The sequence below is a fragment of the Skermanella stibiiresistens SB22 genome (assembly GCF_000576635.1).
Lineage (GTDB): Bacteria > Pseudomonadota > Alphaproteobacteria > Azospirillales > Azospirillaceae > Skermanella > Skermanella stibiiresistens.
The window spans coordinates 1-112,254 of the sequence record NZ_AVFL01000018.1 but is presented as its reverse complement, the minus strand read 5'-3'; the positions used below and the strand labels follow the sequence as shown (position 1 = coordinate 112,254).

At 66.9% G+C, this 112,254-nt stretch carries 111 protein-coding genes, 1 tRNA gene and 1 riboswitch (1 of these 113 only partly in view); of the genes, 60 read left to right on the top strand and 52 right to left on the bottom strand.

Translation table 11 applies throughout. The annotated features are described in order from the left end of the window. The 9 genes from N825_RS22260 to N825_RS22220 all read right to left on the bottom strand — a co-directional run. On the bottom strand, nt 1-1,043 hold the 5' portion of the coding sequence (locus N825_RS22260) for a class I SAM-dependent methyltransferase (RefSeq protein ID WP_037457142.1). Its footprint begins 1 nt before the window's first position; the window shows 1,043 of its 1,044 coding nt (coding positions 1-1,043); the start codon lies at nt 1,041-1,043; the stop codon is cut by the window's left edge — 2 of its three bases fall inside, at nt 1-2. Between the two features lie 95 nt (nt 1,044-1,138). After that, on the bottom strand, nt 1,139-4,876 hold the full coding sequence (locus N825_RS36800; RefSeq protein WP_051512766.1) for a response regulator: 3,738 nt from the start codon (nt 4,874-4,876) through the stop codon (nt 1,139-1,141). Further along, the gene (locus N825_RS22250; protein ID WP_037457281.1) at nt 4,873-6,021 is read right to left on the bottom strand and encodes an FIST signal transduction protein; all 1,149 of its coding nucleotides are present in this window, start codon (nt 6,019-6,021) and stop codon (nt 4,873-4,875) included. Before N825_RS22250 ends, N825_RS36800 begins: the two co-directional genes overlap by 4 nt. Nucleotides 6,022-6,167: 146 nt before the next feature. After that, a complete protein-coding gene (locus tag N825_RS22245; protein ID WP_063833908.1) occupies nt 6,168-8,513 on the bottom strand; it encodes a mechanosensitive ion channel domain-containing protein in 2,346 nt (781 codons plus the stop codon). 192 nt (nt 8,514-8,705) lie between these two features. Then, nucleotides 8,706-9,251, bottom strand: a complete 546-nt coding sequence (locus N825_RS22240; protein ID WP_037457140.1) for a 3'-5' exonuclease family protein — start codon at nt 9,249-9,251, stop codon at nt 8,706-8,708. Between the two features lie 2 nt (nt 9,252-9,253). After that, nucleotides 9,254-11,092, bottom strand: a complete 1,839-nt coding sequence (locus tag N825_RS22235) for a putative nucleotidyltransferase substrate binding domain-containing protein (RefSeq protein WP_037457136.1) — start codon at nt 11,090-11,092, stop codon at nt 9,254-9,256. Nucleotides 11,093-11,220: 128 nt separating this feature from the next. After that, nucleotides 11,221-12,927: a cation acetate symporter gene (locus N825_RS22230; RefSeq protein WP_037457135.1), complete on the bottom strand. Its 1,707-nt coding sequence runs from the start codon at nt 12,925-12,927 to the stop codon at nt 11,221-11,223. Further along, the gene (locus N825_RS22225; RefSeq protein ID WP_037457132.1) at nt 12,927-13,229 is read right to left on the bottom strand and encodes a DUF485 domain-containing protein; all 303 of its coding nucleotides are present in this window, start codon (nt 13,227-13,229) and stop codon (nt 12,927-12,929) included. Before N825_RS22225 ends, N825_RS22230 begins: the two co-directional genes overlap by 1 nt. A 102-nt stretch (nt 13,230-13,331) precedes the next feature. Next, the gene (locus tag N825_RS22220) at nt 13,332-14,249 is read right to left on the bottom strand and encodes a chemotaxis protein CheB (RefSeq protein WP_198038824.1); all 918 of its coding nucleotides are present in this window, start codon (nt 14,247-14,249) and stop codon (nt 13,332-13,334) included. Nucleotides 14,250-14,636: 387 nt separating this feature from the next. Between N825_RS22220 and N825_RS22215 the strand changes: the two genes are divergently transcribed. Genes N825_RS22215 through N825_RS22195 form a run of 5 tightly spaced genes read left to right on the top strand, consistent with a single transcriptional unit; the run spans nt 14,637 to nt 19,521 of the window. After that, nucleotides 14,637-15,743 carry a sensor histidine kinase gene (locus N825_RS22215; protein ID WP_037457131.1) on the top strand — a complete coding sequence of 369 codons (1,107 nt, stop codon included), beginning with the start codon at nt 14,637-14,639 and terminating at the stop codon, nt 15,741-15,743. 40 nt (nt 15,744-15,783) lie between these two features. Continuing rightward, nucleotides 15,784-16,467: a glycosyltransferase family protein gene (locus tag N825_RS22210; protein WP_037457129.1), complete on the top strand. Its 684-nt coding sequence runs from the start codon at nt 15,784-15,786 to the stop codon at nt 16,465-16,467. Between the two features lie 4 nt (nt 16,468-16,471). After that, nucleotides 16,472-17,122, top strand: coding sequence for a TIGR04282 family arsenosugar biosynthesis glycosyltransferase (locus tag N825_RS22205; RefSeq protein WP_037457127.1), 651 nt, complete (start codon nt 16,472-16,474; stop codon nt 17,120-17,122). A 52-nt stretch (nt 17,123-17,174) separates the two neighbouring features. Then, nucleotides 17,175-18,269, top strand: coding sequence for an aminoglycoside phosphotransferase family protein (locus tag N825_RS22200; protein WP_157619480.1), 1,095 nt, complete (start codon nt 17,175-17,177; stop codon nt 18,267-18,269). A gap of 40 nt (nt 18,270-18,309) precedes the next feature. Further along, nucleotides 18,310-19,521 (top strand): ABC transporter substrate-binding protein, encoded by a 1,212-nt coding sequence (locus N825_RS22195; RefSeq protein WP_037457124.1) that lies wholly within the window; start codon nt 18,310-18,312, stop codon nt 19,519-19,521. Nucleotides 19,522-19,539: 18 nt separating this feature from the next. Here N825_RS22195 and N825_RS22190 read toward each other — a convergent pair whose 3' ends face one another. Further along, nucleotides 19,540-20,733 (bottom strand): phosphoglycerate kinase, encoded by a 1,194-nt coding sequence (locus tag N825_RS22190; protein WP_037457122.1) that lies wholly within the window; start codon nt 20,731-20,733, stop codon nt 19,540-19,542. A gap of 286 nt (nt 20,734-21,019) precedes the next feature. Here N825_RS22190 and N825_RS22185 point away from each other — a divergent pair, with 286 nt between their 5' ends. Next, nucleotides 21,020-22,258, top strand: coding sequence for an ABC transporter substrate-binding protein (locus N825_RS22185; protein WP_037457121.1), 1,239 nt, complete (start codon nt 21,020-21,022; stop codon nt 22,256-22,258). Nucleotides 22,259-22,261: 3 nt separating this feature from the next. Here N825_RS22185 and N825_RS36795 read toward each other — a convergent pair whose 3' ends face one another. Then, nucleotides 22,262-22,672: a hypothetical protein gene (locus N825_RS36795; protein ID WP_051512763.1), complete on the bottom strand. Its 411-nt coding sequence runs from the start codon at nt 22,670-22,672 to the stop codon at nt 22,262-22,264. 275 nt (nt 22,673-22,947) lie between these two features. Here N825_RS36795 and N825_RS22175 point away from each other — a divergent pair, with 275 nt between their 5' ends. After that, nucleotides 22,948-23,226, top strand: a complete 279-nt coding sequence (locus N825_RS22175) for a hypothetical protein (protein ID WP_037457118.1) — start codon at nt 22,948-22,950, stop codon at nt 23,224-23,226. A 21-nt stretch (nt 23,227-23,247) separates the two neighbouring features. Here the strand turns inward: N825_RS22175 and N825_RS36790 are convergent, their stop codons facing one another. Next, on the bottom strand, nt 23,248-24,318 hold the full coding sequence (locus tag N825_RS36790) for a response regulator (protein WP_051512762.1): 1,071 nt from the start codon (nt 24,316-24,318) through the stop codon (nt 23,248-23,250). A 142-nt stretch (nt 24,319-24,460) separates the two neighbouring features. Beyond that, nucleotides 24,461-25,111: a regulatory protein RecX gene (locus N825_RS22165; protein ID WP_084164966.1), complete on the bottom strand. Its 651-nt coding sequence runs from the start codon at nt 25,109-25,111 to the stop codon at nt 24,461-24,463. Nucleotides 25,112-25,266: 155 nt separating this feature from the next. On the opposite strand from N825_RS22165, the gene N825_RS22160 reads away from it, so the two are divergent. Both N825_RS22160 and N825_RS22155 read left to right on the top strand, forming a co-directional pair. Further along, entirely contained in the window at nt 25,267-25,587 is a 321-nt protein-coding gene (locus tag N825_RS22160; protein WP_037457116.1) for a hypothetical protein, read from the top strand. Then, nucleotides 25,584-27,041, top strand: coding sequence for a methyl-accepting chemotaxis protein (locus N825_RS22155; RefSeq protein WP_037457114.1), 1,458 nt, complete (start codon nt 25,584-25,586; stop codon nt 27,039-27,041). The genes N825_RS22160 and N825_RS22155 overlap by 4 nt, the downstream gene beginning before the upstream one ends. Nucleotides 27,042-27,109: 68 nt before the next feature. On the opposite strand, the gene N825_RS22150 is transcribed toward N825_RS22155, so the two are convergent. Further along, nucleotides 27,110-27,532, bottom strand: a complete 423-nt coding sequence (locus N825_RS22150; RefSeq protein ID WP_037457112.1) for a hypothetical protein — start codon at nt 27,530-27,532, stop codon at nt 27,110-27,112. A 10-nt stretch (nt 27,533-27,542) separates the two neighbouring features. Then, complete coding sequence (locus tag N825_RS22145) at nt 27,543-28,244, bottom strand: MarR family transcriptional regulator (protein ID WP_198038823.1); 702 nt, start codon at nt 28,242-28,244, stop codon at nt 27,543-27,545. Between the two features lie 523 nt (nt 28,245-28,767). On the opposite strand from N825_RS22145, the gene N825_RS22140 reads away from it, so the two are divergent. From N825_RS22140 to N825_RS22105, 8 genes are all read left to right on the top strand, one after another. Next, nucleotides 28,768-29,487 (top strand): terminase small subunit, encoded by a 720-nt coding sequence (locus N825_RS22140; RefSeq protein ID WP_037457109.1) that lies wholly within the window; start codon nt 28,768-28,770, stop codon nt 29,485-29,487. 129 nt (nt 29,488-29,616) lie between these two features. After that, the gene (locus N825_RS22135) at nt 29,617-30,420 is read left to right on the top strand and encodes an ABC transporter permease (RefSeq protein WP_037457265.1); all 804 of its coding nucleotides are present in this window, start codon (nt 29,617-29,619) and stop codon (nt 30,418-30,420) included. A 7-nt stretch (nt 30,421-30,427) separates the two neighbouring features. Further along, nucleotides 30,428-31,228, top strand: a complete 801-nt coding sequence (locus N825_RS22130; protein WP_037457107.1) for an ABC transporter permease — start codon at nt 30,428-30,430, stop codon at nt 31,226-31,228. A 227-nt stretch (nt 31,229-31,455) separates the two neighbouring features. Further along, entirely contained in the window at nt 31,456-32,619 is a 1,164-nt protein-coding gene (locus N825_RS22125; protein ID WP_037457104.1) for an aspartate aminotransferase family protein, read from the top strand. Continuing rightward, nucleotides 32,616-33,560, top strand: a complete 945-nt coding sequence (argF, locus tag N825_RS22120; protein WP_037457102.1) for an ornithine carbamoyltransferase — start codon at nt 32,616-32,618, stop codon at nt 33,558-33,560. The genes N825_RS22125 and argF overlap by 4 nt, the downstream gene beginning before the upstream one ends. After that, nucleotides 33,557-34,534, top strand: a complete 978-nt coding sequence (locus tag N825_RS22115) for an Hsp33 family molecular chaperone (protein WP_157619479.1) — start codon at nt 33,557-33,559, stop codon at nt 34,532-34,534. The genes argF and N825_RS22115 overlap by 4 nt, the downstream gene beginning before the upstream one ends. Before the next feature lie 37 nt (nt 34,535-34,571). Further along, entirely contained in the window at nt 34,572-35,858 is a 1,287-nt protein-coding gene (locus N825_RS36785; protein ID WP_198038822.1) for a D-alanyl-D-alanine carboxypeptidase family protein, read from the top strand. Between the two features lie 69 nt (nt 35,859-35,927). Then, nucleotides 35,928-36,524, top strand: coding sequence for a hypothetical protein (locus N825_RS22105; RefSeq protein ID WP_037457100.1), 597 nt, complete (start codon nt 35,928-35,930; stop codon nt 36,522-36,524). A gap of 6 nt (nt 36,525-36,530) precedes the next feature. Here the strand turns inward: N825_RS22105 and N825_RS22100 are convergent, their stop codons facing one another. The 7 genes from N825_RS22100 to N825_RS22070 all read right to left on the bottom strand — a co-directional run bounded on the left by N825_RS22100 (nt 36,531) and on the right by N825_RS22070 (nt 43,214). After that, entirely contained in the window at nt 36,531-37,067 is a 537-nt protein-coding gene (locus N825_RS22100) for a hypothetical protein (RefSeq protein WP_037457097.1), read from the bottom strand. A 61-nt stretch (nt 37,068-37,128) separates the two neighbouring features. Further along, entirely contained in the window at nt 37,129-37,740 is a 612-nt protein-coding gene (locus N825_RS22095; protein ID WP_063833907.1) for a helix-turn-helix transcriptional regulator, read from the bottom strand. A gap of 49 nt (nt 37,741-37,789) precedes the next feature. Then, nucleotides 37,790-39,235: a TrkH family potassium uptake protein gene (locus N825_RS22090; protein ID WP_037457095.1), complete on the bottom strand. Its 1,446-nt coding sequence runs from the start codon at nt 39,233-39,235 to the stop codon at nt 37,790-37,792. Nucleotides 39,236-39,339: 104 nt separating this feature from the next. Continuing rightward, nucleotides 39,340-39,924 (bottom strand): GTP cyclohydrolase I FolE, encoded by a 585-nt coding sequence (folE, locus tag N825_RS22085; RefSeq protein ID WP_037457256.1) that lies wholly within the window; start codon nt 39,922-39,924, stop codon nt 39,340-39,342. A 266-nt stretch (nt 39,925-40,190) separates the two neighbouring features. Further along, nucleotides 40,191-40,583 (bottom strand): Co2+/Mg2+ efflux protein ApaG, encoded by a 393-nt coding sequence (apaG, locus tag N825_RS22080; protein WP_037457093.1) that lies wholly within the window; start codon nt 40,581-40,583, stop codon nt 40,191-40,193. A 184-nt stretch (nt 40,584-40,767) separates the two neighbouring features. Beyond that, on the bottom strand, nt 40,768-41,442 hold the full coding sequence (locus tag N825_RS22075) for an ATP-binding cassette domain-containing protein (protein ID WP_051512758.1): 675 nt from the start codon (nt 41,440-41,442) through the stop codon (nt 40,768-40,770). Beyond that, the gene (locus N825_RS22070; RefSeq protein WP_084164964.1) at nt 41,439-43,214 is read right to left on the bottom strand and encodes an ABC transporter permease; all 1,776 of its coding nucleotides are present in this window, start codon (nt 43,212-43,214) and stop codon (nt 41,439-41,441) included. Before N825_RS22070 ends, N825_RS22075 begins: the two co-directional genes overlap by 4 nt. A 406-nt stretch (nt 43,215-43,620) precedes the next feature. Here N825_RS22070 and N825_RS22065 point away from each other — a divergent pair, with 406 nt between their 5' ends. The 7 genes from N825_RS22065 to N825_RS22035 all read left to right on the top strand — a co-directional run bounded on the left by N825_RS22065 (nt 43,621) and on the right by N825_RS22035 (nt 50,523). Next, complete coding sequence (locus N825_RS22065; RefSeq protein ID WP_063833906.1) at nt 43,621-44,211, top strand: GNAT family N-acetyltransferase; 591 nt, start codon at nt 43,621-43,623, stop codon at nt 44,209-44,211. 158 nt (nt 44,212-44,369) lie between these two features. Next, nucleotides 44,370-44,443: transfer RNA gene (locus tag N825_RS22060), tRNA-Gly, on the top strand. Nucleotides 44,444-44,595: 152 nt separating this feature from the next. Next, the gene (locus N825_RS22055; RefSeq protein ID WP_037457249.1) at nt 44,596-45,264 is read left to right on the top strand and encodes a TetR family transcriptional regulator C-terminal domain-containing protein; all 669 of its coding nucleotides are present in this window, start codon (nt 44,596-44,598) and stop codon (nt 45,262-45,264) included. A 165-nt stretch (nt 45,265-45,429) separates the two neighbouring features. Next, complete coding sequence (locus N825_RS22050; protein ID WP_037457091.1) at nt 45,430-46,275, top strand: FAD binding domain-containing protein; 846 nt, start codon at nt 45,430-45,432, stop codon at nt 46,273-46,275. 28 nt (nt 46,276-46,303) lie between these two features. Further along, nucleotides 46,304-46,795 carry a (2Fe-2S)-binding protein gene (locus N825_RS22045; RefSeq protein ID WP_037457246.1) on the top strand — a complete coding sequence of 164 codons (492 nt, stop codon included), beginning with the start codon at nt 46,304-46,306 and terminating at the stop codon, nt 46,793-46,795. A gap of 3 nt (nt 46,796-46,798) precedes the next feature. Next, nucleotides 46,799-49,135 (top strand): xanthine dehydrogenase family protein molybdopterin-binding subunit, encoded by a 2,337-nt coding sequence (locus N825_RS22040; RefSeq protein WP_037457089.1) that lies wholly within the window; start codon nt 46,799-46,801, stop codon nt 49,133-49,135. After that, nucleotides 49,132-50,523, top strand: coding sequence for an amidohydrolase family protein (locus N825_RS22035; RefSeq protein ID WP_037457088.1), 1,392 nt, complete (start codon nt 49,132-49,134; stop codon nt 50,521-50,523). Before N825_RS22040 ends, N825_RS22035 begins: the two co-directional genes overlap by 4 nt. Before the next feature lie 52 nt (nt 50,524-50,575). Here N825_RS22035 and N825_RS22030 read toward each other — a convergent pair whose 3' ends face one another. Beyond that, entirely contained in the window at nt 50,576-51,394 is an 819-nt protein-coding gene (locus tag N825_RS22030) for a DUF1223 domain-containing protein (protein WP_051512754.1), read from the bottom strand. A gap of 240 nt (nt 51,395-51,634) precedes the next feature. Between N825_RS22030 and N825_RS39070 the strand changes: the two genes are divergently transcribed. Continuing rightward, nucleotides 51,635-51,859 (top strand): hypothetical protein, encoded by a 225-nt coding sequence (locus tag N825_RS39070; RefSeq protein WP_157619478.1) that lies wholly within the window; start codon nt 51,635-51,637, stop codon nt 51,857-51,859. On the opposite strand, the gene N825_RS22025 is transcribed toward N825_RS39070, so the two are convergent. Further along, nucleotides 51,799-52,659, bottom strand: coding sequence for an SGNH/GDSL hydrolase family protein (locus N825_RS22025; protein WP_051512753.1), 861 nt, complete (start codon nt 52,657-52,659; stop codon nt 51,799-51,801). The two genes, N825_RS39070 and N825_RS22025, sit on opposite strands and share 61 nt — an antisense overlap. A 373-nt stretch (nt 52,660-53,032) precedes the next feature. Between N825_RS22025 and N825_RS22020 the strand changes: the two genes are divergently transcribed. Both N825_RS22020 and N825_RS22015 read left to right on the top strand, forming a co-directional pair. Beyond that, nucleotides 53,033-54,256, top strand: a complete 1,224-nt coding sequence (locus tag N825_RS22020) for an OpgC family protein (protein WP_198038821.1) — start codon at nt 53,033-53,035, stop codon at nt 54,254-54,256. 85 nt (nt 54,257-54,341) lie between these two features. Beyond that, on the top strand, nt 54,342-54,932 hold the full coding sequence (locus N825_RS22015) for a DUF3618 domain-containing protein (protein WP_037457085.1): 591 nt from the start codon (nt 54,342-54,344) through the stop codon (nt 54,930-54,932). A gap of 94 nt (nt 54,933-55,026) precedes the next feature. Here N825_RS22015 and N825_RS22010 read toward each other — a convergent pair whose 3' ends face one another. Both N825_RS22010 and N825_RS36780 read right to left on the bottom strand, forming a co-directional pair. Then, nucleotides 55,027-56,307 (bottom strand): coiled-coil domain-containing protein, encoded by a 1,281-nt coding sequence (locus tag N825_RS22010; protein WP_037457083.1) that lies wholly within the window; start codon nt 56,305-56,307, stop codon nt 55,027-55,029. 185 nt (nt 56,308-56,492) lie between these two features. Then, on the bottom strand, nt 56,493-57,149 hold the full coding sequence (locus N825_RS36780) for a ferritin-like domain-containing protein (RefSeq protein WP_198038820.1): 657 nt from the start codon (nt 57,147-57,149) through the stop codon (nt 56,493-56,495). Between the two features lie 177 nt (nt 57,150-57,326). On the opposite strand from N825_RS36780, the gene N825_RS36775 reads away from it, so the two are divergent. Next, nucleotides 57,327-58,286, top strand: coding sequence for a response regulator transcription factor (locus N825_RS36775; protein ID WP_051512750.1), 960 nt, complete (start codon nt 57,327-57,329; stop codon nt 58,284-58,286). A 9-nt stretch (nt 58,287-58,295) separates the two neighbouring features. Here the strand turns inward: N825_RS36775 and N825_RS21995 are convergent, their stop codons facing one another. Beyond that, nucleotides 58,296-58,730 carry a DUF29 domain-containing protein gene (locus N825_RS21995; protein WP_037457082.1) on the bottom strand — a complete coding sequence of 145 codons (435 nt, stop codon included), beginning with the start codon at nt 58,728-58,730 and terminating at the stop codon, nt 58,296-58,298. A gap of 702 nt (nt 58,731-59,432) precedes the next feature. On the opposite strand from N825_RS21995, the gene coxB reads away from it, so the two are divergent. The 9 genes from coxB to N825_RS21955 all read left to right on the top strand — a co-directional run bounded on the left by coxB (nt 59,433) and on the right by N825_RS21955 (nt 67,374). Next, nucleotides 59,433-60,278, top strand: a complete 846-nt coding sequence (gene coxB, locus N825_RS21990; protein WP_245613198.1) for a cytochrome c oxidase subunit II — start codon at nt 59,433-59,435, stop codon at nt 60,276-60,278. Nucleotides 60,279-60,394: 116 nt separating this feature from the next. Then, nucleotides 60,395-62,011 carry a cytochrome c oxidase subunit I gene (gene ctaD, locus N825_RS21985; protein WP_037457078.1) on the top strand — a complete coding sequence of 539 codons (1,617 nt, stop codon included), beginning with the start codon at nt 60,395-60,397 and terminating at the stop codon, nt 62,009-62,011. A 113-nt stretch (nt 62,012-62,124) separates the two neighbouring features. After that, on the top strand, nt 62,125-63,057 hold the full coding sequence (gene cyoE, locus N825_RS21980; RefSeq protein ID WP_037457077.1) for a heme o synthase: 933 nt from the start codon (nt 62,125-62,127) through the stop codon (nt 63,055-63,057). 58 nt (nt 63,058-63,115) lie between these two features. After that, nucleotides 63,116-63,280, top strand: coding sequence for a hypothetical protein (locus N825_RS39825; protein ID WP_211098409.1), 165 nt, complete (start codon nt 63,116-63,118; stop codon nt 63,278-63,280). After that, a complete protein-coding gene (locus N825_RS21975) occupies nt 63,277-63,849 on the top strand; it encodes a cytochrome c oxidase assembly protein (RefSeq protein WP_051512749.1) in 573 nt (190 codons plus the stop codon). The genes N825_RS39825 and N825_RS21975 overlap by 4 nt, the downstream gene beginning before the upstream one ends. A gap of 25 nt (nt 63,850-63,874) precedes the next feature. Beyond that, a complete protein-coding gene (locus N825_RS21970; protein WP_037457076.1) occupies nt 63,875-64,690 on the top strand; it encodes a cytochrome c oxidase subunit 3 in 816 nt (271 codons plus the stop codon). A gap of 43 nt (nt 64,691-64,733) precedes the next feature. Beyond that, complete coding sequence (locus N825_RS21965; protein WP_037457073.1) at nt 64,734-65,102, top strand: DUF983 domain-containing protein; 369 nt, start codon at nt 64,734-64,736, stop codon at nt 65,100-65,102. Nucleotides 65,103-65,106: 4 nt separating this feature from the next. After that, nucleotides 65,107-65,853 (top strand): SURF1 family protein, encoded by a 747-nt coding sequence (locus N825_RS21960; protein WP_037457071.1) that lies wholly within the window; start codon nt 65,107-65,109, stop codon nt 65,851-65,853. A gap of 27 nt (nt 65,854-65,880) precedes the next feature. Next, nucleotides 65,881-67,374, top strand: a complete 1,494-nt coding sequence (locus tag N825_RS21955; protein ID WP_037457070.1) for a carboxypeptidase M32 — start codon at nt 65,881-65,883, stop codon at nt 67,372-67,374. A gap of 16 nt (nt 67,375-67,390) precedes the next feature. Here the strand turns inward: N825_RS21955 and N825_RS21950 are convergent, their stop codons facing one another. Continuing rightward, entirely contained in the window at nt 67,391-67,771 is a 381-nt protein-coding gene (locus N825_RS21950; RefSeq protein WP_037457068.1) for a helix-turn-helix domain-containing protein, read from the bottom strand. Nucleotides 67,772-68,501: 730 nt separating this feature from the next. Here N825_RS21950 and N825_RS21945 point away from each other — a divergent pair. From N825_RS21945 to N825_RS21910, 8 genes are all read left to right on the top strand, one after another. Continuing rightward, nucleotides 68,502-68,849, top strand: coding sequence for a RebB family R body protein (locus N825_RS21945; protein ID WP_037457066.1), 348 nt, complete (start codon nt 68,502-68,504; stop codon nt 68,847-68,849). 246 nt (nt 68,850-69,095) lie between these two features. Beyond that, nucleotides 69,096-69,374: a RebB family R body protein gene (locus N825_RS21940; RefSeq protein WP_037457063.1), complete on the top strand. Its 279-nt coding sequence runs from the start codon at nt 69,096-69,098 to the stop codon at nt 69,372-69,374. Between the two features lie 280 nt (nt 69,375-69,654). Then, nucleotides 69,655-69,960, top strand: a complete 306-nt coding sequence (locus N825_RS37555; protein WP_037457229.1) for a RebB family R body protein — start codon at nt 69,655-69,657, stop codon at nt 69,958-69,960. Nucleotides 69,961-70,161: 201 nt separating this feature from the next. Then, nucleotides 70,162-70,476: a RebB family R body protein gene (locus N825_RS21930; RefSeq protein WP_037457061.1), complete on the top strand. Its 315-nt coding sequence runs from the start codon at nt 70,162-70,164 to the stop codon at nt 70,474-70,476. A gap of 91 nt (nt 70,477-70,567) precedes the next feature. Beyond that, entirely contained in the window at nt 70,568-70,885 is a 318-nt protein-coding gene (locus N825_RS21925) for a RebB family R body protein (protein WP_037457060.1), read from the top strand. Nucleotides 70,886-70,991: 106 nt separating this feature from the next. Continuing rightward, nucleotides 70,992-71,345 (top strand): RebB family R body protein, encoded by a 354-nt coding sequence (locus N825_RS21920; protein ID WP_037457057.1) that lies wholly within the window; start codon nt 70,992-70,994, stop codon nt 71,343-71,345. 137 nt (nt 71,346-71,482) lie between these two features. Continuing rightward, the gene (locus N825_RS21915) at nt 71,483-71,866 is read left to right on the top strand and encodes a RebB family R body protein (protein ID WP_037457055.1); all 384 of its coding nucleotides are present in this window, start codon (nt 71,483-71,485) and stop codon (nt 71,864-71,866) included. A gap of 54 nt (nt 71,867-71,920) precedes the next feature. After that, complete coding sequence (locus N825_RS21910) at nt 71,921-72,184, top strand: transposase (RefSeq protein WP_037457052.1); 264 nt, start codon at nt 71,921-71,923, stop codon at nt 72,182-72,184. 117 nt (nt 72,185-72,301) lie between these two features. Here the strand turns inward: N825_RS21910 and N825_RS21905 are convergent, their stop codons facing one another. After that, a complete protein-coding gene (locus tag N825_RS21905) occupies nt 72,302-73,009 on the bottom strand; it encodes an RNA polymerase sigma factor (RefSeq protein ID WP_198038819.1) in 708 nt (235 codons plus the stop codon). A gap of 682 nt (nt 73,010-73,691) precedes the next feature. On the opposite strand from N825_RS21905, the gene N825_RS39065 reads away from it, so the two are divergent. Together N825_RS39065 and N825_RS21900 are read left to right on the top strand one after the other, a co-directional pair. Beyond that, nucleotides 73,692-73,877: a hypothetical protein gene (locus N825_RS39065; protein WP_157619477.1), complete on the top strand. Its 186-nt coding sequence runs from the start codon at nt 73,692-73,694 to the stop codon at nt 73,875-73,877. Between the two features lie 13 nt (nt 73,878-73,890). Beyond that, entirely contained in the window at nt 73,891-74,619 is a 729-nt protein-coding gene (locus N825_RS21900; protein ID WP_037457047.1) for a RebB family R body protein, read from the top strand. A gap of 23 nt (nt 74,620-74,642) precedes the next feature. On the opposite strand, the gene N825_RS21895 is transcribed toward N825_RS21900, so the two are convergent. Continuing rightward, nucleotides 74,643-75,605 carry a flagellar motor protein MotB gene (locus tag N825_RS21895; RefSeq protein WP_037457046.1) on the bottom strand — a complete coding sequence of 321 codons (963 nt, stop codon included), beginning with the start codon at nt 75,603-75,605 and terminating at the stop codon, nt 74,643-74,645. A 154-nt stretch (nt 75,606-75,759) separates the two neighbouring features. On the opposite strand from N825_RS21895, the gene motA reads away from it, so the two are divergent. Further along, nucleotides 75,760-76,626 carry a flagellar motor stator protein MotA gene (gene motA, locus N825_RS21890; RefSeq protein WP_037457045.1) on the top strand — a complete coding sequence of 289 codons (867 nt, stop codon included), beginning with the start codon at nt 75,760-75,762 and terminating at the stop codon, nt 76,624-76,626. 87 nt (nt 76,627-76,713) lie between these two features. On the opposite strand, the gene N825_RS21885 is transcribed toward motA, so the two are convergent. Then, on the bottom strand, nt 76,714-78,105 hold the full coding sequence (locus N825_RS21885; protein WP_051512747.1) for a S41 family peptidase: 1,392 nt from the start codon (nt 78,103-78,105) through the stop codon (nt 76,714-76,716). A gap of 253 nt (nt 78,106-78,358) precedes the next feature. Between N825_RS21885 and N825_RS21880 the strand changes: the two genes are divergently transcribed. The 3 genes from N825_RS21880 to N825_RS21870 are packed head-to-tail and all read left to right on the top strand — an operon-like array spanning nt 78,359 to nt 80,904. Then, a complete protein-coding gene (locus tag N825_RS21880; protein ID WP_037457042.1) occupies nt 78,359-79,312 on the top strand; it encodes an ABC transporter substrate-binding protein in 954 nt (317 codons plus the stop codon). Nucleotides 79,313-79,324: 12 nt separating this feature from the next. Continuing rightward, complete coding sequence (locus tag N825_RS21875; protein WP_037457039.1) at nt 79,325-80,110, top strand: ABC transporter permease; 786 nt, start codon at nt 79,325-79,327, stop codon at nt 80,108-80,110. After that, on the top strand, nt 80,107-80,904 hold the full coding sequence (locus N825_RS21870; RefSeq protein WP_037457037.1) for an ABC transporter ATP-binding protein: 798 nt from the start codon (nt 80,107-80,109) through the stop codon (nt 80,902-80,904). The genes N825_RS21875 and N825_RS21870 overlap by 4 nt, the downstream gene beginning before the upstream one ends. A gap of 197 nt (nt 80,905-81,101) precedes the next feature. Here the strand turns inward: N825_RS21870 and N825_RS38040 are convergent, their stop codons facing one another. After that, entirely contained in the window at nt 81,102-81,425 is a 324-nt protein-coding gene (locus N825_RS38040; protein WP_245613197.1) for a type II toxin-antitoxin system Phd/YefM family antitoxin, read from the bottom strand. 89 nt (nt 81,426-81,514) lie between these two features. Between N825_RS38040 and N825_RS21865 the strand changes: the two genes are divergently transcribed. Next, nucleotides 81,515-82,843 carry a c-type cytochrome gene (locus tag N825_RS21865; RefSeq protein ID WP_198038818.1) on the top strand — a complete coding sequence of 443 codons (1,329 nt, stop codon included), beginning with the start codon at nt 81,515-81,517 and terminating at the stop codon, nt 82,841-82,843. Nucleotides 82,844-82,896: 53 nt separating this feature from the next. On the opposite strand, the gene typA is transcribed toward N825_RS21865, so the two are convergent. Continuing rightward, nucleotides 82,897-84,729, bottom strand: a complete 1,833-nt coding sequence (typA, locus tag N825_RS21860) for a translational GTPase TypA (RefSeq protein WP_037457034.1) — start codon at nt 84,727-84,729, stop codon at nt 82,897-82,899. 438 nt (nt 84,730-85,167) lie between these two features. Here typA and N825_RS21855 point away from each other — a divergent pair, with 438 nt between their 5' ends. The 3 genes from N825_RS21855 to N825_RS21845 are packed head-to-tail and all read left to right on the top strand — an operon-like array spanning nt 85,168 to nt 88,772. Continuing rightward, a complete protein-coding gene (locus N825_RS21855; RefSeq protein ID WP_245613196.1) occupies nt 85,168-86,970 on the top strand; it encodes an autotransporter assembly complex protein TamA in 1,803 nt (600 codons plus the stop codon). 45 nt (nt 86,971-87,015) lie between these two features. After that, entirely contained in the window at nt 87,016-88,317 is a 1,302-nt protein-coding gene (locus tag N825_RS21850; protein WP_198038817.1) for a DUF2157 domain-containing protein, read from the top strand. Then, nucleotides 88,314-88,772: a GDYXXLXY domain-containing protein gene (locus N825_RS21845; protein ID WP_037457031.1), complete on the top strand. Its 459-nt coding sequence runs from the start codon at nt 88,314-88,316 to the stop codon at nt 88,770-88,772. The genes N825_RS21850 and N825_RS21845 overlap by 4 nt, the downstream gene beginning before the upstream one ends. A 162-nt stretch (nt 88,773-88,934) precedes the next feature. Here N825_RS21845 and arsH read toward each other — a convergent pair whose 3' ends face one another. The 10 genes from arsH to N825_RS21795 form a co-directional block, all read right to left on the bottom strand. Next, nucleotides 88,935-89,663 carry an arsenical resistance protein ArsH gene (gene arsH / locus N825_RS21840; protein WP_425423748.1) on the bottom strand — a complete coding sequence of 243 codons (729 nt, stop codon included), beginning with the start codon at nt 89,661-89,663 and terminating at the stop codon, nt 88,935-88,937. Further along, nucleotides 89,660-90,742, bottom strand: a complete 1,083-nt coding sequence (arsB, locus tag N825_RS21835; RefSeq protein ID WP_037457026.1) for an ACR3 family arsenite efflux transporter — start codon at nt 90,740-90,742, stop codon at nt 89,660-89,662. The genes arsH and arsB overlap by 4 nt, the downstream gene beginning before the upstream one ends. A gap of 31 nt (nt 90,743-90,773) precedes the next feature. Beyond that, nucleotides 90,774-91,196: an arsenate reductase (glutaredoxin) gene (arsC, locus tag N825_RS21830; RefSeq protein WP_037457023.1), complete on the bottom strand. Its 423-nt coding sequence runs from the start codon at nt 91,194-91,196 to the stop codon at nt 90,774-90,776. After that, nucleotides 91,193-91,714: an arsenate reductase ArsC gene (locus N825_RS21825; RefSeq protein WP_037457019.1), complete on the bottom strand. Its 522-nt coding sequence runs from the start codon at nt 91,712-91,714 to the stop codon at nt 91,193-91,195. Before N825_RS21825 ends, arsC begins: the two co-directional genes overlap by 4 nt. Before the next feature lie 32 nt (nt 91,715-91,746). Continuing rightward, the gene (locus N825_RS21820; protein WP_037457016.1) at nt 91,747-92,118 is read right to left on the bottom strand and encodes an ArsR/SmtB family transcription factor; all 372 of its coding nucleotides are present in this window, start codon (nt 92,116-92,118) and stop codon (nt 91,747-91,749) included. Nucleotides 92,119-92,295: 177 nt separating this feature from the next. Next, the gene (locus tag N825_RS21815; protein ID WP_157619475.1) at nt 92,296-93,399 is read right to left on the bottom strand and encodes a hypothetical protein; all 1,104 of its coding nucleotides are present in this window, start codon (nt 93,397-93,399) and stop codon (nt 92,296-92,298) included. A 36-nt stretch (nt 93,400-93,435) separates the two neighbouring features. After that, nucleotides 93,436-94,173 carry an ABC transporter ATP-binding protein gene (locus N825_RS21810; protein ID WP_063833905.1) on the bottom strand — a complete coding sequence of 246 codons (738 nt, stop codon included), beginning with the start codon at nt 94,171-94,173 and terminating at the stop codon, nt 93,436-93,438. After that, a complete protein-coding gene (locus N825_RS21805; RefSeq protein ID WP_245613195.1) occupies nt 94,170-95,951 on the bottom strand; it encodes a branched-chain amino acid ABC transporter ATP-binding protein/permease in 1,782 nt (593 codons plus the stop codon). Before N825_RS21805 ends, N825_RS21810 begins: the two co-directional genes overlap by 4 nt. Continuing rightward, nucleotides 95,944-96,816 carry a branched-chain amino acid ABC transporter permease gene (locus tag N825_RS21800; RefSeq protein ID WP_037457014.1) on the bottom strand — a complete coding sequence of 291 codons (873 nt, stop codon included), beginning with the start codon at nt 96,814-96,816 and terminating at the stop codon, nt 95,944-95,946. The genes N825_RS21805 and N825_RS21800 overlap by 8 nt, the downstream gene beginning before the upstream one ends. Continuing rightward, a complete protein-coding gene (locus N825_RS21795) occupies nt 96,813-97,982 on the bottom strand; it encodes an ABC transporter substrate-binding protein (protein ID WP_051512744.1) in 1,170 nt (389 codons plus the stop codon). The genes N825_RS21800 and N825_RS21795 overlap by 4 nt, the downstream gene beginning before the upstream one ends. Before the next feature lie 59 nt (nt 97,983-98,041). Next, nucleotides 98,042-98,141, bottom strand: a riboswitch (TPP riboswitch). Between the two features lie 156 nt (nt 98,142-98,297). Here N825_RS21795 and N825_RS21790 point away from each other — a divergent pair. Further along, nucleotides 98,298-100,496: a protoglobin domain-containing protein gene (locus tag N825_RS21790; RefSeq protein ID WP_037457012.1), complete on the top strand. Its 2,199-nt coding sequence runs from the start codon at nt 98,298-98,300 to the stop codon at nt 100,494-100,496. Here the strand turns inward: N825_RS21790 and add are convergent. The 8 genes from add to N825_RS21750 are packed head-to-tail and all read right to left on the bottom strand — an operon-like array spanning nt 100,444 to nt 108,012. After that, on the bottom strand, nt 100,444-101,493 hold the full coding sequence (add, locus tag N825_RS21785; protein WP_037457011.1) for an adenosine deaminase: 1,050 nt from the start codon (nt 101,491-101,493) through the stop codon (nt 100,444-100,446). The genes N825_RS21790 and add overlap by 53 nt on opposite strands. Further along, nucleotides 101,490-102,407, bottom strand: a complete 918-nt coding sequence (locus N825_RS21780; protein ID WP_051512743.1) for a DMT family transporter — start codon at nt 102,405-102,407, stop codon at nt 101,490-101,492. Before N825_RS21780 ends, add begins: the two co-directional genes overlap by 4 nt. Nucleotides 102,408-102,410: 3 nt before the next feature. Next, on the bottom strand, nt 102,411-103,733 hold the full coding sequence (gene deoA, locus N825_RS21775) for a thymidine phosphorylase (protein WP_037457009.1): 1,323 nt from the start codon (nt 103,731-103,733) through the stop codon (nt 102,411-102,413). A gap of 16 nt (nt 103,734-103,749) precedes the next feature. Further along, entirely contained in the window at nt 103,750-104,568 is an 819-nt protein-coding gene (gene deoC, locus N825_RS21770) for a deoxyribose-phosphate aldolase (RefSeq protein WP_245613194.1), read from the bottom strand. Next, complete coding sequence (locus tag N825_RS21765; protein WP_037457007.1) at nt 104,565-105,392, bottom strand: purine-nucleoside phosphorylase; 828 nt, start codon at nt 105,390-105,392, stop codon at nt 104,565-104,567. Before N825_RS21765 ends, deoC begins: the two co-directional genes overlap by 4 nt. Nucleotides 105,393-105,410: 18 nt before the next feature. After that, nucleotides 105,411-105,836 carry a cytidine deaminase gene (gene cdd / locus N825_RS21760; protein ID WP_084164956.1) on the bottom strand — a complete coding sequence of 142 codons (426 nt, stop codon included), beginning with the start codon at nt 105,834-105,836 and terminating at the stop codon, nt 105,411-105,413. Between the two features lie 27 nt (nt 105,837-105,863). Next, nucleotides 105,864-106,835 (bottom strand): ABC transporter permease, encoded by a 972-nt coding sequence (locus N825_RS21755; protein ID WP_037457004.1) that lies wholly within the window; start codon nt 106,833-106,835, stop codon nt 105,864-105,866. 16 nt (nt 106,836-106,851) lie between these two features. Further along, a complete protein-coding gene (locus N825_RS21750; RefSeq protein ID WP_051512742.1) occupies nt 106,852-108,012 on the bottom strand; it encodes an ABC transporter permease in 1,161 nt (386 codons plus the stop codon). A 169-nt stretch (nt 108,013-108,181) separates the two neighbouring features. On the opposite strand from N825_RS21750, the gene N825_RS21745 reads away from it, so the two are divergent. Continuing rightward, entirely contained in the window at nt 108,182-108,967 is a 786-nt protein-coding gene (locus tag N825_RS21745) for a hypothetical protein (protein WP_051512741.1), read from the top strand. Between the two features lie 218 nt (nt 108,968-109,185). Here N825_RS21745 and N825_RS36765 read toward each other — a convergent pair whose 3' ends face one another. Then, nucleotides 109,186-110,451 (bottom strand): adenylate/guanylate cyclase domain-containing protein, encoded by a 1,266-nt coding sequence (locus N825_RS36765; RefSeq protein WP_157619474.1) that lies wholly within the window; start codon nt 110,449-110,451, stop codon nt 109,186-109,188. 273 nt (nt 110,452-110,724) lie between these two features. Between N825_RS36765 and N825_RS21735 the strand changes: the two genes are divergently transcribed. The 3 genes from N825_RS21735 to N825_RS21725 all read left to right on the top strand — a co-directional run. Beyond that, a complete protein-coding gene (locus N825_RS21735; RefSeq protein WP_037457000.1) occupies nt 110,725-111,195 on the top strand; it encodes a YHS domain-containing (seleno)protein in 471 nt (156 codons plus the stop codon). A gap of 13 nt (nt 111,196-111,208) precedes the next feature. Further along, a complete protein-coding gene (locus N825_RS21730; RefSeq protein ID WP_051512739.1) occupies nt 111,209-111,715 on the top strand; it encodes a hypothetical protein in 507 nt (168 codons plus the stop codon). 4 nt (nt 111,716-111,719) lie between these two features. Further along, a partial coding sequence (locus tag N825_RS21725; RefSeq protein ID WP_037456996.1) for a tetratricopeptide repeat protein occupies nt 111,720-112,254 on the top strand: 535 nt, incomplete at its 3' end.

Sequence of the window (112,254 nt, the reverse complement as noted above, 5' to 3'; positions counted from 1 at the left end):
CAAGATTTCCGCAACACCACCACCTTGGACATGAAGGCCAGGGTCGTCTCGGTGATCTCCAATCCCGCTTCCGAGAACAATCCGCCCAGGTCCTGACGGATGTAGTCGTCGTAATAGGGCTCGTGGAAGGCCAACGGGAACAGGTCCAGCAAACCGTCATAACCGGCCCGGTCGCCCTTCTGAAGGGTCTCGACGAAGACCAGGATGCCGCCCGGCTTCAGCACCCGCGCCATCTCCGCCGCGGCGGCGGCGCGCACCTTGCGGGGCAACTCGTGGAAAAGGTACACGCAGGTGACGGCGTCGAAGCTGGCATCGGCCGCGGGGATGGCCTCCGCCGCCGCCTGGACGAAACGGGTGCGTGACCAGGGCTCCAGCAGCCGGCGGGCCTGATTGAGGTAGTTGGGGCTGAGATCCAGCGCGGTGACGTCGAGCCGGGGATAGTTGTCCTTGACGAAGGTCAGGAACCGGCCCGTGCCGCACGCCACGTCGAGCAGCCTGCTCTCCGCCACCTTGCAATCGCGGAAATGCCGGTGCAAGGGCACCAGCGCCTGCCGCCGCATCGCGTCGGCGCCACCGCCGAACAGCACCTCGACCTGATGGTCGTAGAGTTCCGCCGAATGATCGCTGAGATAGCCGTCGGTCTGATAGTGGAAGTTCTGGAGATAGTAGCGTGGCAGCTTGGAGCCTTCGGCCCGGCGCTCCTCGAACACCTCCGCGTTGATCCGGCCGGCCCGCCGCCGCCGCACCTCCGGCAGGTCCCGGAAGAAGCGCACGGCGTCGCGCAGCACCTTGCCCGGCGGCTCCACCATGTCGTGCGGCATGCGATAGTACCCGGCGTCGATGTTGGCGAAGTCCTGGCGCATCAGCGCCCGCAGGTCCGCCAATAGGGCCGCTCGGCTGGGAGTCCTCAGGTCCTTGGGCCGCTGGTCCTCCGCGACGACGCGGCCGTTCAGCCGTGCCGCCAGGACATACTGCCCAAAGAACCACGAGATGCGGGCGGTCTGGCTGACGGCATAGGCCGCGCGTCCTGCCGGTCCGATCATGGTTCAGGCTCCGTTCTCGTTGGCGATCGTGAAACAGCAAGGCTGGTCCAATACGGCGCCAAGTCAAGCGGTGTGGTTGCGTCCGTTATCGCTTCTCAGTCGACGCCCAGGGCCGCGGCTTGGCGAAGTGGCCGCTCGGCTGCCGCCAACGCGGCGTCGATCCGATCGACCAGATCCTTGGCGGTCGCGGTATCGCCGGCGTGGCAGGCGTCGAGCATGTGGTGGGCCACCGCCTCCACGCCGACCGCGCCGACATTGCTCGATGATCCCTTCAACGTGTGCGCCTCCTTGCCGGCGGTGACGAGGTCGTTCCCGGCCAAGGCCCGGCGGATGCCGGCCGCCGCGTCGCGCCCCGCCTCGACGAACAGGTCGATCAGATCCGCGACCGTGTCCCACCCCATCGCGTCGGCCAATTCCGCCAACCTTTCCGTGTCGATCAGGGGTTCGACCGGGGCGGTCGCCGCGGCGGCACGGGTATTGTCGGCGGCGAGGGCGGGTGCCGTCCAATGATCGAGCTTCTCGTTGACGAGATCCCGGTTGATCGGCTTGGTGACGAAATCGATCATGCCGCAGGTTCGCCATTCCTCTCCCTGGAGGAGATCCGCGTCCGCCGTCATGGCGATGATGGGTACCGATCCGGCCGGGGCGGGCAGGGCGCGGATCTCCCGGGCGGCCTCGAAACCGTCCATCTCCGGCATCTGGATGTCCATCAGGACGGCGTCATAGGGCTGGCGGCGCATGGCCTTCACGGCCTCCAACCCGTTGACCGCCACGTCGATTCGCCGTCCTTCCCCTTTCAGGAGGCCGGCCAGGATACGTCGGCTGATCGGGTCGTCCTCGACCACCAGGATGGTGGTCTCGGTCGTGGCGGGTGGCTCGACGGGGACCGGCTCGACCGGAACCACTTCGGGCGCGGCCACGTCACCGCCGCGTCGGTTGGCCCAATAGCCCAGCGCGTTGGCAAGCTTGCGGCGGTCCACCGGCTTGGCGATGTAGTCGTCCATGCCAGCCGCCAGGCACTTCTGGGGATCGCCCTCCATCGCGTTGGCGGTCATGGCGATGATCGGGACCTCGGCGCGGCCGCCGTTCAGCCTGCGGATCGCCGCGGTCGCCTCGAAACCGTCCATCTCGGGCATCTGGATGTCCATGAAGACGAGATCGTAGGGCAGGTTGCAAATCGCCTCGACCGCCTCCCGTCCGTTGGCGGCGATGTCGACCCGGTGCCCCAGCTTGGTGATCAGGCCGGTGGCGACCTGCTGGTTGACCTGGTTGTCCTCGGCGACCAGGATGCGCAGGCGCCGCGCCGGCACTGCGGCTTCCGCCGGGGCGGACCGCTGATCCTGTCCATCGGGCACGGCGCCGCCCAAGAGTTCGGCCAGCCGGGTCAGCAGGGTGGTGTGGCGGAGCGGCTTGTGCAGGAAGGCGTCGACCTCGACCCCGACCAACTCGTCCTTCAACCCGCCGATGCCGGACGACGAGCACAGGATGATCTTGAGATCGCGCAGCTTCGGGTCGGCGCGGAGGATCGCCAGCAGGTCGATGCCCGACATCTCCGGCATGTTGTGGTCGAGCAGGACGGCGTCGAACGGTGTTCCGGAGCGGCTGGCCTGCCGCAGGGTCATCAGGCCCTCCGCCGCCGAGACGGCGGTGCGCGTCTCCACTCCCCAGGGAGCCAGTTGACGCGCCATGATGTCGCGGTTGACCGCCGTGTCGTCCACGATCAGGACTTGCCGGCCCGCCAGCACCGACCAATCCGCCTGCTTGGCGGCGGGTTCAAGCCCGGTGCGGGGCATCGGGATCTCGAACCAGAAGGTCGAGCCGCGGCCCGGCGTGCTCTCCACCCCGATGGTGCCGCCCATCAGGTCGACCAGCCGCTTGGAGATGACCAGCCCCAGCCCGGTGCCGCCATAGCGGCGGGACGTGGTCGAATCGACCTGCGAGAAGTGGCGGAACAGCCGTCCCATCGCCTCGGGCGGGATGCCGATGCCGGTATCGTCGACGACGAACCGGACGCCACCATCGCCACCATCGCGGGCGGCGAGATCGATCACCTGGAGCGACACGACGCCCTTGGCGGTGAACTTGACCGCGTTGCCGACCAGATTGAGCAGGATCTGGCGCAGGCGGCCGGGATCGCCGCGCACCAGCTTGTGGAGCGAGGGCGGCACGAAGCTGACGATCTCGATCGCCTTGGACAGGGCGCGCGGCGCCAGCAGTTCCACCACCGCCTCCGCCTCGTCCAGGATCGACAGCTCGGTCTCCTCCAGCTCCAGGTGGCCGGCCTCGATCTTGGAGAAGTCCAGGATGTCGTTGATGATGGCCAGCAGGGCCTCGCCGCTCTCGCGGATCGTCTCGGCGTAATAGCGTTGGTCGCCGGTCAGCGCCGTGTCGAGCAGCAGGCCGGTCATGCCGATCACGCCATTCATCGGCGTGCGGATCTCGTGGCTCATGGCGGCCAGGAATTCCGACTTGGCGTGGTCGGCCGCCTCCGCCTTCTCCTTGGCGTCGAGCAGTTCGCGGGCGACCCGGCGCCGCTCGGTCACGTCCACGTAGATGCCGACGGTGCCGCCGTCGGGGGTCCGCCGCTCGGTGCTCTCGATCGAGACGCCGGACGCCATGTGGTGCAGGAAGGGCGAGCCGTCGGCGCGCCGATGCGCCTCCATCCGGCTTCGCAGCCATTCCGCCTCGGCGGCCGAGCCGGCGGTGCAGTAGGACCGCGTCGCCGCGGCGGCCAGCGCGTCGGCGAACCGCGTTCCCGGAACCAGGATGCCTTCGATCGACGCGAACATGCGCCGGTATTCCTGATTGCACAGAACCAGCCGGTCGTCGGCGTCGAACAGGACAAGCCCCTCCGAGATGCTGGCGATGGCGGCGGCCAGCTTCGCTTCCGCCTGGGTGACGCGCCGTTCGGCCTCGACCGAGGCGGTGATGTCGGTCGCGGTGCCGCGATATCCGGCGAACCCGCCCTCGTCGTCGAACAGCGGGGTGCCATTGATGCTGATCGTCCGCATGGCACCGGTGATGTCCTGGAACGATCCCGTCAGTCCGCGGAACGGCCGATGTTCCCGAAGATCGCCGTCGGAGGTCTCGGCCATGACCTCGGGGAGCGTGCGGCCGACCGACAGTTCGGCGGCGGGACCGAGGACCGCCTCGAAGTTGCCCAGGAACCGGCTGAAACGCAGGTCGGCCCCCATCTCCCAGAACCAGTCGGAGGCGGCGGCGGCGAAGTGGCGGAAGCTGCGCTCGCTCTCGCGGATCTCGCGCTCGGCGTTCTTCCTCAGCGTGATGTCCCGGATCACGCCGATGAACTTGCGGCCCTCCTCCAGCGTGATCTCCGCCACCGCCAGCTCGATCGGGAAGATTTCGCCGGAGCGCCTCAGCGCCACCACCTCGCGCTGGCGCCCGATGATCCGCGAGCCGGCACTGCCGCGGTACCCCGCCAGATGGCCGTCATGGGGGGCCGCGTCCGCCAGAGCCATCAGCATCGACAGGTTGCGGCCCCGCAACTCCTCCTCCGAGTAGCCGAACATCGTCTCGATGGCGCGGTTGACGCTCTCGATCACGCCCCGGTCGTTGGCGGTGACGATGCCCTCGCCGACATTGTCCAGGATGGTGCGGGCGACCACGGCACCCTCCGTCCGGATCCGGAGGTTGACCGCCTCCAACTCCTCCTCCATCAGGAGCGTGCTGCGCTCGATCCGGGCGCGTTCCTGATCCGCCTCGGTATAGGCGGCGTCCACCATCTCCAGCAGGGCGGCCATGTCGGGCTGCCCATCGGAGCGGCCGCGCGCCGCCCGCTTGAGTTGGCGCTCCAGCAGCCGGTGCAGGCTCATCGTTCGCCGATGGTCGTGATCGTCATGGTCTGGTTGTGCAGCTCGCATGTCCCGGTGCGCGCCTGTGGCGAGATCTCCCCATAGGAGTAGAAGCCGATGGTGCGGGCGTCGTCGCCGAGCACATCCACCACGCTCTCGACCTCCTCCGACGCGCGCTGGCCCAGCACCAGCTTGCGCCCGATGCACGACACGAGGATGGCGAGGTGTGTACCCTCGGGTGCCCCGCCTTCTCCCGAAGCGATCGTGGCGGCCTCGCCGGCACCGTCGATCAGCTTCTCGAAGCTGGCCCGCATCAGTTGGGCGACGCTGCCTTCAGGAAGGTCTCCGGCGAAGACCATGGTGTTGGTCGCGTCGTCGGTTCCCACGATGGTGCGGACGACCTCGCCGCCGTCGGGCCGGACGATCCGCAGCGGGAACAGCAGCGCCGTTCCCGGCAAGCCCTCGGCCTGATCGCCCAGGTACCGCTTGTAGAGGTCGAGCGCCGGCTGGTTGTCCAGCGTGTGCAGGACGTTGCCGTTGGAGCCGGTGATCCTGCGCTCCGGTCCGAACGGCTGCCAGCCGCCGTAGCTGCCGTGGCCGATCGTGACGGCCTCACCGTAAAAGCCGATCGCCGCGACCCTGCCGGTCTCGGGAGCGTCGCCCGCCCCGACATGGGTGATCTTGAAATCGGCGCCGTCGCCGGCCAGTCCACCGGTGATGGTGATGTCGCCGCCCAGCACGTCCTGAAGGCCGCGGATCAGGTCGCTGCCGTTGATCCCGGTCCCGTCCGACAGCACGAACAGCGCCCGCAAGCCATCGGCCGCGAATTCGGCGGCCAGCCGGCGGCCGACCTCGTGGGAGGTGTCCGCGCCGATCCGGACCTTGGCGATCTGGACGGTGGTCGATTCGAACTCGATCGCCGCGGCGACCAGGGAGTCGTCGAACACCTCGTCCCCCAGGATTTCGCCGCCGGTGGAGCATCCGACCAGAGGGGCACCGGGAAAGCGCGCGGCAAGTTCGGACAGGCGCGCCGTCAGGCCGTCCAGTCCCCCATTCAGTCCAGGGCTGAAGAAATAGAGGACGAAATCGGCCGAATCCAGATTATCGGAAGGTGTCGAGACCTCCCATCCCTGCTTTGGGGTCCAGGCAAGCTGTTTGACGCGCATATCCCGCAACTCCGGAGAATAGCCAAGGGCGACGCAGCCCACGGCGCTGACCTGAAGTCACAAGGATTACCCGCGATACGAGAGTTAATCCACATCTCCTTTCTCTTTACTGCCTAAAAAGGGGAGTGAATAACTTATTAGAAGACTTATGGTCTTCCCGCCGCCAGCGCCGGTGCCTGGACCTGTGTCGGCTGGGACTCGATCATGGCTGGCGCAGTACCGTCGCCCCGCACGTGGATCGTGCGCTGCGGCAGCGGCATGACGATGCCAAGCTCGTCGAACCGGCGTTTCATGCGGCGGTTGAACTCGCGGCCCACCGTCCATTGCTGGATCGGCCGGGTCTTGATCCGGGCCTTGACGATGATCGCGTTCTCCATGAAGGCGTCGACGCCCAGGATTTCGATCGGCTCCAGGATCAGGCGGCCGAACTGCGGCGTCTGCTGCAATTCCGAGCCCAATTCCTTGAGCACGCCGATCACGCGGTCGGTGTCGTCGTCATAGCTGACCCGGATGTCCATGACGTAGTACGAGAAGTCCTTGGTCAGGTTCAGCACCGAGTTGACTTGGCTGAACGGGATCGAGTGGACGCCGCCCGCCTGATCGCGCAGCTTGATCGTCCGGATGGTGATCGCCTCGACCAAACCGCTGTGGCCGCCGCCGACATCGACCACGTCGCCGACCGAGATCGTGTCCTCGAACAGGATGAACAGCCCGGTGATGACGTCCTTGACCAGCGTCTGCGATCCGAAGCCGATCGCCAGGCCGATGACGCCGGCACCGGCCAGCAGGGGCGCTATGTTGACGCCGACCTCGGACAGGACCACCAAGCTGACGACGGTGATCAGCACGACCATCACGGCGTTGCGGAGCAGCGGCAGGAGCGTGCGGACCCGGGCGCTGCGCTCGATCCGGGTGCCGTAGCGGTCGGTCCCTGTCAGGTAGTGCTCGACCAGATTGCTGGTGATCTCCCACGCGATCACCGACATGACGACGACCACGCCGATGGAGATGGCGCTGGAGCTGATCCGCTGTCCCAGGGGCGATTCAAGCCACGAGAAGCTGTCGACACCCCAGGCGTTGAGCACGGCCAGCAGCGCGAAGAACCAGATCACCGCCTTGATCACCCGCTGGAAGATCGGCAGGTAGCGGTTCGCCCGTTCCTCCAGGTAGGGGAACTGCAGCTTGACCTCGGGCGAGATCGAGAAGCCATGGCGGATCGCCGCGTCGATCAGGTTGACCACGATCCGCGCCGCGATCAGGACCAGCATGGACAGGCCGGTCGCCCTCAGCATGTATTCGAAGCCGTCCTGCACGCTGAGCGCCCAGATGCCGTAGATCACCATCAGATAGAGGATCGCCAGGATGTGCCAGACATCGGCCAGCCGGCGGCGGGCGGCGCGGAACGCGCCGCTTCGGTTGCCGGACGCGATCTCCTGCGCCTCGACATGGCCGTTGCCACCGCCCGACAGGGGTCGCCCTCGCAGCCATTCCCCGACCTCGCGGCGGTTCTGCAGGATCAGGATGATCAGCATCGCCGTGATGACCAGCCCAACCAGCTTGAGCAGCGCCTCGTACGAGCCGCTGGGCAGCCCGAGCATGTAGGCGGCTTCCGCGATGAAATAGCCATAGACGGCCAGATAGGCCAGACGCCGGGCCCAGATGTAGCCGTAATGGGCCGACTCGGCGCCGATCGGCAGCATGCGCAGGTTGGCGGCGGTGGGGGCCAGGACACCGCGCGCCAGCGCCAGGATGAGCTGGATCAGGATCGTGGCGTTGATCACGATCAGGGCGACCAGCCGGACCACAAGCGGCGGATCGGTGATCGACAGCGTGCCATAGCCCGCGATGGCGAAGGCGCCGATCGGCACAAGTTCCAGCAGGGTACGGAGGATGACCAATGGGATCCTCGCCACGATCCGCTCGGTCCGCCGGTTCTCGATCGAGGCGCGGGCGCGCCGCAGCAGCCGCGACATCGCGGCGCTCGCCAGGAAACCGGCGCCGACGGCCAGCACCAATTGCAGCGCCACCTGGATCCAGCGGTCCCGGCGCATCTCGTCTGTCGCCTGTCCCTGGAGCCAGTCCACCGTGTCGGGCAGGTCGGCGAAGACGCTGCTGATCGCGATCATCTGGCGGCTGAGCCGACCGACCCGTTCCGACATGAACTCCAGCACCTTGGAGCTTGGCGGCTCGACCTCCTGGGACTGGGTCTGTGCGCGCGCCTGCAACAAGGCGCGGAGCTGGGCCGTCAGCCTGTCGCGGGCGGCGGGATCCTCCAGGGTCGCCAGCAAGTCCTGGAGCTGGCGCGTGGGGTCCTGCTCCTGGGCCGTGGGAGCAGCCGACGCGGTTGCCGAGCCTCCTGGCATCGCCCCTCCTGGGGAAACCTGCGCGTGGGCGGGCTGGAGGGTCGCCAGGCCGCAGAGCGACAGGGCCAGGACGGGCAGGACCACCATGAGGCCGAGCGCCGACCGGCCGAGGATACGGTCGATCATCATCCGTTCGCTTGATCCATGTTTCCGGGAAACAACGTTTCTGACGCGGGAACATTAACGCGGGTGGCAATGGCAAGCCACCCGACGCGGTGTGTGCCCGGCGCGGTTTGTCCTTGTCGAGCCAAAAACCCGCCAAGCCCCGAAACGTTGCGCCGGTGGCGATATCGAATGAAGTAGGTCCGCCGAATGGAACCCTCAGACGGTGGGCGGGCGAAGCGTCAGATAGATCAGGCCGGACGAGACGGCGTCGGCGACGGGGCTTGGCGTCCCTCGCTCCGGCAGGTCGAGATCCTTGAGGATCGCGTCGAAGCGCAGGTCGGCGGCGGCGCGTCCGGTCACCGGCCGGTTCTGGTCGTAATAGAGGCTCGACACCTCGATCACCGGATTGGGGATCTGGATGCCGATCCGCGGCTTGATCACTCGGTCGAGCAGGGTGACGGCGAAGGCCAGGTAATACCCGACCAGCGGCCTGGACCCGACGAAACGCAGCAGATCGAGCGCGATATCCTCGGCGCACCCGTCCGGTCCCACCGTCAAACGTTTTCGCTGGCTGGTCAGTAGCAGGTTGCCCCGGATCGGGATGGCCACGACCTCCAGCAGCTCCGCCTTCTCCGCGTCGAAGGAACTGGCGCCGACGGCCAGGGCGATCGCCTCGCCACTGGTGTCCTCGTCGAACAGGAAGGCGTAGGCGGGATCGGTCAGGTGGCGCCGGTTGAATGACTTGCGGAGATCCGACAGCATGATCAGAACATCTTCAGGTGAAAGTGATAGGTGACGAATTCCTTGAACCGCTTGACGATCGACAGCGAGTCCTTCAACTGGTCCCGTTCGAGCCGGTTCAAGCGATCGGGCCGGATCAGGTTGTCCGTCTGAGTGCCGATGTCGCCCTCGGCCAGCCGCAGCTTGAGCCGCAGTTCCAGCAGGGCCAGCAAGGCTTCCTTCAGTTCGGTCGCCATGGTGGCGTCGAACACGTTCAAAGCCTGGAGCGCGTGGATGCGGTCGATCGTGTTGCGCTCGGTCAGGCGTTTCTCCAGCGCCAGGCTGCGCACGCCATGGACCAGGGGGAAGATGCCGCCCTTCTTGATGTCGAGCTGTTCGCCCTTGAGGTGCGAGAACAGGCCGATCGGCGTGTCGAAGCTGAGCGTCGGCCGGGCGAAGTGGGAAAAGAACATGTCGTTGCTGGACAGCGTGTCGATCAGGTAGTCGCGCGCCTGATCGAGCAGGCTGGCGTCGCCAGCGACGGCCGCCGCGTCGTAGAAGATCGCGAGGTTCAACTGCGCGCTCTCGTCGGGGTGGTGGACCCAGCCGTGGATAGCCGATCGATAGCCGGCCAGCGGCCGTGTCCATTCCGGCGTGTTGACCATGATGCCGCCGGGGCACGGGGGATAGCCGAACTCGATCAGCCCCTTGGAGAACTCCGCCGTGATCGCGTCCAGGCCGGGGCAGGTGTAGCCGTCGCGGAGGATCAGACCGTTGTCTTGGTCGGTCTTGAGGATCTGCTCGCCGCGACCCTCGCTGCCCATCACGATCAGGCAGGAATTCGCCACCAGATCCGGTGGAGCCAGCAGTTCGAAAAGCTTGGCGAAGATGCGGCGGTTGAGCGCCGTGACCATCTCGGCGATGAACTGGACCTTGACGCCATTGCCGTGCAGCGCCTGTATCAGCGTCGGGATCTCGGCGGAGGCGGCGCGCAGGTCGACCAGATCGGAGGCGCGTTCGACCCGGATCGCGACGATATGCGAGTTGTTGGACAGGAAGCCCAGCAGGTCGACCTGCTCCAGGATGCCGACGATCGTCTCGCCCTCGGTCACGACCACGCGGCGGATGCCGTGCTTGGTCATGACCACCAGGGCGTTGAACAGGAAATCGTCGATCTCCAGCGAGATCATGGAATAGCTCGCGAGTGGCCCGACCGGGGAATGGGTCGGCGCGCCATCCAGGATCACCGCGTCGCGCAGGTCGCGGTCGCTGAGGATGCCGACCGGTCCACCCTTGCCGTCACGCACCAGCAGCGAGGTCGACCGCGTCGCCTTCATGGCGGCGACGGCGTCGCGCGCGGTGCAATCGGGCGCCACATAGGTCGCGGGATGGATATAGGCCTGCCGGATGCGGGCCATCATGAACGACGTCATCTCGCGGTTGGCCTGACGCACCGCCAAGTCGCGCAGCCGTTCGACCATCTCCTGGTGGAACCAGGCGCCGAAGGGGGGATTGGCCCGGATCAGGTCCAGGAACGTCTCCCGGGGCAGCAAATGGCAGACGGTGTCCTCGCGGGCGACGAAGACGTTCGTGCCGGGCGATCCGAGGAGCGCCTTGACGTCGAAGCTCTCGCCCGGACCATAGGCCGCCAGCACCTCGGTCCCGTTCAACTCGTGGACCAGCCCTTTCAGGACGACGTGGAGACGCTCCGCCCCGTCGGTGCCGCCCGAGGTGGTGGGTCCCGGATTGGTGGTACCCGGAGTGGTGGGAATCGTGGCGCCCTTGGGCCAGACCGCGAGATCGGCGGCGGCCGCCACGCGGTCCCGCTCCCCCTCGGTCAGGCGGTCGAAAGGTGTGCTGGTGAAACTGAGGGCTTCGGGCACGTCGGCGCCCCTTCGGTGTTTGAGGTCAAGAAAAACGCCCCAAGGTTTGACATCCTTGGGGCGTCTTGGCGAGATCCCGGGTCACGGGGGATCACCCCCGTGACGATTTGGTACAAGCGTTCGGGAACTCAGTGCGAGGCGCCCTCGGCGCCCAGGCCGGTCTGCGACCGGATGTACTGGGCCTCGAAGGCCGCTTCCTCGTCGGCGGCGTTCTGGCTCTTGTCCATGATCGAGAACAGCCAGGTGCCGATGAAGGCGAGCGGAACCGAGAAGATCGCCGGGTTGTCGTAGGGGAAGGGCGCGCTGCCCTTGACGTTGCCCAGCACGCTCTCCCACACGGTCGGGCCCAGGATCACCATCACCGTGGCGCTGATCAGGCCGAGGAAGCCGCCGATCAGGGCGCCGCGCGTCGTCAGCTTCTTCCAGAACATCGACATCACGATGATCGGGAAGTTGGCCGAGGCGGCGATGGCGAAGGCCAAGCCGACCATGAAGGCGATGTTCTGCTGCTCGAAGGCGATGCCCAGGACCATCGCGAGGACGCCGAGGACCACGGTCGCCATCTTCGACACCCGGATTTCCTGCACCTCGTTGACCCGGCCGCGGCGGAAGACCGAGGCGTAGAGGTCGTGGGACACGGCGGAGGCGCCCGCCAGCGTCAGGCCCGACACCACCGCGAGGATCGTGGCGAACGCGACGGCCGAGATGAAGCCCATGAACAGGTCGCCGCCGACCGCCTTGGAGAGATGGATGGCGCCCATGTTGTTGCCACCGATCATGTCCTTCAGCTTGTCGTAGGTGACGCCGTCGGCGCCGAGCTTGAAGTAGCTGGGATCGTTCATCAGGAGGACGATGGCGCCGAAGCCGATGATGAAGGTCAGGATGTAGAAGTAGCCGATGAAGCCGGTGGCGTAGAAGACCGACTTGCGGGCCTCCTTGGCGTCGGCGACGGTGAAGAAGCGCATCAGGATGTGCGGCAATCCTGCCGTGCCGAACATCAGTGCTATGCCCAGCGAGATCGCCGAGACCGGGTCCTTGACCAGGGTGCCGGGCTCCATGATCGCCAGATGCTTCGGGTGGATTTCGACGGCGGCCTGGAACAGGGCGGCGAAGTTGAAGTTGTAGGTGACCAGCACCATCAGCGCCATGAACGAGGCGCCGGACAGCAGCAGGACAGCCTTGATGATCTGCACCCAGGTGGTGGCCAGCATGCCGCCGAACGTCACGTACATGACCATCAGGACGCCGACCAGGATGACCGCGTAATTGTATTGCAGGCCGAACAGCAGCTGGATCAGCTTGCCGGCGCCGACCATCTGGGCGATCAGGTACAGCGCCACGACGACCAGCGAGCCCGACGCCGCCAGCGTGCGGATGGGGGTCTGCTGGAGGCGGTAGGACGCCACGTCGGCGAAGGTGTACTTGCCGAGGTTGCGCAACTGCTCCGCGATCAGGAACAGGATGACCGGCCAGCCGACCAGGAAGCCGATCGAGTAGATCAGCCCGTCGAAGCCCGAGGTGTAGACCAGGGCCGAGATGCCCAGGAACGAGGCCGCCGACATGTAGTCACCGGCGATCGCCAGGCCGTTCTGGAAGCCGGTGATGCCGCCGCCGGCCGCGTAGAAGTCCTTGGCCGACTTGGTCTTGGATGCCGCCCAATAGGTGATCCCGAGTGTCGCCACCACGAAGATCAGGAACATGATGATGGCGGTCCAGTTGGTCGCCTGCTTCTGGACCGCGCCGGCGATCGCGTCGGCGGCCAGCGCCACGCCGGGAACCGCCAGGGCGGCGGCGGCGGCCGATGCCGCCGCGGATGCTGCGATGACGCGCTTCATTATTTCGTTTCCTCGATGATCTGCCGGTTCAGTTCGTCGAACTCGGAATTGGCGCGGCGCACGTAGATGCCGGTCAGCACGAAGGCGGAGACGATGATCGCCGCGCCAAGCGGGATCCCCAGGGTGATCACGCCGAAGATTGGCGTGCCCAGCAATTTCGGGGCGAACCCGACGACGAGGATGAAGCCGTAATAGATCACCAGCATCACGATCGACAGGGTCCAACCGAAGGCGGTACGCTTGCTCGTAAGCTCCGCGAATTTGGGGTTGTTCCTGATTTTCGTTGTTAACTCTCGCTGCATCCGGGGGTCCCCTCGTTTTGTCGGAGCGACATCGTTGAAATGAAGCTCTGCTTTTAGTCGCGGGATGGTACCGAAACATTCAGCTGTGGGGACTGATCTGGATCAATTCTTGTGCGGTGCGTGATGGTCGAGGGCATTGGCCGCCGTCCGGAGGATGTCGACCTCGGCGTCCCAGCCAATCGCCGCGGCGGTTTCGCCCCTCGACCTGGCATCCAGGGCCAATCGTCGCAGCAGGCGGATGCGGCTGCCAATTTCGCCGATCACGGCCGCGATCGACGCGTCCAATGGAAATCGGGCTGATAAGGACAGGGACTCCGGGGTGTAGTCGTGTCCTCCCGGGCAGCGATAGCGCGCGCCGTCCTGGTTCCAGTCCAATGCCGCGCCACAGGCCGGACATCCAAGTGGGTTGACCGAAGCGGCCGGGATGATCGCCTTGTCGCCCGCGACCAGTTTGACCAGCAGATCCGCGATCCCAGCCAGCGGGACGACGAAATCGACGGGTGTCGCCGCCATGGCGTTGCGCGGCATGTCGGGCCAGCGGGCGTCCGAGGGATCCTGGACGACGCCGATGCCACCCCGTCGCTTGACGGCGGCCAGCCCAGCGCTGCCGTCATCGAGCAGTCCCGTCAGCACGACCCCGATCACCCGGTCTCCGAACGCGGTGGCCGCGGAGCGGAACAGCGGGTCCACGGCCGGCCGGGCCCGCTTCTCGCGGACACCATGGTCCAGTGCGATCACGCCGCCATCACCGGACATCCCGACCCTCATGTGATGATCGGGCGGGGCCACCAGGATGACGCCCGGTTCGATCGGGGCGCCGTCATACCCGTTCCGCGCGCGCAGCGGGCCGGCGCGGGCCAGCAGGGAGGCGAGCCGGCTCGGCAGGTTGGGCGTCATGTGGACGACGATCAGGATCGCGGCGGGGAAGTCCGGCGGCAAGCCGGCCACCAGGGCCTGGAGCGCCTGGACGCCCCCGGCCGACGCGCCGATCACGATGATGTCCCGTCTGTTTCCCGCCATCACGACTTCCAGATCATGCGCGACGTCAACACCGCCGACGCCGTTTCCTCCCATGCCATCCACGGTGCCGTTCGCGCCGCGTCACGCGAGAAGCGGGAACTTCTCATCCCGACGGCCATTAGACGTATGGGTCGTCTGCAGGATCCCCGGTCGTTCACCCTCGCACCAGTACCGTGTTTTCGAATCAGCGGGATGTAGGGTAGGTCGGGGGAACCTCATGGCGCCCATCGAATTCCTCTTCACTCCGCGGGTGGGCGAATGGTGCGTGGACATGGGTGTGGAACGCCGCGGACCTCGACCAAGCCGGTGGCGCGCCAGGGACGGCGTTGGGACGCTGGAACCGTCCCCGCGGATCGGGTCGGACGCCGGATGGGTTGGAGCTGAACCATGGCGGAAGCCATCAGGAAAGGATCGCCGATGGTCAGTTCGCCGGATGGCGAGCAGGATGCCTGGCAAGTCATCCAGGATTTGCGCCAGCGACTGGTCGTGGCGAGACTTGAAGGCGAGCAGTCGCTGATCGATTGCGAGGAGTTGCGCGAGCAGGTCGGTCTCTACGCCGGGGAATGCGCGACCCTGGAGGCCCAGCTGGAGGCCGTCGCCGCGCGGTTGGCCCGGGCGGAACGGGCCCTGGTGGATATCCGGCATCAACGTGACGAGGAGCGGGCATACCGGCGTTCGCTGGAGCGGCAATTGCTCGCGAGCCGCATGGAGGCCGAGACCGCCGAGGAGGAGTTCCGCGTGGCGCTCGAGGAACTGGACCACTCGTCGCGCGATCTGGCGGAAAGCAATGAAAGTCTCCGGAATCTCAACGAAACCTTGGAGAGGCAGGTCGATCAGCGAACCTCCGCGTTGCGGGCCGCCTTGGCCGACCGGGACGCCCTGATCCACGAGATCCACCATCAGACCCGCAACAACCTGCAAGTCATCTCCAGCCTGCTCAACCTCCAGGCATCCCGGCTGGAGGAGCCGAGCGCCAGCGAGGTGCGGAAGAGCTTCGGGCGGATACAGACCATGAGTCTGGTCCACGGCTTGGTGTTCGACGATAGCAGTACCGCCGACACACCGCTTCGGCCTCTTCTCGTCACGGTCTGCGACAGCCTGACCAGGGAATCCGACGGTTCCTCGACCAAGACCATGGTGCGGGTGACGGGTGACGATGGACTGGTTCCCTTGAAGGCGGCTGGCCCCTTGGCGCTGATCGTGGCGGAACTCATCGGAAACTCGCTGGCCCACGCGTTCACGTCGTCTGGCGGCGCCGTGGAGATCAACATCACCGGCCGCCGGCGGGTGACCGGGATCACCGTCAGCGACGATGGCATTGGTCTGGACGACGCCCGCACCGCCACCCGCAAGGGACTGGGGCTCCTGCTGGTCCGGACGCTGGCGCGGCAGATCGGGGCGCGCCTGTGCTTCCTGTCCTCCGGAACGCCGGACGCACCCACCGGCCATCGGGGCACCTCGGTCGAAATCCTGCTGCCCTGGGCGGCGGAGTGATAGGCTGGGGTCCCACGACCCCACTCCGAGGGAGCAATCCGTGCCGCCGGTCCTCGGCATCGTCATTCCCACCCTCGACGCCGCCTCGCTGAACCGGACGCTCGACCGGATCGGCCCCATCGCCTTGGCGGAGGGCTGGCCGATCCTGATATCCGACGGCGGCTCGACGGACCGACCCGCCGAACGTCCGGGAGTCCGCGTCATCCTGGCGTCCCGTGGCCGCGGCCAGCAACTGGCGGCCGGAGCCGAAGCGCTTCTCGGCGGCGGCGTCGAGTGGCTGTTCTTCCTCCACGCCGATAGTTTGCCAAGTGCGGGATGGCGGGAAGCGATCGCTGGTTTCATCGCCGAGCCCAGAAACGAGGGCCGCGCCGGATATGGTCGGTTGGCGCTCGATGACACGGCGCCCGCCGCCCGCCGGATAGAGGCCTTGGTCGCCTGGCGCTGCCGCTGGCTGGGCCTGCCCTATGGCGACCAGGGATTGCTGATCCACCGCGATCTCTACCGCGAGGTCGGCGGCTTCCCCGCGGTGCCGCTGATGGAGGACGTGACGATCGTCCGCAGCGTCGGGCGGGACCGTCTGGCCCAGCTTCCCTTCACCATGACGACATCGGCGGAGAGGTACCGGCGCGGCGGGTACATCCGCCGCCCACTCCGCAACCTGGGCTGCCTCGTCCTCCATCTGGCCGGAGTGCCGTCCGACCGCATCCGCCGGCTGTACGGCTGAAGCGATGGCGTCGCGGCGGCACCTCGTCATCCTCGCGCGGGAGACCCGGCTGGGTCGCGGCAAGCGGCGCCTGGCGGCCCATGTCGGGCCGGTCGCCGCCGTCCACTTCCAGCGAACCGCCTTGGCGGCGCTTCTGCGCCGGCTGGGCGGGGATCCGCGCTGGACGGTCTGGCTGGCGCTGACGCCCGACCGCGCCCGTCCCGTCAAGCCGGCGCCGGGCGTCAACCGGCGTCCCCAGGGTGGCGGCGACCTGGGCGCCCGGATGCGCCATCCCATGCTGAACCACGCGCGGCGCCGATCCCTCGTCCTGCCGCCCGGTCCGGTCGTGGTGATCGGCACCGACATCCCGGCGATCACGCCCGATCACATCGCCGCGGCCTTCCGGACGCTGGGAAACCGTGACTTCGTCTTCGGGCCGGCGGCGGATGGCGGCTACTGGCTGGTCGGCGCGCGGCGCAGGCCCGCCGAACCGCGCGACATCTTCGCCGGCGTCCGCTGGTCCGGCCCTTGGGCGCTGTCCGACACGCTGGCGAACCTTCGGCCGGGGGAAGTCGGGCCGCCGCTGGAGACGCTGGAGGATGTCGACGACCCGGTGGCGTGGAAACGCTGGCGCCGCCGCGAAACCCCGATGTCACGGCTCCCGATATCACGGTGATGTGAAGCATCCCCGCTATGACCGGCCGCCGTCATCGGCCATAGTGCGGGCCATGAAATCGACGCCATTGCTTCAGGCCCTTCATCGGCGGCTCGTCCGCCTGTCCGGCTTTCAGGGTGTGCCGCTGGAGGCCCTGGCGCTCCTGCCCACCACCGGATTGGCGCATGACCATGTTCGGGTCGGCGGCATGGGCGTGCTGTTGCGGGTGCCCAAGCAGAGCCAGCTTGGCCTGCCCGCGAGCGACAACCTGACCTATCAGGCGGCCTGCTTCGAGCGCTGCGGTCCCGGAGGCCACGTACCGGGGCTCCGCGCCGTGCTGCTGCCGGACGAGACGGTGCCGATGGGGGCGCTGGTGGTGGACGAGATCAAAGGCCGTCCCCCCATGCTGCCGGCGGACCTGCCGGCCATCATCCGCGCGCTCGCCTCCATCCACTCGTTGCCAATACCGCCATCTCCAGCGGGCCGGCGTCCCTTGCGCGACCACGCGGATCCGGTCGGCGAGACGCTTAGGGAGGTGACGCGGCATGCGGCGCACCTGGACGCCGCCGGACTACGGCCCGAGGCCCGCCGGGCGATCGATGGGGAATTGGCCTGGGCCGCCGAGTTCGCGCGGAGGGATACCCGGCCACCGATCACCTTGATCTCGTTCGACGCCCATCCCGGAAATTACCTCGTCACCGACACCGGCACCGCCGTGCTGGTAGACCTGGAGAAGGCGCGCTATGGCGCGGCGGGATTCGATCTGGCGCACGCCACGCTCTACACCTCGACCACCTGGGATGTCGCCTGCCACGCCGTCCTCGGGACCGCCGATCTGGCGGCGGCCTATGAGCACTGGCTGAATGCCGTGCCAACGGCCCTGGCGCGCGCCAGCCTTCCCTGGCTGCTGCCGCTGCGCCGCGTGATGTGGCTGTGGTCGGTCACGTGGAGCGCCAAGTGGCGTGTCGAATCCAAGGCGGAAGCCAAGCCGCTGAAGCACCAGGCTTCGGATGCCGAGGACTGGTCGGCGGATTTGAGCGACGCCGCGCTGGTCGATCATGTCGCAAACCGCGTCGCCGATTTCCTGGATCCCGTCACCATCGCCGCGATCCGCTCGGAGTGGCTCGACGCCAACCCGCTGACCGACCTGCTGCCCTCCGGCGGCTGACCCGAAACAGGGCTCTTTGAAATTTGGAAGGACCCGATACGTGAGATCACCGCTTCCAAGCCTGTCGCTGGCATTCGCGGCCCTGGCATTCCTGGCGTCACCCAATCCAGCCCTGGCGGCGACCTGGGACGAGACGCTGGCCTCGGCGCGCGGCGACACCGTCTATTGGAACGCCTGGGCCGGCGACCCCCGGATCAACGATTACATCGGCTGGGTCGCCGAGCAGGTGCGCGGCCGGTTCGGCATCGACCTGCGCCATGTCAAGGTGACGGACACCTCCGACGTCGTCTCGCGCGTGCTGGCCGAGAAGGCCGCCGGCAAGGACCAGGGCGGTTCGGTCGATCTCGTCTGGCTGAATGGCGAGAACTTCGCGGCCATGAAGGAGAACAAGCTGCTGTATGGCCCGTTCGTCGACCGGCTGCCCAACGCCAAGCTGATCGACACGGTCGGCAAGCCGACGACCCTGGTCGATTTCACCATCCCGACCGACGGGATGGAGGCGCCCTGGGGCATGGCGCAGTTCGTCTTCAACTACGACACCGGACAGATCGCCAAGCCGCCGCGGAGCGCCGCCGCCTTGCTCGACTGGACCCAGGCGAACCCCGGCCGCTTCACCTATCCGAGCCCGCCCGACTTCATCGGCAGCACCTTCCTGAAGCAGATGCTGGTGGAGGTGACCGCCGACCCGGTGCTACTCCAGAAGCCGGTGGACGACGCCGATTTCGACCAGGTGACGGCCCCGCTCTGGACGTTCCTGGAGAAGTTGCACCCCAATCTGGCCCGCGGTGGCGAGAGCTTCCCAGCCAGTGGTCCGGCCTTGAAGCAGATGCTGGCTGACGGCGAGGTCGCCATGTCGCTGAGCTTCCACCCCGGCGAGGCGTCGCGCGATATCGCCAGCGGCCTGCTGCCGCCGTCGATCCGGACCTTCGTCCTGGAGCGCGGCACGATCGGCAACACCCATTTCGTGGCGATCCCCTACAACGCCAACGCGCCGGACGCCGCGGCGGTGGTCGCCGACTTCCTGCTGTCGCCGGAAGCGCAGCTCATGAAGCAGGATCCCGCCGTGTGGGGCGACTTCACGGTGCTCGACATGGACCGCCTCACACCGGAGGACAGGGCGAAATTCGCGGCGGTGCCGCGCGGCGAGGCCACGCTGTCGGAGGAGGAGTTGGGCACGCCCCTGCTCGAACCGCACCCGTCATGGATGGTGCGGATCGAGCGGGAGTGGCTGAGGCGCTATGGCGCGGGCTGAGACCCGGCGCCCCGCGCCTCAGCTCTTCAGCGCGGCGACGCCCGGCAGGTCCTTGCCTTCCAGCCATTCCAGGAAGGCGCCGCCAGCGGCCGACACGTAGGTGAAGGAATCCTCCACCCCGGCCGCGGCGAGGGCCGCCACCGTGTCGCCGCCACCGGCGACGCTCAGCACCCGGCCGGCCTTGGTCAGGGCCGCGACGCTGCCGGCGACCGCGTTGGTCCCGGCGTCGAACGGCTTGGTCTCGAACGCGCCCAGGGGGCCGTTCCACACCACGGTGCGGCAGCCCTGGAGCTTCAGGGTGACGTATTCGACGGTGGCCGGGCCGACATCCAGGATCATGCTGTCGGCGGGCACCTGATCGACCGCGACGACCTCGCTCGCGGCGCCGGCCTTGAACTCCTTGGCGACGATGGCGTCACGTGGCAGCAGGATCTCGCAGCCGGCCTCGTCGGCGATCGCCATGATCTCGCGCGCCTTCTCGGCCATGTCCTTCTCGCACAGAGAGGCGCCGACCGAGGTGCCGCGCGCGTACAGGAAGGTGTTCGCCATGCCGCCGCCCAGCGCCAGCATGTTGACCCGGCGGACCAGGTTGCCCAGCAGGTCGAGCTTGGTGGAGATCTTGGCGCCGCCGACCACGGCCGCGACCGGACGCTCCGGATTCTCCAGCGCCAGCGTCAGCGCCTTCAGCTCGGCTTCCATCAGACGGCCGGCCGCGTGCGGCAGCAGGCGGGCCAGCGCCTCGGTCGAGGCGTGGGCGCGGTGCGCCGCCGAGAAGGCGTCGTTGACGTAGATGTCGCCGAGTTCCGCCAGTTGCGCCGCGAAACCGGCGTCGTTCTTCTCCTCCTCCGGATGGAAGCGGAGGTTCTCCATGACGATGATGGCGCCGGCGTGGATCTTGGCCAGCGCCTCCTTGGCTTCCGGGCCGACGCAATCCGGCGCGAAGGCGACCTTCTGGCCGACCGCCTTCGAGACCGAATCGACCACTTGGCCGAGCGAGTATTTCGGATCGGGACCGCCCTTGGGACGGCCGAAATGGGAGAGCACGACGACCTTGGCGCCGGCTTGGGACAGCTCCGTCAATGTCGGGGCCAGCCGGTCGATTCGCGTCGTGTCGGTCACCACGCCATCCTTCGTGGGGACGTTCAGGTCGGCCCGGACCAGGACGGTCTTGCCGTCGAACTCAAAATCATCAAGGGTTTTGAAGCCGCTCATCGGTTCCGTCCCATTCCTCGTCTGTCGCGCGCGGGTAACATCGCGCGCCGGATTTGCGTCCAGGGTGTTCCCTGTGGGCTCCTCGGGAGCCCACGAAGTTCGTGGCATTTTCGTGATGCCGATCGCCTTGGACCGGAACCAACCACAACCGGGCGTGCAAATCAATGTCGCGCCAGATGCCACGAAGCCTAACGTTCCGCACCCCAAATGATTCGCCGAACTATCAGTTGACACCATCCCGTCCCCGGTTTTCATGGAACGGTCTTCTAGACGGGGAGGAAATCAAATGAAGTCAACGATCAAGGCGGTGTCCACCGCCCGGAACAAGGCGGCGATCATCGCCGGCTGCGCGTTCATCCTGTCCGCAGGGGCCGCCAGCGCCCAAGTGTCGGGAGACGCGGTCAAGATCGGCGTCCTCAACGATCAGTCCGGCCTCTACGCCGATTTCGGCGGCCGGGGTTCGGTGATCGCGGCCCAGATGGCGGTCGAGGATTTCGGCGGCAAGGTCCTGGGCAAGCCGGTCCAGGTCATCTCGGCCGACCACCAGAACAAGCCCGACATCGGGTCCAACATCGCGCGGCAGTGGTTCGATACCGAAGGGGTCGACGCCATCGCCGACCTGACCACCTCGTCGGTGGCGCTGGCGGTGCAGGAGATCGGCAAGCAGACCGGCCACGTCACGCTGACGTCGGGAGCGGCGACCTCGCGCCTGACGGGGGACGCCTGCTCGCCCACCGGTTTCCACTGGGCCTACGACACCGTGGCGCTGGCCAACGGCACCGGCAAGGCCGTGGTCCAGGAGGGCGGCAAGAGCTGGTTTTTCCTGACCGCCGATTACGCGTTCGGCTACGCGCTGGAGAAGGATGTTGGCGAGGTCGTCAAGGCGGCCGGCGGGCAGGTGCTGGGTGCCGTCCGCCATCCCCTCAACACGGCCGATTTCTCGTCCTTCCTGCTTCAGGCGCAGGGTTCGGGCGCCCAGGTCATCGGGCTGGCGAACGCCGGGACCGACACCACCACCTCGATCAAGCAGGCGGCGGAGTTCGGCATCGTCCAGAGCGGCCAGCAACTCGCAGGCCTGCTGCTGGTGCTCAGCGACGTCCACGCGCTCGGGCTGGAGACCGCCCAGGGCCTCGTCCTGACCACGGGCTTCTACTGGGACATGGACGACGAGGCGCGGGCATGGTCGCAACGCTATTTCGAGCGCATGAACCGGATGCCCAACATGATCCAGGCGGGGGTCTATTCCTCGGTCGCGCATTATCTCAAGGCGGTCGAGGCGGCTGGCACCGATGAGGGCAAGGTCGTCGCGGCTAAGATGAAGGAACTGCCGATCAAGGACATGTTCGCCCGCAACGGCAAGGTCCGCGAGGATGGCCGCCTGGTCCACGACATGTATCTGGCGCGGGTCAAGAAGCCGTCGGAGAGCAAGAAGCCGTGGGATTATTACGAGATCGTGCGGACCATCCCCGGTGACGAAGCCTATCTGCCCCTGGCGCAGAGCCCGTGCCCACTGGTCAAGAAGTAGACGTCAGCGGGACCGGCCTCCCGCCAGCAGCCAAAGCAGGACGAGGGCCGCCCCGGCGAGGAACAGCAGGACGTAGAGTTTGACGGGGGCGCGGACCGGTTCCGCGCCCTTCGTCTTACCCGGCTTCCTTCCCGAAGGATGCTGCCCGGAAGGGCGGGGCGGCGGAGCATCACGGCGGGGATCGTGCAAACTGACCAGGGTCCAGTCATACACCTCGCCCCTGGCGTTCGGATCGGCGCGCAGCCGGATCAGCCGCAGGAAGGAGCGGGGCGCCGCGCGCACGCTGGCCGCGAAGGCCGCCGCTCCCCCCGCCGCGTCGCCGTGGACCTCGACCGTCTCCCATTTCTTGCCGACCGCGCGCTGGATGACGAAGCGGTCGGAAGCCTCCCGACCCGCTCCCAAATCAGCGCCCATGGGAGTGGCCGCGGCAGGTTGACGCAAGACGATGTCGGGTCTGGAGTGTCCCAGCCATTTGGGCGTCTACTTCGCGGGTAAGGTGGCGCCGGCAGCAAGGCCGGACAATTCAACCAAGAACATGGACCGCCTGACGCGTGATCGTGACCCTGAAACCGTCGTGGGAGACGGCCATCCAGGGGAATGACTCCAAGGGACCGTTCGCGGTTGACCGACCTTGACGAAAGCCGCCACGCCGATCGACCGCCTCTCCCGCGAAACCATGGGAGGCGACAATGCTGACGCTCGCCGATTGTATCGCATTCAGCGACCTGCTACCCGAAGAGATCGATGAAATCTGCTGTCATGAGCGGCTGGGCTTCATGGTCGCCTTGACCAAGGGCCACAGCTTCCTGGAACGTCCGTGGGGACCGACGGCGATCCGCCAGATGATGCGCGACAACCTCACACGGCTGATGCGCGGCGGCGAGCTCAAGCGCGCCGTCCCGACGCTGGAGACCTATCACCGGTTCCAAGCCCGGCATCCCGGCGGCGTCGAACGCCGCGCGGCGTGAGCGTTCGGCCAGCGCCCGGCATCACGCCCGCCGTCCGGGCAGCACCTTGGCCACCGCCGCCTCCAGTTCGGCGACGGTGGTTTCCGCCAGCCTGCGGTCCGGCTGACTGGCGAGGTCCAGCAGGCGCTCGATCGTGTGGGCGTGCAGGTGCAGGATGTCCAGCGCCTTGGTCTCCGTCGGTTCCATCCGATCGCGGACCGCCGACAGCGAACCCCAGACGCGCTGCACCAGCGGATGGCTAAGGCCGACGCTCTGCCGGATCTGGTCGACCGTGTCGATCAGCAGCCCGGCGAGACGCTCCGGGTTGTCGCTCCCCAGCAGGCCTTCCCGGATGACCTCCAGCCGGCTGCGGTCGGATGATATCAGCTCGATCCGCTTGGCCCTGACGCGGGCCAGGACTTTCCTGGACAGCGCCGAGGGCCGAACCAGACCGGGTGGCATGCCGGAGGCGGCGGCCAGCGGCGCCGGGTCGATCATGAAGGCGTCGGCATCCAGCTCCAGGTCATGACTGGGCGGTTGGCCCCGGCCTTCGTCCCGTCCGCCCGCCGGCTTCGGCGCGTAGCCTTGGGGAACACCCGCGGCCGACAGCCCCTTGATGGCGCTTCCACCGGGCGCGGCCTGGGCGCGGCGCCTGTCCGGGCCGAAGAACCTGCGGGTCAGCACATAGCAGCGGGACCGCTGGATCGCCGACTCCAGTCGCGCGGCCAACGCCTTCCTGGAGACCGGCTTTGCCAGGAACGCGGTCACTCCGGCGTCGCGCGCCCGCTCCACCAACTGATGGTTGCTGTGGCTGGTCAGCATGATGACCGGCATCAGCGGGTTGGGGCTGTCGGGGTGGTTGCGCACCAGCTTGGTCAACGCGATGCCGGACACCTCCGGCATCTCCCAGTCCGAGATCAGGACATCGGGAGCCGACCGCTGGATCTGGATGAAAGCCTCCGCCCCGTTGGCGCATTCGGCGAACTCCTGGATGCCAAGGGAGCGAAGCAGACCGCGCAGCACCATCCGGGTGCCGCGATCATCCTCCGCCACCACCACGCGGACGTCCGGAGGGATGTCGATGGTGACGCCGCCATCGCGGGGACTGAGCATCGTGTCGACGGCTCCCTGTCAGCGGCTCCGCCGCGTGCCGGACGATCCGGCCCAACCCATCGGAAACCGATAGCCTCGAACCACGTATAGTTCTTCCGGGTTGCCGCGCAATAATAAAATTATTCTAAAAGTATTTAATCGTTCAGTCCTCATCCTGGATCGTATCAATATCCTCCGCGTCCACCACCCGCCGCGCGATCTGATAGCCGAAGCCGGCGCGGCCCAGCGCCGCCAGGTCCTTGTCCCGATGTTCCGCGCGCGCGGACATTCGAAACGGCCCCAGCCGCCGCCGCCGGGCCAGCGCCACGGCCGCCGCCACCTCCGTGTCGCCGGGAGTCTCCTCGTCCACGGTCTCCAGCGCCGCGGCGATCTCGTCGCCACCGACGCCCTTCATGTTCAGCTTTTCCCGGATCGCCCGCGTCGAGGTGCCGCGGCGGTGCAGGCTGGAAGCCTTCGCCTCGGCATAGGCCTTGTCGTCGAGCAACCCGCTCCGCTCGTAACGCTCGATCAGCGCCTCGATCATGGCGGCACCCTCGGCCCGGTCGGTCCCATGCGCGCGGGCGGAGCGCTCCACCTTGCCCATCAGCACCCGGCGCAGGTTGGACGACGAACTGGCGAACCGCTGGAGATAATACAGCGCGGCGTTCTCGAGATACTGCGCCGTGACGGGCTTCTGAACCTTGCGGTCGGGCCTTGGCCGATCGGGACCTTTGCGATCAGGACCAGACTGATTGGAATCAAGGCGATCCGGACGGGGGGGCCGCGCTCGGGAGGATCGAGAAGGGAAAGCCATGGTTGGTGCTCCTTCACAGAGTGATCGTAGGCCATACCCGAAAAGAAGCATCCGTCCGGCATATGTCTAAAATGTGGTGTCAATAAAGAGAGGAAAACAGGATCTTGAGTGGGTCACCTTTTGGGTGTTCCCCGAAATCTTGGGATCGCTTCGTCATGGATCGCCGCACCTTGGATCTGCTCCCCGCCGCGGCTCTTCTCGCTGGCGGCTTGGTCGTCGGTGGTGCCGTGACGTTGTCGCCCAAGGCGGGGCATTCCGTGATGGTCGTGTTCGGTCCCGGCACCGCCGCCACCGAGGCCGTTTCGCGGGTCATCAAGGCTGGCTGGCTGCCGGTCGCGTCGCCTCGCCCCTTCCTCGTCATCGCGCGTCCAGACACCGCGGCCGAAGCCCGGCGTCCCGACGATGCTTATCTGCTCCTGGACGCGCGCGCAATGTCCGGGTGCCAGCCTCAATCCTCGGAAAGCTCCGCGAAATGACCGCCTTGATTCTTCAGCGCCGTAACATGGCGCTGTTCTCCATCTGCATGCTGTGGCTCCACATTCCGCTGATCGTCGGTTTGTCCTGGGCGATCCCGGGCGAAGGCGCGTTGGAAGCGGCGTTGATCGCCGGTTTCGCGGCCTCGTGCGCCACCTTCGCCGTCTGGCGCGACCCAGCCGGTCTGCCGGCCCGGACCACGATCGCGGTCGCCTATGTCATGGCGGTTTCCGCGTTGGTCTACGAGATGCGGGACACGGCGTGGCAGATCGACATGCATATGTATTACTTCGCGGCCCTGGCGATGCTGGCGGCGTTCGCCTGTCCGGTCACCATCCTGTTCGGCGCCGGGGCGACCGCCGCGCATCACCTGTTCCTCAACTTCGCGCTGCCGGCCGCCGTGTTCCCCGGTGGTGGTGATATCTGGCGGGTCGTCCTGCATGCCGTGATCGTTGTGCTGGAGACCGGCCTGCTGACTTGGATGGTGATCCGGCTGGGGCAGGCCTTGCTGGCATCGGAAATGGCGCTCACCGAGGTCACGCTCGCCCAGGCGGAGAACGAGAGGCTCGCCGCCGCGCGCGAGGAGGAGAGACGGACCGCCGAAAGGCGGCGGCATGACGACATGATGGCGCTCGCCGCCGACTTCGAACAGGGGGTCGGGACCGTGTCGGCAGGCTTGCGCGGCGTGTCGGAGCAGGTCCGCCGCGAGGCGGAGGCGCTGGCCCGGACCGCCGACGCCACCCGGTCCGACGCCGGCGCTTCCGCCATTTCGGCGGCCGAGGTTTCGAGTGGGGTCCAGAGCGTCGCCACCGCCAGCGACGAGTTGACGGCCTCGATCGGCGAGATCAGCCGCCAGATCTCCAACGCGTCCCGCATGACCGACGACGCCAGCCAGCAGGCGCGCGCGGTCGCCATTTCGGTCGGCGCGCTGTCCAAGGGTGCCGACCAAGTAGGCGATGTCGTCCAACTGATCCAGGCCATCGCGTCGCAGACCAACCTGCTGGCCCTCAACGCCACCATAGAGGCCGCCCGCGCCGGCGAGGCGGGGCGGGGTTTCGCCATCGTCGCGGCGGAGGTCAAGGGCTTGGCCGGCCAGACCGAGAACGCCACCGTCGAGATCACCGCCCGCATCGGCGAGATCCAAAACGCCACCAAGGCCGCCGTCGACGCCATCGCCCGCATCACCGGAGCGGTGTCGTCCATCGACGAGGTGACCTCGACCATCGCCTCGGCCGTCGAGCAGCAAAGCGCCGCCACCCGCGAGATCGCCTCCACCGCCCAGCAAGTCGCCTGCGGCGTCGCCGCCGCCGTCCAGGGCATCCAAGGCGTCGGCCGCGCCGCCGACGACACCGGCGACGGGGCCGAGCGGGTCATGACCCACGCCAACGGCTTGAAGACCGAGGTCGAAAGCCTGGACGGCCAAGTCCGCGAGTTCGTCCGCCGCCTGCGGGCGTGAGGTTGACACTTTGTCTGGCGGATCGAGGCGCCGGAGGATCGGGCGCCGCGGCCCGAATGGATCGTTCGTTAGCGGGGCCGTTTCAACTCCGCTTCGGCCCAGAGGGCGAATTCCTCCAACTGGGCCAGCATCCGTCCCGCGTCCATGATGGTTTTGAACCGGGTGCCGTACTGGATCTCATCCTTTTCGCCAAGGATACGGCGTAGCCGGGTTTCCTGCGCCGATGGCAAACGGTTACCAAGGGTATCCCGCAAAGCCCTGATTGCGGCGGCGTGATCCTGCTGGTTCGCGACACCGGCGTATTTCGCCGTGAGGGCGTCCGTGAAGGCGATCGCCGCGTTCACCACTTGTGACATGGCGGGGTTGCCGATGTCGCCTTCCTCGGACATCGTCGCCTCGGTTCTGGCGGCCTTCAGGTACGCTCGGGCAATTCGGAGGCGGCCTTCCAGGAAAGACGGATCGACGGCTTTGGTGGGGCCTTTCTTAGTCATGCCGCCACCATCATGCCGCGGTCTGTCCCGATTTCCCGGTGGCTGACACCCTTGCTTGTCGCTTCGGAGCCTGTCGCTTCGGGGCCAACTCCTCCGGGCGGAAACCAGATAGGACGACGGCCTCGCGGTTGATGCCGGCCCACCAGGGATCACGCTCTTCGACCAATCGCGTGATCTCCTTCGCGCCTAGCCCTATCAGGGATGGCGTGAAGCGCAACGCTTGTCCAGCCGACTCCAGAGCATCGCGCAAGGCCGGCAAATCGAAGGCGGCGATGTCATCCACCACGATGGCGATGTCGAAATCGCTGGTGGACTTGTCCTCGCCTCGGGCAACGCTGCCATACAGCCAAACCGCCAGTGGTCTCGGCTGAAATCCGTCCGTGATCTTGCGGATCTCCGCGAAGATCGTCTCGAACCGCTTCTCCTCGGCCTCGAAAACCGCTTCGATCGCGGCGCATAGCGGATGGTTCTTGCCAAAGCCATAAAGCCGCGTCCTGGCACTACCCGCGACGGCGACGATGCCCGCCTCCTCCAGCGATGCCAATCCAGCCCATACGCTCGCCTTGGCGAGACCGGTGCGGAGAACCAAAGCGGGAGCGGAAAGCTGCCCTCCATGGCGTGCCAATTCCCGCAGTATCCTGACGTTGCTTTCCGATCCGAAGATTTCAGTCAGCGGATATCGCTGGGAACTTTGTGAGGACGAGCGGGTCATGCTGGCCTCCATCATCGTGGCACGCTCCCGGAAAAGTATCGCATGCTGGTTCGACTGGCAAAACCATTGTTCGGCTAGCCGGCCCTAGGTTTGATTACCCGAACCTCGCTTTTGGGTTGGATCGGTGGCCCAGCCATCAGTCACTCGCTCTTGGCATCTGGGGTCAAAATGAATCGAAGTGATTTTCTCCGTGCCGAAGGCGATATTTCGACCTTTGTTTTCAACACGGATGAAGAGGATCAACAAGATGGGCAAGGTTGGTCCGACTCGTCTGTCCATCATCGCGGCGGATCAGGGATCGACTCCGCCAGATCCGTGTCCATCCTGTGAATCCTCTTCATCCGTGTAAAAGAATCACGGATCCAGGACAAAAACGGGGTCGGAGTGGATCGGGGGCCATTCCGATTCCCCTCCCTCCCTACATAAATGCTAAATTTTCCTATAAATCGATCAAAGCCCTTGACTAAGGGAAGCTATCTAGGATTATTATCCGGCGCCCGAAATCCAATACCGAAGGCCCGCCATGACCGCCCCAGCCACAGCCAGCACGCGTCCCAAGTCCGCCACCGCTCCGCTCGTGAACCGGCGGGAGTTGTTCTGCGAAGCCGTCGCGGCGGGGACGTCCGCGGCGGAGGCGGCGCGTCGGGCGGGGTATTCGGCCAAGGGGGCCAAGCAGCGCGGCCATTTCCTGATGAGTCAGGCGGCGGTCCGGCTCCGCGTCGACCAGCTCCGTGTCCGGCACCGGGCCTTCCACAAGGCGGAACTCGACAACGCCGCCGAGATCATGGAGATCGCCATCGGCGACGCGCTCGACGCGAAGAAGCCGATGCAGGTCATGCGCGCGGTCGAGTTCCGCCTGAAACTGATCGGCGTCATCCAGGACCGGCGCATCGCCCACCATTACAATGACGACCGTCCGTCCCCCGACGCCGATGTCGAGGACATGCCCGCCGATCCGGCCGAATGGCTGGACGGTCTTCCGGCGGGATTGGACGAAACTCCGTCGCCGGACGAAGCCCAGGTAGTGACCAAGGATGACCTTCCGCCGGTTTCTGAGGATGATCCCGAAGCGGTCTCGTCCGCCCCCTTGCCGCCGGCCCGCGTGATACAGGCGGTCAGGAGCGGCCTTCCGCCGGATTTCATAAGGGATCTTCCGGCCGGCATGCTGGACGACCTGTGCGACGGGATGGCCGACCTGGCACCAGCACAGCTCAGGAAGCTCACGGCCGAACTGGTGACGTGACGCCTCTTCTGGCGGAAGGGCCCGGCTGGAGGGCTTGGATCGCAGATCCGGCCATCAGCCATTCGCTCTCGGCATTTGTGCCATGCGCCGGTTTCACAATAGGCTGCGCGCACTTAGTTGAAGGGCATCATGAGCACCCATCTCCCGCCACTCCCGCGCGACATCGGCACCGTCAATTGGGTCGGGCTTTGGACGTTGTACCAGCGCGAGGTGCATCGGTTCCTCAAGGTCTATACCCAGACCATCGCGGCTCCGGTCGTCACCACGCTGCTGTTCTACGCGGTGTTCGCGCTGGCGCTGGGCGGCGTGGTGCGGATGGCCGGCAGCGTGCCTTTCCTGGTCTTCCTGGGACCGGGCCTGATCGTCATGGCGATGGCGCAGAACGCCTTCGCCAACACCTCGTCCTCGATGGTGATCTCCAAGGTCCAGGGCAACATCGTGGACGTGCTGATGCCGCCGCTGTCGCCGTTGGAACTGGCGGTCGGCTTCGTCGGCGGCGGCGTCACCCGCGGCCTGCTGGTTGGCGTCGTGACCGGCGCTGCGATCTGGTTCTTCGTGCCGCTGGGCTTCCACTCGCCCGGCTTCATCCTGTTCCATGGTCTGATGGCGTCGATGATGCTGGCCCTGCTCGGCGTGATCGGTGGCATCTGGTCGGAGAAGTTCGACCACATCGCCGCCTTCACCAACTTCGTCGTGACGCCGCTGACTTTCCTGTCCGGCACGTTCTATTCGGTGGACCGCTTGCCACCGACCTTCTGGTGGCTGGCCCACTTCAACCCGTTCTTCTACATGATCGACGGCTTCCGCTATGGCTTCATCGGTCAGTCCGACGGCACGTTGGCGATCGGCGTCGTGGTCATGCTGGCGATCAACGCGGCGCTGGCGGCCCTGCTGCTGCGCATGCTGTCGACCGGTTACAAGCTGAAGGCATGACGCCGCCATGTCCGGACCCTTGCCACCCAGGCCGCGCGAGATCGGGCGCGTCCACTGGATGGGCGCGTGGACGCTGTTCCGCCGTGAACTGAAGCGTTACCTGAAGGAGGCGCTGGAGACCGTCCTGGCGCCCGCGTTCCAGACGCTGGTCTATTTCGTCATCCTGGTCTTCGCGCTGGGGCCGGAGCGCGGCACCCCGGAAGGCGACGCGCTGCTGTCCTTCGCCCTGCCGGGACTCGTTCTGATGGCGGTGCTGTTCCGCGCGGCGGAGACGACGGCCTTCAGCCTGCTGTTCGACCGTATGGAGGGCATCATCGCCGATATCTTGATGGCGCCCCTGGGGGCCGCCGAGATGACGGCGGCCTACGCCCTGGCGGGCGCCATCAGCGGCCTCGTCACCGGGACGGTGGTGCTGGCCGGCGCCATGCTGGTCTGGCCGATGCCGGTGGCGTCACCGTTGACGCTGATCGTCTTCGCTGCGCTGGGGGCCTTGATGATGTCGCTGATCGGCGTGCTGATCGGCCTCGGCTGCGAGAAGTGGGACCACATGGCGGCGGCCTTCGTCTTCATCCTGACACCGCTGACCTTCCTGTCCGGCGTATTCTCGCCTGCCGAGGCGCTGCCGGGTTCGGTCGCCTGGATCATCCAAATCAACCCGATCTTCCACGCCGTCGACGGATTCCGACAAGGGTTCATCGCTGGCGCGCCGTTCCCCGTGGCGTCCTTCGCCATGGTCGGCGGCACCGCGGCGGTTTTGTGGCTGTTGTGCGGATTCTTGATTCACCGGGGCTACAAACTCCGCCCCTGAGCGCGGCATCCACCGCCATTCACCTGGAATTCACATGAGCCGAGGTTCGATTCGGCCGCGCGACCGTTGACATACCCTCACTGGCTTTGGATAGTCTGCGGTCTCCCGGATGACTGTGCCTTCCGGGAGTTCACGCTTTCCGTACTACGCCGTTTTCCGGATGACGGCACCATTCGACCGTCGCCGGAATTGAACCCGTTGAGGGCTTACCCGTGATCCCTGTTGTCATGCCCACCTATGCCCGTGCGGATGTCGTCTTCGAGCGGGGCGAAGGACCCTATGTCTTCGACACGACCGGTCGACGATACCTGGACTTCGCCAGTGGCGTCGCCGTCACGGCGCTCGGCCATGCCCATCCCCACCTGATCAAGGCCATCACCGATCAGGCGAACAAGATCTGGCATACCTCGAACCTGTTCCGCGTCGCGGGTCAGGAGAGCTTGGCGCGACGACTGGTCGACAACACGTTCGCCGACACGGTGTTCTTCACCAATTCCGGTGTCGAGGCGTGGGAATGCGCGATCAAGGTGGTGCGGAAGTACCAGTACGAGACGGGGCATCCCGAGCGCTGGCGGATCATCACCGCCGGCGGGGCCTTCCACGGGCGGACGACCACGGCCATCGCCGCGACCAAGCAGGAGAAGATGGTCAAGGGCTTCGGCCCGATGCAGGACGGCTTCGATCAAGTCGCCTTCGGCAACATGAACGAGCTGCGCGCCGCCATCACCAACGAGACCGCCGGCATCTCGATCGAGCCGGTGCAGGGCGAGGGCGGCATCCGCGCCGGCTCGCTCGACTACCTGCGCCAGCTGCGCGAGGTTTGCGACGAGTACGGGCTGCTGCTGCTGTTCGACGAGATCCAGACCGGCATGGGCCGTACCGGCAAGCTGTTCGCGCATGAGTGGGCGGGCGTCACCCCCGACGTGATGGCCGTGGCCAAAGGCATCGGCGGCGGCTTCCCGCTCGGCGCCTGCCTGGCGACGGAGAAGGCGGCGGTCGGCATGACGGCTGGGACCCACGGCTCGACCTATGGCGGCAACCCGCTCGCCACGGCCGCCGGCAACGCCGTGCTCGATGTCATGCTGGAGCCGGGCTTCCTGGAGGGCGTCGACCGCATCGCCCGCGTGCTGTGGAACCGCTTGCTCGAACTGGCCGCCCGCCACCCCAAGGCGATCGTCGAGGTGCGCGGCGCCGGACTGCTGCTGGGATTGCGCTTCGCGCCGGAGATCGTCAACGGCACCGTCGTGGACACGCTCCGCGCCCACGGCATGCTGACGGTGGCCGCCGGCGACAACGTCGTCCGTCTGCTGCCGCCGCTGATCATCACGGAGACGCAGGTGGACGAGGCCATCGCCATCCTCGACCAAGTGTGTTCGGAACTGGCGCCATGACCGCGCCGACCAAGACCAACGGCGCCGGCACCGGCAATGGGTCGGTCCGGCACTTCCTGGACCTCGACAAGTTCGACGCCACCACGCTGCGCTCCATTTTGGAGCGCGGCAAGGAGCTGAAGGCCGGCGAGCGGGGCGACAAGCCGCTGGCCGGCAAGACGCTCGCCATGATCTTCGAGAAACCGTCGACCCGCACCCGCGTCTCGTTCGAGGTCGGCATGCGCCAGCTCGGCGGTGACGTGGTGATGCTCAGCTCCAAGGAGATGCAGCTTGGCCGCGGCGAGACGGTGGCCGACACCGCCAAGGTGCTGTCGCGCTTCGTCGACGTGATCATGCTGCGCACCGACAGCGAGGAGAAGCTGCTGGAATTGGCGGAGCACGCGACCGTTCCCGTGATCAACGGCCTGACCGACCGTTCGCATCCCTGCCAGATCATGGCGGATGTGCTGACCTTCGAGGAGCATCGCGGTCCAATCGGCGGCAAGGTCGTCGCCTGGAGCGGCGATGGCAACAATGTCGCGACCAGCTGGATCCACGCGGCGGTCAAGTTCGACTTCGAGCTGCGGCTGGCCTGCCCCGACAGCCTCCGGCCCGATCCGGATCTGGTCGGCTGGGCGACGGGGCAGGGTGCGCGCGTCAGCGTCGGCGGCGATCCGGCGCAGGCGGTCAAGGACGCCGACTGCGTGGTCACCGACACCTGGGTGTCCATGAACCAGGAGGACGCGGGGTCGCGCCACAACATGCTGGCTCCCTACCGGGTCGATCGGCGGCTTATGGCAAACGCGAAAACAGACGCCATATTCATGCATTGTCTGCCAGCCCATCGCGGCGACGAGGTCACCGCCGATGTGATCGACGGTCCCAACTCCGTGGTATGGGACGAGGCGGAAAACCGCCTGCACGCCCAAAAGGGCATCTTAACCTGGTGTTTGAGTTCATGAGTCATTTCGGTCACGCCGATAACCCGCTGACCCCCCTGGACATGTCGGCCCCTTCGTCCGACGACATCGTGCAACCCTTCCAGATCGACAGCTCGCACCTGCGGGGCCGTCTGGTCCGTGTTGGCCCGATGCTCGAGGAGATCCTGTCCAAGCACGACTATCCCGAGCCGGTCGCCACCCTGCTGGGCGAGACCATCACGCTCGCCATCACGCTGGCGGGCGCCTTGAAGTACGAGGGCATCTTCACGCTCCAGACCAAGGGCGACGGTCCCATCTCGCTGATGGTGGCCGACGTCACCAGCACCGGCGACGTCCGGGGCTACGCCCAGTTCAACGCGGAGCGGCTGGCTTCCGCCGACATCGCGGCTGTGGCGCCCGTGCCGGCTCTGCTGGGATCGGGCTATCTCGCCTTCACGGTCGACCAGGGCGAGCACACCGAGCGGTACCAGGGCATCGTCGAACTGACCGGCGACACCCTGTCGGAATGCGTCCAGCATTACTTCCGCCAGTCGGAACAGCTCGACACCGGCATCAAGGTCGCGGTCAGCCGCGCGTCCGCCCTTGGTGACGGCGCCGGCAACGGCGAACTTGCGTGGCGCGGCGGCGCCTTGATGCTGCAACGCCTGCCGGAGGATCAGATCCAGCAGACGCTGGGCAGCGACGTGGCCGACGATTGGCGCCGGGCGATGGTGCTGATGGGAACCTGCTCCGACGCCGAGCTGGTGGACCCGAAGCTGCCGCCGAACGACCTGCTGTACCGCCTGTTCCACGAAGACGGTGTCAGGGTCTACGCCCCGATGGCTCTCCAGGCCGCGTGCCGGTGCTCGCGCGAGCGGGTGACCAACGTGCTGCGCTCGTTGCCGCGCGACGAGGTGTCGGAGCTGAAGGTCGATGGAAAAGTCGAAGTCACGTGCGAGTTCTGTAACTCGACGTATACTTTTGATGACGCACAGTTGGAGCAGATCTACGACTGATCCATAGGGGCTCATCTTGATGCGGGACGGCGTTCGTGTGATCCGTACGGGCGCTCTCGCGGCCCTGTTACTCTCCAGCCCGATCGCGGCGGGCCCTGCCGCCGCGTACCGGGCCAGTCTGGTGATCGACGCCGACAGCGGGGTGGTGCTGCACGCCGAGCAGCCCAACCTCCGCAGCTTCCCGGCCTCGACCACCAAGATGATGACGGTCTACATGGCGTTCGACGCGCTGCGGACCGGCAAGCTTCGGCTGGACGAGGACCTGCCCATCTCGGTTCGCGCCGCCAGCCAGACCGGCCAATCCCTCCGGTTGCGCCAGGGCGCCACCATCAAGGCGCGCGACGCGATCCTGGGCTCGATCATCGAATCGGCCAACGACGCCGCCGTGGTGCTGGCGGAACGTCTTGGCGGTACCGAATCGGATTTCGCCGAGGCGATGACCGCCAAGGCGCGGGCGCTTGGCATGAACCGCACCGAGTTCCGCAACGCCTCCGGGCTCAACCACCCCGAACAGGTCGTCACGGCGCGGGACATGGCGCTGCTGGCGCTGGCGCTGCAACGTCAGTTCCCCGACTACTACAGCTATTTCAGCACGCGCAGCTTCAGCCACCGGGGCAGCACCTTCAACAGCGTCAATGGCTTCCTCGTTAACTACAAGGGCGCCGACGGCATCAAGACCGGCTTCACCTGCGCCGCCGGCTACAACCTGGTGGCGTCGGCGGTCCGCGACGGGCGCAGGCTGGTCGCGGTCGTGCTGGGCGAGCAGAGCCGCGGCGACCGGGCGGAGAGCATCGCCCGGCTGATGGATGCCGCCTATGACAACCCGACGCCGAAGATCGCGGCCACCCTCCACGACATCGACCCGGTCCGCACCCGTGAGCCAGACCCGCCGGCGGTCGGCGTGATATCACCGGCCTGCGCCTCGATCGTCTCGGTGCCCGGTGCCCTCAGACCGGATGGCGGCTGGAGCATCGAGATCGCCGGCGCCTTCCCGACCAAGTCCAAGGCGGCCGAGGCCGGACGCAAGCTGATGCGGACCCACTCCGCCGTCATGGGCGGCGCCATGATGACGACCATCGAGCGCGCCCGGAAACACCGTCCCATCGTCATCGGGCTGGCGGAGGAGCAGGCCACGGCGACCTGCAGGAAGCTGCGTCAGGCCAAGGCTTACTGTGTCGTCGTGACGCCGAGGAACCTCAAGGCGGCGGTGACGCTCACGGCGGCTCAGGCCGGCAAGGGCATTTCCAGGAAGTCGACGGCCAAGCTCCCGGGCAAACCCGTTCCCATCAAGCCCAAAGCGAAATCCCCGGCCAAATCCAAGTGACCGCGCGCTTCGCCCCGTGGTATCGCTGAGGCCTGTCCCTTCCCCGTACTTTTCCCGCAAAGCCGCAAAATGATCCGCAGCCTCCTCCGTCCCGCCGTCCTCGCGATCGCAGCCTCCCTCGCCCTGACGGCCTGCCAGGCAACGCCGCCCCAGACGCCGGTCCGCCAGATCAGCTTCGTCAACTCGGCGCCGATCTCGTTCGACGTGGCCAGGATCGAGGTGGTGCGGCAGTACCAACCGCCCCAGGTCCCGCCGAACGTCGATCACTTGGCGCCCGTGCCCCCCAGCGACGCGGTCCAGCGCTGGGCCAACGACCGGCTGCGCGCCATGGGTAGCTCCGGTACCCTCAAGGTGGTGATCAAGGACGCCAGCATCGTCGAGACGCGCCTGCCGCCCACCACCGGCTTCCGCGGCGCCTTCACCACCGACCAGGCCGAACGCTATGACGGCCACATCTCGGTCGATCTGGTCGTGGACGTGCCGTCCCGCCGTTTCCAGGGCTACACCGGCGCCGCCGTCTCCCGCACCATCAGCGTCGCGGAGAACGTCTCCCTGCAAGGCCGCGACGACGCGCTGTTCGGCATGGTGGAACGCATGATGGCGGAGTTGAACACCGAGCTGGAGAAAGGCGTCTACGGCAACCTGACGGCGGTGACGCTGCGGTAGGGGCCGTCACCGGCACCGCATCGACTGAAGCCCCGCCTGTTCCGCCAGCCCCATCGCCTCCAGCGCCAGCGTCGCCGGGTTCTCGCCGGCTTGGCGCAGGCGCTCGACGCCGCGGCGCCATAGCAGGTCGTTCAACTCGGCGAGCACGGGATCGTCGGCGCAGCGGCGGGCGAGGAAATCGGGGTCGAACAGGCGGTGGCGGTCTTCGTTATTCCAGCGCCACGCCGGGACGGTGTTGAGGTCGACGCGCGTGGCCAGTCGCTCCAGCGTCTCGACAAAGCGGGCCTCCCGGTTGACTGCCGCTTCGCGTTCGCGGAGCAGGTCCGGCACCGGGTCCCCCAGCTTTCCGGCCGCTTCCGGCGTCAGGCCGCCGACCGCCGTCAAGCGCAGGCATTTGTCCAGGTCCAGGCGCTCGCCAAGCTTCGGACCAAGCGTCAGGATCATCAAGGCGACGCGGTGGCTCGCGGGCGCCGCCGTCAGGGCGTCCACCAGGACCGTCAGCGGCGGCTCCGCCCTTCGGCGGCGCCAAAATCGGATCGGCATGGCTTGTCCTCCAACCGGGGACGAGCTTACCGCCGCGGCGCCCCGCCAGCCGACGTATAAATCATACGACCTCCCCGACGCCTTCGGGTGGCAGCGAGACGATCCGCGCCGCCGGCACCGAGCGCCGCAGGTCGTCCAGAGGCAGGGAGGTCACCAGCCGCGCGAAGCGGCCATCGCTCAACTGGACGCGCTCCCACAGCCACATGCCCGGACCCATGCGGATCACGCCGGCGAAGTTGAAGTCGGTCCAGCCGGCGATCGGGCGCGTGACCGGCTCGTACCAGCCCAGTTCCACCAGCTTCGCCTCGCCGTCGCGGATGCCGTCGGACGCGAAGGGCCACAGCGTCTCGCCATACAGGCTCTGGGCGTCGTTGCGCCATTCCTGGCGGCGCCACTCGGACACGGCCAGCAGCTGGTGGGTCACGTCGCAGACGAGATGGACCCGCAGCGACGAGGTTTCGACCAGACGCCTCAGCATGGCGTCGCCGGATGGGTCCAGCCGAGCCTCCAGCAGCGGCAGCAGCTTGGCCACCTGCTCGGGGGTTGGCTGGTGGCGGCCCGATTCCCAGCGCGACACGGTCGCCTGCGTCACGCCGGCCAGTTCGGCCAGATGATCCTGCTTGATGCCGTTGAGCCGGCGAAGCCGCCGCAGGGAGCGCCCGAAGTCCAACATCGATCCTGTCCCGCCATTCGATGCGACGGACCACCTTACCCCCAAGATCTTACTGGCGCCAGAACGCCGGGGTCAGCAGGATCAGCACGGTGAACAACTCCAGCCTGCCCATCAGCATGCCGCCGGCCAGCACCCATTTCGCGGCGTCGGGCAGGGGGGCGAAGGTGCCGCTGGGTCCGATCACCGGACCCAAGCCGGGACCGACATTGCTGATCGCGGTCGCGGCACCGGTCATCGCCGTCAGGTAATCCAGCCCCAGCAATTGGAGCGTCAGCGACAGCACCACGAAGCACAGCGCGTAGAGGAAGAAGAAGCTCATCACCGACACCGAGACGGCTTCGGGGATCGGCTTGCCGTTGTAATAGGCGATGAAAACGCCATGCGGCTGGATCAGCCGCCGCATCTGGGCGTCGGCGGTGGCATAAAGCACCTGGAAGCGGAAGATCTTGATGCCGCAGGTGGTCGATCCGGCGCAGCCGCCGACGAACATCAGGAAGAACATCAGGCCGCCGGCGAACGATCCCCAGGTGCCGAAGTCCGAGGTGGCGTAGCCCGTGCCGGTGATCACCGACACGACGTTGAAGCCCGCCATCCGGAACGCGATCAGCGGCTCGTAACCCCGCGCCAGCCAAAGATGCGCGGTCATGGCGGCGACCGCCGACGTCACGACCACGATGAACCAGCGGACCTGCTGGTCGGTCAGCAGGGGGCGCAGGTGTCCGCGCAGCGCGCGCAGGTACAGCACGAAGGGCAGGGCCCCGGCGAGCATGAAGATGACGCCGACCAGCTCGATCAGCGGATCGTCGAAGAAGGCGACCGAGGCGTCGGCGGTGGAGAAGCCGCCAGTCGCGATCGTCGTCATGGCATGGGCGAAGGCGTCGAACCATTCCATGCCGGCCAACCGGTATCCGACCGCGCACAACGCCGTGAAGATCAGGTAGATCGAGCCGATCCAGGTCGCCAATTGGGCCGCGCGCGGCAGCACCTTGTCGGACTTCTCGGAGGATTCCGTGCGGAACAGCTGCATGCCACCGACCTGGAGCATCGGCAGCACCGACAGCGCCAGCACGATGATGCCGATGCCGCCCATCCATTGCAGTAGGGCGCGCCACAGCAGGATACCGGGTGGCGCCATGTCCAAACCGACGATCACGGTGGCGCCGGTGGTCGTGATGCCCGACATCGCCTCGAAGAAGGCGTCGGTGTAGGAGAGGTCGATGGCCGCCAAAGCCAAAGGCACCGCCGCGAAGGTCGCGGTCACCAGCCACGCCAGCGTGGTCAGCAGGAAAGCCTGCCGGATCGACAGGGTGAATTCCGCCATGCGGTTGGTCAGCAGCAGCGACACGCCGACGAACAGCGTGAAGGCCCCCGATATCGCGAAGGTTATCCAGTCGCGGTGCCCAACCGCCAGATCAGCCAGCATCGGCACCATCATGCTGAGGGCCAGCGTGGATAGCAGGATGCCGAGAACGAAGAAGACGGGGCGGAAATCCAAAGGCTAAATCCGATGGCGGGCGTCAGGGCCGGGAGTTGGGCGGGGGGCGCCGTCGAAGCGCGGCACCCCCGCCTTTCCGGGTCACTCTACCACCGGTCGTCGCGTCAGCCGATGCCCGAAGCGCCGCCGATCATCGCCAGGAACTCGCGGCGGGTCGTGGGATCCGTGCGGAACGCTCCCAGCATCCGGCTGGTCACCATGCTGACACCCGGCTTGTGGATGCCGCGAGTGGTCATGCACTGGTGCTCGCCTTCCAGCACGACCGCCACGCCCAGGGGCTGGAGGACGTCCTCGATCGTGTTGGCGATCTGCGAGGTCATCTTCTCCTGGATCTGGAGGCGCTTGGCGTAGGCCTCGACGACGCGGGCGAGCTTGCTGATCCCCACCACCCGGCGCTGGGGAAGGTAGGCGACATGAGCCTTGCCGATGATCGGCACCATGTGGTGCTCACAATATGACTCGAACCGGATGCCCTTGAGCACGACCATCTCGTCGTAGCCGTCGGTCTCCTCGAAGGTGCGCTGGAGCAGTTCGACCGGATCGACCGCGTAACCGGCGAAGAATTCCTCGTAGGACCTCACGACACGGTCTGGAGTGCCGAGCAGGCCCTCGCGGTCCGGATCGTCGCCAGCCCAGAGGAGAAGGGTGCGGACCGCCTCCTCCGCTTCCGCGCGGCTCGGGCGCGCGATTCCGGGGGCGCTGCGGCCATGGTGGGAGGGGCCTCGGACACTATGATCCGCGGTAAGGGACTTCGATGCGCTCACGTCGGGTACCTTTCGATGGTCGGCTCGAGGGTTGGCTAAATCCCGGCTCGTTTCGCGACGCGCTGTCATCCCCCGACCGCGGGATGCCCTCGCGGTGACCGGTTCCGCTTGAACAGCGAGGTGGCGCCCCGATCCCGCGTTTCAAGATGCGGATATCGGATCGCGATAGGATTTGGATGGAATTATCGCCGTTAGTTGAGTTGGACGGTCTCGTGTGGACTATCCAGGGAGAAGGCGGGGATGGTCACGTCGAACTTTTCACCGCGCGCCGTTTCCATCTGATAGCTGCCCGACATGATGCCCGATGGCGCGGTCAAGGGAGTTCCGCTGGTGTATTCGAAGCTCTCACCCGGTTCCAGCACGGGCTGCTCGCCGACGACGCCAGCGCCCTGGACCTCCTGGACACGGCCGAACCTGTCGGTGATCCGCCAATGACGGTTGCGCAACTGGACCGTCTCGCCACCGGTATTCTCGATCCGCACGTGATAGGCCCAGACGAAATGATGCTCCGCCGGCGAAGACTGGTCCTCCAGGAACGTCGGCTTCACGGAGATCCTGATCGAGCGGGTTGTCTGGCTGTACATGGTGGGCTCGCGACCGGGCGTCGGTTATATCGAAATGTCGGCGATACGAAAATTACTCCGTGCTCTCCTCCTTGTCCAGAAACCTATCCGACTCATTTCTACCGGCCGTACCGTTTACGTCCCGTTAATAGCATATACCGCTATGCGGGTCAGGCATGCGCCGACCGCGGCTTCCGCCCTCGTGTCACGCCAACTGGATGACCGGCCTGTCGGCTTCGCGCGCGTCATCGGGGTCGTGCGTCACCAGCAGGGTTGGCAAGCCACGTCGCCGCGCGTGGTCGAACACCCAGGCCCTGAAACGGTCGCGCAGCGCGGCGTCCAGCTTGCCGAACGGCTCGTCCAGCAGCAGGGCCGCCGGTTCCGCCAGCAGCGCCCGCATCAAGGCCACGCGGGCGCGCTGGCCACCCGACAGGGTCGCGGGATCGCGCCCGCCGAAACCTGCCAGATCGGCGTCCGCCAACGCGCGCTCGACCACGGCGCGGCGTTCGGCCCGCCCCCGAACCCGCGAGACCAGGCCAAAGGCCAGGTTTTCCGCGACGCTCATGTGCGGGAACAGCAGGTCGTCCTGGAACAGGATGCCGACCCGGCGCCGCTCCGGCGGCAGGTCGGTGAGATCGGCGCCGTCGAGCGTGACGCGGCCCGCCGCCTCGAACTGGGGGGGCAGAGTGCCACACAGATGGGCCAGCAGGCTCGATTTGCCGCTGCCGCTCGGCCCCATCAGCACGGCGACGCGACCCCCCTCGATCACCAGCGACAGCGGGGCGATCAGCTGGCGCCCGTCGAGGGCCAGCCCGACACGGTCGAGTTCCAGCCGGTGCTCCGACCTGGGCTCGTCCGGCCCTCTCCGATCGGCGCTCATGCCCGTCCTCCCATCCGGCCAATCCGCCGCGCCCGCGCGATCAACCCGGGCAAGAGCGCCGCCAGCGCGAAGCCGGCCAGCGGCGGGGCGGCCTGCGCGAAACCGTAGACGCCGATCAGCCGGCGGTCGGCGCCAGCGGCCAAGCCGACCGCCTCCGTCGTCAGCGTCGGCAGGCGTCCGGCGCCGGCGAACTGGGTCGGCAGGTACTGCGCGACGCTGACCGAGAAGCCGATGGCCGCCGCGATCAGCACCGGACGCAGCAGCAAGGGCAGCTTGACCCGCAGGAACACCCGGGCCGGCGAGGCGCCCAGGCAGGCCGCCGAGCGGGCGTACCGTTCGTCCAGCGCGCGGTAGGGATCGGCCAGCGTCAGGAAGACATAGGGCAGCACGAACAGCAGGTGGCTCCACACCAGCGCGGTCCAGCCGCCGTCCAGTCCCGCCGCGACCAGCAGCACCTGGGTTCCAAACAGGAATCCGATCTGCGGCACCAGCAGCGGCAGGTAGAGCAGCCACAACCCCCGCGCCGAGGGCCGCGAGCCCGAACGCTGCTCGTTCTCCAGGCAGCCCAGCACCAGCGCCAGCGCCACGCCGGTCGCGGCCAGCCCAACGGTCAACGTCGTCCAGGCGGGACCGGACAGGGCGGGCAGGGCGCGGGTCCAGGTCTCCAACGTCCAGCCGCCCGGCAACAGATCGGGAAACCGCCAGCGCGACGCCACCGACCACAGCGCCAGTCCGGCCGAGGATCCGACCGCGATGGCCAGGATCGCGGCCATCGACCCGGCCGACGCCACCCGCGCGCCCAGGCCGGCACCACCCCGCCGCCCCGAGACCAGCCAGCCGCGGCTGAGGCGGGAGACCACGACCTCCGCCAGCCGCCAGCCCGCCACCACGGCGGCGACCAGGATCAGTTGCAGGCAGGCGCCCGCCGCCGCCTGATAACGCAGCGCCAGATCGGGATCGCTGAACCAGCGCAGCACCAGCACCGCCAGCGTCGGCGGCGCCGTCGGTCCCAGGATCAAGGCCACATCCACCACCGACAGCGAGAAGGCCAGCACGGCGTAGACAGGGAGCCGGATCTGCGCGTGGACCAAGGGCAGCACCCCCTTGATCCAGGCCATCACCGGGCCATAGCCCAGGGTCCGCGCGATGGTCAGCGCCTTGTCCGCCGGGGTCTGGCCCAACGCCGCCACCATCATCAGCATCAGGAACGGCGTTTCCTTGACCACGAGCCCCAAGACTAGCGCGACGCCCCAGGGATCGTTGACCGACGCCAGATCGGGCGGGAAGCTCCAGCCGGTCGCCCAAGGCGACAGCGCCCGGACGACCCAGCCGCTCGGCGCCATCAGGAAGGCCAGCCCGATCGCGAAGGCGGCGTGGGGCAGCGCCAGCAGGGGGGCGAGCAGGCGGCGCGACGCCGCGAAGGTCCGGGTGCCATGCCACGCGGCGCAAAACCAAAGGGCGATGCCGAACGACGCCAGCGTCGCCACCAGCCCGGTTCCGACCGACAGGGCCACCGCCTTGCCCAGCCCCGGCGCCGCCAGCAGCCCGCGCCAGGGGTCGAGCGTCGGCGTCGTGCCACCCAGAACCGGCAGGATGCCGAAAGCCGGCGCCCAGGTTCCGAGCAGACCGCCGGCGATCGGCCCCAGGAACAGGATCAGCGTCACGATCGGCACGATCTCCAGCCGGCTCCGCCGCCGCCGCGCGCTCCGCGCGGGAGTGCCGGGAACGGCGGTGTTTCCGGGTGTCGCGTCGATCTGGTCGCTTATCGTCATTCCCTCATCATTCCTTGGGACCCATGCGGTGGCGGCATGGCCGCACCCTAACTTATGAGGGATGCGAAGTCAGGCCATCAGGCGGGCTGTGGCCTTGCGATCACGCCGGTTTGATCGATGCGGATCGGCGGTGTCGCATGACTAATTTCCCGCTTTGCGCGGAAGGGGTGCGGTGTTATATGCGGGGTCCGTTGAAACTGCACGGTCAACCGCCCCATGTCGCCCCAGCGCGTAACACGACGACGAAGGATGGCAAGAGCTTGCGCTCCCGCAAGCTTCGCAGTCCTCACGCCGCGCGCTGATGCCCATGGGACGACGGGTCGAACCTGAGTTTCCCATCCCGGCATCGGCGGCACGGCGCTCCAAGCTCTCCGCATATTTCCTGCCGCCGGGATCACAAGCCTCAATGAACATCACGATCGAGCAGCCGCATCACGCCGCCGCCATCGACAGCCTGCTTGACCTCTCCTTCGGCCCCGAACGGGCCGGCAAGACCGTGTACCGCCTGCGCGAAGGTGTCTCTCCCGTTCCCGAGCTGTCGCTCGTGGCGGTCGAGGACGACGCCGTGGTCGGCACCATCCGCTATTGGCCGATCCTGATCGGCGGCGTCACGCCCACCATCCTGCTCGGCCCGATCGCGATAGCGCCCGGCATGCGCAGTGGCGGCCTGGGTGCCCAGATGATCCGGCAGAGCCTCAACCGGGCCTCGGCCGCCGGCTGGCGCAGCGTCGTGCTGGTCGGCGACGCGCCCTATTACAGCCGCTTCGGCTTCACCCGGGACCTGACCCTGTCGATGAGCCTGCCCGGCCCGGTCGACCTCAACCGCTTCCTGGCGCTGGAGCTGGTCGACGGCGCGCTGAACGGCGTCTCCGGCATGCTGTCCCGCTGGCCAACCGAGATCCAGCCGACGCTGGCCCCGGAGATCGCCGCCTCCCGCCGCGGCGCCGGCGCCCCGGCCTTCGCGACCGAGCGCTGGACCCTCAACGCGCCAGCCTGAAAGGCCGACGAGACCGCGCCGCCGCCCCTCCGCGAGGGGGGAGCGAATGACGACGGGGACGACCAGCCCTGACCGGCCGTCGTAGCGAATATCACGGCGCGCGGCCCAGTCACATCGGCTTGAAACGCGCGCCGCGATGGCCTATAAGCAGGAGCGTCGCGGGTGTAGCTCAATGGTAGAGCAGAAGCTTCCCAAGCTTACGACGAGGGTTCGATTCCCTTCACCCGCTCCAAAATTCTCCTGGAAAATCATTTGGCCTTGCAAGGCCCTAGGTTCCGAGGCTGAAAACGCCGTGGAACTTCTGCACGGATACGGTACGGGAGTGGCGGCACCACGCGTTGGACAAGTTGATCGGCGCCGCCGCGCGTGGCGAGGATCGCCGTCGTGAGCCAGGCGGGAGCCGCCGCCGCGAAGGCCCGCCTCCGGGAGGCGAGTGAGACGCGGATTCTCGACGCGGCGGCCACGGTGTTCGCGCGCCTTGGCCTGTCGGGCGCCACCATGGCCGAGATCGCCCGGGAAGCGGACACGCCGACCGCCACCATCCATTATTACTTCGGCACCAAGCATCGCCTGTATCAAGCCGTCCTCGCCGACACGCTGCGCCTGTGGGTGCGGGAGATCGAGTCCATCGGGCCGGAGGACGAGCCGAGAACGGCGATTGCCGCCTATATCGCGGCCAAGATGCGATTCTCCCGCCTCCATCCCGAAGCGTCCCGGATCTTCGCCGGCGAGATGCTGGCCGGCGGCGGCAATGTGCGGGAGTTCCTGGCGGGCGACCTGCGGCTCCTGATCGAGCGCAAGGCCGCGATCCTGGCGACCTGGGTCGCCCGGGGACTGATCCGTCCGATGGCGCCGGAGCATCTGTTCTTCCTAATCTGGGGCGCCACGGAGTTCTACGCCAACTTCGCGCCCGAGGTGCGGGCGGTGACCGGCTTGGCCGAGGACGAGCCGATCGACTTCGACGGCGCGGCACTCGGCATCGCCGACATCGTGCTGAATGGCTGCCTCGCCCCAGAGTCGGGAGACAGGGACGGGCATTCGCCCGATCGCTGATCATCTTCGCGTCGACATTGCCCATGTCGTGGGCATGGGCCACGCCGGGTCACACTCCCGTATGCCTTGAACCCGCGGATTCCCGATTGGCCCGGAATTTGCTCGATCCTGATTAAACCGTCAGGATCGCGCGGCCGCGCTTTTGGGCCGTGGGGAGGAGGGGGTATGAAGCCTGCGCCTTTCGATTATGAGAGCCCTGTGACCCTGGATGACGCGCTAGCGCTGCTCGACCGCCCCGGCGCCTGTCCACTGGCCGGCGGGCAGAGCCTGATCCCGAACCTATCGATGCGTCGAACGCGGCCCGACCTGCTGGTGGATCTCAGGCGCGTGCCGGACCTGCGGAGTATCGAGACCAATGCCGGAACGCTGCGGATCGGTCCGATGGTGACCTTCGCCGAAGCCGCGGCTTCGCCGGAGGTGCGGGATGCCTGTCCCCTGGTGATCGAGGCGATCCGGCATGTCGGATCGCCCGCCATCCGCAACCGCGGCACGCTGGCCGGCAATCTGGTCTGGGCCGATCCCGCCAGCGAACTTCCCCTTGTGGCGGTGGCGCTGGGAGCGGTCCTGACCCTGCGGCGCCGGGACGGCGAGCGCGAGGTCGCCGCCGCTGATTTCCTCCTCGGCGCCTTCGAATGCGCGATCCGGCCGGGCGAGATCGTGACCTCGATCCGGTTTCCCGTGGCGGGTCCCGGTGCCCGCGCCAGCTTCGCCGAGGTCTCGCCGCGCCGCAACGCGCCGGCCCTCGCCGCCGTCGCGGCGCAGATCGAGGTGGTCGATGGCAAGGTCCGCGCCGCCCGGATCGTCGTCGGCGGCGTCCACCCGGTGCCGCTACGTCTCACCGCCGTCGAGGTGGCGCTGGAGGACGCGGGACCAGGAACGGACCTTCCGGATCTGGGCGCTTCCGTCGCCAAGCGCGCCGTCGGGAGTCTTCCGGACGCCGCCGACTACGCCAGCGCCGTCGTGCCGCCGCTGGTCGGCCGGACAATCGCCTCCATCCTCGCCGCATCGTGAGGGCCGCAACGTGACGGAGAAGCCGATCATGGGTACGGATACCAGGGAAATCAGGGTCACGGTCAACGGAGCCCCGACGCGCTCGACCGTTCCGGTCAGGTTGCTCCTGTCCGACTTCCTGCGCGACGTCCTCGGCCTCACCGGCACCCATGTCGGGTGCGGCCAGGGACCGTGCGGCAGTTGCACCGTGCTGGCCGACGGTGACACGGTGCGCTCCTGCCTGATGCTGGCGGTCCAGGCCGATGGCATGGAGATCGAGACGATCGAGGGCGTGGCCGCCGCCGACGGCACGCCGCACAGGATCCAGGAGGCCTTCCGCGAGCACCACGCCCTGCAGTGCGGCTTCTGCACGCCCGGCATCGTCATGGCGACGGTAGGACTGCTGCGCCGCACGCCCTGTCCCAGCGCCGCCGAGCGCGCGGAACTCATGGAGGGGCATCTCTGCCGCTGTACCGGCTACCGGAACATCGACGAGGCGCTGGCCGCCTTGTCCGGCGCGGAACCCAGAGGGGAGCACTGAGCCATGGCCGTTGGATTGGTTGGAACCTCCGTCCGCCGCATCGAGGATCACCGCCTGCTGACCGGCAAGGCGTGCTATGTCGCCGACATCGTCCTGCCCCAAATGCTGCACATGGCCGTGGTCCGCTCGACCCGCGCCCATGCCGAGATCGTGGAAATCCGCGTCGACAAGGCGCTGGCATACCCGGGTGTCAGGCTGGTCCTGACCGGCGAGGACGTCCGGCACCTGGGTCCGCTGCCGTGCATCGACCTGTTCCCCGACAGCAAGCCCGCCCTTCACCGGGTGCTGGCGCTGGACAAGGTGCGCTATGTCGGCGAACCCATCGCGGTGGTGATCGCCGATGATGGTTACGCGGTCGAGGACGCCGCCGAACTGGTCGAGGTCGTCTACCGCGACCTCCCCGTGGTGCTCGACCTCGGCGAGGCGGCGTCCGAAGCGCCGCCGGCCCTGCTGTATCCGGAATTCGACACCAACGTCGCCAATGTCTGCCGGCAGGAGGTCGGCGACCCCGACGCCGCCTTCACCGATGCCGCCCATGTCTTCGAGGAGACCTTCCGCATCCACCGTTACGCCGCGGCGCCGATGGAGACCCGGGGCGTCGTCGCCGACCCGACCGGCCAGGGTGGGCGGATCACGCTCCACACCTCGACCCAGTTCCCGCATCTCGTCCGGGCCTTCCTCGGTGGCGTGCTCGGCATCCCGGAATCGGATATCCGCGTGGTGGCCCCGGATGTCGGTGGCGGGTTCGGCGCCAAGTGCGAGTTCTACCCGGAGGAGGTCATCTCCGTCGTCGCGGCCCGGCGGCTCGGCCGGCCAGTCCGGTGGATCGAGGGGCGCCAGGAGCATTTCGTCGCGACCACCCATGCCCGCGAACAGATCCACACGATGCGCGCCGCCGTCGACGCCGACGGCATCGTCACGGCGGTGACGCTGAGATCCCTGACCAGCAACGGCGCCGCCATGTTCACCCTGGCGACCACGCCGGCCTCGATCTCGTCGGCGATGCTGCGGGGGCCCTACCGGATTCCCAACTACCGGGCGGAGTCGCTGTCGGTGCTGACCAACAAGACGCCGCTGGCGGTCTACCGCGGCGCCGGCCATCCGCAGGCGGTTCTCTGCATGGAGCTGATGATGGACCGGATCGCGCGCGATCTCGGCATCGACCGGATCGACCTGCGCCGGCGCAACATGCTGACCAAGGGGGAACTGCCGTCGGATCGCGGCACCGCCATCGTGCTGGCGGGCAAGGTCGTCTATGACACCGGCGACTACCCCGGCTGCCTGGACCAGGTGCTGGAACTGGCCGGCTGGGACGACAGGCTGCGGCGCCAAGCCGAGGCGCGCGGCGAGGGACGGATCGTCGGGCTTGGCGTCGCCTGCTTCGTCGAGGAGACCGCGATCGGTCCCTATGAGACCGGTCACGTCCGGGTCGACGGCTCCGGCAAGGTCACGGTCCTGACCGGCGCCTCGCCCCACGGCCAGGGCACCGCGACCGCCATAGCCCAGTTGGTCGCCGAGGAGCTTCAGATCCCGATCGCCGACGTCACGGTGCGCCACGGCGACACCGACGTGGTCGCCGATGGCGTCGGCACCTTCGCCAGCCGCGGCGGCGCCATCGCCGGGGCTGCCGCCCGTCTGGCGGCGCACAAGGTGCGGGAGAAGGCGGTCCTGATCGCGTCGGAACTGCTGGAGGCGGCGGCGGTCGACGTCGCCTGGGTGGACGGCCGCGCCGAGATCGTCGGCGTGCCGGGCCGGGGCGTGACGCTGGCGGAGATCGCCCGGCGGGCGACCGCCTGGAACAGCCTGCCGGCGGGATTGTCGTCCTTCAACCTGGACGAGGTGGCGCATCATCAGGTTCCGGGCATCGCCTTCGCCAACGCCGCGCATGTCGTGGAGGTCGAGATCGACCGCGACACCGGCACCGTCCGGGTCCTCGACTACGCGGTGGTCCACGACAGCGGCCGCATCATCAACCCGATGATCGTCGAGGGGCAGGTTCATGGCGGCATCGCCCAGGGGTTGGGTGGATTGCTGATGGAGGAGATCGCCTATGACGCGACCGGCCGGCCGCTGGTCTCCGGCTTCCAGGACTATTTCCTGCCGACATCCGCCGAGATGCCGGATATCCGCACCGGCTTCATGGAAAGTCCGACGCCGCTCAACCCTTACGGCATGAAGGGGGCGGGCGAGGGCGGCACGACCGGCGCCGTCGGCGCCATCACCGGGGCCATCGCCGACGCGCTCGCCCCGCTGGGCATCCGGGTCGCCGGCGACGGGCCGTTCACCCCGCCAGCGGTCATGGCGCTGCTGCGGGCGCGCGGAGAAGGAGTGGGGGCATGAGCTTCGTCCTGGCGGATGCCTGGGTCGTCACGATGGACGAGCGCCGGCGGGTGCTCGACCGGGGCGCGGTGCTGGTCAGCGGCGATCGGATCGCCGGAGTCGGCGACACCGCCGACCTGCTGCGCGACAACCCCGACGCGGAGCGGATCGACTGTTCCGGCTCCATCATCATTCCCGGCATGGTCAACACCCACACGCACCTGTTCCAGACCCTGCTGAAGGGGCTGGGCGACGACATGGTGCTGAAGAAGTGGTTCACCTGCATGACGGGGCCGGCCGCCGCCTCGCTGACCCAAGAGGACGTTTATGCCGGCGCGCTGCATGGCTGCGTCGAATCGATCCGCTCGGGCGTCACGACCTTGGTCGACTTCATGTATGTCCACCCGCGGCCGGGCTTGACCGAGGCCGTGTTCGACGCCTTCGAGGAGACCGGCCTGCGCGGCTTCGTCTGCCGCGGCTTCATGACGGCGGGCGCCGATCTCGGCGTTCCGGAAGCGTTGATCGAGGAGATCGGCTCCGCCCTGGCCGACGTGACCGCCCTGGCGAGGAGCCGGCACCAGCCGGATGGCCGGGTGCGGCTCGGGGTGGCGCCCTGCATGATCTGGACGCTCGACGAGGAGAGCCTGCGGCTGACCCGCGAACTGGCGACGCGCGAGGGCCTCCTGCTGACCACCCATGTCGCCGAGACGGTGTTCGAGGTCGAACACGCCCAAGGCCGGTATGGACGCTCCGACACCGAATTCCTCGGCGACATCGGTTTCCTGGGTGCGGATGTCCTGGCCGTCCATTGCGTCAACTGCGACGGCGGCGATATCGAGGTGTTGAGACGCCACGACGTCAAGGTGTCGCACAACCCGTGTAGCAATCTCTATCTCGCCTCCGGCATCCCGCCGATCCCGGAGATGCTGTCGGCGGGGTTGACCGTCGGGCTGGGGGCGGACGGACCGGCCAGCAGCAACAATCACAACCTGTTCCAGGCGATGAAGTTCGCCGCCCTGATCCAGAAGGGCGCGCACCGCGACGCCGAAATCATGACGGCGGAGAAGGTGCTGGAGATGGCGACCATCGACGGTGCCCGCGCGGTCGGTCTGGAGGCTGAGATCGGCTCGATCGAGGTCGGCAAGAAGGCCGACCTGGTGGTGGTCGGCGCCACCGACCCCTGGATGACGCCGCTGCACAACCCGGTCTCGGCCCTTGTCTACTCCGCGCTGGGCCATGAGGCGAGGACCGTGGTGATCGACGGCCGAATCGTGATGCGCGATCAGGTGGTGAGCACGGTCGACGCCGACGCCGTGCGTCGGCGGGCTCAGACCGCGGCGGACGACCTCGCCGGACGCTCCGGCATCGCGCACCTCAAGACCCGGCCGTGGCCCTCGGCGGGATTTTGAGCCCGGCCGCCGAAAAGCCCGTGCCGGGTGGGACGCCTCGGTGAGGGAACGCTCACAAGGGTGTCGCACCGCCGGCGCCGCCGTCCCGATTGGCCCGGATGTGCCGGGCCATGCGCGCGACCGCTTCCCAAGGGTTGAGGCTGGCGCCGAGCAGCCGGCGTTCCAGGCGGGCCGCTCCCAGGATTTCCGCCGGCCGGCCTTCCGCGTCGAACCGCTGGATCAGCACGGCGACGCCTTGGCCCGCCCGAGCGGCCGGAGCGCGCAAGGTCTGGGCGTTGCCGGTCCAAGGACCCAAATCGGTGATCTCGCGCACGACATGGCTGTGGTTGAGCCGGCGGCCTCGGTTTTCGCCGGCCTTGACCGTGATGCCGCGGTTCAGGTCATAGCGCACCATCAGGACGCGGGCGTTCCGTTCGACCAGCGCCGGCTTTCCCTTTGGCACCGTGATATCCAGGCCGCCGTCACGCTCCCTCAGGCCGACGCCGAGCCGCTTGGATGCCTCCACGCGCCGCTCCGCCACGGCCTTTCCGACCGCACGGGCGTGGCCGCCGAACACCTCGGAGGCGCCATCGATGATCATCTGTGGCGTGTAGACCGACGCGCGGCCCAGCGCGTCGTTGTAATCGCTTTGGCGGCGGGTGGCGCCGACGCTGGCGAAGGGATCGTTCCAGCCTCGGCCATCCCACCATTTGACATGGTAGGACAGCGCCAGCACATCGGGCCGGCCCGCCAACTCGCTCAACAACGCGTCGGCGGCCGGTGACGCGGGGCAGCCTTCCGACGTGAACAGCTCGACCACGGTCGGCTGGTCCGCGAAAACCGAACTGAACAGGAACCCCATCGGCAACGCGATAGCGGCGATCCCAAGCATCTAGCGATCCTCTCCAGCCTTTTATTCGAAAGCGCTCGTTCTGTGGCCTATTATAGCCATTTCCCGAAACGCGCTTGTGTGACCATGGCGGTGTTAAGACTGAAGAGAATGGATGCGAACATTTGCCAATCCAAATTCCCTACCGCCGATTTTCTTCCCACCGCGGCAGGGATGTCACATTTTTGACACCCGTCCCGAGTGTTTCCATAACTAGCATCCCTCGACAAGCGGGAGGGTGAAATGGATCACGGTTTTGGCATAAGCGCGTTTTTTCGGCGGATCGCCGGAGAACAGATGATGTCCCAGTTCTCGGAAGGGCCCGAGGAGCAGTTGCCTGTCCAGATGCAGGCGATCCTGGCTCTGACGGCCGCGGTCGCCTGCTGGGGTTTCGTCGGTGCCGTTTTCTACCTGGGCATTTCGGCGTTGCGCACCGCGGTCGGACCGCTGAGCAGCTTTATCGCCTGAGCCGACGCGTTGGTGGACGGCGGCTCGACAGCCGGCATGGCCGACGGGACGATCGCGTTGGCCATCAACTCGGCGAGGCAGTGATAGCTGGCGTCGGTCATGTGAAGCTGGTCGCCGGACAGCATGGTCGTGGCCGTGAACTGCTTGTGATCCAGCCAATACCTCATCACGGCGCTGCGCCGGAAGACCGGCACCCCGTTGGCGGCGCCCAAGGCCCTCACCGCGTCGACATAGGCGGCATATGTGGCGTTGCCGGCCTGCTTGGGTAGGAACTGCGGCTCCAGCAACAGCAGGTCGGCGCCACTCCGCCGGATGCGCTCGATCCCCTCGACCGCCTGGGTGGCGAAGGTCTTCGCGTCGACGTTCCGTAGCGCGTCGTTGGTGCCGAGTTGCCAGATCACCAGGTCGGGTTTCAGCGCCAGAACATCGCGGTCCAGCCGCGCCAGCGTGCCGGCCGCCGTCTCGCCGCCGATCCCCTTGTTGACCACGTCGATCTTGGCGCCGGGGAAGCGCGCTTCCAGGATCTGGTCGAGCTGGGCCGGATAGGTCATGGTCGGCCCGGACGCTCCCGTTCCCTCGGTGCTCGACGATCCGACCGCCACCACGCGGAAATCGCGAGTGCGGCTGAGCGCGACGCTGGTGCGCGGCAGGTCGCGCGCGGAGGCGGGCGAGACCAATGTCGGCGCCGCGCACTGGTCGGAGACCTGCGCCGAGGCGCTGCCGGCCGTCAGGCCGAAGCCCCCCATGGTGAAGAGGGCGCAAAGGGCGGTGGCGGAGAGGAGAAGGGCTGGCTTGACCATTGTGCTCGGAAGCTCGCTCGGCTGCTGTTGCAAGGAAGCCGGCGGGGCGCTCGGCGTCGGCAGAGCGTATCGTCGCAAATCATGGTCAAAATGTGAATCGGCGCATATGGCGCGAAGAAACGTCCGGTGGTGTTGCCGATAGGCAACCCGGATCACGCGGGACACATGGCGCAAACGCTTGGATGTGGCGAATGTTCCGGTGAATGTCGCCGCCAAGTCCACAATCCCGCCACGCCCCACTTTGGCTGAATGGGGTATTGAAACGGTCGCCGTGGAATGAACATGATCCTCGGGTGTTCATGAATTCATTCAGCTATGCCCACTAATCCATCAGACACATCAAGCCGCCGTCGCGCTGGCCATGGAGACAGCCATGAAAAGATTTGAAATACTCGATGGATTTCGCGGGTATTTTCTCGTTTTCATGATGCTCAATCACCTTGTGTTCCAGGGTGATTTGGCGTTGGCGCGCATCAACCACTCGGAGCTTGGATATGTGCAGGACGCCCAAGGCTTCGTCTTCATTTCCGGCGTCATCATCGGGCTCTACTACACGCGTATGATCGCCAAGGGGCAGACCGCCTTGATGGACATGAAGCTCCTCAAGCGCGCCTATCAGCTCTACGTCTACGCCGTGATCGTCCTGGCGGTGATCCTGTTCCTCGGCGTCCTGATGCCGAACTCCCGCCCCTTGTGGGGGCAGTTCATGTGGGAGATGTACCAGACGCCGACGGTCACGGCGATCTCGTCGTTCCTGCTGCTCTACCAGCCCACCTTCATGGACATCCTGCCGCAATACATCGTGTATCTGCTGGTGTCGCCGTTGTTGTTGCGCTGGGTCGCGCGGGGTTATTGGCGCGAGGTCCTGGGCGGCAGCGCCGTGCTGTGGCTAACCGTCCAGCTGGGCTGGCACCTGCCGGGGGTCCGCATCGTCTCCGACGCCATCGGTGGGTTCGCCCCCGGCTTCACGCTTCGCGGATACTTCAACCCCCTGGCGTGGCAGATCGTCTTCGTCATCGGCCTGCTGCTGGGTTCCGCCGACGCCCAGGGCAAGCTGGACTGGAAGGCTTGGTTCTCGCCCGACCGGACCGACCTGCTGAAGCTGTCGATCATCATCGTGGCCTTGTTCATGTTCTATCGGCTGGGCTTCACCCACGGCTTCATCCCCGACAGCATGGCCCTGCGCTTCGACGCCTATAACAGCCGCTCCGAATTCAGCCTGGTCTATCTGCTTAACTTCACGGCACTGGCCTATCTGGTCACCTGGACCTTGATCGCCGGACGCCAGTCGAAGTCGATGATCGCCCGCGGCGCCGGCGACTTGCTCTACCGCCTGTTCCAGTGGCGCTTCCTGACTTTCCTTGGCAAGCATTCGCTGCAGGTCTACGCCTTCCATGTCGTCGTGGTCTATGTGGTGCTGGGCTTCGACGGCAGGATCGGACCGTTCAGCGAGACGACCAAGACCATCATCACGCTGCTCGCCATCGCCAGCCTGCTGATCCCGGCCTGGATCCACGCCAATCACACCGACTGGGTCGACCAGAGTCGCCGATTGATGACGCGGGTCCAGCCGGCGCAGGGCAGGACCCGGAACTGACGAAAGCGGAACCAACGGGAGGCCCGGTGGTTTGCCAGGGGAGCGGCGTCGCTAGCGCCGTGAACTATCCAATGGAAGGCTGGAGATGGCGAACACGGACCATAGAACCCCTGAGCAGATCGAACGGGAGATCGAACAGACCCGGCAAAACACCGCGGCGACCCTGGCGGCGATCGAGGACCGGCTGTCGCCGGGACGGCTGATGGATGAGGTCTGGAGCTATCTGCGCACCAGTGGCCAGGGTCAGACCTTCGTGTCCAACCTGTCCAATACCGTGCGGGACAACCCCATTCCGGTCGCCTTGCTGGCGCTAAGCGTCGCGTGGCTGGCGGTCGCCGGCTCCCGAGGCGACAGCAAGCGGGGCCGCTGGACACCCGAGCGGGCGGACGACCTCGAGGAATTCGATTACGACGATGCCGTGCTGACCGAGGACGCGTTCCACTTCGGCGCTCCACCGCGCGGTCACGCACAGGCCCGCCACACGGTCGACTACGTCGATCCCGACACCCACCATCAGCACGTCTCGTCATCGCGGCCCGGCGCCCCCGATGGCGTGGCGCCGACGCCGGACACGCTGCTTGGCCGGGAGGCTGGGACCCTGAAGGCCCGCGACGCCGCCCGCGCCTTCGAGACCCCAAACGCGGCCCCGATCGTACCGCCGCTTCCCCGGCCCTGATCCCGCGACAATGGCTTGGGCGTGAAAAAGCCCTCCTCCCGGTCGGGAGGAGGGCTTTTTCCTATCTTATTCTGATTGTCGGGTCTTGCCCTTGTTATTGTTGGGCGGGTGCCGCCGGCTGTTCCTGAGGGGCCGCCGCCGGGGCCGGCTCTTGCATGCCCTCCTGCCGGCGCTGTTCCAGGGCCTGTAGCTGGGCGGTCTGCTCCGCCACCTGATCCCGAAGCTGCGCCAGACCCTGCTGCTCCTGCTGGAGGTTCTGCCGCGCTTCCTGGATCCGCTGCTCGATCGCCTGAAGCTCGCTGGTGCGGCCGGTGACGTTGTCGCTCAGCTCGGCGACGTTGCGGCGGGCCTCGACCTCGGCCTCGCGCGCTTGGCGGGCGCTTTCCGTCACCTCGGCCAATCGGGCTTGCTGGGCGTCGGCCTGGCTGGTGAGATCGGCCAGACGCTGCTCGGCGGCGGACAACTCGGCCGTGCGCTGCTCAACCTGCTGGGTCATGCCCGTCAGCTGACCTTGCAGCTGCTCGATCTGGGTCGCAACCTGCTGGTTGCGCTGGACAGTTTGCTCCGTTTCGCGCTTGGCGTTCTCCAACTCCTGGCGGGCGCCGGTCAATTGGTCGTTGGTGGCGGCCAGTTCCTGGCGGGCGGCGTTGGTGGCCTGTCTGGCTTCGTCGAGTTGGGCGGTGGCCGCTTCGGCCTGCTGGCCCGCCTGGGCCGCCTGATCGGCCTTGGCCGCCGACTCCTGGCTGAGGGCGGCGATGCTGTCGCGCAGCTGGCTCTCCTGCTGGCGAACCTCGTTGACGCGCTGGGTGATTTGCTCCGCTTCCGCCTTCCGCTGGTTGATCTGCTCGGTCACTGTGGCGAGCTGCTCGGCGGCGGCGGCCTGTTGCTGGCCGGATTCGGCCAATTGGGCCTGGATCCGCTCAAGCTGCTGCGTCTGCTGGCGCAGCTGCTCGGCGACCTGGGCCGCCTGCTGTTCGGCCTCGGTGCGCTGCTGGGTGAAGGTCTGGGTCTCGGCCTGCGCCGCGTCGCGCTGGGCGTTGAGTTCCTGAACCCGCTGCTGGGAGCCCTGGACCTCCTGGCCCAGGCGGTTGACCTCGCCGGCCAGCCGCCGCTCGTCCTGCACCGTGGCGCGCAGGCGGTCCAGGTCGGCCTGGACGGTCTGCCGCTCCTCGCGGACGGTGTCGCGTTCCCGCGTGATGTTGGTCAGGGCCTGCTGGTAGTCGCGCTCCCGCTGGGCGAGCTGATCCTCCAGCCGGCCGCTCTTGACCCCGAAGGAAATCGCGGCGATCACCGCGATGACCGCCACCACGGCCAGTCCCATCAGGTAATACCGCAGGTTCCCTTGCCTCGCGTCGGGTTCGTGCGAGCTGGTCATGGATGTCCTCTTCGTGCTTTCAAGTCGCCCGGAACCTTCCCCGGGGATCACGTCCCCGGAGTCCCGCCGGCGTTGGCATCCAAACGCGGGGGCGATCCGACTTGTTGCGGTCTATCCATCCGATACCCCGGGCGCTAGCCGGACAGGGCGCTCCATCCGGATCGCCCCGGCGACAGGGGTGGTGATCACAGGGTCCGGAGCGTGCGCGCCAGGAAGTCCAGCCACAACCTTCCGCCCGCCTCGATCAGGTCGGCGTTGGCGCCGTGGACGAAGGCGATGGCGTCGGTGACGTTACCGGGAATGGTGCCGCGTCCGATCCCCAGACGGTCCAGCGCGTCCCAAGCCCATTCCAGGTGCGCCTCCTCGTCGCTGGCACCCCTCTCCAGCACGGCGGCGACATCGGAGGGGTGCCCGGCATCGGCGTGCCGGCGGTACTTGTCACGGGCCTGCGTCTCGTTGGCGACGAAGGCCATCAGCACCGAGCGGTCGCCCCCCGCGAGGCCGCCGGCCGAGCCGCCCGCCTGCACCATCATCTTCATCAGCCCGGTCGGAAAATGGGGCAGGTTGATCGGCACGCCGTCGCGCGCCTGGATCAAGGCGGTCAGATCGGCGATGTGCCGCTCATGGTCCTCCCGGAACTGGATCAACCGGTCGCGCGAGCCAGGATCGCGCAACGCCGCGATGGCCAGCGTGTAGGCGCCCACCGCGTCGTGGTCGAGCTGGAGCAGGTCGTTCAGTTCGGCGATCAACGCGACATCGCGGCCATCGCCGGTGGAGAAGGAGATCGCCGTTTGAGAAACCAGGGACTGGGGGAAAATGCGATGAATGTTGGCTTCCGTCATCTCGGCGATCCTCGCGATCATTGATCCCGCCGCGGCCGCGGCACACATCCGTCAACCGTCCAGCTGCGACATTGCTCCCCAGGGCGAGATCATGGCTGGTACTCGCCGGCCGAAATCGGCATATCATGCGTCCCACCGCTACCGGACCACTGGCGGCCAAGATCGCGGAAACAGTGAATGATCGCCAGGGCGCACCGGCCGAAGATCGGCATTCTGATGGGGGAGGGCAACATGGCGGTCCGTGTCGCCCTGAAGTCCCTCCTTCAGGCCGAGGGCTTCTCCGGAATCGTCGATGTCCCGGACATCAAGACCCTGCGGGCGATGCTGGAGGAAAAGCGGGAGCCCCCCGACGTGGTGGTGCTGGACGCCGATCTGGAGGGCGAGGACCCCTGTGGATTGGTCCGCGCGATCCGTCATGGCAGGCTCGGGCGCAATCCCTTCGTGACAGTGATCATGACCACGTCGATCGCCAGCGGCGACCGCGTCCGCGCCATCGTGGAAAGCGGCGCCGATGGTCTCCTGGTCAAGCCTCTGTCGCCCGCCGCCGTGATGGAGCGGCTGGCGGGGCTGGTGCGCCAGCGGAAACCATTCATCGTGACCTCGGCCTATATCGGCCCCGACCGGCGGAAGGACCCCGGTCGCGGTCCCAGCTCGATCCCGCTGTTCGACGTGCCCAACACGCTGCGGACCAAGGCGGAGGGCCGCCCGGCCGATCTGGCGGCCCTGGATGAGTTGATCGCCCAGGCGCAGGCCCAGATCGATGAGGAGAAACGCCGCCGCGACGCCTTCCAGGTGACGTTCCTGGCCGGATTGATCGTGTCCGGCACACCCGTTCTGAACGACGACGCCGCCAACCGCGAATACCTGATCTCGCTGGTGGACGCCAGCGACGACCTGCTCGATCGTCTGCCCGGCACCCCCTACGCGGGTTTGATCGAGATGGTCACCGAACTCCGCAACCTCGCCCAGCGCATGGTGACCAGCGGCCGCGTCAGCGAACCCGCGGCACTGCGCCTGCTCCGCCCGCTGTCCGACGCCATCATGGCCGGCCTGAATCCCGGCCGCTCGCCGGCGGACCTGGTGGAGCAAGTCAACGCCGCCATCCGCAAATACCGCGAGCGGGTGCCGACGGGGTAGGGGAGTCGGTCAGGGTGTCGGCCAGAAGCCGGGATCGAGGATTTCCGACGCGGAGTAGGGGCATGTGGCGGGGAACGTCCGGCGGAGAATGCCCGTCTCGCGTTCGGCCTCGATCAGGGCCAACCTGTACGCGGCATCCGTCGCTTCCTCCATTTTCGACTTCAGGCTTGGATTGTCGACCAGATGATCCGAAAGTCGCAAACGCTGCTCTTCGACGCTGAGACGCCAGCTGTTGCCTCGCAAAGCTGGTTGAAACTGCCATTTCAACAGGTGAAGCAAAAGAACAACCAAGCGATTGACCAGTTCGCGTTTCTCGCTGCGGCCCATGCTTTCGATTTCCTCCGCGATGTGCTCGATATCCACGGCTGAAAGCTTACCGGTACGGAGTAGCGACGCTTGTTCATTGGCCCAGGCGTAAAAGTCGGTGTCGTACAGGGATGACATCACGAGACCTCAGGTCCTTGCGCGGTGGGCTCTTGGAAGGCTTGCCGCATTGTCGTCCCAACATTGTGATCGAGCAAGGCGTATCCAACCCGAAACGCCGACATTCAGCGGGAGGGTCCTCCAGGGTGGAAACTTCCTGGCTTGGCGCGATCATCGATCGAAGCTGATGTCGGCAAACCGTGGAGTCGCCGCCAGTCGGTGTCATTTCGTCCCAGGTGAAATACCGGCATGTGCGGCGAAAGCGCGCAGTTGGCGTTGATGGCTAGGGCCGAGGACATAGGTCCTTGGCGGCGTCGGCCCCCAGGGAGCGTCAATCCCGGGCGGACGGGCTGGATTCGACGAAAAGCCAAGCTAGATCAGACCGATCAGTCCGCTGCGTCAAGTTGACGCCGGGGATGTTGAGCGCGTATGTAAAATCCATGGTCTTTGAGCGGGATCAATCTGGAAGCCCCTGCGACGAAATGTACCTGACCGACCGGGAGCGCCGGTTGATTGGGGAGTGAACAAACAGGTATGTTCAGCGCCGCGATGGGCTCCGGGTTCGATCCGAAGCCAAATGGAATGCGGAATAATGACCCCGCGCCAAGCGGGAACCCCGGCAGGGGCATGGGTTCGTCAGACACGCGGAGCGGGCGGCTCCGCCGCAAGGAAGAGTGGTTAGGGATGAAAGTGCACAGGATAAGCGCCGTCTTGGCGGCCTTCATGTTTTCCGTATTCGGCGCCGCCGCGGCTCTGGCCCAGGGGGAACCCGTCGTCGGGGAGCCGCACTCCTGGCAGCTCGGCCTCCAGGCGTCGGCCTCCCCGGTGAAGGAGCAGTTGACGGATTTCCACAACCTGCTCCTGGTGGTCATCACCGCCATCACCCTGCTGGTGCTGGCGCTGCTCGTCTACGTGATGGTCCGCTTCAACGCGAAGGCCAATCCGAACCCGACCAAGACCTCCCACAACACGGTCCTGGAAGTGGCCTGGACCGTGCTGCCGGTCGTCATCCTGGTGGTGATCGCGGTTCCGTCGTTCAAGGTCCTGTACTTCATGGACAAGACCGAGAACGCCGAGATGACCCTGAAGGTGATCGGGCACCAGTGGTACTGGGAATACCAGTATCCCGACCAGGAGGACCTGACCTTCAGCAGCTACATGATCCCGGACGAGGACATCGAGCCCGGCCAGCGCCGCCTGCTCGAGGTCGACAACCGGATCGTCCTGCCGGTCGACACCAACATCCGCATCATCATCACCGCCGGCGACGTCCTGCACAGCTGGGCGATGCCAGCCTTGGGCATCAAGAAGGACGCCATCCCCGGCCGCCTGAACGAGACCTGGGCGCGGATCGACCGCGAGGGCGTCTACTACGGTCAGTGCTCCGAGATCTGCGGCACCAACCACGGCTACATGCCGATCGCCATCGAGGCCGTCTCGAAGGAGCGGTACGCGCAGTGGGTGGTCGAGGCCAAGGAGAAGTTCGCGTCCAACACCAGCCAGCCGGCCCCGGCGGTCCAGGTCGCCCAGGCTCCCTCGGCACAGAACGCCGCGGTGGCGGCACCATGATGGGCCGTCGCCTGTTGGGCGGCATGACGAAGAACGAACAGCGTGGCGGCGTCGCGCCGGCCTCAAGCCGCGCCGCCGACCACGCGATCAATATCCGAGGGTAAGGGACAAGCACCATGGATCACGGAGCGACCGGAGCTTCCGCCCACGACGATCATGGTCATGACCACGGTCACGACCACAAGCCAGGATTCGTCGCGCGGTGGTTCTTCTCCACCAACCATAAAGACATTGGCACTCTCTACATCATCTTCTCGATCGCCGCGGGCATCATCGGTGGCCTGTTCTCGGTGATCATGCGCATGGAGCTGCAGAGCCCCGGCCTTCAGATCGTCTCCGACGGCCAGCTCTGGAACGTCTTCATCTCGGCCCACGGCCTGATCATGGTGTTCTTCGTGGTCATGCCGGCGATGATCGGCGGCTTCGGCAACTGGTTCGTGCCGCTGATGATCGGAGCGCCCGACATGGCGTTCCCGCGGCTGAACAACATCAGCTTCTGGCTGCTGGTGCCGGCCTTCCTGCTGCTGATCTGCTCCGCCTTCGTCGGCACGGGCGCCGGCACGGGCTGGACGATCTATCCGCCGCTCAGCTCGGCGGTCGGGCATCCCGGTCCTTCCGTCGACATGGCGATCTTCGCGCTGCACCTGGCGGGCGCCTCGTCGATCCTGGGCGCCATCAACTTCATCACGACCATCTTCAACATGCGCGCCCCAGGCATGACGCTGCACAAGATGCCGCTGTTCGCCTGGTCGATGCTGGTCACCGGCTTCCTGCTGCTGCTGGCCGTCCCCGTGTTGGGCGGCGCCATCACCATGCTGCTGACCGACCGCAACTTCGGCACCACCTTCTTCGACCCGGCCGGTGGCGGCGATCCGGTGCTGTTCCAGCACCTGTTCTGGTTCTTCGGCCATCCCGAGGTCTACATCATGATCCTGCCGGGCTTCGGCATGATCAGCCACATCATCTCGACCTTCTCGAAGAAGCCGATCTTCGGCTATCTCGGCATGGCCTACGCCATGGTCGCGATCGGCGTCGTCGGCTTCGTCGTGTGGGCGCACCACATGTTCACGGTCGGCCTCGATGTCGACACCCGCGCCTACTTCACCGCCGCGACGATGATCATCGCGGTGCCGACCGGCATCAAGATCTTCTCGTGGATCGCCACCATGTGGGGCGGCTCCATCGAGATGAAGACCCCCATGCTGTTCGCCATCGGCTTCATCTTCCTGTTCACCGTGGGCGGCGTCACCGGCGTGGTCCTGGCCAACGGCGGCATGGACATCGTCCTGCACGACACCTACTACGTCGTGGCCCACTTCCACTACGTGCTGTCGCTGGGCGCGCTGTTCTCGATCTTCGCCGGTTTCTACTACTGGATCGGCAAGATGTCGGGCCGGCAGTATCCGGAGTTCTGGGGCAAGGTCCACTTCTGGATGACCTTCGTCGGCGTCAACCTGACCTTCTTCCCGCAGCACTTCCTGGGTCTGGCCGGCATGCCGCGCCGCATCCCGGACTATCCGGACGCGTTCGCCGGGTGGAACATGATCTCGTCGCTCGGCGCCTACATCTCGTTCGCCGCGGCGCTCCTGTTCGTCGGCATCGCGATCTACACGGTCACCCGCGGCCAGCGCGTCGGCGCCAACTACTGGGGCGAGTCGGCGACCACGCTGGAATGGACGGTCAGTTCGCCGCCTCCGTTCCACCAGTTCACCGAACTGCCGCGCGTCAAGTGAGGACACGCGCCGCAGCGGCGCTTGGGTCGAGACACCCAACGCCGCCGCGGCGCGCGGATCAAGACCCGGATCAAGACAGGGCCAGGGGAAGACCCAGGGGAAGAAGTTAAGAGATGACAGACTTGACCATGCGACCGGACGCCGAGGCGGTTCCCGTCCAGGGCGTCGCCACCGGCGGGGTCCGTGACTACTTCGAATTGCTGAAGCCCCGGGTCATGTCGTTGGTGGTGTTCAGCGGCTTCGCCGGCATGATCGTGGCCCCCGGCCACCTTCATCCGGTGCTGGCGCTGACCGCCATCCTGTGCATCGCGGTCGCCGCCGGCGCGTCGGGTGCCATCAACATGTGGTACGAGCGCGATATCGACCAGATGATGCGGCGCACCCGCAACCGCCCCTTGCCCGAGGGCAGGGTGGATCCCGACGAGGCCCTCAGCTTCGGCGTGGTCCTGACCATCGGGTCGGTGGCTCTGATGGGCGTGGCGGTCAATTGGGTCGCCGCCGGCCTGCTGGCGTTGGCCTCGTTCGTCTACGTCTTCGTCTACACCATCTGGCTGAAGCGCCGCACACCGCAGAACATCGTGATCGGCGGCGCCTCCGGCGCCTTCCCGCCGATGATCGGCTGGGCGGCCGTGACCGGCGACGTCAGCGTCCCGTCGGTCCTGCTGTTCCTGCTGATCTTCATGTGGACGCCGCCGCATTTCTGGGCCCTCGCCCTATTCCGCAACGAGGAATACACCAAGGCCGGCGTTCCGATGCTGCCCGTGGTGGCGGGCGAGCGCGAGACCAAGAAGCAGATGCTGATCTACACGGTCCTGCTGTTTCCGATCGCGGTCGCTCCGTGGTTCGTCGGCATCGCGGGTCTGGCCTATCTGGCCGGCTCGATCGTGCTGGGCGCGCTCTTCGTGGCGCTGGCGATCCAAGTCTGCCTCGACAAGACGGACGCCGCCGCCAAGCGGATGTTCGTCTTCTCCATCCTCTACCTCTTCCTGCTGCTCTCCCTGCTTATCGGCGAGCGGCTGGCGGAACCCCTGGGCGTGTTCGCCTGAACCGAAAATGGCGTGTTCGCCTGAACCTGAAATCAAGAGTACAGAGCAAGTGGCCACCATGAAAGCCAACCGCATCGCTCCCACCCCGTCGAAGCCGATCCGGCTCACGGACGAGCAGAAGCGTCGCCAGCGCGGCAAGAACATCGCCGTGCTGCTGGCCCTGCTGGCCCTGGTGGCGCTGCTCTATGTCGTCACACTGGTCAGGATCGGGGGCAACGCATGAGGTCGGACCCCCGGCGCAAGAACCTGATCCTGATGGGCGGCCTGTTCGGCTTGGTCTTCGGCATGATCGGGCTGTCCTTCGCCGCCGTGCCGCTCTACAGCCTGTTCTGCCAAGTGACGGGGTTCGGCGGAACGACGCAAAGGGCGGAGGGGCCGGCCGGTCCGATCCTCGACCGCACGGTCAAGGTCCGGTTCAACGCCGATGTCAACGCGGCCATGCCCTGGGGCTTCAAGCCCGACGTCCACGAGATGACGGTCAGGCTGGGCGAGCCGGCGCTGACCAGCTATCACGCCGTCAACCACTCCGACACGCCGGTCACCGGCACCGCGACCTACAACGTCACGCCCGACAAGGCCGGGATCTACTTCAACAAGATCCAGTGCTTCTGCTTCACCGAACAGCGGCTGGAGCCGGGCCAAGCGGTCGACATGCCGGTCTATTTCTTCGTCGATCCGGCCATGGCCGACGACCCGAAACTGAACGACGTCGATACCATCACCCTGTCCTACACCTTCTTCCGCGCCCATGACGACGGCGCCCAGGGGCAGGTTTCGTCACTCAACAAATAAGAGCAAAGAACGAGGGTTACACAGCATGGCCGAGACGAACGTGCAAGCCGCCACCAGCGGCGGTCATAAGCACCCATATCATCTGGTCGATCCCAGCCCCTGGCCGCTGCTCGGTGCCTTCTCCGGCGGTTTGCTCGCTGTCGGCGCCGTGCTCTACATGCATGGCAGCGGCTGGCTGCTGCTGGCGCTGGGCCTCCTCAGCGTCCTGACGGTCATGGCCGGCTGGTGGCGCGACGTCCTGAAGGAGGCGGTCCGCCAGAAGGCCCACAGCCCCGTCGTCAAGCTGGGCCTGCGCTATGGCATGGCGCTGTTCATCGCGTCGGAGGTGATGTTCTTCGTGGCCTTCTTCTGGGCCTATTTCGACGCCAGCCTGTTCCCCAAGGAAGCGATCGGCGGGGTCTGGCCGCCGACCAACATCGAGACGCTGGACGCCTTCCATCTGCCGTTGATGATGACGCTGATCCTGCTGCTGTCCGGCACCACGGTGACCTGGGCGCACCACGCGATCATCCAGGGCGACAACAAGACCGCCAGCGTCGCCCTCGGCCTGTCGGTGCTGCTCGGCGTGCTGTTCAGCTTCTTCCAGATGTACGAATACTCCCACGCGACGTTCGGCTTCACCGGCGGCATCTATCCGTCGACCTTCTACATGGCGACCGGTTTCCACGGCTTCCACGTCATCGTCGGGACGATCTTCCTCGCGGTCTGTTGGTGGCGTACGATGGCCGGCCATTTCACGCCGAAGAGCCATTTTGGTTTTGAGGCCGCCGCGTGGTACTGGCATTTCGTCGACGTGGTCTGGCTGTTCCTGTTCATCGCGGTCTACTGGTGGGGAGCCTGAGCCTCTGACAAGACCTTCCAACCCCGGGGCCTCATATCCCCGGGTGTCCTCCCTCACCGCGGCGTTGAAGTGCCGATGCCCGCGGTGCGGCCAGGGACGCCTGTACAAGGGTTTCCTGACCGTATCGGACCAGTGCGAGGTCTGTGGCCTGGCGTTGGCCCAAGGCGACAGCGGCGACGGTCCCGCCGTGTTCATGACATTCATCCTGGGGTTCACGGTGGTGCCGGTGGCCTTGTGGGTCGCCATGTCGGTCGATTGGCCGCTGTGGCTCCACGCCATCATCTGGACCGTGGTGATCCTCGGCTTGGCGCTCGGCATGCTGCGCCCGGCCAAGGCCTATCTGATGGCCCTCCAGTTCCGCCATCGCGCCAGCGAATACGATGTTCCCCCGGTTCCGGGGACACGGGACTAAGCCAATGGCCGAAACGACCCATACCGAGGAACGGCAGGGCCGCATGAGGTTCCGCCCCGCGTTGGGCGCGACGATCTTCACGGTCGTCGCCATCGCGATCATGCTGGGTCTCGGCACGTGGCAGCTCCAGCGGCTGGCCTGGAAGACCGAGCTGATCGAGCGGATCGAGGCGGGCCTGAACGCCGCACCGGTGCCGCTGCCGACGGTCATCGGGAATCCCGCGGAGTGGGACTATCACCGCGTCTCGGCCACTGGCCGCTTCCTGCACGACCACGAGCTTGATCTGGCCGCCCGAAGCCTGAACGGCCGGATCGGATACCACGTCGTGACGCCGCTCCAGCGCGACGACGGCACTGTGGTGCTGGTCAACCGCGGGTGGATCCCGACCGAGGCGCGCGATCCCGCGACCCGGCCGGATGGCCTGCTCTCCGGCACCGTCACCGTCGAGGGCATCGTACGCGTGCCGACCGGGCCGGGCTGGATGCAGCCGGACAACGACGCCTGGGCCAATGTGTGGTTCTGGTACGACATCCCGGCCATGGCGGCGTCCGCCGGTGTCACCGGTGCGCTGCCGGTGATCGTCGAGGCGGCGGCCACCCCCAATCCAGGCGGCTTGCCGGTCGGCGGCCAGAGCAATGTCGTGATCCCGAACAACCATCTCCAATACGTCGTCACGTGGTATGGTTTGGCGCTGACGCTGCTCGTCGTCTACATCGTGTCCCAGAGGCGGCGGGACTCAGACCCAACCTAAGAAGCCTCACCATTCCAGGGAGCCGCAATGTCCGCCTATCAGACGCTTGAGCGCCGCTTCGCCCGCATCGCCGCCATCTCGGACGCGCTGGGCATCCTGCAATGGGACACCGAGACCCTGATGCCGCCGGGAGCGGCCGACGGCCGCGCCGAACAGCTGGCGACCCTCAAGGTGCTCAGCCACGAGCTTCTGACCGACGACGACAACGCCGACCTGCTGGCCGACGCCGAGCACGAGACCGCGCTGTCCGACTGGCAACAGGCCAACCTGCACGAGATGCGCCGCGCCTATCTCCACGCGACCGCCGTGCCGACCGATCTGGTCGAGGCTAACTCCCGCGCGGTCTCCCGCTGCGAGATGGTCTGGCGCGACGCGCGGCCCGCCGGCGACTTCGCCCTGCTGCTGCCCAGCCTGTCAGAGGTGCTCAACCTCCAGCGCCAGATCGCGGACGCCAAGGCCGAGGCGCTGGGCTGTTCGCCCTACGAGGCCCTGCTCGACACCTACGAGCCGGGCGGCAACACCGACACGATCGACCGCGTGTTCGCCGACCTCCGTCAGTTCCTGCCGGGGTTCCTGAGCCAAGTGCTGGAGCGGCAGAAGATCCTGCCCGACATCCTGCCGCTCAAGGGCCCATTCCCGGTCGAGACCCAGCGCGCCCTGGGCGTCCGGATGATGAGCGCCGCCGGGTTCGACTTCAACAAGGGCCGGCTGGACATCAGCCTGCATCCCTTCTGCGGTGGCGCCACCCATGACGTCCGACTGACCACCCGATACGACGAGGCCGATTTCACCAAGGCGCTGATGGGCGTGATGCACGAGACCGGTCACGCCCTGTACGAGCAGGGCCGCCCGACCGAGTGGCTGGGCCAGCCGGTCAGCGAGGCGCGCGGCATGAGCCTGCACGAGAGCCAGTCGCTGCTGATCGAGATGCAGGCCTGCCGAAGCCGCGCCTTCCTGGAATTCGCGGCGCCGGTGATGCGCGACAGCTTCGGCGGTTCCGGTCCGGCCTGGGAGGCCGATAACCTGCACCGGCTCTATACCAAGGTCGAGCCCGGCTTCATCCGGGTCGATGCCGACGAGGTGACCTATCCGGCGCATATCCTGATCCGCTATGACCTGGAGAAGGCGCTGATCGCCGGTGACATGACCCTCAACGACCTGCCCGGCGCCTGGAACGAGGGCATGAGGTCGCTGCTCGGGCTGACCGTTCCCAACGACCGCTTCGGCTGTCTTCAGGACATCCACTGGCCGGGGGGAGCCTGGGGTTATTTCCCGACCTACACCCTGGGCGCCATGACCGCCGCCCAATTGTTCGACGCCGCCGTGCGGGCCGACGACGGCGTGATGCCCGGCATCGCGCGCGGCGACTTCTCCCCCCTGGTGTCCTGGCTGCGAACCAACATCCACGCCAAGGGCAGCCTGCTGCCGGCCGACGAACTGCTGAAGCAGGCGACCGGCCGTCCGCTGGACGCCGGCGTCTACCAGAAGCACTTGGCGAGCCGGTACCTGGAAGACGCGTGAGGAGGACGGGGCGCGTTCAGCCCTGGACCAGATCATCCAAATCGATGCGGAGCGCCGTTGAAATTCGCTTCAACGCCTCGACGGATCCCGGCTTCTTCGAGTTTTCGATCTCACTGAGATACGCCCGGCTGACGCCACTGGCCTCGGCCAAGGCGGTCTGCGACAAGCCTCGATATTTCCGCCAGATTGGCACGAGGCTTTTTCCGGCATGGGCGGCTTCGGAGAGCTCAATCCCCAACTCCCTCGGGAAGACCTCCTCACCACGACCCTTCGCCTCATCGTAAGCTTGGATGTCGGCCAGCATCTCGGCGTCTTCCCGCAGATGTTCATAGACGTTTTCTGGAACGAGGACAAAGGTCTGTCCATCCTTGACGATGCGGCTGAAGTCCTTGTCCATTCCAAAAAATCCTCATCAAGCCCTGTAGGCGCCGCCACGGGGTGGAACGTCGACCTGGAGGACTACCAGCTTCCCATCGTCCAAGTCGTGGAGCACCCGCCAATCTCCCCCGCGAAGACGATAGCCGTCCCGGCCTTGAAGCTTGGTCACGTTGTTGTGGACTCGATAAGGGTCCTCCGCGATCTCGGCGACCTTCCCTTCGGCTCCTGGCACTCACCTGCGGCTGAATTCGACGCAGGGCTTTTTGCGCCGATACCGTCTCAACGACCTTACACATGACGTTTTCCGTAGCTGATAGCTACAATTTTCCCGCTGCGACTTCATGGCAAGATCAGATGGGCGAAATCCCGCGTCCTGAAAACCGACCTCCCTAGCGCGTGCACCCATATATATTTTCCCTCTTGAGTTCACAAACGCTGTGCCCGGGCGTCATGAAAGTAGACGGCGGCTTTGGCGCGCTGTCGGGTTCGAGGGGGCGGAGGCCGTGACGACGCTGGTTTGGGATGGAAGGGTGGGCCCGGACATCCGATGCCGGCCGGCGCGGACCGCCGGGCGGTGACGCCGATGCGGCGGGTCTGGATGGCGAGGATTTCAAATGAGTTCACCCGAGGACGACCCACCCCCTCCGGCCGCTGACAAATGGCGGTGGTCTGGGCGTCGCATCCAACACGAGCCGGCGGACCGGTCGGAGCCGACGGCACCCGGAGTCGCGGAAAACAGGAGAGAGTGCATGCCCAGCGCGGAACGTCCCACCAATGGCATGACGGATGCCGTCGCGTCAACCAATGTGCAGGTCTTGGGAAGCGGCCCGGCGATGGCGATGGCGTCGCAGTATCAGACGGGCGCCCAGGCGGCGGGATTGGCGGCACTCAACGCCGTCGCCGCACAGCATAACCAGTACATGCAACACCGCGTCGCGATGGTGCGCGAGGTCACGGCCGTCTTGCCGTCACGCCACCGGTCCCGCCCCAGACGCCAGCCTCACAGGCGCGAAACCGTCGACAACGATGTCATCCAGCAACTCGCCGACGTCATCTCGGCCCTGCGGAAGGATGACACCGACACTTGCGATTGCTGAAGCCGGAGCGGCGATATCGCCTCCCCCGCGCAATCCCGCACCCGACACGATAACCGAATTCAGCATCCACGCCACGACACGGCGTGGAGCGACAAGTAACGCGTGGCGAATTCCCCAACCTGCCACGCGTCACCCCCGCCGTGAATCCCCATCCCCGGCGGGACAACCAGGGGGCGGAATGGTCTATGACACCATCGCCGCCCGCTGAGTATCATCGAACGTCAAACACGCAACAGGAGAGATAACATGGCTGATCCTACCCTTGTCAATGGTCAAATCACCGACTCCGTCACGCAGGCCAACGTCAAGGTCCTGGGCGACGCGCCGGCCCAGGCGCTGGGCACGCTCTATCAGGTGATGGCGCAGTCGATGGGCCTGTCGATGCAGAACGCCGTCGCCAACCAGCAGAACATGTCGACCATCGACACCGCCGTGACCACGCAGGGCGTCAACCTGATCTACACCATGGACGTCGCCGCCGACGCGGTCGGCACCAGCGAGATCTTCAACAGCGGCACCAAGTGACGGCGGCGCCTTAGCCACCAGCCGAGCCGACGCGGAAATGCGGGCTCATCGCCCGCATTTTTCGTCCGCCAGCCTCCGTTCACCAAAGTTCGTCCCATTCGGCATCCCAGTCACGGCTTCCTGATTACGACGCGGCCTCCGTCAAAGGCTTGGCCGCTCGTCTGGGGAGTGGATGGTGGCGCGGGCGGCCCGAGAATTCGATGGAGCCGAAGCCATGGATCGCCCGTGCCAAGACGATGAGACCGGACCGGACGCCGCCCGGCGGACGCGAGGATCCGCGATGACCGACGCCGTATCCCAGGCGGGCGCCTTGGTTCTCGGATCGGCTCCCGCCCAGTCGATGGCCATGCTGTACCAGTCCGCCGCCCAGGCGACCTCCCTGTCCATGCAGAACGCGGTCGCCCAGCAGCAGCAGATGAACACCATTTCGAACACCGTGACCGCGCAGTGCCTGGCATTGCTGCTGTCCGGCGGTCCGGCGGCCCGCGTGGCGCCGCCGCCACAGCCCGATTCGTCCGCCGTTCTGGCCGACGCCTTGAAGACCTTGATCGCGGCCCTGGCCACGAACCAGACGCCGCCGTCATGACATCCGGCGAGATCGAAGATCCGCGTACGCCGCCCCCGGGGCGCGACGCCGCAAGCCACGTGGGACGGCGTCCCCAAGCCGTCCCGCGGAACCCCGCCGCCTCTCCATTCCCTGGCGGGACACCCGTGAGACGGGGCGGCCGGCCGGCCGTTCCCGCCGCGGCACCAACGTCGAACGAAACACGCAACAGGAGTTTCAATCATGGCTGATACCACTCTCGTCAACGGACAGATCACCGACGCCGTCACGCAGGCCAACGTCAAGGTCCTGGGCGACGCGCCGGCCCAGGCGCTGGGTACGCTCTATCAGGTGATGGCCCAGTCGGTCGGCCTGTCCATGCAGAACGCCGTGGCCAACCAGCAGAACATGTCGACCATCGACACCGCCGTGACCACCCAGGGCGTCAACCTGATCTATTCCATGGACGTCGCCGCCGACGCGGTCGGCACCAGCGAGATCTTCAACAGCAACTCGATGGCCGGGCTGGTCGCCGCCCTGGCCGCGCTCAAGAAGTGAGATCGCCTCGGGACCGGCCGCGGCTCGCCCGACCGGTTCCGAAGGTCTTATCCACCCGTGAACGCAATCCACCCGGAAGCGAGGATAACCCATGGCTAACACCACTCCGGTCAACGGGCAGATCACCGACGCCGTCACGCAGGCCAACGTCAAGGTTCTGGGCGACGCGCCGGCCCAGGCGCTGGGCACGCTCTATCAGGTGATGTCGCAGTCGGTCGGCCTGTCCATGCAGAACGCCGTCAGCCTGCAGCAGAGCCGCAATACGATCAACACGGCCGTGACCACCCAGGGCGTCAACCTGCTCTATTCCATGGACGTCGCCGCGGACGCGGTCGCCACCAAGGACATCTTCAACGCCAACTCGATGGCGGGACTGGTCATGGTCCTGAAGGCGCTTACCGGCAAGTGACGCGCCGCGAGGGCCGGGTTCGAACCCTCGCGAGGCCAACACCCTTGCCGCCAGCGGCAAGGCCCCATGCCCCCAGAGGCATGACCACACATAGGAGGATGATGAAATGTCTGACCCCACTCTCGTCAACGGGCAGATCACCGACGCCGTCACGCAGGCGAACGTCAAGGTCCTGGGCGACGCGCCGGCCCAGGCGCTGGGCACGCTCTATCAGGTGATGTCGCAGTCGGTCGGTCTGTCGATGCAGAACGCCGTCGCCAACCAGCAGAACATGTCGACCATCGACACCGCCGTGACCACCCAGGGCGTCAACCTGATCTATTCCATGGATGTCGCGGCCGACGCGGTCGGCACCAGCGAGATCTTCGGCAGCGCGTCGCAGGTGAAGCAGTTGGTGGCCCTGATCGCCGCCATCCAGGCGTACCAGGCGTCGCAGATCCCGGGCAAGGGACAGCCCTGATCCCGGACGATGTCAGGAGGGGGCGCCAGTCCGTCGGCGCCCCTGACCTGATGGCCCCCGACCTGATGGCCCTTGGCTTGGTGGCCTGGGACCTGATGGCGGACGACTAGATCATTGGACGAAAGAAGACCCACACCATGCCCGACCCGATCGAATCATCCCCCTTCGTGGCTGGCGCCCTGACCGGCACCCTGTTGGAGCCGGCACCCCGCCAAGCCGCTTCGGTGGTCTATACCCAGCTCGCGCAGGCGATCGGCATCGCCATGCAGAACCATGTCGCACAGCATCAGAGTCTCAATACCATCATCACCGCCGTCACGACGCGGGCGTTCAACCTGCTGCTGGAGCAGGGCAAGGCCGAGGAGGCCGTCAAGCTGCTGACCGAGATGGCGAAGATCGAGGTCGCCCAACCGCTTGAGAACCTCGCCAAGGTGCTCTCGTCGGTCAAGGATGGCGAGGGCTCCGACATCGGCGCCAGGACCTCCGGCGCTCCCCACCCTCAAACCGCCGCGGGCCAGTGATCGAGCGGTCGCGACAATCGATTGAGTTCCGCCGCACCAGACCGGATTCCGACCATGCCGCGCAAAAGTTACGCCGATGACATACGCCGCCGCGTCGTGCAGGATTTGGAGGAGGGCGCCCCGGTCGGCGAGGTGATACGCAAGTATGGCATCGCCGAGGCGACCGTCTATCGCTGGCGCAACCGTTTCAGCCGGGCTGCGCTGAGCCGCGATCCGGAGAATCTGCGGCTGGAGGAGGAGAACCGCCGGCTGCGGGACCTGTACACCGAAGCGGCCTTGGAGAACCAGGCGCTCCGCGAGCGGCTGCAGAGACGCTGAGGCCACTGGTCCCACGGGCCCCGCCGTGGGCGGGGTTCGATGGATCGAGGCAACAAGAAGCCGCCCCTGGGGCGGCTTTTTTCGTGCCGATCGACCAAATACCGGGGCTGTTTCCCCTCAGCCCATTTCCGTCATATAGCCGGCCAGACGGTCGCGCAGCAGTTCCCGCGCCTGCTGGACCCGCTTTCGGGCGTTGGCCTGGGACAGGCCAAACCGTTCGGCGATGGCGCCATAGGGTTCGCCGTTGATCAGCCGCATGTTCAGCGGGCCCTTCAGGGTGTCGGGCAAGGTATCCAGGGCGCACTCCAGCACCGCTCCCAGCTCGCGGTTCAGGATCTCGGTCTCGGGCGTCGGGAGGGGGTTGTCGTGATCGGCCGCCATGTCGCCGACATCGCCCTCGTGATCGAGGACGAGAGGCTCCTGGGCTTCCAGGCGCCGGCGCCGGTGCCGGTCGACGCAGCGGTTGTGCAGCATCCGCCCCAGCCAAGCCCGCTCGTTCAGGATGACGGTGTTGCCGCTGCTCAGGACATCGACCGCGCGGCAGAACACGTCGCTGACCGCGTCCTCGGCTTCCGCGTGGTTGCCGGCGCTCCAGCGCAGGCTGAGCCCATGCAGGTAGCCTCGATGCTCCTCGTACATGCTCCTGAACCGGGCGCGGATGGCGTCGTGAAGAGCGTTGGCGTGAGGCGCGTTGGTCGCGTGCGATCCGTCCGATCGAAGCCGCCGGTACGGCGTCTCGGCGTGGTGGGGCTGGTTCGGAAACGCCGCCGGTTCGGAATGAATGGCAGAATCGAACGCGCTGCCAGCAGTATTCGCATATGTCACAACCATCCCCCACGGCCAAACTGGCTGGTCCCACGACAAGCGACCAATGGATTCTTGCTCACCATACATGTGACGAATGCTCTCGACATTTGTGAAAACAATGATCGAATACAATCATATGAATCGTGAGTGACTCTCATTTCCTCATTATCATTGTGACATAAGATCTGATGTATTTTGGTGTTCGATGGTTGGTCTATAGTCAATGACTGTTTCAGGATTGAAACCTGACGACTAGTTCCTGCTTGGAATCCATATCCGACACCAATGAGAGAGACTTCATGAACGTCACGACTTGGCATCGACGCGTGGCGCCGGGCTTTGATCGAACGGCTATAGTCCGGTGTCTTCGTCAGCATTTTGGCCCGGACCGAATTTTCGGCGGGGTGTGCCAAGTCGACGGCGCGGAAAAATTTGAATCGCTCTCATTGGAATGACGGAGATCAATGAGAGGAAATCATGTTTCGGAAGACAATAATGAGAAATAAATGATCGGGTTAATCCGTTTACAAACAACAATTACAAAAGTATTATCGGGAGGTTGCGTGTTTTTTGGATGGGGATCCAAATGCGAGAGAGCAAAGAACAGCCAAAATCAACCACCGCGACTTTAGGGGGTGGAGGCGCTGGGCATTCATCGGACGGTTTATCAGATCATGACTTGGGAATAGATCTCGATTCGATGCCGTCAGGTGCGCTGGCCCTGGGGATGGTCTATGTCGATGTCGCCCATGTCACCAGGAGGACGATGGAGGATCTGGCCGACGAGCGGCGGCGGTCCTTGACCTTGGGACGTTCCGTCACGGCCGCCGCGGTGGAGCGGATACTCGGCATTCCGCTGGCCAAGCCAGCCTCCACGCCGGCTTAGGGAGAATCGGGTCATGTCCCAGGAAATCGTAAGCGCGGTCGCCGACGCCAATCTCAAGACGGTCGCCGAATCTCCCGCCTTCTCGATGGCGGTGCTGAGCCAGTTCACCGCCCAATCGTCCGGACGGGCGATGGAGAACGCGGTGACCGCGTCCAACATGGCGAACCAGATGGCCGTGACGGCCAATAGCGCCATGATGCAGCAGATGGCGTCCAACGCCAACGCGTTGTCCAGCCTGACCACGTCGCTGGCGGCCGACAAGCAGATGATCACCAGCGCGATCTCGGCCCAGGTGGTCAACCTCGTGGGTTCGATGGGCAACGGCATCAGCGCCGTTTCCACCGCCGTGGCGGAGGGGTTGGTCAGCGTCTCGGGCGCCGCCGCCGATTCGGCGACCTCCGTCACGAGTTCCGTCGGTGGCGGGACGGCGTCCGTCTCGGGTGCCGTGGGTCAGGGGCTGACGTCGGTGTCGGGCGCCGCCGGCAAGGGAACCACCGCGGTCACCGCGGCCATCACCGATGGATTGGCGTCGGTGTCCGGAGCCGCTGGCGAGGGTGCCACGGCCGTGACCGCCGCCGTCACGGACGGAATGGCCATGATGACCGGCGTCGCCGAGGTGGGGTTGACGGCGGATGCCGCGGCGGCCATCGCCACCGCCATCGCGGAGATGCTCATACAGGTGTTCGGTGGTGGAGCCACCGCGGCCGCGTCGAAATCCGGCGTTGGCCCAGGGGGTGGCTGAGGAACCCAGCCCGGCCTCCCCCGCTACTTCGCCGCGTCCTTGAACAGGATGATCGAGATGCGGCGGTTGCGGGGGTCGTTGGGGTTCTCGGGGAACAGCGGGTCGACCTCGGCCCGGCCGCTGACATCCTTCAGCCGGCTCGCCGGCAGGCCCATCGCCGTCAGCGCCTTCAAGGTGGCGCTGGCTCGCTGGCTGGACAGGTCCCAATTGCCCTGTGGGTTGTTGGCGAAGGGCGTGGCGTCGGTATGGCCGCGGATCGCGATCTTGTTGTTCAGCGGTCCGATCGCCTGGACCACACGGGTCAGCAGCTTCCGCATATCCTCGTTCATCTGGGTGCCGCCCAGGGCGAACATGCTCTTGCCTTCGTTGTCGACGATCTGCACCCGCATGCCCTCGGGCGTCTGGTCGACCAGCAGGTTGTTCTTCAATCCCTGGAGGTCCGGCGAGTTTTCGATCGCCTGCCTCAAGGTCTCCGCCGCCTTGTCGAACTGGCGCTTCTCGCGCTGCTCTGGCGTCAGCGAGGGCGGGGCTCCCGGCCTGGGCGGCGCTCCCGCCGCCTGCTGGCCGGCGTCCTGGCCCGATTGCTTGTCACCGGAGCCACTATCCGTGCCCTCGGCGCCCTCGCCGGCGCCCGAACTGTCGCCGTCCTCCTCGCTGGGCGCCACCAGGGTGCTGGGGGCGCTCTCCTGCGCGGTGAACGCCGCGTTGGGTGATGACAGGCTGCCGGGAACGGAGATGGTGACGCCGCCCAGCAACCCGCCGGAGCCGCTGTTGGAACTGGAGACCGCCGGGCTCGGCGAGAAATAGTCGGCGAGGCTCTTGCGCTGGTCCTCGGTGGTGGAGCCGAGCAGCCAGAGCAGCAGGAAAAACGCCATCATCGCGGTCACGAAGTCGGCGTAGGCGACCTTCCACGCGCCACCATGGTGACCGCCGGCGGCGATGGTGATCCGCTTGATGATGATGGGACGCTCGCCGCCTTTGGCCATGACTCACCTGAATGACGAAATATTAAGACTTACACGACAGGATGCGTTGGTCTTGCGTAGATTTTTGCCGCGCTTTAGCGCTTTTACCAGCGTGACAAGGTGGTCAAATTGACGGAAGAACGTAAACATTTCTTTATCGGCAAGTCGGACGGTCATGCTTGCAATCGGTGGACTCGTTTTTCTCTTCATTTGCGTCTTCGGCGTTTACGCGGCGACTGGCGGCAATATGGAAATCGTGCTGCATGCCTTGCCGCACGAGATGGCGACGATCGGCGGCGCCGCCGTCGGCACTTTCCTGATCTCCAACAGCGGGCACGGCATCAAGCACGCGCTGAAGGACATGGCAAAGGTCCTGAAGGGAGCCAAGTTCAAGAAGGCCGACTACATGGACATCCTGACGCTGATGTTCCAACTGCTCAAGCTGGCCAAGAACAAGGGCACCGTCGCGATCGAGCCCCATATCGAAAAGCCCGGTGAAAGCGCCATCTTCCAGGCCTATCCCAAGATCAACCACGATCACTTCGCGCAGGATCTCATCTGCGACTACCTGCGCATGGTGTCCATGAGCCAGGACGACCCGCACCAGGTCGAGGAGATCATGGACCGCGAGATCAAGGGCTTCCACGCGGAGGGCGAGCACGTCGCCCACGCGTTCCAGGGCATGGCCGACGCCCTGCCGGCGCTGGGCATCGTCGCCGCCGTGCTGGGCGTGGTCAAGACCATGGGCTCGCTGAACGAACCACCGCCCGTGCTCGGCAAGATGATCGGCGGCGCGCTGGTCGGAACCTTCCTGGGCGTGTTGCTGGCCTATGGCATCTTCGGCCCGATCGCGACCCGCCTGAAAGGCATCTACGACGACGAGATCAAGTTCTACCACGTGATCCGCGTGATCATCACCGCCCACCTGCATGGCCAAGCGCCGCAGATCAGCGTCGAGACCGGCCGTAAGGCGATCTCGCATGAATACATGCCAAGTTTCGCCGAGGTCGAGGAAAAGCTGAACTCGCTTCCCCCGGTCTGAACGGAGGATAGCGAAAAAGGCCCCTCCCGGCGTTGGACCGGGAGGGGCCTTTTTTGTTTGGGCCGATCCTCGTCTGGACCGGCGGTGTTAGCCGGAGGTCTTGGTCACCATCGGGTTCGCCTGGGGCTGGCTGGGAAGCTGGCGGAACAGCGAGGTGCCGATCAGCAGGTCGACCGCGCGCTGCAACTGGTAATCCTCGGCGCTGCCCGGTACGGCGTCCGACTTGGGGGCCGCGGCGCCGGTGGCGGGCGGCGTGGCCGGCTGGTTCTTCAGGGTGTCGTTGCTCAGGGCGCCGCGCAGGTCGGCTTCCTTCCGTCCCGGCGCTTGGGCCACCTTCTCAAGCTTTGCCTGTTCCACGGTGATGTCGGGGGTGACGCCGAGCGCTTGGATCGACCGGCCCGACGGCGTGTAGTAGCGCGCCGTGGTGATCTTCATGGCCTTCTGGTCGCGGAGCGGCATGATCGTCTGGACGGAACCCTTGCCGAAGGTCTGGGTCCCCATCAGGACCGCCCGGTGCTGATCCTGCAACGCGCCGGCCACGATCTCCGAGGCGGAGGCCGAACCGCCGTTGACCAGCACCACGATCGGCAAGCCCTTGGTCAGGTCACCGGCCGCCGCGTCGAACCGCTGGGTCTCGACCCCGTCGCGGCCCCGCGTGGAGACGATGTTGCCCTTGTCGATGAAGCTGTCGGCGACCGAGACCGCCTGGTCCAGCAAGCCGCCGGGGTTGTTGCGCAAGTCGATGACATAGCCGATCAGCTTGGAGCCAAGCTGCTGCTGGAGCGTCTGCACCGCCTTCTCCAGGCCCGGCTGGGTCTGGCGGCTGAAGCCGGTGATCCGGATATAGCCGACATCGCCTTCCGCCCGCGACTTGACCGGCTGGCTCTTGATCACCTCGCGGGTCAGGCTGACCTCGAACGGGGTCGTCTCCGCCTGTCCGCGGCGGACCATCACCTTGATCGGCTGGCCGACCGGCCCACGCATCTTGTCGACCGCCTGCTTCAGGCTGAGCCCTTGGACCGGCTCCCCGTCGATCTGGGTGATCAGGTCGCCGGTCTGGAAGCCGGCGCGGGCCGCCGGCGTGTCGTCGATCGGCGAGATCACCTTGACGTAGCCGTTCTCCAGCGTGACCTCGATTCCCAGGCCACCGAACTCGCCGCGGGTCTGGACCTGCATCTCGGTGAAGTCGTCGGTGTCCAGGAAGCTGGAATGGGGATCGAGCGAGGTCAGCATGCCGTTGATCGCGGCCTTGACGAGCTGGTCGTCGGTGACCTTCTCGACATATTGCCCGCGCACGCGCTCGAACACCTCGCTGAACAGGCCCAGCGCCCGCTCGTCGATCGCGTTCTGGGAGGAGGCCGCCTGGGCGGCCGGAGCGGTCGCCTTGACCGGTGTCGCCGCTGGGGGTTGCGCCAGCACCGGCGCTGGCGCCAAGAGCGCCAGCGACACGAAGGCGGCGGGAGCGAATTTCTGCGTCATGCGGGCGGGGTCCTGTGACGGGCTGTGATCAGGTGGTTGAAACAGGGGTGCTGGCACGGGCTGCGCTATCGTTACGATACACCATTCGGGCCACCGAGAAAGAGAACAGGAATATGGTTAATCGAAGGTTATGAAAAATCGGATCGCGGTGGCGTACCCCTTGTTGGCTGGCGCGACGGCGCCCCCTTCACAGCGCGGTGTCGCTGTGGAACACTCCGGGTTGCCGCAGCGCATTAAAACAGGATGACTTTCAATGATCAGACGATGGTTCGGCGCTTTCGCCGCGGTATCCGTGGCGGTGGGCGTCTCCACATCGGCGTTGGCCGCCGACCTGCCCAAGGTGACCTTGGCGATGAGCGGCTGGACGGGCTTCGCCCCTATCACGCTGGCTCAGAAGGCTGGCATCTTCGAGCGCAACGGCATCCAGGTCGAGATCAAGAAGATGCCGACCTCCAACCGGCACCAAGCGATGGCGTCCGGCGACGTCCAGGCCATCGCCACGACCGTCGATACCCACATCCTGTACGCGTCGAGTGGCGTGCCGGTGACCCAGGTGCTGACGCTCGACACCTCGGCGGGCGGTGACGGCGTCGCGGCGCGTGAGGGCATCGGCTCGCTCAAGGAGGCCAAGGGCAAGTCGGTCGCCGTCCAGTTCGGCGGCGTACCCCAGTTCTGGCTGGCCTATCTGCTTAAACAGCAAGGTATGAAGCTGGACGACGTCAAGCTGACCAACCTGGAGCCGAAGGACGCCGCCAACGCCTTCGTCGCCGGCCAGTTCGACGTGGCGGTGACGTACGAGCCGTACCTGTCGACCGTGCGGTCGAACAACGCCGGCAAGATCATCGTCACCTCCGCCGAAACGCCCGGCGTCATCGTCGACACCCTGGCGTTCCAGCCCGACTACATCGCCAAGAACCCCAAGGTCGTCCAGGCGATGGTCAAGTCGTGGTTCGAGGCGCTGGACTTGATCAAGGCCCAGCCCGACGAATCCTTCAAGATCATGGGCGCCGATGTCAACCAGACGCCGGAGCAGTTCAAGGACTCGGCCAAGTTCGTCAAGTGGTACGACCGCGACATGAACAAGACCTACATGAGCGAGACGCTGCCGAAGTTCCTGAAGGAGGCCAACGAGATCATGGTCGAGGCCAAGCTGGTCCGCCGTCCGGCCGATACCGACCCCATGGTCGACGCCTCGTTCGTGAAGTGAGCCGCCCGCCTGATGAGTAAGTGGTTCACGCCTTTGAAGCCGGTGTCCTCCGGACGCCGGATCACGCTGGGTATCCTTGGTTTCGTCGTGGTGGTGGCCCTCTGGTGGGCCGTCACCGCCAGCGGTCTGGTCAAACCCCTGTTCCTGGCGGGTCCCGGGGCCACCTTGCTGGCCGGCTATGGCCTGTTCTTCGAGTTCGGCTTCCTCGGCGACGTCGCGGTCACGGTCGGCCGCGTGCTGGGGGGCTTCCTGATCGCCACGGCGGTGGCGGTGCCCCTGGGCATCGCCATGGGCGCCTTCAAGTCGGTGGAGGCGTTCTTCGAGCCGCTGATCTCCTTCGCGCGCTACCTGCCGGCGTCGGCCTTCATCCCGTTGCTGATCCTGTGGGCGGGAGTGGGCGAGGCGCAGAAGCTGTCGGTGATCTTCATCGGCGCCGTCTTCCAGATCTGTTTGATGGTCGCGGTGATCGTCGGCGGCACGCGGGCCGAACTGGTCGAGGCGGCATACACGCTGGGCGCCAGGAACCGCGGCGTCGTGCTGCGGGTGATGCTGCCCGCCGCGGCGCCCCAGATCTTCGAGACGCTCCGTCTGGTGCTCGGCTGGGCCTGGACCTACGTGATCGTCGCGGAGCTGATCGGCGCCAGCGCCGGCATCGGCTTCATGATCATCGACGCCCAGCGGTTCCTGGACACGGGCCAGATGATCTTCGGCATCTTCGTGATCGGCGTCATCGGGCTGGTCTCCGACTACCTGTTCAAGCAATTGAACAGGCACCTGTTCTCCTGGGCGGCATCATGAGCAGCTTGAGCATCGAAGGCGTCGGGCGGGTCTTCCCTCCGGCGCGGCGCGGTGGCGCGGATACGGTGGCGCTCCAGCCGACCGACCTGCAAGTCGCCGACAACGATTTCATCACCATCCTGGGCCCATCCGGCTGCGGCAAGTCCACCCTGCTGCGCATCGTCGCCGGCCTGGACCAGCCGAGTTCCGGCCGGGTCCTGATGGACGGCCAGCCGGTCGGAGGACCGGGTCCCGATCGCGGCATGGTCTTCCAGTCCTACAGCCTGTTCCCCTGGATGACGGTGCGGGACAACATCTGCTTCGGCCTGCGCGAGAAGGGCCTGCCGAAACCCCAACAGAAGGAGATCTCCGACTATTTCCTGGAGCGGGTGGGGCTCCGCCAGTTCGCCGACCACTTCCCCAAGACGCTGTCCGGCGGCATGAAGCAGCGGACGGCGCTGGCGCGCGCTCTGGCCAACGATCCCAAGGTCCTCCTGCTGGACGAACCATTCGGCGCCCTCGACCACCAGACCCGCGCCCTGATGCAGGAGCTGTTGCTGGGCATCTGGGAGTCGGATCAGAAGACGGTGCTGTTCGTCACCCACGACATCGAAGAGGCGATCTTCCTGGCGAACCGCGTCGTCGTGATGACGGCACGGCCGGGCCGGATCAAGTGCGACATCCCGATCGACATGCCGCACCCCCGCACCTACAAGGTCAAGACCACCCAGGAGTTCGCCGACCACAAGGCCCGCCTGACCGAGGAGATCCGCGTCGAGACGATCCGCGCCGACGCCATGGCGGTGTCCGCCTGAAGGTCGTGAAGTTTATACAAATCAAATAGTTGGCGGTGGAGAGTCGGTAGATCGGGTAGAGCGAAGCGGCACCCGACAAGCAGGCGAGTTGGTGTCGGCTGCCGCTCCGCTGTAGCCGACCTACGGCTAAACGCCTGAAATCATGTAAAAAAAGGCACAGGTACTTGGTACTCTGGAATTCATATAACCGCGAGTGCTCATCGGTCATATAATCCGTCGCGGTTCAATATCCCCTCATCAATACTCAAGCCCTCTTCCAAAGTCGCCAGCAGACGTTTCCATGCCAGAGAACGATCCGCATCGATTGGGGACTTCTCGTGGGGGACTAGTCGCGCGACCGGCACGCCGCGTTGAGTGATGATGACAGTCTCTCCTTTGGCTGCGCGCTTGAGCAGGGTTGGGAATTGACGTCTGGCATCAGCCGCGGAAATGGCGCGAGGCATTTCGCGAGATTTCCATTCTGGTGTCGCCATGGTGTTTTCCGATCGTTCGCGGGTAAGGTCCGAGTAGCGCCGCGCCATGCTTTTTGGCACCAACCGCACAATACGCTATGCCCCTGCCAGCGATCCAAACCTATCTTGATCCCAGGGGTCGGAAGGGAGCAGCCGGAGTGCCCAAAACCAGTTCAATGATCCATCGCCTGCCGCTGGTCGCCGCGGCCATGATGATCACCATCGGCGTCGCCGAGGCGCAGCTCGTCGGGCATGGCGGGATGGTCAAGGGGGTGGCTGTTTCCGGCGATGGGGGAACGGTCGCCAGCGCCGGCTTCGACTACTCGGTGATGGTCTGGGACCTCAAGGCCGCCAAGGCGGTGGCCCGGCTGCGGGGGCATGAGGCGGCGGTGAACGGGGTGGTCTTCACCGCCGCCGGTGGGCCTGTTGGCGAGCGGATCGTCAGCGGCGGGGATGACGGCAGGGTGCTGCTGTGGCGGCTGGATGGGGCCGAGCCGGAGCGGGTCATGACCGGGCACAAGGGCCGCGTCGCGGCGGTGGCGGTCTCTCCCGATGGGCAAGTCGCGGCGTCGGCGGCGTGGGACAGGACGCTGAGGCTGTGGGACTTGGCGACCGGCGCCCAGGTCGCGGAACTGACCGGGCATGCCGGCAACGTCAACGCCGTGGCGTTCACGCCCGATGGCGGGCGGATCGTCAGTGCCGGCGAGGATGGCACCATCCGGGTCTGGGACCGGCGCGATGGCGCGGAGATCAAGCTGATCGGCGGCGGGATGCCGCTCACCACGCTGGGGGTCACACCCGATGGCGGAAGCGTGATCGCGGGCGGGGCCGAGGGCAGGGTGCGGGTTTGGGACCTCGCGACCGGCGCCGAGCGGCCCGAGTTGGAGAACGCCGAGCCCGTCCCGGTCCTAGCGGTCGCGGTGGCGCCGGACGGGCTGACGGTCGCCGCAGCCGGCGTCAACGGCGTGGTGACGCTTTGGTCACTGGGGGAGGGGCCGGTGCTCCATACCCTCGCCGGGCAACGCGGACCGGTCTGGGGGCTGGCTTTCACGCCCGATGGCGGGCGGCTGCTGACGGCGGGCGGCGACGGCGCCATCCGCATCTGGGATACGACGACGGGCGGCGAGATCCGGACCGGCGCTCCGGCGGTGGCCATGGCCTCGGCCGGGGATGGCGGGGAGCGGGGCGCGCGGCTGTTCCGCCGCTGCGACGCCTGCCACACGATCACCGCCGATGGCGGCAACAAGGCGGGGCCGACGCTCCATGGCGTGTTCGGACGCCGGATCGGGACGGTGCCGGGCTATCCGTATTCGGACGCTCTGCGGAACGGCGATCTGGTCTGGACGCCGGAGACGGTCAGCGACCTGTTCAAGCGGGGGCCGGATGTCGTGACGCCCGGCACCAAGATGCCGGTCCAGACCATCGGCAACGACGAGGAGCGGGAGGAACTGATCCGCTGGCTGGAAAAAGTAACGGCGCCCCACTGAGTGGGGCGCCGCCGCTTGGTGCTCGATCGGGATCGAGCGGGATCGAGCGGGTATCAGCTGGCCTCGGCCTGCTTCGAGGCGCGCTTGCGCTCGTTGGGATCGAGGTGCTTCTTGCGCAGCCGGATCGACTTCGGCGTCACTTCCAGCAACTCGTCGTCGGCGATGTAGGACATCGCCTTCTCCAAGGTCATCACGATCGGGTTGGTCAGCCGAACCGCCTCGTCCTTGCCGGCGGCGCGGATGTTGGTCAGCTGCTTGCCCTTCAGGACATTGACTTCCAGGTCGTTGCCGCGGGTGTGCTCGCCGATGATCATGCCCTGGTAAACCGGAACGCCGGGATCGATCATCATCGGGCCGCGGTCTTCCAGGTTCCACAGCGCGTAGGCGACCGCCATGCCGTCGCCGTTGGAGATCAGGACGCCCGTGTGGCGCGACGCGATCGAACCCTTGTACGGGGCATAGCCGTGGAACAGCCGGTTCATCAGGCCGGTGCCGCGGGTGTCGGTCATGAACTCGCTCTGGTAGCCGATCAGGCCACGCGACGGGACATGGAACACCAGGCGCGACTTGCCGGCACCCGACGGCTTCATCTCGATCAGGTCGCCCTTGCGCTCGGAGACCTTCTGGACGACGCTGCCCGAGAACTCCTCGTCGACGTCGATCACGACCTCCTCGATCGGCTCCAGGCGCTGGCCGGTGACCGGGTCGCTCTGGAACAGCACGCGCGGACGCGAGATCGACAACTCGAACCCCTCGCGGCGCATGGTCTCGATCAGGATGCCCAGCTGAAGCTCGCCGCGGCCGGCGACCTCGAAGGCGTCGGCGCCCTCGGTCTCGCTGACCTTCAGGGCGACATTGCCCTCGACTTCGCGGAACAGCCGGTCGCGGATCATGCGGCTGGTGACCTTGTCACCCTCGCGGCCGGCCAGCGGGCTGTCGTTGACCGAGAAGGTCATCGCCAGGGTCGGCGGGTCGATCGGCTGGGCCGGCAGGGCGGTGTCGACGGCGGGATCGCAGATGGTGTCGGCGACGGTGGTCTTGGTCAGGCCGGCGATGGCGACGATGTCACCCGCCTGCGCCTCGTCCACACCGACGCGCTCCAGGCCGCGGAAGGCCAGCAGCTTGGAGATGCGGCCCGTCTCGATCACCTTGCCGTCCCGCGACAGCGACTTGATCTGCATGTTGGCGCGGGCGGTGCCGGTCTCGATCCGGCCCGTCAGGATGCGGCCCAGATAGGGATTGGCTTCCAGCGTCGTCACCAGCATCGTGAAGTTCGGGTCGTCCTTGTTGGCGGCGACCTTCGGCGACGGCACATGGCGGCGGACCAGCTCGAACAGCGGCTTCATGTCGACGCGCTCGGCTTCCAGGCTCTCGGCGGCCCAGCCGTTGCGGCCGGACGCGAACAGGGTCGGGAAGTCGAGCTGCTCGTCGTTCGCCTCGAGGGCGGCGAACAGATCGAACACCTCGTCATGGACCTCGTGCGGACGGGCGTCCGGACGGTCCACCTTGTTGATCACGACGATGGGGCGCAGACCGAGCTTCAGCGCCTTGCCGACCACGAACTTGGTCTGCGGCAGCGGGCCCTCGGCGGCGTCCACCAGCACGACGACGCCGTCGACCATGCTCAGGATGCGCTCGACCTCGCCGCCGAAATCGGCGTGGCCAGGGGTGTCGACGATGTTGATCCGGGTGCCGTCCCACAACACGGACGTGCACTTGGCGAGGATGGTGATGCCGCGCTCACGCTCCAGGTCGTTGCTGTCCATCGCCCGTTCGGCGACCTGCTGGTTTTCGCGAAAGGAACCGGATTGACGAAGCAACACGTCGACCAATGTGGTCTTGCCATGGTCGACGTGTGCGATGATGGCGATATTCCGCAGATCCATACCGAACTTCTCTGATGTCCCGGGTTGAGCCGCGGCGTACCGCGGGCAAACAAAAATGCCCGGATAAACACGTGGAGATAGGATCACGATCCTTCTCAAGTGCCCGGGTCATATTGCGGCGCAGTATACAGTTTGCGCCATGAACTACAAGCTGAACCGGCGCGGCGCTTACGCCGACCGGCCATGTTCGAAAGGATGGGGAGCGGTCCCGCCGCTTTCAAGGGCGGTTCCCGGCCGAATGGCCCGCCAAATAAGCCCAAGGCGCCGCCGTCCAGCCTTGCCATGGGGAACATCGTCAGTCAGGACTGTGTTTGCCAACCACCGATCGAACGGAGAAGACCCCTGAAGTCCGGCTTCCGCCTCCCAGACGCCCTCAAATCCAGTTCCACCCGGTCACGGAGCGGGGCCCGGAAATCCTTCCGCCGCGAGCGCGCGGGATTGACCAAGGGCGCGCTCGGCCTCGCCCTGGTCCTGGCGGCCGGCGTGATCGTCGTGGCTCCCGTCTCCGCGCAGCAGACACCTTACGAGGTCACCCTGACCGGCACGGATGACGGTACCCTGCGCGAGCTGCTGCAAGGCACCGCCACCCTGTTCCGCCTGTCCGAGCAGCCGCCCCCCAGCCCGATCGGACTGCGCCGCCGCGCCGACGCGGATCAGGAGAGGCTGCAAACCGCGCTCCGCTCGGTCGGCTACTACGACGCCAAGGTCGAGATCGCGGTCGATACCGACGTGACTCCGGCCAAGGTCGCCATCACCGTGACGCCCGGCCCGGAATACAAGTTCGACCGCATCGCGGTGGCGGGCGCCGGCGGCGTGGCGCTGGAGGGGGCGCCGATCACGGCCGGCGACATCGGCATCCAGGTCGGCGAGCGCGCGTCGTCCGCCACCGTGGTGGACGCCGAGACCCGGATCACCAACCAGCTCTCCAACCGCGGGTTCGCCTTCGCCAGGATCGCCGATCGCCGGGTCGTGGTCGATCACGAGGCCCGGACCATGGATGTCACCTACACGGTCGATCCAGGGCCGCTGACCCGCTTCGGCGCCGTCAGCGTCGAGGGGCTGGAGGGGGTCAGCGAACAACTCGTCCGCAACCGCATCCCATGGCGACCCGGCGACCAGTTCAAGCCCTCCGACACCGAGGACGCCCGGCAGGCGATCTCCGCCCTGGGGCCGTTCTCGTCGGTCCGGGTCGGCTTGGCCAAGGAGCCCGGTCCCGATGGCGTGACGCCGGTGACCGTCACGGTCGCCGAGCGGCCACGCCGGGTGATCGGCGCCGGGTTCAACTATTCCAGCGAGGACGGCTTCGGCGTCAGCGCGTCGTGGGCGCACCGCAACCTGTTCGGCGGGGCGGAACAGCTCAGATTATCGGCCACCCTGTCGCGGATCGGCGAGAACGATGTCGGCGACGTCGAGGCGCGGCTGAACGCCAACTTCCGCAAGCCCGACTTCCTCAGCGTCAACCAATCGCTGATTTTGGACGCCAGCTTGGTCCGCGAGCGGCCGGATGCCTACGACCGCGACGCCGTCGTGTTCTCCGCCCTGCTGGAGCGGAAGCCGCTGGAGGGGTTGACGGTCACCGGCGGCATCACGCTGGAGCAAAGCAGTGTCACCGATCCGCCCGCCGGCACGGTCGACAGCACCCTGGTCGGCATCCCGCTGAAGCTCACCTACGACGGCACCAACGACCTGCTCAATCCGACCAGGGGCTTCCGCACCGACCTGCTGGTGACGCCCTACCAGCAGATCGGCGGCGCCGACAGCAACTTCACCATCGCCCGAGTCACCAACAGCGCCTATTTCGACTTCGCCGGCGATGGCCGCTACGTCGCGGCGGGACGCTTCTCGCTGGGCAGCATCATCGGATCCAGCACGACCGACATCCCGGCGGACAAGCGTTTCTACGCCGGCGGCGGCGGATCGATCCGCGGCTATGGCTATCAGGATGTCGGGCCGCGCGACGCGCTGGGCGAAACCCTGGGCGGTCGTAGCCTGGTCGAGGTCGGCGCCGAGATGCGTGTCAAGGTGACCGACACCATCGGCATCGTGCCCTTCATCGACGGCGGCAACGTGTACGAGGACTCGACACCTGATTTCTCTGAGGAGTTGCGTTGGGGTGCCGGCATAGGTGCCCGTTATTACACGGGCTTCGGTCCCTTGCGGGTGGATGTCGCGGTACCCCTAAACAAACAACCCGGCGATTCAAGCTGGCAGCTCTACATCAGTATTGGGCAGGCTTTTTAAAGTCACAACTCTGCTATGATCCGCTCCCGCGCCGCGTTTCGGATCATGCCAGTGCTGCGACAATACTATGTTAACCGCCTGAATGACGATCTGCCGCGCTGGGTCGAGCGAGGGTGGATACGGCTCCACGACGCAGAGGCCGTGCTGGCCGACGCGCGGTCGTCCCAGCCTTCGCGAGCCAAGACTCCGAACCTGCTGGCGCTGCTGGGGGCGGTGCTGATCGCGGTCGGCGCGCTGCTGTTCCTGGCGGCCAACTGGGAAGGACTGGGCCGCCTGTCCAAGCTCGCCATCCTGTTCGGCGCCCTGTGGGCGGTCCATGGGATGGCCTGGGCCTCCTTGCGGGCGGGCATGGAGCAGATCGCCGAGGCGCTGCTGCTGCTGGGCGTGCTGCTGTTCGGCGCCGGAATCCTATTGATTGGACAGATCTACCACCTGTCGGCCGATCCGCCCGCTGGCGTGCTGCTGTGGGCTCTGGGGGCCATCCTGGCGGCCTGGGCATGGCCCAGCCAGTGGGCGGCCTGCGCGGCGCTGGCCCTCGTGACCGTCTGGTTCAGCCTCGCGGCACCGGACTCGTCCCTGCGGGTCTACCTGCCTTTCCTGCCGGTCTGGGCGGCGCTGCTGCCCCCGATCGTCCGCATGCGCTGGATGACGGCCTACACTGTGGCGTTGGCGTCGCTGGCCTGGTTCATCCTGGCGACGCTGTTCGCGCCGCTCTCGGCCACGGGGGCGTCGGAGGCCGACATGCTGCGGCTCGGATCCGCCATCGCGGTGGCGCTGCTGGGAGTGGGCGAAGTCCTCGCCGCGTCGCGGCGCGCCGCCGATTTCGCGACACCGCTGGAACGGCTGGCCCTGATCGGCGTGGTGGCCGGGGTCTCGCTGCTGGCGATGCCGGTGGTTCGGTTCGACCTGTCGGAGGTCGGCCAGGGGTTTTGGGCGGAGGTGGCGGCCGTCCCGCTGCTGCTCGGCGCCGCCGGGGCCGCGGTCGCTTGGCGCCGGGGTGGCGGACCGCTGGCCGCCGGAGCGGTGGCGCTGGTGGCGGCCTTCACCGCCGAGGCGCTGGTCCCGACAGGGTGGCGCGCGGTCTCGCTGATCACTCTGAACGTCGCCCTGGTCGCGGCCTTGATCGGCATGATCGCCGAGGGTTATCGGCGCGATGACCGGTTCATCGTCAACCTTGGCTTCCTGTCCTTCGCGCTGACGGTCCTGAGGCTCTACTTCGACACGTTCTGGCTGCTGTTCGACCGGTCGCTGTTCTTCATGCTGGGAGGTTTGCTGGTGATCGGGCTCGGCTGGTTGCTGGAGCGGAAGCGGCGCGATCTGGTCGGCGGCCTGGGAGACGCCGCGTGATCCGGGGCTCGCGCCTGCTGGCGCTGGCGTTGGCCCAGACCGCCGTGCTGGCGGCCCTGATCGGCTTCCGCCAATGGACGCTGGAGACGGGCACGCCGGTCGTGCTGGCGATCCGCCCGGTGGACCCGCGCTCGCTGTTCCAGGGCGACTATGTCGAACTGAGCTACGACATCGGACACCTGCGGCTGGACCGCTTGGCCGGCGATAACGACCTGGAGCGCGGACAGACCGTCTATGTCGACATCCAGCCGGGCAAGCCCACGTGGCAGCCCACCGGCATCTGGCACCAGCGCCCGGCCGCGACGCCGACCGGCGTGGTGCTGCGCGGCCGGGTCACTTGGGTCAACGAGCAGCAATGCGAGGAGTCGGGTTCCGGCGAGTCCTCCGCCGTCGTCCCGTGCCGGATCGCCGGCATCCGCTACGGCATCGAGAGCTACTTCGTGTCGGAGGGGTAGGGCGCCCGGCTGGAGCGCCCGGCCGAGGGCGAGCGGATCGACATCCGCGTCGCGGTCAATCGGGCGGGCACGCCCGCGATCTCCGCCATCCTGGTCAATGGCGAGCCACGGTACCAGGAGGGGCTGTTCTAGAGGCTCCCTCCGGCCTCACGGCTCATGCCCTCACAGCTTATCCGGCAGCTTGAAAGCGGTCTTCCGCTCGCTGTGGCGATCGACCAGATAGTCGGCCCGGTCGCGCAGCAGCCACGTGAAGCGCACCAACTCCTCCATCACGTCGATCACCCGGTCCAGCAAGGGGCCCGGCAGCATCCTGCCGGCCTCGTCGAACTGTTCATAGGCCTTGGGTACGCTGGACTGGTTGGGGATGGTGAACATCCGCATCCAGCGGCCGAGTAGGCGCAGCGTGTTGACCGCGTTGAAGCTTTGCGATCCGCCGGAGACCTGCATCACCGCAAGCGTCCTGCCCTGGGTCGGCCGGATAGAGCCTTCCGACAACGGCAGCCAATCGATCTGGTTCTTGAAGACGCCGGTCACGGCACCGTGCATCTCGGGACTGCACCAGACCTGTCCCTCGGACCAGATCGACAGGTCGCGCAACTCCCGCACCTTGGGATGATCGGGCGTCGTGCTATTGGCCATCGGCAGGTCGCGCGGGTCGAAGGTCCGGGTCTCCGCCCCCATGGCGTCGAGCACCCGCGCCGCCTCCTCGGTCAGCAGGCGACTGTAGGAGCGTTCCCGCAGCGAGCCGTACAGCAGCAGGATACGGGGTGGATGCGTGCTCCGCTCGGCGGGTTCGAGCCGGGCGAGATCGGGGGGAGACAGCAATTCGGGAGTTGCCGCAGACGGCGTGGCGGGGTCGGAAGGCGCGTGGGAGGTCATGTCGTCTTTCATGCTTTGCCGCCAGCCACGGCGACGGCGTGGTCGTGTGGGAAATAGCGCCGTCCAAGCCTCAGGGCGACATGCACCAGAAGGACCAGCACCGGCACCTCGACCAGCGGGCCGATGACGGCGGCGAAGGCGACCGGCGAGGCGAGCCCATAAGCCGCGATGGCGACCGCGATCGCCAGCTCGAAATTATTGCCGGCGGCCGTGAAGGCGATGGCGGTGGTGCGCGGGTAGTCCGCCTCGATCAGCTTGCCCATCGCGAAGCTGATGACGAACTGGACCAGGAAGTAGATCGAGAGCGGAACCGCGATGAGGAGGGCGTCGGCCGGCAGCCGCACCACGTCGGCGCCCTTCAGGCTGAACATGGCGACGATGGTGAACAGCAAGGCCGCCAGCGTGATCGGGCCGATGCGCGGCAGGAACTCGCGTTCGTACCAAGCCTGGCCCTTCCTCGCCGTCAATGTGCGACGGGTCAGGAACCCGGCGAGGAACGGAATGCCCAGATAGATCAAGACCGCGTTGGCGATGGTCCAGAAGCTGACATTGACCACGCTGCCCTCCAGGCCGAACAGGGGTGGCAGGATTGTCAGGAAGAACCAGGCGTAGACGCTGAAGAATAGGATCTGGAAGATCGAATTGAACGCGACCAAGCCGGCCACATACTGATTGTCGCCGCGGGCGAGCTGGTTCCAGACCAGCACCATGGCGATGCAGCGGGCGAGGCCGATCAGGATCAGCCCGGTCATGTATTCCGGGTGATCGCGGAGGAACAGGACCGCCAGACCGAACATCAGGAACGGCCCGATCAGCCAATTCTGCGCGAGCGACAGGAGGAGCACCCGCTTGTCGGCGAAAACGTGGTGAAGTTCCTCGTACCTGACCTTCGCCAGCGGCGGATACATCATCAAGATCAAGCCGATGGCGATCGGGATGTTGGTGCTGCCGATCGACAGGCCGTCGAGCGCCGCCGGCAGACCCTCGAACACCGTACCGAGCAGGACACCCAGCGCCATCGCCAGGAAGATCCACAAGGTCAGATAGCGGTCGAGAAAGGATAATCGCGAGGCGGGCGCGCTGGTTGTCATGGGTTTTCCCATTGGAGCGTAAGACGGATCGTCAGGGGATGCGGCGGCCATCGGCATCGATGACGCGTTCCCCATCCTCCTTGGTGAACTCGCCCCGCTGCGGTGAGGGCAGAAGATCGAGCACGGCCTCGGAAGGCCGGCAGAGCTTGACGCCCAGCGGCGTCACGACGATGGGGCGATTGATCAGGATGGGATGCGCCATCATGGCATCGATCAGTTGGTCGTCGCCCAGGGACGGATCGTCCAGACCCAGCTCATCGTATGGCGTGCCTTTCTGGCGCAGCACGTCGCGGACCGGCACGTCCATGCGCCGGATCAAACCGACCAACTCATCGCGGCTCGGCGGGGTCTTGAGGTATTCGATCACCACCGGCTCCTCCCCGCTGTTGCGGATCAGGGCCAGGGTGTTGCGCGACGTGCCGCATTTGGGATTGTGGTAGATCGTCACCGTCACTGGGCGTGCTCCTGTTCGGCGTCGGTCAAGTTGCCGATGTCCTCGATCCGCTTCTTGAGGGAAATCTTGTCCAACGCTTCGATGCGCAGGCTGGTGAAGATCTTGATGCGGCTTTCCAGCTGGATGTACGCCAGCTTGAACGCCTTCAGCATCTTGTCCTCCGATCCGACGAAGGCGGCGGGATCCTCGACGCCCCAATGCGCCGACATCGGCTGGCCCGGCCAGATCGGGCAGATCTCGTTCGCCGCGTTGTCGCAGACGGTGAAGACGAAATCGAGCGCTGGCGCGCCGGGCTGGGCGAACTCCTCCCACGACTTGGACCGGAAGCCGCTGGTGTCGTAGTTGAGGTTCCGCAGCAGGGCGAGCGTCAGGGGATGAACCTGACCCTTGGGATGGCTGCCCGCGCTGAACGCGCGGAACTTTCCCTTGCCCCAGTGGGACAGGGCGGCCTCCGCGAGGATGCTGCGGGCGGAATTGCCAGTGCATAGGAACAGGACATTGTAGATCCGGTCTGACATCGCGCTTCCTCACGAAAAAGGTTGATTGACGATCAGGCTTTGAAGCTCGCCCTTGGCAACTCCGGTTCGGCGCCATCCTCGCGCCGGGCGCCCGGCTGGCAAACCGGCGCGCAGGAGACGGCGCCGCCGCAGCAGTTTTCGGTCAAGTAGGCCATGAGGTCGTTCATGGCCGTGAAATCGGTGGCGTAGATGATCTGTCGGCTGACGCGGCGTTGGGTGATCAGGCCCGCTTGGGTCAATTGCTGGAGGTGGAAGGTCAGCGATGACGGGGTCAGTCCCAGATTCTGGGCGATGACGCCCGCCGCCAGCCCATCCGGGCCCCGCGCCACCAGCATGCGGAAGACCGCCAGCCGGGTTTCGTGGGCCAGGGCGCCCAGGCTGGCGGTGGCTTGGGATGAGTCCATGTCCAGGTTGTTCCCATTGTTCGACGAATATCGAAATACAATGGGGCCGTAACTGCTGTCAACGATAATTCAACGATAGTCGAAATGTTGTGGGTGGCGGCTGGCCAGACGGGAAAAAGGCCACGCGGGGGGCGAACCCGCGTGGCCTTGTGGCGCCGGACGAAAGGGTGTCGGCGATCAGTTCTGGGGTGGAGCGGCCGGAGCGGGTTGCCCCTGCGGACCGGGCTGGCCGGCGGGCGGCTGGTCGGAGCCCAGCTTGCGGACGACGGTGGCGAGGCCATCGCGCGCCTTCTTCGCCAACTCGACATCGGCGTCGGTCGCTTCGTGGAAGAAGACGGTGAAGATGTCGCCCTGGCTCTTGTAGAACAGGATGGCGACGTTGATCTTGCCTTCCTTCGGGCTGCAGGTGACCATCGCCGTGCGCATGGTCACGCGCGGTAAGGTTTCCACCGGCGCCGGGGTCGCGCTGTACTCGCCGCCGCACCGCTGCTTCAGGACATCCAGGTAGTTGGTCGTCAGAACCGCGAAATCGGCGTTCGGCGGAGCCTTCGACTCGCGCACGCCGCCGAACACCGGGCCCAGGCGCCACGCGAAGTCGGCGGGCCGGCGGTCTTCGGGAACGCCCGCCAGCGACAGCGGCACCGCTTGGCGCAACCCCGCGGCGTTGAGGATGGCGCGCAGGGTGTCGGGCAGCGTCACGGCGACCGGCTTGGGCCCGCCGGGGCCTCCTTGGGCGGCGCCAGGCTTGCCGGCGGCGCCGACCCCCGCCTGCTGGGCGCAGGTCCGCAGGTCGCCCAAGGCTTTCGCCGTGCCGCGTAGTTGGAAGATCGCGGTATCGGTCGGGCCCTGCATGATCAGCCGGGAGCCCTTGCGCATGCCTTCGTACAATCCGTCGTCGTTGCCGGTGGAGACCACCAGCAGGTCCGGCTCCACCGCCAATGCCGTGAAGTTGCGCTTGACCGTCTCGTCGACCCTGACGCTCATCGGGAACTTGGTTCCCTGCGTCATGCCGGCGCCTGGAATGCCGATGGCGAGGTTGGTCTCGCCCTTGCTGTTGCGGGCGATCACCAAGGCCAGTTTGTTGTCGAACCGGTTTTCCGAGACGCAATAGGCGAACTTGCCATTGGCGTCGGTCACGGGGCCGACGCGCCAGTCGCCCGTCGGGGCGCCGGTCAACTGGGCGCCACCCGTCGCCGGAGCCTGGGCCAGGGCGGTGGTGGGAAGAACGCTCGACAGGCCAAGCACGGCGCCGAGAGCAAGAGCGAGAAGATGAGACTGCACGTTCAATATCCGGCTGCGCTGCGATTTCGCGGCAGGCTATAGGTCGGACCCGCCGGTCGCAAGGGGATTGCCTGGAAAGTCGGAATCGGCCGTCAGGAGCGTCCGCAGTTCCGGCGCGCCGCCGCGGGCCTCCAGACGCCCCAGCCGCAGCCAGACCCCGCGATCGGCGGTTTCCAGCGCTCCCAAGGCCGCCTGCTCGGCCAGGAGGACCCCGGTACCCCCCGCGGCGATAGCGCGCACCGTCGCCATCACCTCCGCCGTCAGCCGGGGCGACAAGCCTAGCGAAGGTTCGTCCAGCAGCAGCAGGCGCGGTTCCCCCATCAGCGCCCGGCCGATCGCCAGCATCTGCTGCTGGCCGCCGGAAAGCCGCCACGCCCGTTCGGCCGATTTGGTCCGAAGCTGCGGAAACAGGTCGAACACCCGCTCGACCAGCCGCGTCCGCGGCACCGTCGCCGCGAAACTGGCGACCTCCAGGTTGTCGCGCACCGACATGCCGGGAAAGACCCGGCGCCCCTCGGGCACATAGCCGATGCCGAGACGCGCCCGCCGTTCCGGCTTGAGCCGGGTGATGTCGGCTCCATCGAACAGGATGCGTCCGGATGCGGCGGGATTGAGTCCGATGATCGCCTTCAGCAGGCTGGACTTGCCGGCGCCGTTGGCGCCAAGCAGGGCCATGACCTCGCCGGGCCGCACGTCGAACGTCACGTCGTCGACCACCGGCGCGCCACCGAAGCCGACCGACAGGCCCTCGATCGCGAGCGGGGCGCCGATCATGCCGGCCCCGGATGGGCCGGTTCCGGATGGGATGGCCCCAGATAGGCCGCCATCACCGCCGGATCGCGCCTGATGGCGTCGGGCGTCCCCTCCGCGATGATCCGGCCCTCGTCCAGGCAGATGATCCGGTCCGCCAGCGGCAGCAGGAAAGGCATGTTATGCTCCACGATCAGCACGGCGACCCCGCTGGCGGCGGCCGAGCGGATCTGGCCGGCGAGATCGGCCTGTTCGGCCTCCGTCAAGCCCGCCGCGGGTTCGTCCAGCAGCAGGGCACCGGGCTGCCGCGCGAGCGCCCTCGCCAGCTCGACCCGGCGCCGCGATCCCGGCGGCAGGACGGAGCAAGGCGTGCGGGCCAAGTCGGCGGCTCCCGTCAACGTCAGGAAGTGCAGGGCGTGCGCCGCGGCGGACGACGGGTCCTTGTCGATCATGGCGCGGCCGGCGGCGACGGCGTCGAGCGCGTCGCCGTCAGGCGGCAAACTCGCCATCTGAAAGCCTCGGGCGACCCCTCCCCGGGCGATCCTGTGGGTCGGCATGCCGGTCATCTCGACGCCCCGTACGTACAGCTTGCCACCGTCCGGTTTCTCCAGGCTGGTCATGAGGTTGATCAGGGTCGTCTTGCCCGATCCGTTGGGGCCGATGACACCCAGGATCTCGCCCCGGTCGATCCAGAGGCTGACGCCGTCGACCGCCCGTACGCCTCCGAAGGATTTGGATAGACCGGCCACATACAGCATGGGTCCGCGAAAGGGCGGGGTCGGCCGCGGGCCGGGGTCCACGGGCACCGGCAGCGGTCGGGGCCGTTCGGGCAGCCAGCGCCGCCGCGCGCGCTCCAGCGCGCCGACCAAACCCCACGGCGCCGCCACCACCACCGCCAGCAGGACGACGCCGTAGAGCAGCAGATAGCCGCGCTCCCATCCCCGGAACCACTCCGGCAGCTGCGTCAGCAGGAGGGCCCCCGCGATGGCACCGCCGACGCGGCCCCGGCCGCCGATGACCGCCATGGTCAGGATCGTGACCATGACCGGAAACTCCAGCACTTCGGGCGACACGACCCGCTGGATGTGGGCCGCCAGGGCGCCGGCGGCTCCGGCATAGGCGGCGCTCAGCGCGAAGGTCTCCAGCCGCAGCCGGTCGATGTCGATGCCGAGCGCGCGGGCCGCGGCGGGATTGTCCCGCATCAGCGGAAAAGCCAACCGGCGCCAGCCCCGCCCATAGCGCCACGCGATCACGGCTCCCGCGGCGACCAGCGCCCAGACGAACAGCGCCAGCGGCAGGCCACGCCCGGGACGCCAGCCGAACAGCTCGATGGCGGCCACCCCCGCGATGCCGTTGGAACCGCCGGTCACTCCCTGCCACTCCACCGCGCCCAGCAGCGCCACTTGTCCGATCCCCAGCGTCGCCAAGGCGAAATAATGGCTTTCCAGCCGCAGCACAGGAGCCGCGATCACCAGCGCCAGGACCGTCGGCACCAGGATCGAGACCGGGAACGTCACCGCGAACCCATAGCCCAACTGGCTGCCCACGATGCCGGTTGCGTAGGCGCCCAGCCCGTGGAAGGTGCCCTGCGCCAGCGAGAGGGCTCCGGCCTTGCCGAAGATCATCTGATAGCCGATGACGGCCAGCGCGTAGACCCCCGCCACGGTCAGCACCCGCAAGCCATAGGGATCGGCGAACAGGACGGCGTGCGCCGCCACCAGCGCTCCCGCCAAGACCAGCGCAGGCGTGGCCCCGCCGGCGATGCCCGTCCAGGACGATGCCCAGGGAACGCGGTCACGCACGGGCGCCGGCCGCCTCGCCGAACAGCCCTTGGGGCCGGAACGTCAGGATCACCAGCACCGCCAGGTAGAGCGCCGCGGTCGCGGCGGAATAGGAGACGGTCGCCGACGCCACCACCTCGAACGCGGCGATCAGCAGCGCGCCGGTCACCGCGCCCGCGACGCTGCCCCAGCCGCCGATGGTGACGGCGATGTAAGCCTTCAAAATCAGCCCGGCGCCGCTGGACGGCGTCACGAAGAACTGGTTGGACAGCAGCAGCCCGGCGGCACCCGCCAAGGCGGCGCCCACCGCGAAGGTCAGGGCGATCATGGCCGTCACGGGGATGCCGCAGGCGCGGGCCATTTCCGGGTCCTGCGCCGTCGCCCGCAGCCTGCGGCCCAGCTGGGTCCGCGCGAACAGCCAGTGCTGCCCCAGGATCAGCAGCCCGGCCACGGCGATGACGGCGATCGATTGCTCCGGGATCACCAGCCCGCCCAGCGACACCGTCGTGGCGCCGAACAGCGCCGGAGCCGCCTTCGGCTCCGGCCCGAACAGCAGGATGACGCCGTTCTGGAGGATGATGCCGACCGCGATCGTGCTGATGAAGACGCTGACCGGCGGGCGGTTCCGCAGCGGCAGATACGCCAGCAGCGACACCGCCAGTCCGAGCAGCGCCATCAGCCCCATCACCAGCGGCAGCAGGACGATGCCCGGAACGGGCAGGGATCCGGCCAGGGCCACGGCCAGGAAGCCGCCCGCCATCACAAGGTCGCCCTGCGCGAAGTTGACGGCGCCGGTCGCGTTCAGCACCAGGACGAAGCCCAGCGCCACCAGCGCGTAGGCGGCGCCCAGCGCCAGCCCATTGACCAGCAGTTGCGCCACGATCATGGCGGCGCCGCGGTGTCGTAGCGCTTGACCACGGCGGGGACGCGGGACGCGCCGTCATAGCAGACGATGACGGCGGAATGCGCCATGTTGCCCCTGCCATCCGACCGGTAGGTCATGGCGAGGCCTTGGTAGGTCGATTTCGCCAGCGCGTCGCGGATCGCCTCTGGCGTCTCCGCTCCCTTGGCCGCCGCGTCCAGCACCATGCGGATGCCGTCGTACTGGCCCAGCGCGAAGGCGTCCGGCTCGGTCTTGAAGGTGGCGCGGTAATCGGCGGTGAACCGTTCCAGTTCGGGCGTGCCGCCGGAGACGGGCGAGGCGGATGATTCTGCGCAGACCCCCTTCAACTCCGCCGGCTCCAGCAGGGCGGCGGTGGATGGCTGGTGCATGGCCGAGCCGGCGACGATCGGCACCGTGATTCCCATGGCGGCGGCTTGCCGGATGAACAGGGCGGTCGGACCGGAATGCAGGTGGAGGATCAGGACGTCGGGATTGGCCGCCATCGCCTTGGTCAGGACCGGCAGCATGTCGCGGATTCCGGGATCGACGCCCTCCTCGAACACCGGCTCGACCCCCAGCTTGGCGAAGGCGTCGCGCAGGTGCGCTTGGCCGCTCTGGCCATAGGCGGTGGTCTGGTGGATCACCGCCGGCCGGCGCTTGCCCAATTCCTCCACGGCATAGCGGGCGTGAGCCGTCTTGGTCACGCCGTCACCGGGAAAGAAGCGGAAGACCCACGGGTTGCCCCGCTCGGTGATGGACGCCGTGCCCGACACCGTCACCAGCGGCACGCCGTATTCCTCCGCCAGCGGCAGCATGGCGAGCATCTGCGTGCCCAGCATGCTGGCGGCGACCGCCGTGGGCGTGCCCCGGCCGGCGGCCCGTTCCAGCGCGGTGACCGCCCCCTCCGGAGCGGTGCCGGTGTCGATCACCTCGGACTCGACCTTCAACCCGGCTGGCGCGTCGCTGAGCGCCAGGACGGCGCCATTACGCTGGCTGGTGCCCTCCAGCGCCAGGAATCCCGTGACGGGGACCAGCACGGGGATGTTCAGTTCAGCGGCGGCGGCGGCGGGCGGGATCACGGACGCAAGGAGTGCCGCGGCCAGAGGAAGGACCTTTCGAAGGGCTGGTCGAAGGGCCGGGTTCCCGGAGTTCTTTGTCTTGTCGGCCATTCTCGGTTTCCCTCTTCCTCCGCGAAGGGGGGAAACCGGTTGGGCGGGGCGCTTGGCGACCTGTCGAACTCCGGGCTCCCTTCGCTGGCATGATCCAGATCAGGTTCCATGGGTATGATCTCAGCACGGGCCAATCGCCCGGCACCCCAGCCTTCCTGACGCGACAGTGACAGCCGGACCCGGTGCCGTCAAGGTTCCCCTCCCTATCCGGACGGTGGTCCAAATCCGGGCGTGTCTACGCCTTTTGACGTAGATCATTGATCCGACCGTATGCGGTGGAGGACTGTCCCTGGTTACAACTGTGGGGAGTGATCGATGACCACGCGCCAAAGGGCCGAACCGGCCGCCCGCCCCGGGAACCCGGCGGAAAAGGAAATCGTCACCGGCGGCCACACGATCGAACTGGCGCTATGGCGGATCGACGAGGCGACCCAAGCCTCGCTGAAGGATCTGGGACCGCACGTCAACGCCGACCTCGACGGCATCCTCACCGATTTCTACGCGTTCCTGAAGCTCTTCCCCGAAACGGCCGAGATGATCGCGGGTGAGGGTTTGGTCGACCGTCTGATCCACGCCCAGCAAAACCACTGGCACAAGCTGTTCAACGACGGGATCAACGCCGATTACGCCGAGCGGGTCCAGAAGATCGGCGCCGCCCATCACCGTGTCGGCCTCAAGCCGCGGTTCTACCTGTCGGCCTATTCCTTCATCATGGAGAGGCTGGTCCGCTCGGTGATCGAGCGCAACAAGTGGAGCCGGCGGGCGGCGGCCGACCAAGCCGCCACGCTGATCCGCACGCTGCTGATGGAGGCGGAGCTGGCGCTGTCGGTCTATACCCACACCACGACCGAACAGCACGTGACCGACGAGCTGCTGGATCTCGCCGACACCTTCGAGCAGGAGCTGGACGAGGCCGTCCAACTCGTCCGCCGCAAGGCCGAGGCGATGGAGACGGCGTCGGACGAGGTGCTGGGGGCGGCCAAGCTGGTCAGCGAGGATGGCGGCCACGTCTCGGTCGCGTCCCACGAGGCCGATGTCAACGCCCAAAGCATCGCCGCCGCGACGCAGGAGCTGTCGGCGTCGATCGCGGAGATCTCGCGGCAGGTCGACCGCTCGACCGGCGCCGCCAGGGACGCGAACACGCGGTCCCGCTCGGCCAGCGAGATCGCCAACAACCTCACCACCGTGTCCGACCGGATCGGCTCGATCGCCTCGCTGATCGAGAAGATCGCCAAGGAGACCCGGCTCCTCGCCCTCAACGCCAGCATCGAGGCGGCGCGCGCGGGGGAGGCCGGGCTGGGATTCTCGGTCGTGGCGAACGAGGTCAAGCAGTTGGCCGACCAGACCAACGACGCCACCGCCAACATCCGCGCCGAGATCCAGTCGATGCAGAGGGCGATCGGCGACACGGTGACCGCCATCGCCGACGTGGCCGGCCGGGTCGAACTGGTCAACGACACGATCACCGCCATCGCCTCGGCGGTGGTCGAGCAGGACGCCGTCACCCAGGACATCGCCCAGACCGTCACCCGCACGGCGGACAGCGTCCGGCTGGTCCACGAGCGGATCGGCAGCGTCGCGACCCAGGCGGGCTTGACCACCACCGTCTCCACCCAGTTGCGGAAGAACACGACCGAACTGGTGGAGCAGGTCGTCAATATCGAGAAGCGGGTGATCTCCAGCCTCCGCAACTCCCGTTTCGCCGAGCGCCGCCGCGCGGTCAGGGTCACCGTCGGCATCAAGACCGACATGAAGGTCGATGGCAAACTGGTGTCGGGCTGCATCGAGAATATCTCCACCGGTGGGGCGCAGATCCGGCTGGCCTCCGGCACGTCGTCGATCGCCGCCAAGGTGGTCTTCACGCTGCCGAACATCGGCGAGATCACGGCGGGGGTGACCAATGTCGAGGGGGAACTGCTCCACGTCCATTTCGCGGATATCGCGCGCGAGGCGGGCGCCGCCCTTGCGGAGGCGATGGACCGCTGGCATCGAGGCGACGAGTCGCTGATCGCGACGGTGCAGGAGGCGGCGCGCCAGATCTCGGGCCTGTTCGACGACGCGATCGACGAGGGCGAGGTCGCCGCCGCCGTGATGTTCTCCACCGCCTACCAGCCGATCCCGGGCACGGAACCCCAGCAATACCTGACCGGCTACACCGAAATCTGCGACCGCCTGCTGTCGCCGATCCAGGAGGCGGTGTTGCGGAAGGAGCCGCGGATCGACTTCTGCGTCGCGGTCGACCGCAACGGCTATCTCCCGACCCACAATCTCAAATACTCGCACCCGCAGCGGCCAGGCGAGCGCGCCTGGAACGCCGCCAATTGCCGCAATCGGCGGCTGTTCGATGACTTCACCGGCATCGCCGCCGCGCGCAGCCGGGCACCGGCCCTGGTCCAGACCTACCGGCGAGACATGGGCGGCGGCAGCTTTCTACTGATGAAGGACGTCAGCGCGCCGATCCTTATCCATGGCCGCCACTGGGGGGCGCTGCGCCTGGGCTGCCGCCCGACCTGACTCGGGCCAGCAGCCGCTCCCGCGTGGCGCCATCGATGAAGGCGGCGTTCAGCGACGCCTCGGTGGATGTCAGCAGGTCCATGTCGGACCAGCCGAAATGCTGGGCGGCCACCTCGTATTCCTGGCCGATCGTGGTGTCGAAGAAGGGCGGGTCGTCGCTGTTGAGGGTGACGGCGCAGCCGGCCTCGCGCAGGCGGTTGAGCGGGTGGTCGCCATACCCGGCATAGACCGCCGTGCGGATGTTGCTGGTCGGGCAGACTTCCAGCACGACGCCGTCATCCGCGATCCGGCGGATCAGGTCGGCGTCCTCGACGGCGCGGACGCCGTGGCCGATTCGGCGGACGCCCAGGCTGTCCAAAGCGTCGCGCACGCTGTCGGGTCCGGCCGCCTCGCCGGCGTGGACGGTCAGCCCCAGTCCGGCGTCGCCGGCCGCGATGGCGAAGACCTCGGCGAAGGCGCCGGCGGCCAAGTGGTTCTCGTCGCCGCCCATGCCGAAGCCGGTCAGCAAGTGGTGCCGATGGCGGACGCAGGCCCGCGCCACCTCCAGCCCGCGCTCGACGCCGAAATGGCGGACGCAGGTGACGATCAGCCGGGCCTCGATGCCGAAATCGGCTTTGGCGTCCTCGATCCCCTGGACGATGCCGTCCAGATGGCCCTGGAACGACAGTCCGGCGAGCGCCGCGTGGTCGGGCGACGACATCACCTCGACATAGACCGCTCCCTCGGCGGCGCAGCGGCGCAGATAGTCGTGGGTCACGTCGCGGTAATCCCGCTCGGTTCGGATAGTGGAGGCCGCGTCGTCATAGACCTTGAGGAAATGGAGGAAGTCGGTCCAGGCGAAGTGGCCGGCCTCCGTGAACAGGCCGGGCGGCAGGTCCATGCCATTCCGTTCCGCCAGGGTGCGGACCAGTTCCGGCGTGGCCGTGCCCTCCAAGTGGACGTGCAGTTCGGCCTTGGGGATCCCCGTCTGTTGTATCCCCGTCCGGTGGAGTGTCATTTCGCCGGAACCTTCGACAGTTCGGTGACCGGCCCCCGTTCGCGGCGGGTCTCCCGGTGAAGGATATAGAGCCCGCTGGCCGAGACGATCAGGGCTCCCAGCAGGACGGGGCTCGAGGGAAGGTCGGCGAACACCAGATAGCCGAACGTGACCGCCCAGATCATGGCTGTGTACTCGAAGGGCGCCAGGATCGCGGCGGGGGCCGAGCGGAACGCCTGCGTCATCAGGATTTGCGCGATGCCGCCGAGGATGCCGACCATCGCCAGCAGCAGGAAGCCGCCCAAGTCCGGTGTGCGCCAGTCCAGCGCCATGCCGATGGAACCGACGGCGACGCCGGTCAGGGTGAAGTAGCAGACGATCGCGGCGTTGGTCTCCGTCCGGCTCAGCTTGCGGACGAAGATCATGGCGAAGGCGTAGAACACGGCGCCCAGCAGCGGGATCAGGGCGATCGGGGAGAAGATGGCGCTACCCGGCTGGAGCATCACGACGACGCCGAGAAATCCCACGCCGACGGCGCTCCAGCGGCGCCAGCCGACCTTTTCGCCCAGCATCGGACCGGACAGCGCGGTCAGGAACAGCGGTCCGGCGAAGTGGATGGCGTAGACGTCGGCCAGCGGCATTTGGGAGAAGGCGTAGAAGAAGCAGACCAGCGCGCTGGCTCCGATCAGGGAGCGCAGCACGTGACCGCCCGGCCGCGACGTCCGAAGCGCCTTGAGGCCGCCCGAGCGCGCCACCAGTACCCCCAGCGGCAGCAGGGCGAAGACCGACCGGAAGAAGATGATCTGGAACGTGCCGAAGCTGGCGGACAGCCACTTGATCAGCACGTCCATGACGGCGAAGACCACCAGGGAGAGCACGAGCAGGCCGATGCCGCGAAGCGTCTCGGATCTGCCATTCAGGATTTGTGGGGGCAATTTTTATCGCGTGAGGCGGCGGGCGATTGGCGGGTTCGGCTTGGGTGCCGATTGTCCCACGGTGAAGGCGCCGCGGACCATGGTGGCGGCGGCTTCGGCCGCCTCGCCGGTCCGGGCGTGGATGATGGCGAGGGGGGCCGCCTTCGCACCGGCTTCGGAGCCAAGGCCCGAGACGTCGGTCAGGCCGACCGCGGGATCGATCGGGTCCTGGACGCGGGTCCGCCCGCCGCCCAGCGCCACCACCGCGACGCCGAGCGCCCGCGTGTCGATCGCGGTGACGAAACCATCGGTCTCGGCGCGCACCTCGAGCGTGACCGGCGCCGCGTCCAAATGGCGGTCGGGATGCTCAAGCAGGTCGGCGGGACCGCCCAGCGCCGCGACCATGCGGCCGAACCGCTCCGCCGCCGCTCCGCTGGCGATGGCTTGGTCGACCAAAGCGCGGGCGGCCGCTTCGTCGGGAGCCAAACCGCCCAGGACGAGCAGTTCGGCGGACAGCGCGGTGGTGACCTCGGTCAGGCGGGCGTCGCGGCTGGCTCCCGTCAGCAGGTCGATCGACTCGCGAACCTCCAGCGCGTTGCCGGCGGTGCGGCCCAGCACCTCGTTCATATCGGTCAGCAAGGCCACCGTCGGCATGCCGGCGCCGCTGGCGACCGTGGCGATGCTCTCCGCCAGGGCGAGGGCGTCGTCGAACTCCGCCATGAAGGCGCCGGAGCCCCATTTGACGTCCATCACCAGCGCGTCCAACCCGGCGGCCAGCTTCTTCGACAGGATGGAGGCGGTGATCAGGTCCAGCGACTCGACGGTCGCCGTGATGTCTCGGACGGCGTAGATCCGCTTGTCGGCCGGGGCGAAGGCGTCGGTGGCGCCGATGATGGCGCAGCCGACCTCGCGGATCACCCGCTCCAGCACCGGCCGGTCGGGCAGGGAGGTGTAGCCGGGGATGCTGTCCAGCTTGTCCAGCGTGCCGCCGGTGTGGCCAAGCCCCCGGCCCGAGATCATCGGCACGAAGCCGCCGCAGGCCGCGATGACCGGCGCCAGGATCAGGCTGACCTTGTCGCCGACCCCGCCGGTCGAGTGCTTGTCCAGCACGGGACCGGGCAGGCCCAGCGGCTTCCAGTTCAATACGGTGCCGGAATGTGTCATCGCGCGGGTCAGGGCCACCCGCTCGTCCAGCTCCATCCTCCGGAAGAACACGGCCATGCAGAAGGCCGCGATCTGGCCCTCGGTCACGGCGCCCGACGTGACCCCGTCGATGAAGGCCTTGATCTGGGCTTCCGACAGCCGCCCGCCGTCGCGCTTCTTCCGGATGATTTCCTGGGGGAGCATGGATCGTTCCGTTTCCCTAATATCCGCCGCGGGGCTTTTGCCCGGTGGCGCCTTGGCCCAGGTCGCCCAGCAGGGCGTCCAGCAAACCGCTGGCGCCGAAGCGGAAGGTGGAGGGTGTCGCCCATCCCTCTCCCATCAGCGCGCCGGCCAGATGCAGGTAGGTGGCGGCGCCCGCCGTGTCGCGGATGCCGCCGGCGGCCTTGAATCCGACCGGCTTGCCGCTGTCGCGGATCACCGCCAGCATGATGGCGGCCGCCTCCAAGGTCGCGGCGGGCTGGAGCTTGCCGGTGGAGGTCTTGAGGAAATCCGCCCCCGCCGCGACCGCGTCCCGGCTGGCCCGCTCGATCAGGTCGGCATCGTCGAGCCCGCCCGTCTCCAGGATCACCTTCATCAGGATGCCGTCGCCGCAGGCATCGCGGCAGGCGCGCAGAATGTCGTTGGGAACCGTGCGTTCCCCCGCTTTGAAGTCGCGCCATGGCAGCACCACGTCGATCTCGTCCGCCCCGGCCCGGATCGCGTCTCGGGTCGATCCGGCGACCTCGGCGGCGCTTTCCCCGCCACCGGGGAAGTTCACGACGGTGGCGATGGCGACGCCCTTGTTTTCCAGCCGCCGTTTCGCGACCGGAATGAAGCGTGGGTGGATGCAGACCGCGGCGACCCGGCCGGCCGGTGTCACCGCCCGGTCGCACAACGCCACGATCCGCTCATCCGTGTCGTCGTCGTTCAGGCTGGTCAGGTCGAGCAGGGGCAGGGCGCGCTCCGCGATCTTGGCATCGGGAGCGGCCAACTTGGCCTCCTCGACCAGACGGGCCAGCGTCGCATCCAGTGTCGTCACCGTTTCATTCCTTCCAGAAAACCAATCACCAGCCGTTCCAAATCGGCCGCCGCCGCGGTGGCGGAGCGCAGCGTCTGGTCGTGGCTGACCTCACCGTCACCAAGGCCGACGCCCAGATTGGTGATGACGGCGCAGCCAACCACCGTCAACCCGCAATGCCGGGCGACGATGCATTCCGGCACCGTCGACATGCCGACCGCATCGGCGCCCAGGACCTTCAACATCCTGACCTCGGCCGGCGTTTCGAAACAGGGTCCGAGCCAGGCGGCGTAAACGCCTTGGGCGAGGTCGATCCCCAGTTCCGCGGCGGTCGACGCCAGATGCGCCGTCAAGGTGGGGTCCCAGGCGTCCTTCAGACCGGGGAAGCGCGGGCCGAACGCGTCGTCGTTGGGGCCGACCAGCGGGTTGCCGCCCTGCATGTTGATGTGGTCGGTGATCGCCATAAGCCGCCCCGGTCCCACCTCAGTGCGGAGCGAACCGGCGGCGCAGGTCAGCAAAAGCGTGTCGCACCCGGCCAGCTTCAGCGCCCGGATCGGCACCTTGATGGCCGCCGGACCAGCGCCTTCGTAAAGATGGACCCGCCCTCGCATGCAGGCGACGGGCTGGCCGCCCAGGGTTCCCAGCACGAGCTGGCCCGCGTGGCCATGTACTCCCGGGCGCGGGAATCCCGGCAAGTCCGCGTAGGAGATCGTGACGGCGTCCTCTATCCGCTCCGCCAGCCCGCCCAGGCCGGAGCCGAGCACGATGCCAATCCGGGGCCTAAGGCTGCCGGCCCGTTCCGCGATGGCCTTCGCCGCTTCCCCAGGGGTGGCTATGCCGTCCATGTCAACCTTTCGCGCTCATCAGAAGTTCAGGTTCTCGGGGCCGAACGACAGCGGCAGCAACTCGTCCAGCGTCACTGTCCGGCGCACGCCCTCCGGTCCGCAGACGTGGATCCGGACATCGCCCGCGCAGAACTCGCGCAGCCGCTGGCGGCAGCCTCCGCAGGGCGTGCACAGCAAGCCGTCGCCCGGCGCTCCGCCCATCACCACGACCTCGACGATCTTGCGGTCGCCACCCGCGACCATCATGCCGATGGCGCTGGCCTCGGCGCACTGGCCTTGCGGATAGGCCGCGTTCTCCACATTGGCGGCGGCGTACAGCTTGCCGCCGTCGGTCCGCAGACAGGCCCCGACCGGAAAGTTCGAGTAGGGCGCGTAGGCGTTCCCCATCGCCTGACGCGCCAGGGAGATCATGCCGTCGAGCCCGCTCGTGGTGGGACCGCTCATGGTGGGGCCGCTCGGGGTGTCGTCACGTCAACGTTCCTTCACATAGGGAATGCCGCTGGCCTTGGGCGCCACCGCCTTGCCGACGAACCCCGCCAGCAGCAGCACGGTCAGAACATAGGGCAGCATCTGGATGAACTGCACCGGAATGATCCCGATGCCGGGGATATCGACGCCCTGGAGCCGGATCTGAACAGCGTCGGCCAGCGCGAACAGCAGGCAGGCGGCCAGCGTCGGGGCGGGCTTCCACTTGCCGAAGATCAAAGCCGCCAGCGCCAGATAGCCCATTCCGGCCGTCATGTCGCGGACGAACCCGGCACCCTGCGCCGTGGAGAGGTAGGCTCCGGCCGCCCCCGTCAGGGCACCGCAGATCACCAGCGCCTGATAGCGCAGCTTGGCGACCGAGATGCCGGCGGTGTCGACCGCGCTGGGGTTCTCGCCGACCGCCCGCAGTCGCAGGCCGAAGCGCGAGCGGTAGACCACCCAGGCGGTGACCGGCACCGCCAGCACGGCAGCATAGACCAGGATGTTGTGGCCGCTGATCACCTCGCGGTACAGGGGCCCCAGGACCGGGATGGTATCTCCCAGCGCGTCGGCCAACGGCAGGGTGATCGACTGGAACCGCTCGCCCGATTGCAGGATCGGCGTCTGGCCTCCTTGCTGGAACCATGCGAAGGCCAGTGTCGGGGTCAGCCCGGCCACCAGGATGTTGATCGCCATGCCACTGACCACCTGATTGCCGTGGTGGGTCACGGTGGCGTAGGCGTGGACCATCGACAGCGCGATCCCGGCCAGGATGGCCGCCAGCAGGCCCAGCCAGGGGCTGCCGGTGACGGAGGCCGCCGCGGCGGCGGCGAAGGCTCCCGCCAGCATCTTGCCCTCCAGGCCGATGTCGACGACGCCGGAGCGTTCGGCGAACAGCCCGGCCAGGGCCGCCAGCACCAGCGGCGCCGCGGTTCGCACCGTGCCGTCCAGGACCGAGAGGAGGGTCATGTAGTCCATCACGCGACCTCCTCCCTCAGCCAGCCGTGGCTGGCTGGCGCGTGGAGCGCCGGAACAGCGCCTCGACCCGGCTCTTGAACAGGTTCTCCAGCGCGCCGGCGAACAGGATCACCAGTCCCTGGATCACCACCACCATCTCGCGGTTGATGTTGGGAAAGTCGAAGGCCAACTCCGACCCGCCTTGGTAGAGCGCTCCGAACAGCAGGGCAGCCAGCACGATGCCGATCGGGTGGTTGCGCCCCATCAGCGCCACGGCGATGCCGACGAAGCCGACGCCGCCGGTGAAGCCCAGGATCAGCCTGTGGTTGACGCCCAGCACCTCGTTCAGCCCGACGAAGCCGGCCAGCGCGCCGGAGATCGCCATCGCCAGGATGATGTTGCCGGACGGCGAGATGCCGGCGTAAACCGCCGCCCGCTCGTTCTGGCCGACGGTGCGGATCTCATAGCCCCAACGGGTGTGCCAGATCAGGACCCAGACCAGCGCGCAACAGACCAGCGCCCAGACGAACGACAGGTTGAGGGGCGAGTTGGGGATCCGGATGCCGATCCAGCCCAGCGCCTGATGCATGAAGGGCAGCCAGGTCGATTGGTCGAACTGCCTGCTCTCCGGCGATTGCTGGCCGGGCGCTATCAGCACGTCGACCAGCAGGTAGGTCATGACCGACGCGGCGATGAAGTTGAACATGATCGTCGTGATGACGATGTGGCTGCCGCGATGGGCTTGGAGCCAGGCTGGGACATAGGCCCAGGCCGCCCCACCGGCGGCGCCCGCCGCGATGGCGATGATCGCGACCACCGGCCACGGCGCGCCGCCGAACCACAGCCCGACCAATCCCACCGCCAGCCCGCCGATATAGGCCTGTCCCTCCCCGCCGATGTTGAACAGCCCGCAGTGGAAGGCCACCGACACCGCCAGTCCGGTGAAGATGAAGTTGGTGGTGTAGTAGAGGGTGAAGCCGACCGCCTCGGGATAGCCGAACGAGCCGTAGAGCAGCACCCCCATGGCGGCGATCGGGTTTTCGCCGATCGCCAGGATGACGAGGCTGGAGACCGCCAGGGCGGCCACGAGGTTGAGCGCCGGCAATAGGGCGTAGTTCACCCAACCCGGCACCTCTCCCGGCTGGTTGAAGCCCTTGCCCGCGGCGTCGCCCGTGCCGTTCGTCGATCCCGATGCCATGCCGAGCGTCCGTCCCCGATCGTCTCCGTTCGATCGAACTTGCCCGGTTCGATCTGGCGAGGCAAGCGGGTTGGCCGGACTCGAACGGGACAGTCTCGAAACGATCCCATCCTTTTTGTCTAATCCTTATGGTATGGATGCGTATGAACAGCATGGAGAGGTAGCGAACATGTCCGTGGAAGCACCGGTCGTTCCGGCGGGTCTGATCGTTCCCGGGGGAGCCCCGCTCTACGCACCTGATGTATTCCGGCCGGTCTACCGTCCGATCCAGGGCGAACGCTGGCGTCTCGACGTGGCACCACTGAGCCTGTGCCCCGGCTACTGGAGCGGCGTCCAGGTCGTGACCGACATGGCGGTGCTGACGCGGATCCACGGCGAGGGCGCCGATGCCGGTCTCCGCACCTGGATGTCGATGACTCCGATGGAGATCGAGAGCCAGGAACTGGGCTGCCGCGCCGCCACCGGCCATACCGTGGTGATGGGATTGGGAATGGGCTGGGCCGCGGCCAACGCCGCCCTCCAGAGGCAAGTCACCGCCGTGACGGTGGTCGAGTTCGACCCGGAGGTGATCGGCCTGATCGCCGAACTGGGCGTCTTCGCCCAGTTGCCGCCCGAAGCGACCGCCAAAATCACCGTCGTCGAGGGCGACGCCTTCGCCTGGACCCCGGAGATTCCCGCCGACACGCTCCTGGCCGACATCTGGATACCGCTGGACGGCGACGGCCGGGTCGCGCAAGTCCAGGGCATGCGCGCCAACACCGGCGCGTCGAAGGTCTATTTCTGGGGCCAGGAGATGGTGATCGCCCGGCGTGCCCAAGCCCTGGGGCTTCCCCTGGACACCGCCACCGTCGCCCGGATCGTGGCCGAGATGGACCTGCCCCTGATCGGTCCCGAAGTGTCCGATTACCCCGACAAGATCGAACGCGCCGCCGATCGCTGGCTGAGGCGGGAGTAGGGTAATCCTGGTTCAATGATAATTCAAATGTAGGTCGGCTAAAGCGAAGCGGCAGCCGACAAGCAGACGCGTTGATGTCGGCTGCCGCTTCGCTTTAGCCGACCTACGCGCTCCTGGATTTTACCTATTCGGATACAAATTAATTCTTAGGGTCACGGCTCTTGGATTTGATCCGGGGACCTATTCCGCCGGAATACCGCCAGATCGAACCAGACACTTCACCCATCCACCAGCCGCCACACCGGCACAGCTCCGATCCCCTTCAACTCGGCGGTGCCCAGCGGTTCCACCGTGAAGCGGTCGCCCAGGGCGGAGCGGGTGCTGGCGGAGATGGCTATGGTACCGGCGGCGGCTTGCGACTCCAGGCGGCTCGCCAGGTTGACGGTGTCGCCCCAGACGTCGTAGGCGAACTTGCGCGTGCCGATCACCCCGGCCACCACGGGGCCCGTGTTGATGCCGACGCGCAGACCCAGGCCGGGGTGATCGCGCAGCGTCTCCTCCATCGCGGCCATCATGCCCAGCGCCACGCGGGCGGCGGCACCGGCGTGGTCTGGCAGGGCCTCCGGGGCGCCCGCCACCGCCATGTAGCCGTCGCCGATCGTCTTCAGCTTCTCCACCCCATGGGCGGCGCACAGCGCGTCGAATCGGGAGAACAGGTCGCCCAGCACGTGGACGACCTCGTCGGCGCTGCGGTCGGCGGCGAAGGCGGTGAAGCCGGCGATGTCGGCGAACACGATGGTCACCCGCTCCAGCCGATCGGCGATCCGCCGCTCCCCCGCCTTCAACCGGTCGGCGACGGTGGCGGGCAGGACGTTCAGCAGCAGCGCGTCGGACCGGGCCCTCTCGCGCGCCGCGGCACCACGCGCCATCTCCGCCGACCAGTAGAGATAGACCACCAGCGCCCCGACGCAGGCGGCCACGATCACGACGCCGCTGCGGACCTCCATTAGATCGGACCTGGTGATGGGAACGTAGGACATCGGGCCGAGATGGATCCAGACCTGCATGAAGACGATGACGCCGACGCTCAGCGCGCAGCCGACCGCCAGGGGCAGCCGCTCGGACCGGGCGAACAGCAGGGCTGGCGCCGCCACAAGGCAGGTGGCCGCCACCACGTCGATGCCGGTCCCCGGCCCGAGCATGACGGTCATCGACGCCACGACGACGCAGCCGTACAGGATGATGCCCATCCGTCCGGCCAGCATCCAGCCCGCCCGGACGCAGCCCAGCGATCCCAGCGCCAGCGCCAGCAACCCACTGGTGATCCAAGCCGCCAGCCGATTGTGAAAGGCGAATCGCTCGCCCTCCCAGGGCAGGGCGATGCTCGACACCGCCATGCAGACCGCCAGCACGGTGATCAGCCACGCGAAGATATGCGCGTTTCTCAAAGGGCCGGATTGGGTGGGAAGGACGCGTCGCGCCGCCGCCGCCGTCCTATCCGAAGGCGCCAAGGCTTGAACGTCCGAGGATTGATGCGCGCTCACTGATCGTCCACTCCTCCAGAGCGATATTCCGCTTCATCATACAGCTTCGCCGGCCGCGCGTCAGATCCGGCGTCTTGAAAGATTTCGTTTGTGATCAAACAGAGAGGCCGGATTCGCCGCACTGATGGTCGTGGTAACAAAATAATCACGATGACGTGAACAGGATCACGGATCGGTGAGCCGATGTGATTTCTGCCGTCACAGGATTTGGTACATGATGTCATGGAGATTGGAGACGATGCTTCATTAACTATCACTTGTGGGAGAAGGCATATGTTTCGTCGAGTGACCCGTGGTCTGGCCGTCGTCCTGATCGCGATCGGCGCGGCCGGATCGGCCGTGACGCCGGCTGCCGCGAAGGAACCCGCCGTCTATACCGGTTTCTTCAGCAGCGTCGCGGTCGGTGGCTACGACCCGGTGGCCTATTTCACCAAGGGCCAGCCGGTCGAGGGCGGCAAGGAGTTCTCGACCCGCTGGATGGACGCGGAATGGCGCTTCGCCTCCGCCGAGAACCGCGACCTGTTCATCAAGTCGCCGGAAAAATACGCCCCCCAATATGGTGGCTACTGTGCCTGGGCGGTGGCGCAAGGCAAGACCGCGTCGGGCGATCCCAAGCTGTGGAAGGTGGTCGACGGCAAGCTGTACCTGAACTACGACCAGGAGATCCAGCAGCGGTGGGAGAAGGACATCCCCGGCCACATCGCCAGCGCCGACCACAACTGGCCATCCGTTCTGGGCAAATGACGGGAGCCCTGAGATGTCCGAGCGAAAACGTAGGTTCCTGACCGGAGCCCTCTCCCTCTACATCGCGTTCGTCTTCATCCAGTCGCTGTTCTTCAAGTTCACCGACAGTCCAGAGACCCGGCACATCTTCGGCACCCTCGACGCCTGGGCAGCCGGCTGGGGCTTCCCCGGCCTGTTCGCGCCGACGGGACCGTTCAGCCAATACGTCGTCGGCACGGGCGAACTGGTGGCCTCGCTGCTGCTGCTGGCCGGCCTCCTTACCGGCCGCGTGGCGCTCCAGGGGGCCGGCGCGGCGCTGGCGCTGGGCGTCATCAGCGGCGCCATCTTCTTCCATCTCTTCACGCCCTTGGGTATCCAGGTGCTCAACACCGATGGCAGCCTGGATGGCGGCGAGCTTTTCGCCCTGGCCTGCGGCGTCTGGATCGCGTCGGCCGGCATCCTGGTCCTGCGCCGTTCCGCCCTGATGGCGCTGACACCCCTGGGCTCGCCCCGTTCAAGAGCCCGTGTGGGACGGAGCTGACGCCATGCCGCTCCCGCGCGACCGCTTCGGCCATCCCGTCACCACGGCGAGCCCCGCCACTGTCGAGGCGATCGATCACTTCACCCTGGAGATCCTGAGCCACGGCAAGAACGCCGGGGCGCTGCTGAACGCCGCCGAGGCCGATCCCGGTTGCGCCATCCTCCAGGCCCATGCCGGCGCCCTGCACCTGTTCCTCCAGACCGCCGACGGCGTCGCCAAGGCCGCTCCCTTCCTGGCCCGAGCCCGCGAGCTTTCACGCGGGGCGACCGAGCGGGAACGGCTGATGATCCAGGCATTAGACGCCTGGGGAGCCGGTGACACCGGCGGGGCGCTGGATTTCCACCTGATCATCGCGCTGCACTGGCCGCGTGACCTGCTCAATCTGAAACTGGCGCAGGTCCACCAGTTGAACCGCGGCGACCGCGCCGGCATGCGGCGGCTGGCCGAGGCCGCCTGCGTTCACGCGCCGGAGTTCGGCCACGCCTGGGGCATGCTGGCCTTCGCCCGGGAGCAGGCGGGGGTGCTCGACGCCGCCGAGG

Bases quoted from the DNA above. Each gene is read 5' to 3' on its own strand.
- N825_RS36800 (WP_051512766.1), bottom strand. From the start codon at position 4,876: ATGAGCCTGCACCGGCTGCTGGAGCGCCAACTCAAGCGGGCGGCGCGC.
- N825_RS22250 (WP_037457281.1), bottom strand. From the start codon at position 6,021: ATGCGCGTCAAACAGCTTGCCTGGACCCCAAAGCAGGGATGGGAGGTC.
- N825_RS22245 (WP_063833908.1), bottom strand. From the start codon at position 8,513: ATGATGATCGACCGTATCCTCGGCCGGTCGGCGCTCGGCCTCATGGTG.
- N825_RS22240 (WP_037457140.1), bottom strand. From the start codon at position 9,251: ATGCTGTCGGATCTCCGCAAGTCATTCAACCGGCGCCACCTGACCGAT.
- N825_RS22230 (WP_037457135.1), bottom strand. From the start codon at position 12,927: ATGAAGCGCGTCATCGCAGCATCCGCGGCGGCATCGGCCGCCGCCGCC.
- N825_RS22225 (WP_037457132.1), bottom strand. From the start codon at position 13,229: ATGCAGCGAGAGTTAACAACGAAAATCAGGAACAACCCCAAATTCGCG.
- N825_RS22220 (WP_198038824.1), bottom strand. From the start codon at position 14,249: ATGGCGGGAAACAGACGGGACATCATCGTGATCGGCGCGTCGGCCGGG.
- N825_RS22215 (WP_037457131.1), top strand. From the start codon at position 14,637: ATGGCGGAAGCCATCAGGAAAGGATCGCCGATGGTCAGTTCGCCGGAT.
- N825_RS22205 (WP_037457127.1), top strand. From the start codon at position 16,472: ATGGCGTCGCGGCGGCACCTCGTCATCCTCGCGCGGGAGACCCGGCTG.
- N825_RS22200 (WP_157619480.1), top strand. From the start codon at position 17,175: ATGAAATCGACGCCATTGCTTCAGGCCCTTCATCGGCGGCTCGTCCGC.
- N825_RS22190 (WP_037457122.1), bottom strand. From the start codon at position 20,733: ATGAGCGGCTTCAAAACCCTTGATGATTTTGAGTTCGACGGCAAGACC.
- N825_RS22185 (WP_037457121.1), top strand. From the start codon at position 21,020: ATGAAGTCAACGATCAAGGCGGTGTCCACCGCCCGGAACAAGGCGGCG.
- N825_RS36795 (WP_051512763.1), bottom strand. From the start codon at position 22,672: ATGGGCGCTGATTTGGGAGCGGGTCGGGAGGCTTCCGACCGCTTCGTC.
- N825_RS22175 (WP_037457118.1), top strand. From the start codon at position 22,948: ATGCTGACGCTCGCCGATTGTATCGCATTCAGCGACCTGCTACCCGAA.
- N825_RS36790 (WP_051512762.1), bottom strand. From the start codon at position 24,318: ATGCTCAGTCCCCGCGATGGCGGCGTCACCATCGACATCCCTCCGGAC.
- N825_RS22165 (WP_084164966.1), bottom strand. From the start codon at position 25,111: ATGGCTTTCCCTTCTCGATCCTCCCGAGCGCGGCCCCCCCGTCCGGAT.
- N825_RS22160 (WP_037457116.1), top strand. From the start codon at position 25,267: ATGGATCGCCGCACCTTGGATCTGCTCCCCGCCGCGGCTCTTCTCGCT.
- N825_RS22155 (WP_037457114.1), top strand. From the start codon at position 25,584: ATGACCGCCTTGATTCTTCAGCGCCGTAACATGGCGCTGTTCTCCATC.
- N825_RS22150 (WP_037457112.1), bottom strand. From the start codon at position 27,532: ATGACTAAGAAAGGCCCCACCAAAGCCGTCGATCCGTCTTTCCTGGAA.
- N825_RS22145 (WP_198038823.1), bottom strand. From the start codon at position 28,244: ATGACCCGCTCGTCCTCACAAAGTTCCCAGCGATATCCGCTGACTGAA.
- N825_RS22140 (WP_037457109.1), top strand. From the start codon at position 28,768: ATGACCGCCCCAGCCACAGCCAGCACGCGTCCCAAGTCCGCCACCGCT.
- N825_RS22135 (WP_037457265.1), top strand. From the start codon at position 29,617: ATGAGCACCCATCTCCCGCCACTCCCGCGCGACATCGGCACCGTCAAT.
- N825_RS22130 (WP_037457107.1), top strand. From the start codon at position 30,428: ATGTCCGGACCCTTGCCACCCAGGCCGCGCGAGATCGGGCGCGTCCAC.
- N825_RS22125 (WP_037457104.1), top strand. From the start codon at position 31,456: ATGCCCACCTATGCCCGTGCGGATGTCGTCTTCGAGCGGGGCGAAGGA.
- argF (WP_037457102.1), top strand. From the start codon at position 32,616: ATGACCGCGCCGACCAAGACCAACGGCGCCGGCACCGGCAATGGGTCG.
- N825_RS22115 (WP_157619479.1), top strand. From the start codon at position 33,557: ATGAGTCATTTCGGTCACGCCGATAACCCGCTGACCCCCCTGGACATG.
- N825_RS22105 (WP_037457100.1), top strand. From the start codon at position 35,928: ATGATCCGCAGCCTCCTCCGTCCCGCCGTCCTCGCGATCGCAGCCTCC.
- N825_RS22100 (WP_037457097.1), bottom strand. From the start codon at position 37,067: ATGCCGATCCGATTTTGGCGCCGCCGAAGGGCGGAGCCGCCGCTGACG.
- N825_RS22095 (WP_063833907.1), bottom strand. From the start codon at position 37,740: ATGTTGGACTTCGGGCGCTCCCTGCGGCGGCTTCGCCGGCTCAACGGC.
- apaG (WP_037457093.1), bottom strand. From the start codon at position 40,583: ATGTACAGCCAGACAACCCGCTCGATCAGGATCTCCGTGAAGCCGACG.
- N825_RS22075 (WP_051512758.1), bottom strand. From the start codon at position 41,442: ATGAGCGCCGATCGGAGAGGGCCGGACGAGCCCAGGTCGGAGCACCGG.
- N825_RS22070 (WP_084164964.1), bottom strand. From the start codon at position 43,214: ATGACGATAAGCGACCAGATCGACGCGACACCCGGAAACACCGCCGTT.
- N825_RS22065 (WP_063833906.1), top strand. From the start codon at position 43,621: ATGAACATCACGATCGAGCAGCCGCATCACGCCGCCGCCATCGACAGC.
- N825_RS22050 (WP_037457091.1), top strand. From the start codon at position 45,430: ATGAAGCCTGCGCCTTTCGATTATGAGAGCCCTGTGACCCTGGATGAC.
- N825_RS22045 (WP_037457246.1), top strand. From the start codon at position 46,304: ATGGGTACGGATACCAGGGAAATCAGGGTCACGGTCAACGGAGCCCCG.
- N825_RS22040 (WP_037457089.1), top strand. From the start codon at position 46,799: ATGGCCGTTGGATTGGTTGGAACCTCCGTCCGCCGCATCGAGGATCAC.
- N825_RS22035 (WP_037457088.1), top strand. From the start codon at position 49,132: ATGAGCTTCGTCCTGGCGGATGCCTGGGTCGTCACGATGGACGAGCGC.
- N825_RS22030 (WP_051512754.1), bottom strand. From the start codon at position 51,394: ATGCTTGGGATCGCCGCTATCGCGTTGCCGATGGGGTTCCTGTTCAGT.
- N825_RS39070 (WP_157619478.1), top strand. From the start codon at position 51,635: ATGGATCACGGTTTTGGCATAAGCGCGTTTTTTCGGCGGATCGCCGGA.
- N825_RS22025 (WP_051512753.1), bottom strand. From the start codon at position 52,659: ATGGTCAAGCCAGCCCTTCTCCTCTCCGCCACCGCCCTTTGCGCCCTC.
- N825_RS22020 (WP_198038821.1), top strand. From the start codon at position 53,033: ATGAAAAGATTTGAAATACTCGATGGATTTCGCGGGTATTTTCTCGTT.
- N825_RS22015 (WP_037457085.1), top strand. From the start codon at position 54,342: ATGGCGAACACGGACCATAGAACCCCTGAGCAGATCGAACGGGAGATC.
- N825_RS22010 (WP_037457083.1), bottom strand. From the start codon at position 56,307: ATGACCAGCTCGCACGAACCCGACGCGAGGCAAGGGAACCTGCGGTAT.
- N825_RS36780 (WP_198038820.1), bottom strand. From the start codon at position 57,149: ATGACGGAAGCCAACATTCATCGCATTTTCCCCCAGTCCCTGGTTTCT.
- N825_RS36775 (WP_051512750.1), top strand. From the start codon at position 57,327: ATGATCGCCAGGGCGCACCGGCCGAAGATCGGCATTCTGATGGGGGAG.
- N825_RS21995 (WP_037457082.1), bottom strand. From the start codon at position 58,730: ATGTCATCCCTGTACGACACCGACTTTTACGCCTGGGCCAATGAACAA.
- coxB (WP_245613198.1), top strand. From the start codon at position 59,433: ATGTTTTCCGTATTCGGCGCCGCCGCGGCTCTGGCCCAGGGGGAACCC.
- ctaD (WP_037457078.1), top strand. From the start codon at position 60,395: ATGGATCACGGAGCGACCGGAGCTTCCGCCCACGACGATCATGGTCAT.
- cyoE (WP_037457077.1), top strand. From the start codon at position 62,125: ATGACAGACTTGACCATGCGACCGGACGCCGAGGCGGTTCCCGTCCAG.
- N825_RS39825 (WP_211098409.1), top strand. From the start codon at position 63,116: ATGAAAGCCAACCGCATCGCTCCCACCCCGTCGAAGCCGATCCGGCTC.
- N825_RS21975 (WP_051512749.1), top strand. From the start codon at position 63,277: ATGAGGTCGGACCCCCGGCGCAAGAACCTGATCCTGATGGGCGGCCTG.
- N825_RS21970 (WP_037457076.1), top strand. From the start codon at position 63,875: ATGGCCGAGACGAACGTGCAAGCCGCCACCAGCGGCGGTCATAAGCAC.
- N825_RS21960 (WP_037457071.1), top strand. From the start codon at position 65,107: ATGGCCGAAACGACCCATACCGAGGAACGGCAGGGCCGCATGAGGTTC.
- N825_RS21955 (WP_037457070.1), top strand. From the start codon at position 65,881: ATGTCCGCCTATCAGACGCTTGAGCGCCGCTTCGCCCGCATCGCCGCC.
- N825_RS21950 (WP_037457068.1), bottom strand. From the start codon at position 67,771: ATGGACAAGGACTTCAGCCGCATCGTCAAGGATGGACAGACCTTTGTC.
- N825_RS21945 (WP_037457066.1), top strand. From the start codon at position 68,502: ATGCCCAGCGCGGAACGTCCCACCAATGGCATGACGGATGCCGTCGCG.
- N825_RS21940 (WP_037457063.1), top strand. From the start codon at position 69,096: ATGGCTGATCCTACCCTTGTCAATGGTCAAATCACCGACTCCGTCACG.
- N825_RS37555 (WP_037457229.1), top strand. From the start codon at position 69,655: ATGACCGACGCCGTATCCCAGGCGGGCGCCTTGGTTCTCGGATCGGCT.
- N825_RS21930 (WP_037457061.1), top strand. From the start codon at position 70,162: ATGGCTGATACCACTCTCGTCAACGGACAGATCACCGACGCCGTCACG.
- N825_RS21925 (WP_037457060.1), top strand. From the start codon at position 70,568: ATGGCTAACACCACTCCGGTCAACGGGCAGATCACCGACGCCGTCACG.
- N825_RS21920 (WP_037457057.1), top strand. From the start codon at position 70,992: ATGTCTGACCCCACTCTCGTCAACGGGCAGATCACCGACGCCGTCACG.
- N825_RS21915 (WP_037457055.1), top strand. From the start codon at position 71,483: ATGCCCGACCCGATCGAATCATCCCCCTTCGTGGCTGGCGCCCTGACC.
- N825_RS21910 (WP_037457052.1), top strand. From the start codon at position 71,921: ATGCCGCGCAAAAGTTACGCCGATGACATACGCCGCCGCGTCGTGCAG.
- N825_RS39065 (WP_157619477.1), top strand. From the start codon at position 73,692: ATGCCGTCAGGTGCGCTGGCCCTGGGGATGGTCTATGTCGATGTCGCC.
- N825_RS21900 (WP_037457047.1), top strand. From the start codon at position 73,891: ATGTCCCAGGAAATCGTAAGCGCGGTCGCCGACGCCAATCTCAAGACG.
- N825_RS21895 (WP_037457046.1), bottom strand. From the start codon at position 75,605: ATGGCCAAAGGCGGCGAGCGTCCCATCATCATCAAGCGGATCACCATC.
- motA (WP_037457045.1), top strand. From the start codon at position 75,760: ATGCTTGCAATCGGTGGACTCGTTTTTCTCTTCATTTGCGTCTTCGGC.
- N825_RS21885 (WP_051512747.1), bottom strand. From the start codon at position 78,105: ATGACGCAGAAATTCGCTCCCGCCGCCTTCGTGTCGCTGGCGCTCTTG.
- N825_RS21880 (WP_037457042.1), top strand. From the start codon at position 78,359: ATGATCAGACGATGGTTCGGCGCTTTCGCCGCGGTATCCGTGGCGGTG.
- N825_RS21875 (WP_037457039.1), top strand. From the start codon at position 79,325: ATGAGTAAGTGGTTCACGCCTTTGAAGCCGGTGTCCTCCGGACGCCGG.
- N825_RS21870 (WP_037457037.1), top strand. From the start codon at position 80,107: ATGAGCAGCTTGAGCATCGAAGGCGTCGGGCGGGTCTTCCCTCCGGCG.
- N825_RS38040 (WP_245613197.1), bottom strand. From the start codon at position 81,425: ATGGCGCGGCGCTACTCGGACCTTACCCGCGAACGATCGGAAAACACC.
- typA (WP_037457034.1), bottom strand. From the start codon at position 84,729: ATGGATCTGCGGAATATCGCCATCATCGCACACGTCGACCATGGCAAG.
- N825_RS21850 (WP_198038817.1), top strand. From the start codon at position 87,016: ATGCCAGTGCTGCGACAATACTATGTTAACCGCCTGAATGACGATCTG.
- arsH (WP_425423748.1), bottom strand. From the start codon at position 89,663: ATGAAAGACGACATGACCTCCCACGCGCCTTCCGACCCCGCCACGCCG.
- arsB (WP_037457026.1), bottom strand. From the start codon at position 90,742: ATGACAACCAGCGCGCCCGCCTCGCGATTATCCTTTCTCGACCGCTAT.
- N825_RS21825 (WP_037457019.1), bottom strand. From the start codon at position 91,714: ATGTCAGACCGGATCTACAATGTCCTGTTCCTATGCACTGGCAATTCC.
- N825_RS21820 (WP_037457016.1), bottom strand. From the start codon at position 92,118: ATGGACTCATCCCAAGCCACCGCCAGCCTGGGCGCCCTGGCCCACGAA.
- N825_RS21810 (WP_063833905.1), bottom strand. From the start codon at position 94,173: ATGATCGGCGCCCCGCTCGCGATCGAGGGCCTGTCGGTCGGCTTCGGT.
- N825_RS21800 (WP_037457014.1), bottom strand. From the start codon at position 96,816: ATGATCGTGGCGCAACTGCTGGTCAATGGGCTGGCGCTGGGCGCCGCC.
- N825_RS21795 (WP_051512744.1), bottom strand. From the start codon at position 97,982: ATGGCCGACAAGACAAAGAACTCCGGGAACCCGGCCCTTCGACCAGCC.
- N825_RS21790 (WP_037457012.1), top strand. From the start codon at position 98,298: ATGACCACGCGCCAAAGGGCCGAACCGGCCGCCCGCCCCGGGAACCCG.
- add (WP_037457011.1), bottom strand. From the start codon at position 101,493: ATGACACTCCACCGGACGGGGATACAACAGACGGGGATCCCCAAGGCC.
- deoA (WP_037457009.1), bottom strand. From the start codon at position 103,733: ATGCTCCCCCAGGAAATCATCCGGAAGAAGCGCGACGGCGGGCGGCTG.
- N825_RS21765 (WP_037457007.1), bottom strand. From the start codon at position 105,392: ATGGACGGCATAGCCACCCCTGGGGAAGCGGCGAAGGCCATCGCGGAA.
- cdd (WP_084164956.1), bottom strand. From the start codon at position 105,836: ATGAGCGGTCCCACCACGAGCGGGCTCGACGGCATGATCTCCCTGGCG.
- N825_RS21755 (WP_037457004.1), bottom strand. From the start codon at position 106,835: ATGGACTACATGACCCTCCTCTCGGTCCTGGACGGCACGGTGCGAACC.
- N825_RS21750 (WP_051512742.1), bottom strand. From the start codon at position 108,012: ATGGCATCGGGATCGACGAACGGCACGGGCGACGCCGCGGGCAAGGGC.
- N825_RS21745 (WP_051512741.1), top strand. From the start codon at position 108,182: ATGTCCGTGGAAGCACCGGTCGTTCCGGCGGGTCTGATCGTTCCCGGG.
- N825_RS21735 (WP_037457000.1), top strand. From the start codon at position 110,725: ATGTTTCGTCGAGTGACCCGTGGTCTGGCCGTCGTCCTGATCGCGATC.
- N825_RS21730 (WP_051512739.1), top strand. From the start codon at position 111,209: ATGTCCGAGCGAAAACGTAGGTTCCTGACCGGAGCCCTCTCCCTCTAC.